General features: G+C 67.4%; 98 protein-coding genes and 1 pseudogene (1 of these 99 running past the window's edge). 18 read left to right on the top strand and 81 right to left on the bottom strand.

Translation table 11 applies throughout. The features are described 5' to 3' along the window. Positions 1-199: 199 nt before the first annotated feature. Positions 200-490 (top strand): DUF1540 domain-containing protein, encoded by a 291-nt coding sequence (locus ON04_RS08880; protein ID WP_010541254.1) that lies wholly within the window; start codon positions 200-202, stop codon positions 488-490. 43 nt (positions 491-533) lie between these two features. On the opposite strand, the gene ON04_RS08875 is transcribed toward ON04_RS08880, so the two are convergent. Further along, positions 534-1211 (bottom strand): hypothetical protein, encoded by a 678-nt coding sequence (locus ON04_RS08875; protein WP_141564708.1) that lies wholly within the window; start codon positions 1209-1211, stop codon positions 534-536. Positions 1212-1351: 140 nt separating this feature from the next. Here ON04_RS08875 and ON04_RS08870 point away from each other — a divergent pair, with 140 nt between their 5' ends. Further along, positions 1352-2806, top strand: coding sequence for an amidase (locus tag ON04_RS08870; protein ID WP_010541252.1), 1455 nt, complete (start codon positions 1352-1354; stop codon positions 2804-2806). Between the two features lie 44 nt (positions 2807-2850). On the opposite strand, the gene ON04_RS08865 is transcribed toward ON04_RS08870, so the two are convergent. From ON04_RS08865 to sucC, 7 genes are all read right to left on the bottom strand, one after another. Continuing rightward, positions 2851-4089, bottom strand: coding sequence for an MFS transporter (locus tag ON04_RS08865; protein ID WP_010541251.1), 1239 nt, complete (start codon positions 4087-4089; stop codon positions 2851-2853). Between the two features lie 39 nt (positions 4090-4128). Then, a complete protein-coding gene (locus ON04_RS08860; RefSeq protein ID WP_010541250.1) occupies positions 4129-4725 on the bottom strand; it encodes a TetR/AcrR family transcriptional regulator in 597 nt (198 codons plus the stop codon). 14 nt (positions 4726-4739) lie between these two features. Next, positions 4740-6311 (bottom strand): bifunctional phosphoribosylaminoimidazolecarboxamide formyltransferase/IMP cyclohydrolase, encoded by a 1572-nt coding sequence (gene purH / locus ON04_RS08855; protein ID WP_010541249.1) that lies wholly within the window; start codon positions 6309-6311, stop codon positions 4740-4742. Continuing rightward, positions 6308-6967, bottom strand: a complete 660-nt coding sequence (gene purN / locus ON04_RS08850) for a phosphoribosylglycinamide formyltransferase (protein WP_238529274.1) — start codon at positions 6965-6967, stop codon at positions 6308-6310. Before purN ends, purH begins: the two co-directional genes overlap by 4 nt. 69 nt (positions 6968-7036) lie before the next feature. Then, positions 7037-8563 (bottom strand): cell division protein PerM, encoded by a 1527-nt coding sequence (locus tag ON04_RS08845; protein ID WP_010541247.1) that lies wholly within the window; start codon positions 8561-8563, stop codon positions 7037-7039. Positions 8564-8723: 160 nt separating this feature from the next. Then, the gene (gene sucD, locus ON04_RS08840) at positions 8724-9626 is read right to left on the bottom strand and encodes a succinate--CoA ligase subunit alpha (RefSeq protein ID WP_010541246.1); all 903 of its coding nucleotides are present in this window, start codon (positions 9624-9626) and stop codon (positions 8724-8726) included. A gap of 22 nt (positions 9627-9648) precedes the next feature. Then, positions 9649-10815: an ADP-forming succinate--CoA ligase subunit beta gene (gene sucC / locus ON04_RS08835; RefSeq protein ID WP_010541245.1), complete on the bottom strand. Its 1167-nt coding sequence runs from the start codon at positions 10813-10815 to the stop codon at positions 9649-9651. Between the two features lie 503 nt (positions 10816-11318). Here sucC and ON04_RS08830 point away from each other — a divergent pair. After that, a complete protein-coding gene (locus ON04_RS08830; protein WP_010541244.1) occupies positions 11319-12008 on the top strand; it encodes a M23 family metallopeptidase in 690 nt (229 codons plus the stop codon). An 86-nt stretch (positions 12009-12094) separates the two neighbouring features. Here the strand turns inward: ON04_RS08830 and ON04_RS08825 are convergent, their stop codons facing one another. Together ON04_RS08825 and ON04_RS08820 are read right to left on the bottom strand one after the other, a co-directional pair. After that, complete coding sequence (locus tag ON04_RS08825; RefSeq protein ID WP_010541243.1) at positions 12095-14587, bottom strand: UvrD-helicase domain-containing protein; 2493 nt, start codon at positions 14585-14587, stop codon at positions 12095-12097. Positions 14588-14625: 38 nt separating this feature from the next. Further along, positions 14626-16050 (bottom strand): alanine/glycine:cation symporter family protein, encoded by a 1425-nt coding sequence (locus tag ON04_RS08820; RefSeq protein WP_033444183.1) that lies wholly within the window; start codon positions 16048-16050, stop codon positions 14626-14628. 58 nt (positions 16051-16108) lie between these two features. Between ON04_RS08820 and ON04_RS08815 the strand changes: the two genes are divergently transcribed. Then, positions 16109-16390, top strand: a complete 282-nt coding sequence (locus tag ON04_RS08815) for a chorismate mutase (protein WP_010541241.1) — start codon at positions 16109-16111, stop codon at positions 16388-16390. Positions 16391-16403: 13 nt separating this feature from the next. On the opposite strand, the gene ON04_RS08810 is transcribed toward ON04_RS08815, so the two are convergent. Further along, complete coding sequence (locus ON04_RS08810) at positions 16404-17063, bottom strand: DUF5701 family protein (protein WP_050815305.1); 660 nt, start codon at positions 17061-17063, stop codon at positions 16404-16406. Between the two features lie 51 nt (positions 17064-17114). Between ON04_RS08810 and pgi the strand changes: the two genes are divergently transcribed. Further along, complete coding sequence (gene pgi / locus ON04_RS08805) at positions 17115-18773, top strand: glucose-6-phosphate isomerase (protein WP_010541239.1); 1659 nt, start codon at positions 17115-17117, stop codon at positions 18771-18773. Between the two features lie 60 nt (positions 18774-18833). Here the strand turns inward: pgi and cydC are convergent, their stop codons facing one another. From cydC to ON04_RS08765, 8 genes are all read right to left on the bottom strand, one after another. After that, positions 18834-20543 carry a thiol reductant ABC exporter subunit CydC gene (gene cydC, locus ON04_RS08800; RefSeq protein ID WP_050815304.1) on the bottom strand — a complete coding sequence of 570 codons (1710 nt, stop codon included), beginning with the start codon at positions 20541-20543 and terminating at the stop codon, positions 18834-18836. After that, the gene (cydD, locus tag ON04_RS08795; RefSeq protein WP_010541237.1) at positions 20540-22339 is read right to left on the bottom strand and encodes a thiol reductant ABC exporter subunit CydD; all 1800 of its coding nucleotides are present in this window, start codon (positions 22337-22339) and stop codon (positions 20540-20542) included. Before cydD ends, cydC begins: the two co-directional genes overlap by 4 nt. Next, a complete protein-coding gene (cydB, locus tag ON04_RS08790) occupies positions 22336-23352 on the bottom strand; it encodes a cytochrome d ubiquinol oxidase subunit II (RefSeq protein WP_010541236.1) in 1017 nt (338 codons plus the stop codon). The genes cydD and cydB overlap by 4 nt, the downstream gene beginning before the upstream one ends. 10 nt (positions 23353-23362) lie before the next feature. Beyond that, positions 23363-24913 carry a cytochrome ubiquinol oxidase subunit I gene (locus ON04_RS08785; RefSeq protein ID WP_010541235.1) on the bottom strand — a complete coding sequence of 517 codons (1551 nt, stop codon included), beginning with the start codon at positions 24911-24913 and terminating at the stop codon, positions 23363-23365. A gap of 208 nt (positions 24914-25121) precedes the next feature. Further along, on the bottom strand, positions 25122-25877 hold the full coding sequence (locus ON04_RS08780) for an SDR family oxidoreductase (RefSeq protein WP_010541234.1): 756 nt from the start codon (positions 25875-25877) through the stop codon (positions 25122-25124). After that, the gene (locus ON04_RS08775) at positions 25874-26749 is read right to left on the bottom strand and encodes a DNA-formamidopyrimidine glycosylase family protein (RefSeq protein WP_010541233.1); all 876 of its coding nucleotides are present in this window, start codon (positions 26747-26749) and stop codon (positions 25874-25876) included. The genes ON04_RS08780 and ON04_RS08775 overlap by 4 nt, the downstream gene beginning before the upstream one ends. A 3-nt stretch (positions 26750-26752) precedes the next feature. Then, the gene (locus tag ON04_RS08770) at positions 26753-27664 is read right to left on the bottom strand and encodes a cation diffusion facilitator family transporter (protein ID WP_010541232.1); all 912 of its coding nucleotides are present in this window, start codon (positions 27662-27664) and stop codon (positions 26753-26755) included. A gap of 93 nt (positions 27665-27757) precedes the next feature. Then, the gene (locus ON04_RS08765) at positions 27758-32485 is read right to left on the bottom strand and encodes an ATP-dependent helicase (RefSeq protein WP_010541231.1); all 4728 of its coding nucleotides are present in this window, start codon (positions 32483-32485) and stop codon (positions 27758-27760) included. 66 nt (positions 32486-32551) lie between these two features. Between ON04_RS08765 and ON04_RS08760 the strand changes: the two genes are divergently transcribed. The 3 genes from ON04_RS08760 to ON04_RS08750 are packed head-to-tail and all read left to right on the top strand — an operon-like array spanning position 32552 to position 34625. Beyond that, positions 32552-33298 carry a 3'(2'),5'-bisphosphate nucleotidase CysQ gene (locus ON04_RS08760; RefSeq protein ID WP_010541230.1) on the top strand — a complete coding sequence of 249 codons (747 nt, stop codon included), beginning with the start codon at positions 32552-32554 and terminating at the stop codon, positions 33296-33298. Next, positions 33295-34095: a thymidylate synthase gene (locus ON04_RS08755; protein ID WP_010541229.1), complete on the top strand. Its 801-nt coding sequence runs from the start codon at positions 33295-33297 to the stop codon at positions 34093-34095. The genes ON04_RS08760 and ON04_RS08755 overlap by 4 nt, the downstream gene beginning before the upstream one ends. 2 nt (positions 34096-34097) lie before the next feature. Next, positions 34098-34625, top strand: a complete 528-nt coding sequence (locus ON04_RS08750; RefSeq protein ID WP_010541228.1) for a dihydrofolate reductase — start codon at positions 34098-34100, stop codon at positions 34623-34625. A 4-nt stretch (positions 34626-34629) separates the two neighbouring features. Here ON04_RS08750 and ON04_RS08745 read toward each other — a convergent pair whose 3' ends face one another. The 13 genes from ON04_RS08745 to mftA form a co-directional block, all read right to left on the bottom strand. Further along, complete coding sequence (locus ON04_RS08745) at positions 34630-35226, bottom strand: DUF1707 SHOCT-like domain-containing protein (protein WP_029458089.1); 597 nt, start codon at positions 35224-35226, stop codon at positions 34630-34632. A 69-nt stretch (positions 35227-35295) separates the two neighbouring features. Further along, positions 35296-35562 (bottom strand): metal-sensitive transcriptional regulator, encoded by a 267-nt coding sequence (locus tag ON04_RS08740; protein ID WP_010541226.1) that lies wholly within the window; start codon positions 35560-35562, stop codon positions 35296-35298. Positions 35563-35684: 122 nt separating this feature from the next. Beyond that, the gene (locus tag ON04_RS08735) at positions 35685-36806 is read right to left on the bottom strand and encodes an NDMA-dependent alcohol dehydrogenase (RefSeq protein WP_010541225.1); all 1122 of its coding nucleotides are present in this window, start codon (positions 36804-36806) and stop codon (positions 35685-35687) included. Positions 36807-36979: 173 nt separating this feature from the next. Further along, positions 36980-37363, bottom strand: coding sequence for a thioredoxin (trxA, locus tag ON04_RS08730; protein WP_010541224.1), 384 nt, complete (start codon positions 37361-37363; stop codon positions 36980-36982). Between the two features lie 156 nt (positions 37364-37519). Beyond that, positions 37520-38446, bottom strand: a complete 927-nt coding sequence (locus ON04_RS08725) for an alpha/beta fold hydrolase (protein WP_010541223.1) — start codon at positions 38444-38446, stop codon at positions 37520-37522. Positions 38447-38502: 56 nt separating this feature from the next. Then, positions 38503-39879: a mycofactocin system GMC family oxidoreductase MftG gene (mftG, locus tag ON04_RS08720; protein ID WP_238529272.1), complete on the bottom strand. Its 1377-nt coding sequence runs from the start codon at positions 39877-39879 to the stop codon at positions 38503-38505. Then, positions 39876-41354 carry a mycofactocin biosynthesis glycosyltransferase MftF gene (gene mftF, locus ON04_RS08715; protein ID WP_010541221.1) on the bottom strand — a complete coding sequence of 493 codons (1479 nt, stop codon included), beginning with the start codon at positions 41352-41354 and terminating at the stop codon, positions 39876-39878. Before mftF ends, mftG begins: the two co-directional genes overlap by 4 nt. Next, on the bottom strand, positions 41351-42049 hold the full coding sequence (gene mftE / locus ON04_RS08710; protein ID WP_010541220.1) for a mycofactocin biosynthesis peptidyl-dipeptidase MftE: 699 nt from the start codon (positions 42047-42049) through the stop codon (positions 41351-41353). The genes mftF and mftE overlap by 4 nt, the downstream gene beginning before the upstream one ends. Positions 42050-42055: 6 nt before the next feature. Next, positions 42056-42871 (bottom strand): mycofactocin-coupled SDR family oxidoreductase, encoded by an 816-nt coding sequence (locus ON04_RS08705; RefSeq protein ID WP_010541219.1) that lies wholly within the window; start codon positions 42869-42871, stop codon positions 42056-42058. Positions 42872-42908: 37 nt separating this feature from the next. Continuing rightward, the gene (mftD, locus tag ON04_RS08700; protein WP_010541218.1) at positions 42909-44132 is read right to left on the bottom strand and encodes a pre-mycofactocin synthase MftD; all 1224 of its coding nucleotides are present in this window, start codon (positions 44130-44132) and stop codon (positions 42909-42911) included. 68 nt (positions 44133-44200) lie between these two features. Then, the gene (gene mftC / locus ON04_RS08695) at positions 44201-45454 is read right to left on the bottom strand and encodes a mycofactocin radical SAM maturase (protein WP_010541217.1); all 1254 of its coding nucleotides are present in this window, start codon (positions 45452-45454) and stop codon (positions 44201-44203) included. Continuing rightward, complete coding sequence (gene mftB, locus ON04_RS08690; RefSeq protein WP_010541216.1) at positions 45451-45777, bottom strand: mycofactocin biosynthesis chaperone MftB; 327 nt, start codon at positions 45775-45777, stop codon at positions 45451-45453. Before mftB ends, mftC begins: the two co-directional genes overlap by 4 nt. Before the next feature lies 1 nt (position 45778). Next, entirely contained in the window at positions 45779-45865 is an 87-nt protein-coding gene (mftA, locus tag ON04_RS16485; protein WP_067716580.1) for a mycofactocin precursor MftA, read from the bottom strand. 110 nt (positions 45866-45975) lie between these two features. Between mftA and ON04_RS08685 the strand changes: the two genes are divergently transcribed. Both ON04_RS08685 and ON04_RS08680 read left to right on the top strand, forming a co-directional pair. Next, entirely contained in the window at positions 45976-46572 is a 597-nt protein-coding gene (locus ON04_RS08685) for an acyl-CoA-like ligand-binding transcription factor (protein WP_010541215.1), read from the top strand. A 61-nt stretch (positions 46573-46633) separates the two neighbouring features. After that, positions 46634-47140, top strand: a complete 507-nt coding sequence (locus tag ON04_RS08680) for a hotdog fold domain-containing protein (RefSeq protein WP_081477156.1) — start codon at positions 46634-46636, stop codon at positions 47138-47140. A gap of 35 nt (positions 47141-47175) precedes the next feature. On the opposite strand, the pseudogene ON04_RS17345 reads toward ON04_RS08680, so the two are convergent. The 3 genes and pseudogenes from ON04_RS17345 to ON04_RS08670 form a co-directional block, all read right to left on the bottom strand. Beyond that, a pseudogene (locus ON04_RS17345) lies at positions 47176-47442 on the bottom strand (flavin reductase family protein); the annotation flags it as partial. Positions 47443-47509: 67 nt separating this feature from the next. Further along, on the bottom strand, positions 47510-48415 hold the full coding sequence (locus ON04_RS08675) for an ABC transporter permease (protein ID WP_010541212.1): 906 nt from the start codon (positions 48413-48415) through the stop codon (positions 47510-47512). Next, the gene (locus tag ON04_RS08670) at positions 48412-49461 is read right to left on the bottom strand and encodes an ATP-binding cassette domain-containing protein (protein WP_010541211.1); all 1050 of its coding nucleotides are present in this window, start codon (positions 49459-49461) and stop codon (positions 48412-48414) included. The genes ON04_RS08675 and ON04_RS08670 overlap by 4 nt, the downstream gene beginning before the upstream one ends. A gap of 188 nt (positions 49462-49649) precedes the next feature. Here ON04_RS08670 and ON04_RS08665 point away from each other — a divergent pair, with 188 nt between their 5' ends. Next, entirely contained in the window at positions 49650-50468 is an 819-nt protein-coding gene (locus ON04_RS08665; RefSeq protein ID WP_010541210.1) for an HpcH/HpaI aldolase/citrate lyase family protein, read from the top strand. Positions 50469-50577: 109 nt separating this feature from the next. On the opposite strand, the gene ON04_RS08660 is transcribed toward ON04_RS08665, so the two are convergent. From ON04_RS08660 to eccCa, 4 genes are all read right to left on the bottom strand, one after another. Beyond that, positions 50578-50865 carry a WXG100 family type VII secretion target gene (locus ON04_RS08660; RefSeq protein ID WP_010541209.1) on the bottom strand — a complete coding sequence of 96 codons (288 nt, stop codon included), beginning with the start codon at positions 50863-50865 and terminating at the stop codon, positions 50578-50580. Between the two features lie 29 nt (positions 50866-50894). After that, positions 50895-51215, bottom strand: a complete 321-nt coding sequence (locus tag ON04_RS08655; RefSeq protein ID WP_010541208.1) for a WXG100 family type VII secretion target — start codon at positions 51213-51215, stop codon at positions 50895-50897. A gap of 110 nt (positions 51216-51325) precedes the next feature. Further along, a complete protein-coding gene (locus ON04_RS08650; protein WP_141564706.1) occupies positions 51326-52150 on the bottom strand; it encodes a hypothetical protein in 825 nt (274 codons plus the stop codon). After that, positions 52147-56148, bottom strand: a complete 4002-nt coding sequence (gene eccCa / locus ON04_RS08645) for a type VII secretion protein EccCa (RefSeq protein WP_010541206.1) — start codon at positions 56146-56148, stop codon at positions 52147-52149. Before eccCa ends, ON04_RS08650 begins: the two co-directional genes overlap by 4 nt. 203 nt (positions 56149-56351) lie before the next feature. On the opposite strand from eccCa, the gene eccD reads away from it, so the two are divergent. Both eccD and mycP read left to right on the top strand, forming a co-directional pair. After that, a complete protein-coding gene (gene eccD / locus ON04_RS08640; protein ID WP_010541205.1) occupies positions 56352-57890 on the top strand; it encodes a type VII secretion integral membrane protein EccD in 1539 nt (512 codons plus the stop codon). Then, the gene (gene mycP / locus ON04_RS08635; RefSeq protein WP_010541204.1) at positions 57887-59269 is read left to right on the top strand and encodes a type VII secretion-associated serine protease mycosin; all 1383 of its coding nucleotides are present in this window, start codon (positions 57887-57889) and stop codon (positions 59267-59269) included. Before eccD ends, mycP begins: the two co-directional genes overlap by 4 nt. Here the strand turns inward: mycP and eccB are convergent. Then, a complete protein-coding gene (eccB, locus tag ON04_RS08630) occupies positions 59258-60700 on the bottom strand; it encodes a type VII secretion protein EccB (protein ID WP_010541203.1) in 1443 nt (480 codons plus the stop codon). The genes mycP and eccB overlap by 12 nt on opposite strands. A 142-nt stretch (positions 60701-60842) precedes the next feature. On the opposite strand from eccB, the gene ON04_RS08625 reads away from it, so the two are divergent. Further along, positions 60843-62417, top strand: coding sequence for a type VII secretion protein EccE (locus ON04_RS08625; protein ID WP_010541202.1), 1575 nt, complete (start codon positions 60843-60845; stop codon positions 62415-62417). 19 nt (positions 62418-62436) lie between these two features. Here the strand turns inward: ON04_RS08625 and ON04_RS08620 are convergent, their stop codons facing one another. Further along, complete coding sequence (locus ON04_RS08620; RefSeq protein ID WP_010541201.1) at positions 62437-63522, bottom strand: DUF695 domain-containing protein; 1086 nt, start codon at positions 63520-63522, stop codon at positions 62437-62439. A 124-nt stretch (positions 63523-63646) separates the two neighbouring features. Between ON04_RS08620 and ON04_RS08615 the strand changes: the two genes are divergently transcribed. Together ON04_RS08615 and ON04_RS08610 are read left to right on the top strand one after the other, a co-directional pair. Beyond that, on the top strand, positions 63647-64708 hold the full coding sequence (locus ON04_RS08615) for an NAD(P)H-binding protein (protein ID WP_010541200.1): 1062 nt from the start codon (positions 63647-63649) through the stop codon (positions 64706-64708). Further along, the gene (locus tag ON04_RS08610) at positions 64705-65424 is read left to right on the top strand and encodes a CPBP family glutamic-type intramembrane protease (RefSeq protein ID WP_033444181.1); all 720 of its coding nucleotides are present in this window, start codon (positions 64705-64707) and stop codon (positions 65422-65424) included. The genes ON04_RS08615 and ON04_RS08610 overlap by 4 nt, the downstream gene beginning before the upstream one ends. 13 nt (positions 65425-65437) lie before the next feature. On the opposite strand, the gene truA is transcribed toward ON04_RS08610, so the two are convergent. Beyond that, complete coding sequence (gene truA, locus ON04_RS08605; RefSeq protein ID WP_141564709.1) at positions 65438-66316, bottom strand: tRNA pseudouridine(38-40) synthase TruA; 879 nt, start codon at positions 66314-66316, stop codon at positions 65438-65440. A gap of 89 nt (positions 66317-66405) precedes the next feature. Here truA and ON04_RS08600 point away from each other — a divergent pair, with 89 nt between their 5' ends. Next, positions 66406-67350, top strand: a complete 945-nt coding sequence (locus ON04_RS08600; RefSeq protein ID WP_010541197.1) for an SGNH/GDSL hydrolase family protein — start codon at positions 66406-66408, stop codon at positions 67348-67350. A gap of 164 nt (positions 67351-67514) precedes the next feature. Here ON04_RS08600 and rplQ read toward each other — a convergent pair whose 3' ends face one another. From rplQ to rpsJ, 30 genes are all read right to left on the bottom strand, one after another. Next, complete coding sequence (gene rplQ / locus ON04_RS08595; protein ID WP_010541196.1) at positions 67515-68276, bottom strand: 50S ribosomal protein L17, sunset domain variant; 762 nt, start codon at positions 68274-68276, stop codon at positions 67515-67517. Positions 68277-68310: 34 nt separating this feature from the next. Continuing rightward, the gene (locus tag ON04_RS08590; protein ID WP_010541195.1) at positions 68311-69345 is read right to left on the bottom strand and encodes a DNA-directed RNA polymerase subunit alpha; all 1035 of its coding nucleotides are present in this window, start codon (positions 69343-69345) and stop codon (positions 68311-68313) included. A gap of 106 nt (positions 69346-69451) precedes the next feature. After that, positions 69452-70057, bottom strand: a complete 606-nt coding sequence (rpsD, locus tag ON04_RS08585) for a 30S ribosomal protein S4 (protein WP_010541194.1) — start codon at positions 70055-70057, stop codon at positions 69452-69454. Between the two features lie 22 nt (positions 70058-70079). Then, the gene (gene rpsK, locus ON04_RS08580; protein ID WP_010541193.1) at positions 70080-70487 is read right to left on the bottom strand and encodes a 30S ribosomal protein S11; all 408 of its coding nucleotides are present in this window, start codon (positions 70485-70487) and stop codon (positions 70080-70082) included. Further along, the gene (rpsM, locus tag ON04_RS08575; RefSeq protein WP_010541192.1) at positions 70487-70855 is read right to left on the bottom strand and encodes a 30S ribosomal protein S13; all 369 of its coding nucleotides are present in this window, start codon (positions 70853-70855) and stop codon (positions 70487-70489) included. Before rpsM ends, rpsK begins: the two co-directional genes overlap by 1 nt. A 166-nt stretch (positions 70856-71021) precedes the next feature. Beyond that, positions 71022-71243 carry a translation initiation factor IF-1 gene (infA, locus tag ON04_RS08570; protein WP_010541191.1) on the bottom strand — a complete coding sequence of 74 codons (222 nt, stop codon included), beginning with the start codon at positions 71241-71243 and terminating at the stop codon, positions 71022-71024. Between the two features lie 190 nt (positions 71244-71433). Next, a complete protein-coding gene (gene map, locus ON04_RS08565; RefSeq protein WP_010541190.1) occupies positions 71434-72234 on the bottom strand; it encodes a type I methionyl aminopeptidase in 801 nt (266 codons plus the stop codon). An 8-nt stretch (positions 72235-72242) separates the two neighbouring features. Next, positions 72243-72788 (bottom strand): adenylate kinase, encoded by a 546-nt coding sequence (locus ON04_RS08560; protein ID WP_010541189.1) that lies wholly within the window; start codon positions 72786-72788, stop codon positions 72243-72245. Positions 72789-72836: 48 nt separating this feature from the next. Then, positions 72837-74159: a preprotein translocase subunit SecY gene (secY, locus tag ON04_RS08555; protein ID WP_010541188.1), complete on the bottom strand. Its 1323-nt coding sequence runs from the start codon at positions 74157-74159 to the stop codon at positions 72837-72839. A 204-nt stretch (positions 74160-74363) separates the two neighbouring features. After that, on the bottom strand, positions 74364-74810 hold the full coding sequence (rplO, locus tag ON04_RS08550; protein ID WP_010541187.1) for a 50S ribosomal protein L15: 447 nt from the start codon (positions 74808-74810) through the stop codon (positions 74364-74366). A gap of 2 nt (positions 74811-74812) precedes the next feature. Then, on the bottom strand, positions 74813-74995 hold the full coding sequence (rpmD, locus tag ON04_RS08545) for a 50S ribosomal protein L30 (RefSeq protein ID WP_010541186.1): 183 nt from the start codon (positions 74993-74995) through the stop codon (positions 74813-74815). A gap of 2 nt (positions 74996-74997) precedes the next feature. Continuing rightward, a complete protein-coding gene (gene rpsE, locus ON04_RS08540; RefSeq protein ID WP_010541185.1) occupies positions 74998-75654 on the bottom strand; it encodes a 30S ribosomal protein S5 in 657 nt (218 codons plus the stop codon). Between the two features lie 43 nt (positions 75655-75697). Then, positions 75698-76093: a 50S ribosomal protein L18 gene (rplR, locus tag ON04_RS08535; protein WP_010541184.1), complete on the bottom strand. Its 396-nt coding sequence runs from the start codon at positions 76091-76093 to the stop codon at positions 75698-75700. Between the two features lie 2 nt (positions 76094-76095). Beyond that, positions 76096-76632 (bottom strand): 50S ribosomal protein L6, encoded by a 537-nt coding sequence (rplF, locus tag ON04_RS08530; protein WP_010541183.1) that lies wholly within the window; start codon positions 76630-76632, stop codon positions 76096-76098. 11 nt (positions 76633-76643) lie between these two features. After that, positions 76644-77042 carry a 30S ribosomal protein S8 gene (rpsH, locus tag ON04_RS08525; RefSeq protein WP_010541182.1) on the bottom strand — a complete coding sequence of 133 codons (399 nt, stop codon included), beginning with the start codon at positions 77040-77042 and terminating at the stop codon, positions 76644-76646. A 271-nt stretch (positions 77043-77313) separates the two neighbouring features. After that, positions 77314-77886: a 50S ribosomal protein L5 gene (rplE, locus tag ON04_RS08520; RefSeq protein WP_010541181.1), complete on the bottom strand. Its 573-nt coding sequence runs from the start codon at positions 77884-77886 to the stop codon at positions 77314-77316. 2 nt (positions 77887-77888) lie between these two features. Further along, positions 77889-78203 carry a 50S ribosomal protein L24 gene (gene rplX / locus ON04_RS08515; protein ID WP_010541180.1) on the bottom strand — a complete coding sequence of 105 codons (315 nt, stop codon included), beginning with the start codon at positions 78201-78203 and terminating at the stop codon, positions 77889-77891. A gap of 1 nt (position 78204) precedes the next feature. Continuing rightward, positions 78205-78573: a 50S ribosomal protein L14 gene (gene rplN, locus ON04_RS08510; RefSeq protein WP_010541179.1), complete on the bottom strand. Its 369-nt coding sequence runs from the start codon at positions 78571-78573 to the stop codon at positions 78205-78207. A 144-nt stretch (positions 78574-78717) separates the two neighbouring features. Then, complete coding sequence (locus ON04_RS08505; RefSeq protein ID WP_238529273.1) at positions 78718-79917, bottom strand: alpha/beta hydrolase; 1200 nt, start codon at positions 79915-79917, stop codon at positions 78718-78720. Positions 79918-80278: 361 nt separating this feature from the next. Next, positions 80279-80554, bottom strand: a complete 276-nt coding sequence (gene rpsQ / locus ON04_RS08500) for a 30S ribosomal protein S17 (protein ID WP_010541177.1) — start codon at positions 80552-80554, stop codon at positions 80279-80281. A 17-nt stretch (positions 80555-80571) separates the two neighbouring features. Beyond that, positions 80572-80802, bottom strand: a complete 231-nt coding sequence (gene rpmC / locus ON04_RS08495; protein ID WP_010541176.1) for a 50S ribosomal protein L29 — start codon at positions 80800-80802, stop codon at positions 80572-80574. Continuing rightward, positions 80802-81218, bottom strand: a complete 417-nt coding sequence (rplP, locus tag ON04_RS08490) for a 50S ribosomal protein L16 (protein WP_010541175.1) — start codon at positions 81216-81218, stop codon at positions 80802-80804. The genes rpmC and rplP overlap by 1 nt, the downstream gene beginning before the upstream one ends. A gap of 2 nt (positions 81219-81220) precedes the next feature. Then, positions 81221-82039, bottom strand: a complete 819-nt coding sequence (rpsC, locus tag ON04_RS08485; RefSeq protein ID WP_010541174.1) for a 30S ribosomal protein S3 — start codon at positions 82037-82039, stop codon at positions 81221-81223. After that, a complete protein-coding gene (gene rplV, locus ON04_RS08480) occupies positions 82040-82468 on the bottom strand; it encodes a 50S ribosomal protein L22 (RefSeq protein WP_010541173.1) in 429 nt (142 codons plus the stop codon). Beyond that, entirely contained in the window at positions 82465-82746 is a 282-nt protein-coding gene (rpsS, locus tag ON04_RS08475; protein ID WP_007628126.1) for a 30S ribosomal protein S19, read from the bottom strand. The genes rplV and rpsS overlap by 4 nt, the downstream gene beginning before the upstream one ends. A 14-nt stretch (positions 82747-82760) precedes the next feature. Continuing rightward, entirely contained in the window at positions 82761-83597 is an 837-nt protein-coding gene (rplB, locus tag ON04_RS08470) for a 50S ribosomal protein L2 (RefSeq protein ID WP_010541172.1), read from the bottom strand. Between the two features lie 31 nt (positions 83598-83628). Then, complete coding sequence (gene rplW / locus ON04_RS08465; RefSeq protein WP_010541171.1) at positions 83629-83931, bottom strand: 50S ribosomal protein L23; 303 nt, start codon at positions 83929-83931, stop codon at positions 83629-83631. Continuing rightward, entirely contained in the window at positions 83928-84608 is a 681-nt protein-coding gene (gene rplD / locus ON04_RS08460; RefSeq protein WP_010541170.1) for a 50S ribosomal protein L4, read from the bottom strand. Before rplD ends, rplW begins: the two co-directional genes overlap by 4 nt. Further along, a complete protein-coding gene (gene rplC / locus ON04_RS08455) occupies positions 84605-85270 on the bottom strand; it encodes a 50S ribosomal protein L3 (RefSeq protein WP_010541169.1) in 666 nt (221 codons plus the stop codon). The genes rplD and rplC overlap by 4 nt, the downstream gene beginning before the upstream one ends. A gap of 52 nt (positions 85271-85322) precedes the next feature. After that, on the bottom strand, positions 85323-85628 hold the full coding sequence (rpsJ, locus tag ON04_RS08450) for a 30S ribosomal protein S10 (protein WP_003938093.1): 306 nt from the start codon (positions 85626-85628) through the stop codon (positions 85323-85325). A 549-nt stretch (positions 85629-86177) separates the two neighbouring features. On the opposite strand from rpsJ, the gene ON04_RS08445 reads away from it, so the two are divergent. Then, entirely contained in the window at positions 86178-86450 is a 273-nt protein-coding gene (locus tag ON04_RS08445; RefSeq protein WP_029458073.1) for a hypothetical protein, read from the top strand. Positions 86451-86555: 105 nt separating this feature from the next. Here the strand turns inward: ON04_RS08445 and tuf are convergent, their stop codons facing one another. From tuf to ON04_RS08400, 9 genes are all read right to left on the bottom strand, one after another. Then, entirely contained in the window at positions 86556-87746 is a 1191-nt protein-coding gene (gene tuf, locus ON04_RS08440) for an elongation factor Tu (RefSeq protein WP_010541167.1), read from the bottom strand. Between the two features lie 173 nt (positions 87747-87919). Next, complete coding sequence (fusA, locus tag ON04_RS08435; protein ID WP_010541166.1) at positions 87920-90031, bottom strand: elongation factor G; 2112 nt, start codon at positions 90029-90031, stop codon at positions 87920-87922. Positions 90032-90230: 199 nt separating this feature from the next. Further along, positions 90231-90701, bottom strand: coding sequence for a 30S ribosomal protein S7 (gene rpsG, locus ON04_RS08430; RefSeq protein ID WP_010541165.1), 471 nt, complete (start codon positions 90699-90701; stop codon positions 90231-90233). Further along, a complete protein-coding gene (gene rpsL / locus ON04_RS08425; protein ID WP_010541164.1) occupies positions 90701-91072 on the bottom strand; it encodes a 30S ribosomal protein S12 in 372 nt (123 codons plus the stop codon). The genes rpsG and rpsL overlap by 1 nt, the downstream gene beginning before the upstream one ends. A gap of 201 nt (positions 91073-91273) precedes the next feature. Further along, positions 91274-91924 carry a TetR/AcrR family transcriptional regulator gene (locus tag ON04_RS08420; protein ID WP_010541163.1) on the bottom strand — a complete coding sequence of 217 codons (651 nt, stop codon included), beginning with the start codon at positions 91922-91924 and terminating at the stop codon, positions 91274-91276. A 13-nt stretch (positions 91925-91937) separates the two neighbouring features. Next, a complete protein-coding gene (locus tag ON04_RS08415; protein WP_010541162.1) occupies positions 91938-93071 on the bottom strand; it encodes an NDMA-dependent alcohol dehydrogenase in 1134 nt (377 codons plus the stop codon). Between the two features lie 64 nt (positions 93072-93135). Continuing rightward, on the bottom strand, positions 93136-93933 hold the full coding sequence (locus ON04_RS08410; protein WP_010541161.1) for an enoyl-CoA hydratase family protein: 798 nt from the start codon (positions 93931-93933) through the stop codon (positions 93136-93138). Position 93934: 1 nt separating this feature from the next. Next, on the bottom strand, positions 93935-95116 hold the full coding sequence (locus tag ON04_RS08405; RefSeq protein WP_010541160.1) for an acyl-CoA dehydrogenase family protein: 1182 nt from the start codon (positions 95114-95116) through the stop codon (positions 93935-93937). A 5-nt stretch (positions 95117-95121) separates the two neighbouring features. Further along, positions 95122-96334, bottom strand: the 3' portion of a protein-coding gene (locus ON04_RS08400; protein WP_010541159.1) for an ATP-binding protein. It continues 827 nt past the right edge of the window; the window shows 1213 of its 2040 coding nt (coding positions 828-2040); its start codon lies off the right edge, out of view — the gene reads right to left on this strand; its stop codon occupies positions 95122-95124.

Here is a 96334-nt window from a genome sequence, read left to right as displayed (position 1 = left end):
GATGTCCTTAGACATCACACAAGTCCGCCCGGTTGTGATGGCTGCTCGCCCGACTCCGCCCCAACTGGCCAGGAAGCATAGGCTTGGTTGCTTTAGCACAGCCTTAACTTGGTTGCAAGTTAGGTCGAAACTGTGTTGACTCTGGGTAACCACGACGCCACAGTCACGCCACAGTCACGCCACACGAGGAGCATTCATCATGGCCACTCTCACCGGAATCAGCACCTGCACCGTCACCGCATGCTCTTTCAACAGCGAGCAGAGCTGCAACGCGGGTGCCATCACGGTCGCCGGCACGCCGGATCACGCCGAGTGCGGCACCTTCATCTCCCTGGATGTCCGCGGGGGCCTGCCCACCGCGAGCGCACACGTGGGGGCCTGCCAGCGGGTGGAGTGCACCTACAACAAGGACCTGCTCTGCTCGGCCGACTCGGTCAAGATCGGCGCGGGCTCCGACACGGCCGACTGTCTCACTTACGCCCCGGCCTGATCGGTCCGGTGCCGCTAGTCAGCGGCTAGGCGGCAGGCTCCGGCTAGCTGGCTCCGGCGACGTACCGGTCCATCTCACGGACAACGTCGCTCGCGCATTCCGCCCGGTTCACGAACGGCAGATGGATCACGTCGGCATCGATTCCGAGTGCGGTCAGCAGATGCAGGCCGTCGGGGTCGATGCCCAATACATATGGCGGCCGAGCCGGATCCCCGGACCCGGCCAGCAAGGCCAGATCGTGACCGAAGCGCGCCCGGATCTCGTCCGCGAGGCCGGGCGCTTCGCATGCCAGGGGGTCAGACGGGACCGCGTCTAAGCAGTCGGCGTGAACGGTGCCCTCGTGTCCCAAGCGGCGGATGTTCAACTCGCCGAGCCGGATCTCGATCTCCACTACCCAGCCATCGCCCTGCCGGGCCGCGCGAGCAACACCGAAACCGTAGAGACTCGCCACGTGAACCTTGGCCTCGACGATCGGGGCGAACTCGTCGATCATCACCACAACTTCGACAGAGTCCCCTGGGCCGACTATCAATCCCGACCAGGGTGCCGGGGTCCCGGTGACCACAATCGAACCGTCACCGATCCAGCGATGGCCCGCGGAGACCAGGACATCCGACCGGTCCTTGGTTCCGCGAACTGCGACGGTCGCGACGCCGGCGCCGTCGAGGAGACGCCGAGCGCCACTGGTGATCGGATCCGACACGACCGCGCCAGCTGCCATCATTTGCCTCCACAGATCGGCCCCGTCCGTTCGTACGTTAGGTGACCCTCGCCTTAGTTAGGTACACCTAAAATGCACGATAGACAGAAGTCTGTCAAGAGGCGCCCATAACTTTCCGACCTTCGCCCTACAGTGTGGGAGTGACTGACACCACCGCCGCACGCGACCGGTACACCGCGAACGAGAAGGTCCATGCCTTCCGTGACGACGCACTCGGACACGACGACGCCACTGCTCTCGCTGCCAGAGTTCGCAGTCGAGACGTGTCGCCCACAGAACTCGTCGACGCCGCCATCGAGCGGTGCGAACGGCTGGACCCGGCACTCGGAGCGCTGGTCTTCACGAATTTCGACAGGGCTCGCTGCGACGCCCGCCGCTACGCCGACTCGCACTTGTCCACCCCGCTGGCGGGGGTGCCGTCCGCCTTCAAAGACAACATCCAGGTCGAGGGTGCACCGATGAGACTCGGCTCTCCCGCCCTCCCTGACACTCCCTCATTGCGCGACGGCGAGTACGCGCGGGCGTTCCGCGCCACCGGCCTCGTTCCACTGGGCATCACCGCGATGCCCCCGTTCGGCTGGACCGCCGCGACCGAACGGCAGGGAGGTCTGGTCACCCGGAATCCGTGGAACACCGGCCGGACCAGTGGCGGGTCATCGGGCGGCTCGGCGGCGCTCGTCGCGGCCGGCGCGTTGCCGATCGCCAACGCCAATGACGGCGGCGGGTCGGTCCGTATCCCCGCGGCCGTGACCGGACTGGTCGGATTCAAACCGAGCCGCGGCAGGCATCCTGACGAGGCGTTCACGCGACGGATGCCCATCCCCATCGTGTCGCAGTCGGTGGTGTCCCGTTCCGTACGCGACACCGCGGCATACCTCACGGCGCTCGAGGCGAGCCACCGCCCGGTCGGCGTACCTCCGTTGGGACCAATCGCACCCGCCCCGTCCAGCCGTCTCCGGATCGGCCTGGTGGAGCAGAGCCCGGCGGGCGGCGCGACCGATGCAGCCACCCTCGCGGTCCTGCGGCAGACGGCAGAGCGGCTGGCAGACCTGGGCCATGAGGTCGTGCACACCGAGCCCCCGGTCCCGGCGCGATTCCGCGATGACTTCATCGCCTACTGGGGCCTTCTCGCACTGAGCACGTCGGCGTCCGGTCGCAGCCTGTTCGATCCCGCCTTCGATGCAGAGAAGCTCGACCCCTTCACCGTCGGCTTGGCGCGGATGACCCGTAGGAACCTCCACTCGTTGCCGGGACGCCTCTTGCGACTGGAATGGACCCGTCGGCGGTTCGACTCGAAGTTCGGCGACATCGATGTCTTTCTCAACCCGGTGGTCGCGCACGAGACCCCGGAGGTGGGTTACCTCGACGCGGATCTACCGTTCGACACGCACCTCGAACGGGTCTCGAGATGGGTCACCTTCACCCCGCTCCAGAACGTTGCGGGATCGCCCGCGGTGTCGTTGCCCACCGGCCATGCCCCCGACGGGATGCCCATCGGGGTGCACTTCTCCGCCCGACGAGGACAGGACCGCCTCCTGCTCGAACTCGCCTCGGAGTACGAGGCCGCGTACCCGTTCGCCCGGATCTGGGACTGACCTTCATTTCCCTACGCAACCGGGCGGCCGAGCAGACCCGCGGATCAGTTACGCGGGAGTACCGCCATCACCAGCGCCGTCGCCACCGCGGTGAGGACGAGCACCATCCCCACCGTTCCCGCCCACCCCGCGAAGGCGAGGAAGGTGCCACCGAGGAACCCGAACACCGACGACCCTGCGTAGTAGCCGAGGTTGTACAGCGAGGTGGACTGGGACCGACCCGCCACCGCCGACGCGCCCGCCCATCCGGCGGCCACGGCGTGGGCGGCGAAGAAACCCGCGGTGAGTACCACCATCCCGAGGATGATCACCCAGATGCTCGGCACAAGCGTCAGTGCGACCCCGGTGACCATCACCAGGTTGCCGCCGATCAACACAGGCTTTCGACCCAGGCGCGAGGCCAGAACCCCGGCCCGGGGAGACGACAGAGTACCGGCGAGGTAGGCGAGGAATATCAGACTGGTCAACCACAGTGGGAGCTGAAACGGTGGTTCGGCCAGGCGGAATCCCAGGAAGTTGTACATGGCAACGAACCCGCCCATGGTGAGGAACGCCTGGAGGTAGATCACCACGAGTGCGGGCGAGCGAAGATTTCCCGACAGCTGCGTCATGGCTTCCTTGAATCTGCTGCGCCGAGGAGTGAAATTGCGCGCCGGAGGGGCGATGACCGCGAACGCGAGAACGCAGATGACCGCGACCGCCGTGACCGCGAGCATCCCGGTTCGCCAGCCGAGTTCTTCACCGATGGGTGCGGCAACGATTCGGCCGGTGAGACCGCCGATGGTCGTCCCGGAGACGTAGATGCCCGCCGCCACCGCAGCGCGGTCGGAGCGGATCTCCTCGTTGAGGTAGGCGATGGCCAGGGCCGGCACTCCGCCGAGCATGAGACCCTCCCCGAATCGCATGGCGAGGATGGCGGGGAACGTCGGCACGCTCACCGAGAGCAGGGCGAATACGCACGCTAGTCCGACAGCGACGAGCATCGCGGGTCTGCGGCCGAGAGCGTCGCCGATGTATGACCACGGAATCACCCCGCACGCCAGGCCCAGCGTGGCGGCCGAGATCATCAACGCAGCCCGGTCCGCGGTCACACCCTGCTCGGCGGAGATCAGCGGGAGTAACCCCTGGGGGGAATAGAGCTGGGCGAACGTGGCGATCCCGATGAGGAACAGGGCGACGTGAAGTCGTCGGGTAGTGCGCACCGCGTGTAATCGTCGCGTCGTCTCGAACCGTTCGGGGGACGGCGATCCGGACTCGCTACCGGGGTCGAGGCTGTTGCCCACGAGAGCCCACTGTACTCACGCCTCGCCGATCGGGCCTCGTCAGGATCGCAGGGCTGCCGACGCCATGGCCGTGAGCACGCGCCGCAGCTCGACCTCCGCCATCGCGGGCAACCGCGGGCTCGAGTTGAGCAGACCGAATACCGCGTGGATGTGGGCCCGAGCACCGGTGGAGGTCAATTCCGGGCGGAGCCGGACCAAGGCGTCCACCCACATCTCGGCATATTCCCGCTGCAACGTGCGCACCTCGTGCCGCGGCCCGGCGGGCAGTGAGCCGAGGTCGCGGAACTGCACGCTGATCAGATCGGGCTCGGTGGCCACGAAGTCCACATGAACCCCCAGCAGCGCGTCCAGCACCTCCGCCGGCCCCCCACCGCGGTTGACCGCCGCGCGTCCGCCGTCGACGAGTCGTCGGGAGATATCCAGGAGCATCTCGGCCAGCACGTCCTCCTTGGACGCGAAGTACCGGTACATCCCGGGCCCGGAGATGCCGACCTCGGCGCCGATGTCATCGAGCCGCACGGCGTGAAACCCTCTCCGGGCCATGAGCCGGGCCGCGGCAACGAGGATCTCGATGCGTCGCTGAGCCTTGGCCTGGGCACGGGGCGTCAGCGCACCGGTGCCACTACCTACGTCCACCTGGGGAGCCCGACTCAGTGGAAGAAGTGACGGGCACCAGTGAAGTACACGGTGATCCCGGCCTTCTCCGCAGCCTCGACCACCTCGGCGTCGCGGACCGACCCGCCGGGCTGGACCACGGCGCGTACGCCTGCCTCAGCGAGCACCTCGAGTCCGTCAGCGAACGGGAAGAACGCGTCCGACGCTGCCACGGAGCCGGTGACCCGCTCCCCGGCGCGCTGCACCGCGAGACGGGCGGAGTCGACGCGGTTGACCTGACCCATGCCCACGCCGACGGTGGCGCCGGCGTGTACGAGGAGGATCGCGTTGGACTTGACCGCGCGGCACGCGCGCCAGGCGAACAGGAGGTCGCGCAGGGTCTGCTCATCGGCGTCGTCGCCGCACGCCTTGGTCCAACCGGCCACCAGGTCGCCGTCGGCGTCAAGGGAGTCACGCTGCTGCACCAGGACTCCGCCGGAGATCTGCTTGCGCTCGACCTCGTCCGCCGCGGGCGGCTGGGCCTGGAGGATTCGGATGTTCTTCTTGCGCTGCAGGATCTCCACGGCACCGTCCGCGTACGACGGCGCGATGATCACCTCGGTGAAGATCTCGGCGACCTGCTCGGCCATGTCGACGGTGACCTCACGGTTGGCCGCAATCACTCCGCCGAAAGCACTGACCGGATCGCACTCGTGTGCGGCGCGGTGAGCGGCGGCGATGTCGGCGTCGATCGCGATGCCGCACGGGTTGGCGTGCTTGATGATCGCCACACATGGCTCCGCGTGGTCGAACGCGGAGCGCCACGCGGCGTCGCCGTCGACGTAGTTGTTGTAGCTCATTTCCTTGCCGTGCAGCTGGCTGGCCTGCGCGAGGCCGGGCGCCGCGGCGGCGTCCGTGTACAGGGCGGCGCCCTGGTGCGGATTCTCCCCGTACCGCAGGGTCGCGGCCAGGTCGAGGCTCTGCCCCTGCCACACCGGGAACCCCGTGGCGCCGTCGTCGGCGGGGTCCGCGGTCTGCTCGGTCATCCAGGTGGCCACGGCGACGTCGTAGGCACCGGTGTGGCGGAACGCGGCCGCAGCCAGACGTCGGCGCTGTTCGAGAGTGAATCCGCCCGACGCCACTGCTTTTAACGCTTCGCCGTAGCCCGCGGGGTCGACCAGCACGCCGACGGACGGGTGATTCTTGGCCGCCGCGCGGACCATCGACGGCCCGCCGATGTCTATCTGCTCCACGCAGGCGTCGAAGTCCGCGCCGGAGGCCACCGTGTCCGTGAAGGGATAGAGATTGACGACGACGAGCTCGAACGGCTGCACACCCAGGTCGGCGATCTGCTCGAGATGCTCGGGCTTACGCGTATCTGCCAGGATGCCGGCGTGGACCCGCGGGTGCAGGGTCTTGACCCTGCCCTCGAGGCATTCCGGGAAGCCGGTCAGCGTGTCGACGGGCGTCACAGCGATCCCTGCGTCGGCGATGCGCTGGGCGGTCGAGCCGGTGGAGACGATCTCGACCCCGGCGTCGGCCAGACCCTTTGCGAGGTCCTCGAGTCCGGTCTTGTCGTAGACGCTGATGAGGGCGCGGCGTACGGGCCTGCGGGAGGTGTCGGTCACGATCGGTGCACCTTTCGACCTTCGATGTGGAGGCGGCCACGGGCGGCGGCCGCGAGTACGTCGACGAGCATTTCTCGCTCGACGACTTTGATGCGTTCGTGGAGGGTGGCTTCGGTGTCGTCTGCGCGGACGTCAACCACGCGCTGGCCGATCACCGGGCCGGTGTCAACGCCGGCGTCCACCAGATGAACGGTGCAGCCGGTGACGGTGACCCCGTAATCCAGCGCGTCGCGTACGGCATTGGCGCCGGGGAACGCGGGCAGGAGCGCGGGGTGGGTGTTGATCACACGGCCGGCGAATTCATCGAGGAAGGCCTGGCCCAGGATCCGCATGAATCCCGCGGAGACCACCCAATCCGGTTCGAATCCCCGCACGACGTCGGTCAAGGCTCGATCCCAGGCCTCCCGGTCCGCGTGATCGCGGGGCCGGACGGCCGCGGTGGCCAGCCCGGCGTCTGCCGCGCGTGTGACGGCTTCGCAGTCGCGGTCGGTCACCAGAGCTGTCACGCGGTAGGGGCAGTCCGCCTTCCCGGTCGAATCCAGCACACTCTGCGCGAGCGTCCCAGCGCCGGAGGCGAGCAGGACGACACGGGCCGGCCCCGAGCAGGATCCATCGGTGACGGCCGAATTGGTGTCGGCGGGGATGGAGTCGGTAATGGCCACTTCCTCGCACTCCTGCCCCTTCGATCGACCCGCCCGGGAGACGCCCGGGCTACCCGGAGCAGTCTAGTCGTCCGACTTCATGCCCTCTTCAGGCAGACCTGCCTCGGGCCCCCGGTCGGCCTCGGCTCGGTCATCGGCGGGCGTTTCGTCTGGCTCCGCGTCGTCGTCCGCCTCGGTGGCTGCCTCGGTGTCTGGTTCGGCCGGCTGGGCGATCTCGTCGTCGTCCTCGTCGCCCTCGTCGTCTTCTTCGACGGCGACTTCTTCGGCTTCGTCTTGGTCTTTCTCGCCGTCGTCGTCTCCACCGCCCTCCCGGACCCCATCGCCCTCCGGGGCCTCATCGGCCGGGTCGTCGTGCTCGACCGCGCCATCGTCGGCCGGCAGGACCCCCACACGACGGCGCCGTCGATCCAGCTCGATCTCCGCCCGTTCGCGGCGTCGTGTCAGACCTGCCAACGACAGCACGATGGTCGCCGACCCGATGACTCCGAAGATCAACAGCGCCATCCCCGCCGCAATGAGCGAGCCCGTCCCCACTGTGCCCAGGACGCCCAGCTGCCCGCCGGCCACCACCGGGGTCACAGCTACCACCACTGCCACCACCGCTGCTGCCAGCCAGGTCGCCTTGACCGCATCGCCGGTGGTGCGGAACCAATGCGCCACGAACCGGGCTAGGAACGCAGCCACCAGAGCCGTCAGGAGCAGCAGCCCCTGCACCATCCAGTGCGGGCTGGTCGTGGGCAGCACCGCCGCCAGCGGCACCTCCGGCATCGGCCCCCGGGACACCGCGAACACGCTGTACGACGCCTCGCCCAGGTGCGCTTCACCACCCACCAGAATCGCAACCGCCGCCATCACCACGTTGGGCAGATAAGCCACCGAGATCGCCGCCAGCGCCGCAGTCCCGACGAACCCCTTGCCGATCTCCAGGCTCGAACCCACCGACTCCCAGGCCAGCAGCAGCCCGACCAGGACCAGCAGCGTCGCCGCGGCCCAGGTCGCGGCGACGAACGCCGTGCCGAGGTGGATACCGCCGCGTACCCACAGCGGCAGAACCTCACGTAACCCGCGACGGAAGTACAGCCACACGCCCAACCCGGCGCCAACCATTCCCACCACGCCGGTCCAGAGCACGGCCCGGGGCAGTGACACCTCGCGCACCGCGAAGTCCGAGGCCGCCGAGCCCACGAGCAGGGACGCCAGCACGGTGAGCAGCACGCCCGCCAGCGTTACGCCCACGACCGCGGCCCCGGCCTCGCGCGCCCCCGGCTGCTCGACGTCCGCGAGCACCGCTCGCGTCTGCCGGGCCAAGACCGCCGCATAGATCAGCGGCGGCAGCATCGGCAGGAATCCGAGTTCGATCGAATCCACCGACAGTGGAACGCGGTTCACCACCAGCCACTCCACTGCGACCACCGCGAACAGCGAGTCGAACCCGCGGGCGCTGAACACCAACAGCCCGAGTGTCAGGGCGGCGAGGACCAGGACGGTGACGATGACCGGCAGCGCGGCGGCCGCCGCTGTCCACAGCAGCGAGCGGGCACCCGCGGGCGACCGTCTCGCAGCGGGCCGGATAACGCGTTGAGGACTCACTCTGACCACCGTAGATACCCGCCTGCCCGGAGGCTGCCTCGGCACGCCGATGCGACCGGATGGCGGCCGCACAGGAGGCGCCGGGCTTCCGCCCACAACGCAGAGACGCCCCCTGCCGCAGATGCGGCAGGGGGCGCGACACTCTAGAGCCAACAGGGGCTCACATGGCGTCGAGGATCTCCTTGGCGAGATTGGCGGCCTCGGACGGCGTCTTGCCGACCTTGACGCCTGCGGCCTCGAGGGCCTCCTTCTTGGCTGCCGCGGTGCCCGACGAGCCGGAGACGATGGCACCGGCGTGGCCCATCGTCTTGCCCTCGGGAGCCGTGAAGCCCGCGACGTAGCCGACGACCGGCTTGGTCACGTTGGCCTTGATGTAGTCGGCGGCACGCTCCTCGGCGTCGCCACCGATCTCACCGATCATCACGATTACCTTGGTCTCCGGGTCGTTTTCGAAGGCCTCGATGCAATCGATGTGCGTGGTGCCGATGATCGGGTCGCCGCCGATACCGATGGCGGTCGAGAAACCGTAGTCGGCCAGCTCGTACATCATCTGGTACGTCAGGGTGCCCGACTTCGACACGAGGCCGACCGGGCCCTTGCCCGCGATGTTTGCCGGCGTGATGCCGACCAGCGACTCGCCCGGCGTGATGATGCCCGGGCAGTTGGGGCCGATGATCCGGGTCTTGTTGCCCTTGGCGAGGTTGTAGTTCCACGCGGTCGCGGTGTCTAGGACCGGAGCACCCTCGGTGATGACTACTGCGAGCGGGATCTCGGCGTCCACAGCCTCGATCATCGCGTCCTTGGTGAACGGCGGCGGGACGAAGAGGATCGTCACGTCGGCGCCGGTGGCCTCCATGGCCTCCTTGACCGAACCGAACACGGGGAGCTCGATGTCTTTACCGTCGGCGTCCTTGTGGGCGACGGTGGTGCCGGCCTTGCGGGCGTTGACACCGCCGACGACCTGGGTGCCGGCCGCGAGCATGCGGGCGGTGTGCTTGGTGCCCTCGCCGCCGGTAATGCCCTGGACGATGACCTTGCTGTCCTTGTTGAGGAAGATCGACATATCTGTTTTGTTCCTTCTCTTCCTACTTGGCGGCGAGCTCGGCGGCCTTCTCGGCGCCTGAGTCCATGTTGTCGGCCTGGGTCACGAGCGGGTGGTTCGCGTCTGCGAGGATCTTTCGACCCTCCTCGACATTGTTGCCGTCGAGACGGACCACGAGGGGCTTGTTGGCCTCGTCGCCCAGGATCTCCAGGGCCTTGACGATGCCGTTCGCGACCGCGTCACAGGCGGTGATGCCGCCGAAGACGTTGACGAACACGCTCTTGACCTGCTCGTCGCCGAGGATCACATCAAGGCCTGCAGCCATGACCTCCGCCGAGGCACCGCCGCCGATGTCGAGGAAGTTGGCGGGCTTGACGCCGCCGTGGTTCTCGCCGGCGTACGCGACGACGTCGAGGGTCGACATGACCAAACCTGCACCGTTACCGATGATTCCGACCTCGCCGTCGAGCTTGACGTAGTTGAGGTCGTTCTCGGCGGCCTTCTGCTCGAGCGGGTCCGTGGTGCCCGCATCGGCGAAGTCGGCGAAGCTCTCCTTGTGACGGAACTCAGCGTTCTCGTCCAGCGTGACCTTGCCGTCGAGTGCGAGGATCTCGTCGTTCGGCGTACGAACGAGCGGGTTCACCTCGACCAGCGAGGCGTCCTCCTTGATGAAGACCTCGTACAGCTTCGCGATGGTCACCGCGGCGGCGTCCAGCACCTCCTCCGGGAGATGACCAGCAGCCGCGATCTCGCGCGCCTTGGCCACGTCGACGCCGACCGTGGGGTCGATGTTGATCCGGGCGAGGCGGTCCGGGGACTCCTCGGCGACCTGCTCGATCTCGACGCCGCCCTCAACCGAGCACATGGCCAGGTAGTTGCGGTTCGCCCGATCGACGAGGAAGGAGATGTAGTACTCCTCCGCGATATCGCTGGCCTCGGCCACCAGGAGCTTCTTCACGATGTGGCCCTTGATGTCCAGGCCCAGAATGTCCTCGGCCCGGGCACGGGCCTCCTTGGCATCCTCTGCCAGCTTCACGCCGCCGGCCTTGCCACGGCCTCCGACCTTGACCTGCGCCTTGACGACGACAGGCTTGCCGATCTCGGCCGCAACCTTCTCGGCTTCCTCCGCGGTGTCCGCGACGCGCCCCGGGGTGGTGGGCACGTCATGCTTCGCGAAAAGAGCCTTTGCCTGGTATTCAAAGAGATCCATCAGCTCACCATCTTGACGTGGGTAGATTCGCCCGGCCCTGTTGAAAGCCGAGTCAAACCTCATCCTAGGCGGGGCCTGTGTCCCGCGTCGCACCTCGGGGGTGCCGATGTGCGATGGATCACAACCTGATGCGCCAAATGAGTCTTCCGTGACACCACATGGCCACCATGAGGTGTCGAGAACCTCACCTCGCCTCACGAGTCACACCGTTGTGATGCACCCCACCCCGTTGCCCCTCCGAAAGTCTTGCTACCCCGTTGCCAATCCGTTACCTTGGACCAGTCTTCATCACGAAATGATCACGGCACGACGACAGAGGGGATACGACAACGGTGACTGAGTCGCATCACGTACCACCAGCGACTCCCGTAGTGATTCCCGCTTCGGGCTCACTTCGGGGCGGTCGCCACCGGCTGCCCGCTCCCCCGAATGCCCTTCGTGGCCGCGCCGCTGTCCTGGCCGTCGCCACGGGCGCCGCAGTCTCTGCAGCCTCCGCCGGGTCCATGATGGACACAACCAGCACACAGTCGGCCGCGGCCGGCGACATCGCGCTCCTCGCGAACGGCAAGCCAGCACGCGCCGACGCGGTCCCCGCCACCACCTCTGCGCGCACCGCCGGCACGCCCTCGGCTCCGGAGCCAGTTGTGGTCCCGGCCGCCGCCGAGATGGGCAGCGAGAACATCCAGTCCGCGATGCTCTACGCCGGCACCCAGATCAACACGCAGCGGGAGATCACCGAAGAGCAGGCTCGCCGCCCGAAGGTCGTCATCCCCGCGATAGGAACCTTCACGTCACCCTTCGCCGAGCGCTGGGGTTCTTTCCACAGCGGCATCGACATCGCCAACTCCGCCGGAACACCGATCGTCGCCGCCACCGATGGCGTCGTCGTGGCCTCCGGTCCGGCGCAGGGATTCGGCAACTGGATCCGCATCAAGGACGACGAAGGAACTATCACCACCTACGGCCACATGGAGACCCTCGACGTCAGCGAAGGCGAGCGCGTCGTGGCTGGTCAGAAGATCGCCGGCATGGGTTCTCTCGGCTTCTCTACCGGCACGCATCTCCACTTCGAGGTCGAGGTCAACGGCCAGAAGATCGACCCCCTGCTGTGGTTCGCCCAGAAGGGTATCCAGCTTGCGGGCGCCGGCAGCTCCGGCAGCTCCGACATGCCGCTGGGCTCCCTCGGCGGCTGAGCGCACGCGCTGTAAACACGCACCAGAAAGTGGGGCCCCGGATAATTTTCCGGGGCCCCACGTCAATTCCGCACTCGTCCGTCTGGCTACAGCTTCTGCATCGGCACGCCGCCGATGAGCATCAACCGGACCTTGCCGGACGCGCCGAAGTCGATCGTTGCTGTGGCGCGCGGACCAGTGCCGTCACACGAGAGCACCTTGCCGAGACCGTACTTGTCGTGCGTGACACGGTCTCCCGGGGCCAATTCAAGAGTCGGGGCGGAACTTCTGGCCCGGGGGATACCGGACGAGCGTCCACTAGCGCCGGAGCTGTATCCACCAGAACCATGGCGGCCGGAGCCGTAGCCGACCGCCGAGCCGCCACCGGACCCGCCACCGAATCGTCGACGTGGGGCGAAGTCGTCGTCGAATCCTCCACCCGCAGGCTCTTCCCGCTGCCACTCGATAGCTTCCGACGGGATCTCCTCGAGGAACCGCGAGCCCGGATTGGTCATGGGCTGACCCCACGATGAGCGCATCATCGCTCGTGACAGGTAGAGACGCCGGCGTGCGCGCGTGATGCCCACGTATGCCAGACGGCGCTCCTCGGACAGTTCCGCAGGGTCGCCCAACGCGCGCATGTGCGGGAACAGCCCGTCCTCCATGCCGATGAGGAATACCACGGGGAACTCAAGCCCTTTAGCCGTGTGCAGGGTCATGAGCGTGACCTGCCCCTGTTCCTCATCGGGGATCTGGTCCGCATCGGCCACCAGCGAGACTCGCTCAAGGAAAGCCGCCAGTGACCCGGGCTCGGCCAGCCCCTCGTCGAGCTCTGCGTTCACGTCGCTGTCGACGTCTGCCTCTGGGCCGAAGCCCTGCTCCCGCGCGGAGAGTTGCAACGCGGCCTCGGACGAGAACTCCCGTCCCACGCCCACCAGCTCGTTGAGATTGTCCAGACGCGCGGCATCCTGAGGGTCGTTGGACGCCTCGAGCTCGGCACGATAGCCGGTGCGGTCCAGAACCGCCTCCACCAGCGACCCGACGTCCGGTGCAGAATCCTCACCGCCTGCGTGCTCGCTGCCGTTGAGCCGCGCGCGCAATTCGTCGAGCAGTGCCACGAAACCGGCGATCGCCTTGACCGACCTCGTGGGCAGCAGCGACACCTTCCCCTCGGCAGCGTCGCGAAGCGCCTCTGCGAACCCGATCCCCCGTTGCTCGGCGTGGACCACAACGCAGGCCTCGGCTCGGTCGCCAATTCCGCGACGGGGCGTGTTGAGGATGCGACGAATGGCCACGGCGTCGTCGGGGTTGGAGAGCACTTTGAGGTAGGCCACGATGTCGCGAACCTCCTTGCGTTCATAGAACCGCGTGCCGCCCACGACCTTGTACGGCAGGCCCAGCCGAACGAACACATCCTCCACCACACGTGACGAGTTGTTGGTCCGATAGAACACGGCCACGTCGGAGTAGGAGGCATCGCCGGAATCCACCAGCCGATCGATCTCACCGGCGATGAATCTCGCTTCGTCATGCTCGTTGTCGGCCACGTAGCCCACCAGGAGGTCGCCGGTGCCCTCGGCTGTCCACAGGTTCTTCTCACGTCGCCCGGAGTTACGGGAGATCACCGCGTTGGCCGCGGACAGGATGGTCTGGGTGGAGCGGTAGTTCTGCTCTAGCAGGATCGACCGCGCATCCGGGTAGTCGTGCTCGAAGTCCTCGATGTTCCTGATGGTGGCCCCGCGGAACGCGTAGATGGACTGGTCCGCATCACCCACCACACACAATTCGGCCGGGGGGACGCCCACCTCGTCGTCGTCCCCTTCTCCCGCCACGCCTCCGACGAGGGTGCGCACCAGCACGTACTGGGCGTGGTTGGTGTCCTGGTACTCGTCCACCATCACGTGCCGGAACCGACGCCGGTAGTACGCCGCGACCTGGGGGTGGGCGCGCAACAGTCCCACCGTCTCACCGATCAGATCGTCGAAGTCGAAGGCATTGGCAGCCTGCAACCGAGCCTGGTACTCGGTGAATACGGAGGCGACGGTCTGCCCGGTACGGTCGGAGTCCTCAAGGGCGCGGTCCATCGCCTCGGACGGTTCGCGCAGCTCGTTCTTGTGATTGGAGATGGCGGTGGCCAGCATCCGCGGCGTGAACTTCTTGACCTCGAGCTGCTGCTCTTTGGCGATCATGCCCAGCAGACGACGGGAATCGTCCGAGTCGTAGATCGTGAAGTTGGAGTTGCGGGTGCCCAGCAGCGCTGACTGAGCCCGCAGGATCCGCACACAGATCGAGTGGAATGTGGCCACCCACATGCGCTCCGCGTGCGGTCCCACCAGCGAGGCAACGCGCTCACGCATCTCCGCGGCGGCCTTGTTGGTGAAGGTGATGGCGAGAATTTGGCCCGGATGCGCACCTCCCTCTGCCAGCAGGTAGGCGATCCGTCGGGTGAGGACGCTCGTCTTGCCCGATCCGGCGCCGGCCACGATCAACAACGGGCCGCCGCGGTGGGTGACCGCGGCGGCCTGTTGTGGGTTAAGCCCGTCCAGGAGTGGTGAATTGGGCGAGGTGCGGCTGACGGGAGCGGGAGCGGTGTGGGTCATCGTGGGACCAATCTACCCATCGGGTCGGACACCCTGCCTCAGCGGCGGCCGGCCCCCATGAACTCCTCCACCTGCGCCGCATCGGCGGTGAGCTTGGGGTCGTTGTCCAGGTAGTGACGGGTCTCCCGCACGATGAGGCCGGAGAGGACCAGGAGGCCGATGAGGTTCGGAATCGCCATCAGGCCGTTCATCACGTCGGCGAAGTTCCACACCACCTCGAGCTCGGTGACGGCGCCCACGAACACCACGCAGGTAAAGACCATGCGGTACGGGATCACACCACGCGCGCCCACCAGACGCTCCATGCACCGCTCGCCGTAGTACGACCACCCGAGGATGGTGGAGAACGCGAAGAAGGCGATCGACACCGCCACGAGCTTGTCGCCTTCCGGGATCGCCTGCGCGAACGCGTCAGCGGTCATGGTTCCGGCGCTCTCGCTACCCTCCTGCCACACCCCCGAGGTCACCAATACGAGACCGGTGAAGGTGACGACGATGATGGTGTCGATGAAGGTCTGGGTCATCGAGACAAGGCCCTGCCGGGTGGGGTGGGTGGTCTTGGCTGCGGCCGCCGCGATCGCAGCGGACCCCATCCCGGACTCGTTCGAGAAGATGCCCCGCGCGACACCCATCTGGATCGCGTAGAGGATCGCCGACCCCGCAAAGCCGCCGACAGCGGACGTTCCCGTGAAGGCGTCGGAGAAGATCTGGCCGAAAGCTGCCGGGATCTGCTCGGCGTTTACGACCAGCACTGTCAGGCCGCCGAGGATGTACAGGACGATCATCAGCGGCACGAAACCGGCGGTGACCCTGCCGATGGATTTGATGCCGCCGAGCAGCACTGCTCCGGCGAGAACGAACATCACGATGCCGGTGGCCACATGGGAAACGCCGAACGAGTTCTCCAGCTGGGTCGCGACCGCATTGGCCTGCGTCATGTTGCCGATGCCGAAGCTCGCCAAGACGGCGAAGACAGCGAACACGATCGACAGCACCAACCCGATACTGCCGCCCGTGCGGCCGAAGATCTCCGCGAACCCTCGGTGCAGGTAGTACTGCGGGCCGCCCGACTGCTCCCCCCGAGCGTCGGTGACGCGGTACCGGACCCCGAGAAACGCCTCGGAGTACTTGGATGCCATGCCGAGTAGAGCGGTGATCCACATCCAGAACAGGGCGCCCGGTCCGCCCAGCGCGATTGCGGTCGCTACGCCGACGATGTTGCCCACACCAACCGTCGCGGCGAGGGCGGTGGTGAGCGCCTGATACTGCGAGATGTCGCCCTCACCGCCGGCGTCCTTACGTTTGACAAGACCCAACCGGAGGGCAGGAACCAGTTTGCGGAACTGCAGCATCCGCAACCGGATCGTAAGGAACAGGCCGGTGCCCAGCAGCAGAGGGACGAGGACGAACGGTCCCCAGATCACCGATCCGATGTCGGCCAGAAACGTGTTGAAGTCTTCCACGGGCGGAAACACTAGACGGTTTTTCGCCGTCGTCGGACCACAGTGGGACAATTCGTCCATGAGCACCGACCCTGCTGGCACCGATGATCCGCTGTCCGAGGCCGAGATCCAGGAACTACGCCTGGAGATCGACCGCCTGGACGCCGAGATCCTCGACGCCATCGTCCGCCGCAGCGAGATTTCACGGCGCATCGGCCGCACGCGTATGAAGTCCGGCGGCACGAAACTGGTGCACACCCGCGAGCTCAAGGTCTACGAGCGCTTCTCTTCACTCGGCGAGGAGGGGCAGACCCTCGCGGGAATGCTCCTGCGTCTCGGTCGGGGTCGACTGGGGCACTAGGCGCGCCCGGGGATCAGCTGCCCGGCCCGGCCCTGCCGGCGGCCGAAGCGAAGCCCAGCCAGGTGTGGTGATTGTTCGCCCAACACCAGCCCACCTTGGGTGCGCCTCTGTTCTCTGTGCCGTCGCGGCCGGTCCCGCCGCTGATCCACAGCGCCGGCGTGCGCGAGTCCAGTCCGCCGCCCTTCTTGGGTTTGCGCGAGCCGATACACATAAAGCACTTCCCGGGTTCGAGCATCCCCGGCTCCTGCAGAAGCCAGCTGATCCCCTCGGAGACGGTCAGCGGGGTGCGGCCCCGGCCGGACAACTCGGCGTGTGCGGCGGATGGGGTCCAGCCCAGCATGTCGTCGTCTCTTGTCACGTCCTCCACCAGATACAGCGGGGCGTCCGGGACGCGGACGTCGTCGGTGGGGGTGAACCCGGCCAGGTCTGTCATGTCGACGACGACGAAGCCCGCCTTGCCCCCGCGGCGCATCAGGGTGGCTAGTCGCTCGGCCGACAGGAGTGACGGGTGGACTGCCACGATCGCGCGGTCCTCGCCCGGACTATCGGGGAGCGCGCGGGCGTGGGCCCGCAGCTCTTCGACGGTGATTCCGGCGAGCTCGGGCACGCCAGCGTCGATGAGCCGCTCGACCTGTTCGGCGATAGGGGAACGGGGATGAACCGTGGGGGTCACATCGCTGGAACAGGCGGCGGCCACCCGTAATTCCCGGATAACCTCGCAGTCATGACGGACATCAGTACGACGAAGCAGTGGGCAGCTGTGGAGGACCTGGTCCCCTCGATCGGTGAGACGACCCTGCGAGAACTCTTCGCCGCGGACCCCGAGCGCGGCCGCCGGATGTCGGTCACCGCCGGCGACCTCCACGTGGATCTGTCGAAACATCTGGTCAACGACGAGATTCTCTCCGCGCTCATAGAACTCGCAGACGCTGCCCACCTGCCTGCACAGCGGGCTGCCATGTTCCGGGGCGACCACATCAATACGACCGAGAACAGGCCGGTGCTCCATACCGCGCTTCGCCTCCCCGCCGACGCCGAGCTCGTCGTCGACGATCAGGACGTGGTCGCCGACGTACACGCGGTACTGGCACGCATGGCGGACTTTTCCGACCGCATCCGCTCCGGCGAGTGGACAGGTCACACCGGCGAGCGGATCGACACGGTGATCAACATCGGCATCGGCGGATCGGACCTCGGTCCGGTGATGGTCGACAGCGCTCTGCGCCAGTTCCGAACGGCCGGCATCCACGCCCGGTACGTCTCCAATGTCGACCCCGCCGACCTCTCCGCCACCCTCGCTGACGTCAACCCGGCCACAACATTGGTCGTGGTGGCCTCCAAGACGTTCACCACCCAGGAGACGATGGCCAACGCCCATGCTGCGCGCCGGCACTTCGTTGATGCACTGGGATCAGAGGATGCGATCGCTTCGCACTTCGTCGCGGTCTCCACCGCCGCCGAGGAGGTCGCCGACTTCGGCATCGCCACGGACAACATGTTCGAGTTCTGGGATTGGGTCGGCGGTCGCTACTCAGTGTCCTCGGCGATCGGACTGTCGGTGATGATCACAGCCGGACCACCGGCGTTCATCGAGATGCTCGAGGGCTTCCACACGATGGATCAGCACTTCGCCACCGAGGCGCCGCAACACAACGCGCCGGTCCTCATGGCACTGCTGGGGCTCTGGTACACGAGTTTCCTCGGCTCGCAATCCAAGGCTGTCATCCCGTACTCCCAGGATCTCCGCCGGTTCCCCGCTTACCTGCAGCAGTTGACCATGGAGTCGCTCGGCAAATCGGTACGGCACGACGGCTCCGATGTCACCTACCCCACCGGCGAGGTCTACTGGGGCGAGCCCGGCACCAATGGGCAGCACGCGTTCTTCCAGTTGCTCCACCAGGGCACGCAACTGGTGCCCGTCGACTTCATCGGCGTCGCCCGGCCGGGCGCAGACCTGGTCGCGACCCTGTCCGTCGAGACGGACGCGGTGTCCATGCATGACCTGCTCATCGCCAACCTGTTCGCACAGTCGAAAGTTCTGGCGTTCGGGAAAACCGAGGAGGAGGTCATCGCCGACGGCGTCGATCCGACTCTCGCGGCACACAAGGTCATGCCCGGTAACAGGCCGTCCACCACGATCCTGGCGCCGTCCCTCTCCCCCGGCGCACTCGGCCAGCTCATCGCTCTATACGAGCACATCGTGTTCACGCAGGCCGCGATCCTGGGCATCAACGCGTTCGACCAGTGGGGCGTCGAACTGGGCAAGGCCCAGGCCGGCGAGTTGCTGACCGCACTCACCGCCGAAGCCCACCCCGATCCGACCTTCGATTCCTCCACCGATTCCCTGGTCGAGATCTACCGCGAGGCCCGCGGCCGACGCTGAGCGGGCCCCACGTCAGCGGTGCCGCCAACGCACCCGCCCCGGACGCACTTCCGGACCAGCTCAGGTCGGATCGTCAGATCGGCATTCCACGTGCTCCAACACAGCGTCCTCATCGATCCCGCGTGCAGCCACCGTTACCACTGCGTCCGCAGCGACCCCGTTCGGCAGATGATGGGTCACCACCACGACCGTGCGGTCGGCGTCTACCAGTCCCGAGTCCCGGCTGAGCAGTCCGCGCTGCAGAGTCCCGGCGTCGGCGTCGTCGAGGTGCTCGGTCGGCTCATCCAGAAGCAGGACCCTCGCCGGCGACAGCAGCGCTCTGGCCAATAGCAAGCGGCGCCGCTGTCCGCCGGAGACCGTGTGCGCCGCAGCAGACATGACCGTATCGAGGTCGTCGGGAAGCCCGGCCACCCATTCACCTAGTCCGACCATCTCGAGGACGGACCGCGCCTCGCGCTCGTCGACGTCACCACGTGCCACCCGGAGGTTCTCCAGAATCGAGGTGTCGAAGAGGTGTGCGTCCTCGGCGAAGAACCCCACGCTGCGGCGAAGTGCGTCGGGATCGAGGTGATCCAGTGGGACCCCGTCAAGAGAAACCGAGCCCCCGCGGGCCGGGAGCAGACCCGCCAGGGTCATCAACAGGGTGGTCTTCCCGCTGCCGCTCCCGCCGACCACGGCCACCCTGGCGCCGGGCTGCAAGTCCATGTCGATCGGCGGGGAGGCGGGGCGCCCCGGCCAGCCGGCCTGCAGGCCTACCACCCGCAGGCGTCCCGGGCCGTCAGCCGGCGCCGTTCCGAACGTGACCGGTTCGTCGGCACGGTCGAGCAGATCGGTGATCCGACCCGCTGCGAACCGCGCCCGCAGGAGAGCGAGTGCTGCGGTGGGCAGCGGTGCGGTCGCCTCGAACGCCGACAGCGGGAGAAGCACGAGGACACCGAGCATGGTAGGGGCGATGCCGTCCGTCCCGGATGCGTAGAGGGTCAGCCCGACCACCAGTGCCCCGATTACACTCACACCGACAGCCAGAGGTGCTGCTGCGTCGGCCCACGCTGACGGGACGGCGGCGCGGTCGGTCGCCCGCACCGCCACGAGGTTCGCCGACCGGGCGCGAGAAGTCAACGCCGAGAGCTCGCCTGCCACCCGCAGCTCGGCTGCGTGATCGAGGGCGGTTATCGCCTGCTCGTTGAATCGGGCCCGGGCGCCGTCACCCTCTATTTCCGCGTCGGTCGCGGCACGGGCCGCGAGCCAGGGCGCCACGACCCCGGCCACCAATAATGAGAGTGCGAGCACTACCCCGGCGACAGGCGCGATGATCCCCACCGTGACCACCGCGGCCAGCGAGAGCACCAGTGCCACCGCCATCGGCACCACAGCGCGCACGACCACATCGCCCAGAGCGTCGATGTCAGCGCCGGTGCGCGTGAGGAGGTCTCCCCGCTTCAGCCCGGCCGTGGCTGCGGGGTCACCCGCCGCGAGTCGTCGATACAGCTGCGTCCGGGCCGCGGTCATACCGCGCAACGCGGTGTCGTGTGTGGTCAGGCGTTCCAGGTACCGGAACAGTCCTCGGGAAATGCCGAGCGCCCGGACCGCCACCACCGCGACGGTCAGGTCCAGAACCGGAGGCATCTGCCAGGCCCGGATGATGAGCCACGCGGAAAGTCCGGCCAACAACAGCGCACTGCCCAGAGTTGCGGTGCCGGCCATCACCGCCACCATCACTCGACGTGGATCGAGTTCGAGAAGGGCCATCGCCCGACGGAGATCTCTCATACCCGCGCGCACCCCGCTCCCCCGGCGTCGACTGATCGGACGGTGACGATCTCGTCGGCCACGGCGAGCACGCTGGGCCGGTGAGCGATGAGTATCACCGTGCGCCCGGCTCTGGCGAGTCCGACCACGGTCTCGAGCACCCGCGCTTCGGATCGCGGGTCGAGGTGCGCGGTCGGCTCGTCGAGCAGCAGTACCGGTCGGGCCGACGCGAGGGTGCGGGTGAGCGCCAACCGCTGTCGCTGCCCAAGTGACAGGCCGGTGCCGTCCACTCCTACCACTGTGTCCCAGCCGTCTGGGCAGTCCGCGAGCACCTCGTCGAATCCGGTCGCCTCACACACCGCGTCCAGGCCCGGGGTCCGCGTGTCGACGCCAACCAAGCCCAGATTCTCGCCCAGGGTGCCGGGCAGCAAGACCGGGCGCTGCGGCAGCCAGGCCACGCTCCGCCACCATGCGTCGTCGCTGGTCACCGGAGCACCTGCCACCGTGATGGTGCCCGCGTCCAACGGAACGAGACCGAGCAACGCCGACATCGCCGTCGTCTTTCCCGCGCCGTTCTCACCGGTGAGCGCGGTGATACGCCCCGGCCGACACCGCGCATCGAGTCGGTGCGGGGCCCACCCGTCCCGACCAGACACACCGACGCCGCAAAAGACGATCTCCGGCGCCGGAGTCCCCGAATCCGACGTGCCCAACCCCGACCCGACAGTGTCGGTCGTGTACGGCCCCCGGGAGCAGACCCCGTCGCCGGATCGCACCTCTCTGGCCGGAGCCCGTCCGGTCGTCTCAAGCACCGCGAACGCTCGGTTGGCCGCGGTAAGCCCGTCCTCGGCGGCGTGAAACCTCGTGCCGACTTCGCGCAGCGGACGGTAGGCCTCCGGCGCGAGGATCAGCGCGATGACACCGGCCTCCAGCGGCATCGCACCGTAAACCAGGCGCATGCCGATGCCCACCGCCACCAACGCCACGGAAAGCGTGGCCAGAAATTCCAGCACTGTGCCGGACAGGAACGCCACACGCAGCGCGGACATGGACGAGCGTCGGTGCGCGTCCCCCAGTTCGCGGATCCGCCCGGACGGACCCTTCTCCCGGCCCAGAGCCCGCAGTGTGGGGAGTCCGGCCAGCAGGTCGAGCATCTGAGCGGAAAGGGTGCTCGTGGCCGCGAGTGTGCGTTCGGCCTTCCCCTGGGTCAGGAATCCGATGAGGATCATGAAGACCGGGATCAACGGCAGCGTCACGACCACGATGAGCGCCGAGGCCATATCGTGCACGGCGATGACGACGACCACCACCGGTGTCAGCACCCCCGCCGAGAACAGGGCCGGCACGTAGCCGGTCAGGTAGTCACGGAGCCCGTCTAGTCCGCGGGTGAGGACCGTGACGATCTCGGGGAGCCGCGGATACAGCTCACGGGGCGAGAAGTTGGTCGCGGCGTCGAGGACCTCCTGCTCGAGGTCGGCGACGACCCGGGTCGCGGTCCGGTGCGCGTAGCGGGAGTGTATCCAGCTCACTGCCACGCGAACGATGATCGCCGCGGCCAGTACCGCCAACTCGACGCTCCAGTCACGCACCGAGTGGACGTCTGTGGTGATCGCGCCGGCCAGGATTCGTCCGATACTTGTGGCGATGACGACCACCATGACGACGTCGAGCACCTGGGTGGCCACGGTCCAGACCAGGTAGCCTGGCGCGGCCCGGGAGTACCGCCACAGCCGTGGATCGAGCGGAGCGCGCCGACTCCGGATGGCGTCCGTGCGGTCAGCCACCTCGATGGCGTCCGTGGAGTCCTGCGCTGTCATACCGCCACTGGCTCGCGCTCACCCTCGACGGAGATACGTTTGCGGAACACCCAGTACGTCCATCCCTGGTAGAGCATCACGACCGGAGTCAGGAAGGCCGCTGCCCAGGTCATGATCTTCAGCGTGTATGGCCCGGACGAGGCGTTCTCGATGGTGAGCGACCACGCGGGGTCGAGCGTCGACGGCATGACGTCCGGGAACAGGGAACCGAAGAGCATCACCACGGTCGCGGCGATCGCCACGGTGCTGAACAGGAACGCCCAGCCCTCGCTGCCGACGAATGTCGTAGCCACCACGACCAGCAGCGCCACGGCTGCGACGGCCAGGACGATCCACGTCCAGCCGGTTCCGTACGCGAGCTGGGTCCACAGTCCGAACGCTCCCGCCACGACGAGCGCGGGGATCGACAGTCGCCGGGCCAGGGCCACCGCGTCGGTGCGCAGCGGTCCGTCGGTCTTGAGCGCGAGGAACACTGCGCCGTGCAGGGCGAAGACGATCGCCGTGGTTGCGCCGCCGAGCAGCGCATAGGGATTGAGCAGAGAGAAGAATCCGCCGACGTACTGCTTGTCTGCGTCGATCGGCACGCCGCGCACGATGTTGGCGAACGCGACTCCCCACAGCACGGCCGGGAGCCACGAACCGAGGATGATCCCCCTGTCGCACCACCGACGCCATACCGGATCGTCGACCTTGCCGCGCCACTCGATCGCGCAGACCCTCACGATCAGGCCCAGCAGGATCAGCAGCAGCGGAAAGTAGAAACCGGAGAACAGCGTGGCGTACCAGTCCGGGAAGGCGGCGAAGAGGGCACCGCCAGCGGTGATGAGCCACACCTCGTTCCCGTCCCAGACCGGCCCGATCGTCTTCATCACCGCGGTCCGGCGTTCCGACGCATGCTCGCCCCGACCGAGGATCGGCAGGTGCATGCCCACGCCGAAGTCGAACCCCTCGAGGACGAAGTAGCCGGTGAACAGCACCGCGACAAGGATGAACCAGACTTCCTGAAGTCCCATGCCTGATCTCCTAGTAAGCGAAGTTGAGCGAGTCGGGCTGTTCGTCGTCGGCCCCATCCAGACCCGCGACCTGCGAGTCGCCGGGCAGCGGGCCGGCCATCGCGTGTGTGCGCATCAACCAGAACCACACCACGGCCAGCGCCGCATAGAGCAGGGTGAAGCTGACCAGGGACGTCACCACCGTCGCGATCGGGTGGTTGGACACGCCCTGGTCCACCGTGAGCCGAATCAGGTCCACCCCGGTGGGATTGGGGTGTACCACCCAGGGCTGGCGCCCCATCTCGGTGAAGATCCAGCCGGCACTGTTGGCGAGGAACGGGGTCGGGATCGCGATGAGCGCCAACCAGCCGAACCACTTCTGGTCGGGCACCCGCCCCTTCCGGGTGAGCCACAGACCGGCCAGCGCGAGTGCCGCGGACCCGGCCGCGAAGCCGATCATCGCGCGGAAAGACCAGTAGGTGACGAACAGGTTGGGGGCGTAGTTCCCTGGCCCGAATTGCTCTTGGTACTGCTCCTGGAGTTCCTCGACTCCCTGCAACGTCACGCCGTCTATACGCCCTTCGGCAAGGAACGGCAGCACGTACGGCACCTCGATGAGGCGTTGGATGCCATCGCAGTTGTTGTGTGTGCCGATGGTGAGGATGGAGAAGTTCGGGTCGGTCTCGGTGTGACAGAGCGACTCCGCCGAGGCCATCTTCATCGGCTGTTGGTCGAACATGAGCTTGGCCTGGCCGTCACCGGTGTAGACCAGGGCCAACCCCGCGATGACCATGGCGAGCAGGCCCAGTCGGGTGGCCGGCCGGAACACGGAGCGGGCCTCGTCCTCGAGCGCTGACGCGTCCTCTAGCACCGAGCCGTCCGGGGACGTCGAGCCCTCGTCCAGCTCCGAGCCGATCGCCGGAAGGGACGCCCTGAGGTCGGCGGCCCGCCGCATGTTGCGGACCATCCACCAACCGCCGATCCCGGTCACGAACGTCGCGGCGGTGAGGAGTCCACCCGCGATCACGTGCGGAAAGCCCCACATCAGCGTGCTGTTGGTGAAAAGGGCACCGATGTCGTCCAGCCGTGCACGTCCCGACTCGGCGTCGTAGAAGGCACCGACCGGATGCTGCATGAACGAGTTCGCCGCGACGATGAAGAAGCCGGAGGCGTTCACGGCGATCGCGACCAACCAGATGCAGGCGAGATGCACGAGCCTCGGCAGCTTGGTCCACCCGAAGATCCACAGGCCGAGGAACGTGGATTCGAGGAAGAAGGCGACCAGCCCTTCCAGCGCGAGCGGGGCGCCGAATACGTCGCCGACGAAGCGGGAGTACTCACTCCAGTTCATCCCGAACTGGAACTCCTGCACGATGCCGGTGGCCACACCGATCGCGAAGTTGATGAGGAACAGCTTGCCGAAGAACCTGGTTAGCCGAAGCCAGTGGTCTTTACCTGTCGCCACCCACATCGTCTGCATGATCGCTACGAGTGGCGCCAGGCCGAGGGTGAGCGGAACAAAGATGAAGTGATAGACGGTCGTGATCCCGAACTGCCACCGGGCAAAGTCCAGAGCGTCCATGGTTCCCCTGTCGACTCAGAGCGTCATGTCCACACAAGCGCTTAAGGATACTTCTACTACACCTGGGTGCTGGTCCCCTCGGTCCGCGCGGACAACGTGAGCATGCCCACGTCAGAACAGGCGGTTCCACACCTGAACGAGGGCACTGGTGCGCCGGGCGCGGAGATCGGACCATGGGCTGCACGTCACTCGGGAGACGCTGTCCGAATCAGACGAAGCGGCGGCTTATCTTCTCCGGGAGGAGCGTCAGCAGAGGGCCAATCGCCTTCCACGGTTTCGATGGGACGAGCGCGTGCGTGGGCTCAGCATCGATTGTCTTCACCAGCGCGTCGACACCCTGGTCGAACTCAGTCATCAGTGGGGTTTTGACCGAGCGGTTGATGTCCGTGCGGATATAGCCCGGCAGAATGTCTGTCACCTTGATTCGGCTTCCCGCGCTGTCGAGCTCCGCGTACAGTCCCTGCGCGAGAGCCGACACGAACGCCTTGGATGCACCGTAGGTGTTCTGCGCCTTCGGCATACCCCGAAGGGCACTCACCGACGAGATAAACACCAAATGCCCCTCGCCGCGCGTGAACAACAACTTCATTGCGGCTTCGGCCTGGTTGAGCGTCCCGATAGCGTTGACCATCGCGGTCTCCCGGTTCGCGTGTGCCTTACCCGTACCGATCGAGGCTCCCTTGCCCAAACCAGCATTGAGCACAAACCTGTCGATACCTCCGAGCTCGGCATAGAGCTCGCTGAACACCCGCTCCACCGCCTCGCCATCCGTCACATCCAGCTCGCGGACGCTCACCGTGATCGAGGGATTCGCAGCCAGCAGCTCGGCGCGCAGCTCCGAAAGACGGTCCAGACGCCGCGCGCACAACGCGAGATTCTTGCCCTTAGCAGCCCAGCGGCGGGCCATTCCCTCGCCAAGACCAGAGCTGGCGCCGGTGATCAGGATCGTCTTGCGGTCGGTCACGAATTCTCCTCCGTTGGCGATGTGCCCAGTGTGGCACGGCGCGGCTGGCAGGACGGGCATCTGTACGCGATGCGATCCAGTGAATCGCTCGGTTCATCGGGATCCGCGAGACCCCCGAGGCGAAAGGTCTCCACCTCGGTGCCACATCTGCGGCACGGTTTGCCGTCGCGGCCGTACACCCACAACTCACGCCCGCGCCGGGTGTCCCCGGTGGTCACACGCACAGTGAGGTCGGCGTTCGCCACCAGCATCCTGCGTGCAAGCGTGACCGCGCCACGCAGATCCGGGACAACCTCAACTGGGTCCCGCGGGTCAATCCCCCGCAGGAAACACAGCTCAGCGCGGTAGACGGTGCCGATCCCGGCCAAATTGCGCTGATCGAGCACCGCTTCACCGATAGTTCGACTGGGCCTCTCCTCGATCCGTCGCACTACCTCAGCCGGGCTCGCCGCAGGGTCCCAATCAGAGCCGAGCAGGTCGGGCCCGAGATGGTCCACGGCGCGAGCAGCTTCGGTAGGGGTCAGCGCGCGCAACAGTCCGAGCTCGGTGCCCACGACCTCGACGTCGCCGGCGCGCAGGATCAAGCGGACGGTGTGGGCGGGAAACCGCCACCGGTCGCCCGCACGCAACACATGAATGCGGCCTTCCATCTTGAGGTGGATGTGGAGGGTAACGGGGTCGCGGCCACGTTCGTCGGGCCCCACGACGACGAAGAGGTGCTTCCCCCTGGACCGGGCTTCCGTTACAGTCCTGCTGCTCAGGTCAACCGCGGCGAATCTCGGCATCCGAAGCTCGGCCTGGTCCAGAGTTGTCCCGGCCAGAGCGCCGTGCACCCGCGTCGCGGCCCTGAACACGGAGTCGCCTTCGGGCACCGTTCACCACCCCAGTTCGCGGCAGCCGGATACTCCGACAGTCTCGATCTGCACGGTCACGTGCTCGACGCCGTGCCGCTCGAACAGGACGCGCCGAGCGTCCTCGAGCACTTCTGCGTGATCAGCAGACGGGGCCACAACGAGGTGCACGGTACCCACGTCCATCCCCGAGGTCAGCGTCCATAGGTGTAGGTCGTGCACCTCCTCGACGTGATGGAGGGTTTTAAGCTCGGCCTCTACCTCTGTTGGATCGACCCCGTCAGGAGCGTGTTGGGCGAGAACGGCCAGCACCCGGCGGCCGAGCGCTGCAGCCCGCACCACGATGAATACGGCGATAGCCACCGCGACCACCAGGTCCCACACCGTTGAACCGGTCGCTCGTATGAGCAGCGCGGCCACTATCACGCCGACCGAACCGGCTGCGTCGGCCAGTACTTCGAGGTACGCGCCGCGAACTGCCAGACTCTCGGCGGAGCCGCTTCGCAGTAACAGCAGGGAAATCAAGTTGACGACGAGCCCCAGAGCGCCGATGAGCAGCATCGTCCCGGTGGCGACGGGAGTATCCGAACCGAAACGAGTTACCGCCTCCCCCAGGACGTACAACCCCATGCCCAGCATGATGAGTACCGCCAGACCGGACGCGAAGATCTCCACGCGGTAGTGCCCGAATGTCCGGCGACCGCTCGCATCCGGGCGGGTGGCGATGATCGTGGCCAGCAGGGCGGCACCGAGCGCGACAACGTCCGCACCCATGTGGCCGGCATCGGAAAGCAGAGCCAGCGATCCGGAGAGCAGACCGGCGACCAACTCGACGACGAAGAACCCCGCTGTTAACGCAAACGCGATGGCGAGCCGCGCCCGGTGACGCCCGCCGGCGTGCGCGGACGGCCCAGCGTGACTGTGTCCAACACCCATACAGAACCCCCCTTCCACACATGCATCTTTGTGCATATCTTAGCTAACTGCCAGCGTGGCACCAAGGCGGGGATTTCGACCCCACCTGGCAAATCATCTGCGGAGGCGTAAACCTTTGGGGGTGATACCGAACCCCGCGGACTCGAACGACGCAGCGTGGCGGGTCGTGTGCACGGGTTCGCCACCGATGGTGGTGATAGTGAGCGTGCCTACTGCGCCCGATGTCACCTTCTCGGCGAGTGCGGCGGCAGCGAGTGGGACGGCCTCGTCCCGGTCGTCAAAGATGAGGATGGTCCGCCCGCCGCGTTCGACGAACAGAACGCACAGACCGTCTACCAGCACCACCAGAGCTCCCGCCTTCCGCCCGGGCCGATGCCCGGGCCCGTTTCCGGCTCCTGCGTCGTCGCCGTCGTCACGCGTGCTGGAGGCAGGCCAGGGAAGGGCCGCGCCGTAGGGGTTTGCGGGGTCGGTTGCGGCGAGAACGCGGACTACAGGCTCGTCCGCCCCGGACGGCCAGTGAGCGTCGTCCGCAGTGTCGTCAAACGTGCGCATCCGGTCGATGGTGTTGCCGGCGGCGAACTGGGCGGCGCCGAGACCGTCAACGAAATACCCGCGCCGACAGCGTCCTGAATCCTCCATCTGCGCGAGAACTTTGTACACAGCGGCAAACCCGCCGGGAATCTCCTCCGACTCCACCGTCCCCCGGGTGACGACCCCATGGCGCATCAACAGAGTTTCCGCCCAGGCGTGGGCGCGAAGGGTCGCGTCGGTGACAGGCTCGGGAACGAGCGACCACCGGCCGGCGAGCACAGGGGGCGTTCTCATCCCAGCCGCCACCGCACCGTTCAGCTGGGCCATGGTCGTCCTGCCCAGACGAGCGCGACGGGGCCGAGCCGAGGACCGGGGTGAGCGGTGTGCGGTTCCCGCCCCCGAGGAGCCCCCGCCGGCAAGTACAGCGCGCAGCGGGGCGAGGGTGTCATTGGTGACCACTCCGTCCCACACCAGGTCCCACAGCGCATCGCGGACCACGGCCTCGGTAACGGTGGGCGCGGGCGTCGCGGGCACGGTGTCTGTGGAAACAGATCCGGCAGGAGCTGCAGCCTCCTTTACCCTGGCCACGATGTCGCGGAAGAACAGCGCACCGCCGCGCAGGGAATCGACGACGGCGACGTGCACGGGCCCTTCCGGAGCCGGTCTATCCAGAGGCAGAGTCGCGCCAGCCGAATCCGCCGGATGCAGGGAGACCCAGCCGTCACGTGATCCGGCGCGACCGCGACCGCTCCAGATGACTTCTCCTCCGGACAGGAGTTCGTCGAGCATCGCCGGGGAGTAGTCCCCCACACGCGGCGCCAGGATCAGTGGCTCGAGCGCGGACGCGGGCAGGGCGACTCCATCGAGCTGCTCGATCACGGCGAGCACTCCGTCAACGCCGGACTCGGCGCCGGAGCTGGAGCTGGAGCCGAGGCTCTGCCAACCCGGGAGAAAGCGCCCCAGCGCCGAGTGCGAGACCGGCTCGATCTGGGAGCGCAACGCGGCGAGCGAACGGCGGCGGATGTGACGCAGCACCTCGGCATCGCACCACTCCGGTCCGGTTGCGCCCGGGCGGAATTCGCCGGCGAGCAGCACTCCGGAGGAGGTGAGCCGGTCGAGCACGCCGCGAGCGACGGCCACCCCGAGTCCGAACCGTTCAGCGACCGCGTCGACGGTGAACGGTCCGTGCGTCCGTCCGTAGCGTCGGATGAGTTCTCCGAGCGGGTCGTCGACGTCGCCGAGGAAGGCGGACGGCACTCCGGGAGGTGGTGGCACTCCGAGACCGTCCCGCAGCCGGGCCACGTCCTCGACGCCTGCCCACCACGTCCGGCCGGCGTGTTCAACGGTGACGACTCGCCACGCCGCGGCCAACGAGGCGAGCCACTCGGGCACCGCGTCGGGATCGACGGAACGCTCAGCGACCTCGGCCACGGTGAGTGGACCGAGGAGTCGCAAGAGGTCCACGAGCGCCTCGGCGTCTCGGGCCGCGCGGTCGGGTTCGAGGAGCTGTAGCCGCCGCTCGATCGAGTCCAGTACCTCGACGTCGAGCAACTCGCGCAACTCGACGCGGCCGAGAAGCTGACCGAGCAGCGCCGGGTCAATCGCGAGGGCGGCGGCGCGCTTCTCCGCGAGCGGTGAGTCACCCTCGTAGAGGAACGCGCCGACGTAGTCGAACAACAGCGACTGCGCGAATGGTGACGCGCTGGGCGTATCCACCTCGACGATCCGCACCGTCCGCGATTCGATCTCGTTCAGCAACCGTTCGAGGGCGGGGACGTCGTAGACGTCCTGCAGGCACTCGCGCACGGCCTCGAGGATCATGGGGAAATCCGGGTACTTCCGCGCGACGTCGAGCAACTGTGCCGACTTCTGGCGCTGCTGCCACAACGGCGCCCGCCGTCCCGGATCGAGCCGCGGAAACAGCAGGGCGCGCGCCGAACATTCACGGAAGCGGGAGGCGAACAGTGCGGAACCGCCCACATGCCGGGTGACCAGATCCACCGCCTCCTCGGCACCGATGGCGAACGTCTCCGCTCCTGGTCGCGAGCCGGACTCGCCGTCGTCGCCCATGTCCGGGACCCGGAGGATGATGCCGTCGTCCGATACCACCGGCACCGCATCGAACCCGTGCGCGGCGGCCAGACGAGCACGCACCGCCTCCGCCCACGGCCAGTGCACCCGCGCGCCGAACGGCGAGTGGAGCACAACCCGCCAGTCCCCGACCTCGTCCCGGAAACGCTCCACCACGAGGGTGGTGTCACTGGGGACGTGGCCGGTCGCTTCGCGCTGCTCCGCGAGGAAGCGTCGTAGATTCGTCGCGGCGTTGGCGTCGAGCCCAGCACTGTCCAACCGGGCCGCAACCTCCGCGTCAGCACCACCGGCCACCTCGCGAAGAAAGCCGCCCAACGCGCGACCGAGCTCGGCCGGCCGGCCCTGGTCGTCACCGAGCCAGAACGGCAGGCGCCCCGTACCCCCGGGAGCGGGGCTGACCAGGACGCGATCATGGGTGATCTCCTCGACACGCCAACTTGAGGCGCCGAGCGCGAACACGTCACCCACACGCGACTCGTAGACCATCTCCTCGTCCAACTCACCGACGCGGGTGGCCTTCTCCCCCACCATGAACACGCCGAACAGGCCGCGGTCGGGGATGGTGCCACCTGAGGTGACGGCCAGCCGTTGGGAACCCGGGCGGCCGGTGAGAGTGCCCGCGTCGCGGTCCCATACCAACCGCGGCCGCAGCTCGGCGAAGTCCGCGGACGGATACTTGCCGGCGAGCATGTCGAGAGTGGCCTCGAAAGCCGATCGCGGCAGACCCGCGTAGGGAGCGGTACGCCGGACGGCCGAGAACCACTCCTCCACGCCGAGGGGGTCCAGCGCGCACGCCGCGACTGTCTGTTGCGCGAGAACGTCGAGTGGATTGGCGACCACCGAGAGTTCCTCGATCGAGCCGGCGAGCATCCGCTCGACGGTCACCGCGCTGTGTACCAGATCCGCGCGATGCTTGGGGAATACCACCGCACGGGAGACCTCACCGACCTGGTGACCGGCACGTCCGACGCGCTGCAGCCCCGACGCCACCGAGGGGGGCGATTCGACCTGCACCACCAGGTCCACCGCCCCCATGTCGATCCCCAGCTCCAGCGACGACGTGGCCACGACCGCCCGAAGTCGACCGGACTTGAGGGCGTCCTCGATCATCGCGCGGCGTTCCTTGGAAACCGACCCGTGGTGCGCCATCGCCAGCTCCGGTGGCGCGCCCCGCGAAACCTCGGACGGGACCATCAACTGTGCCGGCGGCCGGGCCGGTGGCGCCGGCAGTGACCCGGGGTCGGTGTCTTCCGCGTAGATCTCGTTGAGACGGGCCGTGAGCCGCTCGGCGAGTCTGCGGGAGTTGACGAACACGATCGTCGAGCGGTGCGCTGTGACCAGGTCGACCACCTGCCGCTCGACGTGCGGCCAGATCGAACCCTGGCCCGGCGCTCCAGGTGGTGTGGTCACGTCCGGTGCCGCCGAGGTCAGGTCTGTCATGTCCTCCACCGGCACGCGGACGGACAGCTCGAAGGTCTTGTCGGAGCGCGGCGCAACCACGGTGACCGGGCGCTCTCCCGCCAAGAAGCGGGCCACCTCCGAGTGCGGCCTGACCGTGGCCGACAAGCCCACCCGCTGTGCGGGGTTGGGGAGCAGATCGTCCAGTCGCTCGAGACTCAGCGCGAGGTGGGCGCCGCGCTTACTGCCCGCGACCGCGTGGATCTCGTCGATGATGACCGTGTCCACACCCGTCAGGGTCTCCCGAGCGGCTGAGGTGAGGAGGAGGAACAGCGACTCAGGAGTGGTGACCAAGACATGCGGCGGTTTCGCCCGCTGGCGACGGCGCTCGTCCGGCGGGGTGTCGCCGGTGCGGATCCCGACCGTCACCTCCGCGGTCTCCGCGTCCAGCGCCGCGGCCTCCCTGGCGATCCCAGCGAGTGGGGCCCGGAGGTTCCGCTCGACGTCCACCGCGAGCGCCTTGAGCGGAGAGATGTACAGCACCCGTGTGCCCGGGCCGGAAGCGCGAGTTCTCCCTGCGCCAGCCCCCGGGTCTGATTCGGCTGGACCCAGCAGCAGCCCGTCGAGCGCCGCGAGGAACGCCGACAGGGTCTTCCCCGACCCGGTGGGTGCCACGACCAGCGTGTGGGATCCGCCGGCGAGGGCCGACCAGGCACCTTCCTGCGCGGGTGTGGGCGTGCTGAACGCGCCACGGAACCAGGAGGCGGTGGCCGGGTGGAACCGGTCTAGTGCGGCGGACATGGTCTTATGATGACGTACCTGTACGACACCCGCCGGAACGCGAGTCCCTCTCCGTAGAGTGTGGGCATGCGCGAACTCGACGACCACGACCTGGCCTACCACCTCGCGACCGGCATCGGGGACATCGTCCGAGGTACCCGCGCGGGTGGCTTGCTGCAGGGACGATCCCTCGCACAGGTGTCCAATGAAGTCGCCCAGACCTGGACCGACGACGTGCTGGCCGTCCACCGCCCGGACGACGGCGTACTCTCCGAGAACGTCGCCGACGACCCGGGCCGCCTCGACAAATCGCGCGTGTGGATCATCGACGTGATCGACGGGACCAAGGAGTTCTCCACCGGCCGTCCCGACTGGTCCGTCCACGTGGCGCTGGTCGTGGACGGCGAGCCCGCTCTGGCATCCGTGGGGCTGCCAGACGCCGGCCGAGTTTTTCGCTCGGACCAGTGCGCGTACGTCGACGGGCCGATGTCAGGCTGCATGGTGATCAGCCGCAACAATCCACCCCCAGAGGCGCAGGTGGTTGCTGACGCATTGGGGCTGGAAGTACGGCCCATGGGCTCCGCCGGCGCCAAGATGCTGTCGGTCCTGCTCGGTGACGCCGACGTCTACCTGCATGCAGGCGGCCAGAACGAGTGGGACCAGGCCGCGCCGGTAGCGGTGGCACTTTCCGCCGGACTGCACGTCTCGCGGCTCGACGGGACGGCGATCCGGTTCAACAAGGAGAACACCTACTCGCCCGACATTCTGGTCTGCCGCCCCGAACTCGCCGAGAGGGTCCTCGCGAAAACCGCCCACGTAGACTCCCCTGCATGACCGTTCCCACCCCGTACGAGGATCTGCTCCGGCTCGTCCTGGAGCAGGGCACCCCCAAATCAGACCGCACGGGCACGGGCACGCGGAGCCTGTTCGGCCACCAGCTGCGCTACGACCTGTCGCAAGGTTTCCCGCTGATCACCACCAAGCGCGTGCACTTCAAGTCGGTCGCCTACGAGCTGCTGTGGTTCCTGCGCGGCGACTCCAACGTGCAGTTCCTCCGGGACAACGGCGTGAGCATCTGGGACGAATGGGCCGACGCCCAGGGTGAGCTCGGTCCGGTCTACGGAGTGCAGTGGCGCTCGTGGCCCACGCCCGACGGTCAGCACATCGACCAGATCGCCGACGCCGTGGAACTCCTGCGCACGGATCCCGATTCGCGCCGCAATATCGTCAGCGCGTGGAACGTCAGCGAGCTGAAGGACATGGCTCTGCCGCCGTGTCACCTGCTGTTCCAGTTCTATGTCGCCGACGGCAAGCTGAGCTGCCAGCTCTACCAGCGCAGCGCGGACCTCTTTTTGGGCGTGCCGTTCAATATCGCGTCCTACTCCCTGCTCACCCACATGGTGGCGCAGCAGGTGGGGCTCGAGGTGGGCGAGTTCATCTGGACCGGCGGCGACTGTCACATCTACGACAACCACGTGGAACAGGTTCGTAAGCAACTCGCGCGTGACCCGTTCCCCTACCCGCAGCTCCGCCTGCACAAGGCCGACTCGGTGTTCGACTACCGCTTCGAGGACTTCGAGGTCGTGGGCTACGAGCACCATCCGGGCATCAAGGCCCCGGTCGCGGTCTGAGCATGTCCGTGCGCATGGTGTGGGCACAGGCCCGCGGTGGGGTGATCGGCGACGGCAGCGACATGCCGTGGTACATCCCTGAGGACCTGGCTTTCTTCAAGAAGGCCACCCTGGGCAGTCCGGTCCTGATGGGCCGCGCGACGTGGGATTCCCTGCCCGAGCGTTTCCGACCCCTGCCCGGGCGCCGGAACATCGTGTGCACGCGTAATGCCGCGTGGTCGGCGGAGGGTGCTGAACTCGCCGGTTCGGTGAGCGAGGCGTTGGCGTTGGCGGGCGCCGACGCGGTGGTGATGGGCGGCGGTCAGATCTACGCCGCGGCCTTAGACTATGCGGACGAGTGCCTGGTGACCGAGATCGACGCCGACGCGCCGGGAGGCGTGCTCGCGCCGGACCTGCGGGGGAACCGCACCAGGGGCGCGTGGGTGCTGGCCGAGGTCGGCGAGTGGATCACCGATCCGCGCAGCCGGGTGGAGGGGTACGACGACGAGGTGCGGCACCGGCACACCGTGTGGCGTCGCCGGCTGAGCTGACGGTTCAGAACCACTTCCACGTCTTGGGGATCTTCTCCCCCGCGGCCAGGATCTTGATCTTCGCCGTGGCCATGAAGCCGTTGATCTCGATGTCCAGGTGAGGCCCTCCGCTGATCTGGTACTTGCCCTCGTCGATCTTGAGTTCGCTCATGGCCCGGTTGCCCGTGATCGCCACGGAGACGCCCGGCGGGAGAAGGATCTTGCCGGTCGCAGCCCACAGGTCGAGCTGGAGATGCGTCCGTGGGCGGTCGACCACCGCCTCGCGGGCATCGAGGTAGATCTCGCCCACCCACGAGGTGAGCCGGTAGTCGTCGGGCAGCATCCACCGACCCTCGCGCTTGAGCGTGTCGAAGACGGAGACCCGCTTCTGCCCCTCGTCGACGGTGATCGCGCTGCCCGGCCGGGTGGCGGGCGGCTGCGCCGGTAGACCGCTCAGCGCCACGTCTAGTTCGGCGGGGCAGGTCGCGGCCCAAATCTTGGCGGCCCGAGCCGAGAACTCGGATAAAGAGAGCTCACCGCGGCCGACCATCGCTTCCAACCTGCGCTGGGCGAGCTCGCGAGGATCCGGGAAATCGTGGGCGCTGTTGGGCTCCGGGGTCATCACCCCAGGGTAGCGACGCCGTGCCGGGCCGAGTGACACCACCGGCACACGGGCCTCCAATAACAGTGGTCAGGCCAGCGAGAGGAACAGCTTCTCGAGTTCGGGCAGTGTGACCCCGTCGGAATCGGGCTCACCGTCGCGAGCGACGCACTCCTGGATGTTCTCGCTGATGATCTTGAACCCGGCGCGATCGAGCGCCTTGGACACGGCCGCGAGCTGGGTGACGATCTCCTTGCATGACCGCTCCTGCTCCACCATGTCGATCACCGCGTTGAGCTGCCCCCGCGCACGACGCAGCCTGTTGAGCACCTGCTGCCGTGGTTCCAAATCCGCCATGGTTCACCCTCCGTGACATACGCGAGACCCCCGTGGGTCCACCTGATCCTCAAGTGTACCCACGGGGGTATTTTCCTGCGAGTCCGTCAGGGTGCGGCCCAAGCCGGACCGGGCGGGCCGGGTCAGTCGTCGTGGACGATGATGCCGCGAACCATGCCGTTGCCGCCCTTTTCCATCATCTCGTAGCCCTCGTTGACCTGGTCGAGGGTGAAGCGGTGGGTGATGAGCTCGTCCAGCTTGACATGCTTCTCATCCCACAGGCGAAGGAGGTTGGGGATGTCGTAGAACGCGTTGGCCGAACCGAACAGCGAGCCCTTGATGACCTTCTCGTACTGCGAGACGAACAGACCGGTGAGGCTGATCGACTGGTTGTCGAGCCCACCCATGGAGGTGAGGACCACGACACCACGCTTGCCGACCATGTCGACAGCGTCGGCGGTGACCTTGGCGTCGGCCACGCCGATGGTGATGATGGCCTTCTCGGCCATGCCGCCCCAGGTCAGACCCGGCAGCTCGGCCTTGGCCTGGTCGACGTCCGTGTAGAAGTGGGTGGCGCCGAACTCCATGGCCTTGTCCCGCTTCGACTCGTCGATGTCGATCGCGATGATGAAGCGCGCACCGGCGTGCTTGGCGCCCTGGACGGCGTTGATGCCGATGCCACCGACGCCGAACACCACGACGGTGTCTCCGGCCTTGACCTCGGCGGAGTAGACCGCTGAGCCCCAGCCGGTGGTGACGCCACAGCCCACCAGCGCGGCCACCTCGAAGGGGATCCAGTCCTGGATCTTGACCACCGAGTTCATGTTGGCGACGGTGTACTGCGAGAAGGTGCCGAGGGTGCACATGGCGCCAGCCGTCTCACCATCGGCGAGCGTGAACGGGTAACGGCCGTCGGCCATCTCGCCGATCGTGCCGTTGAGGCCCTGGTCGCAAAGGTTGGACATGCCGCGGGCACAGGACGAACATTTGCCACAGGCGGGGATGAACGAACCCACGACGTGATCGCCGGGCTGCACGTGGGTCACACCGTCACCGATTGCCTCAACCACGCCCGCACCCTCGTGCCCACCCACGAGCGGCAGTCGACCCGGCAGGTCACCACTGGTGATGTGCAGGTCGGAGTGACACATCCCCGCGACCTTCCACTTGACGAGGACCTCGCCGTAATTGGGGCCGTCGAGTTCAGCCTCCACGATCTCGAACGGCTTGCCCAGTTCGCGGGCGATGGCGGCCTTGGTCTTCATACGACTCCCTCCGGACGTGCCGGAAAACCCCCCGGCACTGAAACGTGTTCTCATCACGATAGCCGCTTGTGGCACCGAGTGTCGTATTTCATAGAACGTGTTTCATTTTCGGCCGGGGGGCCGGGACGAACGTGGCTGTGGCCGGGCCCGATGAGGGCCCGGACCAGGGCCGATCAGGGCTGGGCTTCCCCCTGCTCGGCCTGCGCCTCTTCCACTGCCTTGCGAACCTCGTCCATGTCGAGGCCCTTGATCTGCTCGACCAGGTCATCTAGCGCCTGCTCCGGGATCGCCCCCGAGTGGCGGAAGACAGCAATTCCCTCACGGAACGCCATCAGGGTGGGGATCGACTGGATCTGCAGCATCGCTCCGAGCTGCTGCTCGGCGTCGGTGTCGACCTTGGCGAAGGTGATCTCCGGGTTCTTACCGGAGACCTTGTCGAATACGGGTCCGAACGCCTTGCAGGGGCCACACCACTCAGCCCAGAAGTCCACCAGGACGATGTCGTTCTCCGTGACGGTCTTCTCGAAATCGGCGGTCGTGATGTCGACGGTGCTCATACGAATGCCCTCCTTGCGCGGACGGGGCGGCTCTCGTCCCGTCGTGTTTCGTCGCCAGCCTACGGACAGCCCGCACCGACGACGACCAAAAGCGACAACCAATACCCAGGCGGGTATCGACGTCCTCTATTCAGGGACAACGTTGACGGGGCATTCTTATTCCCCGGAGGCCCCAGTCCGGGACTCAGACCCGAGCACCTCCGATAGGAACCAGCCGAGCTGGTCGAGGAAGACCGCGTTATCGTCTCCCGCCACCATGTGCCCCGCGTCGGGCACCTCCATCGTGTACGCGTGCGGGAGCAGCTCGAGAAGATGGCGCACGGAATCATCGCTGACGATGTCCGATGCGGAGCCGCGGATGAGCAGGGTCGGCTGCTGGATCTTCGGCACGAACTTCTCAAAGAAGAGGTTGCCGACCTCGGTGTTGTCGGCCGATGCCCCACCCGCGAATCGGGGGTCCCAGTGCCAGTGCCAGCGCCCGTCCTCGCGCAGCCGTAGGTTCTTGCGCAGCCCATCCGGGTTCGCCGGTCGCTTCCGCTGCGGCTGGTAGGCGGCGATGGCGTCGGCGGCCTCCTCCAGGCTGGCGAATCCGTCGAGCCCGGAACGCATGAACTCACCGATCCGGGCCACGCCCGCCGCCTCGAGCTTCGGGGTGACATCGACCAGGACGAGCGCACGCGCGATGTCTTTACCGGTGCCCAGCGAGAGCATCGCCGTGAGCCCTCCGAGGGACGCGCCGATGACCACCGGGGGCCGCCCCGGATAACGGGCCGCCACGATCGCCTCGAGGTCCGCGGCCATTCGGTGGATGTCGTAGTCACCCTCCGGGTCCCAGTCACTGTCGCCGTGGCCCCGGGCGTCCATCGCTGTGACACGGTAGCCCTCCCCCGCCAGCCTGCGAGCCGCCCGACTCCACGAGTGCCGGGTCTGCGCGCCGCCGTGCAGCATGAGGAGCTCGTCCACCGGAGGGATCGGCACGCCGGTCGGGTTGACCGGTTCCCATACCTCGCCGACCAATGTGACACCGGAGTCACGGGTCACCGTGAACTGCCGGGGCTCGAGGTGGATCTCAGTGCTCGGCATGTGCGTCTCCCGGGGCCGTCGCCCACCGCGGCGGTGGAACGTGTTCTCATCTGGTTCTACCACGCCCGTTCAGCGACCATCCGAGAGGCGAGGGCTTCCGCCACCGCCAGCACCGTGTAGTACGGACCGCAGCGGGGCAACGACGGCAACACCGATGCATCGGCTAACCGAAGTCCCTCGACCCCGAGCACGCGGCCAGCCTCATCGACCACCTCGCCGATCTGGGCAGTCCCGGACAGATGCTGCGAGGTCGACACAGTCACCTGTCGGGCCGCGGTCTCCAGCCCCAGTCGATCGGCGACGAGCTCGGCTGCTGCGGCGAGCGCATCCGCATCTCGCGGGTCGTTGGCGAGGACGATTCCGACTTCGGGCGCGGAACCGTCAGCGCCCCTGAGACTGACCGTTCCCCGACCCACGGGGTTCATCAACGCCACGCCGATGCGGTGCGAGACCGGATCGAGTCCAGGAATCACCCTGTGCAGCGGCACCGCATAGGGGCGAACCTCGATCGCCGCAGCCTTGGAGCCCCCGACCCGGGCTCCAGGGAGTTCGAGCCCGATGACGTGCGACAGCAGTGCGGGAAGCTCCACGAGCGGGTCCGCGGGCTCACGCTCCACATCGGGAAGCTTCGCCAGCAGCTCTGCGGGAAGATCGAGCAGCACCTCCGGATGCTCTTGCACCGACCGGCCGACGGGGCGTCCCGTGTCCGGACCGATTCCCGAGCCCAACAAGAGCGCTGCCGACCCGATCGCCCCGGCGCACAGAATCACTTCGTCGGCGGTGATCTCGTCGCCGTCGGCGTTCTCACCGCCGCGACCATCGCCGCCCCGACTACCACCGCCGCGACCATCACCGCGACGCGCGAGCACCACCCCGTCGCATCGGCCGCCGGGCCGTCCGCCGGCCCATCGCAGCTCCCGCACCGTCGCGCCCGTGATGACCCGCACCCCGGCGCTCACCGGATCCCACGCGTCGTACGCGGTCACCCGCCGGCCCGCTCGACGGGCCTGGGCAACGGCCACCACACGTGCAGGGAACGCGGCGGCGAGGTGCGCGGCGACGGGGCCCATAGGCGCGAGCCGGGGTCGCAGTCGCTCGGCGGCGCGAGCCAGCCCCTCGGCGTACCGACGCGGCCAGTCGGGCCCCCAAGCAGCGACGTCAGCGGGCGACGCGGGGAGGCAGTAGCCACCGTTGACCGCACCGGACCCGCCGAGCGTCCGACCGCGGGGCAGCTCAATTGAAGTGTCGCCGAGCGTGGCCCTGTACCTCGTTACCACCCGCGAGCCCGGCCCCACGTCCAGAAGGCCCGCCCGCCCTGACGCGAGGTGGTCTCCGGCCTCCACCAGTACGACGTCCGCGCCGGCGTCGGCAAGCCTACGAGCCATGACGCAACCGGCCGGGCCAGCTCCCACCACCACGACGTCGGCTCTCACCGCGTGAACTCCGGGCGCAGCGCGTCGAAGGAGCGCGCGGTCCACGCCGACCGCCACACTCCGACGCCGTACGCGAGGTCGTCGAGGCGGTGCAGAACAACATGCCCCAAGGGTTCATCGACGGGCAGTCGCCCCGGTTCGCGCGCGGACCACCAGTGCCACAGCCCCTCGGCGAGCGCCGCGACCGCGAGCCGGCGACGGACACCCCGCACGGTGCGGGATCCGGACGACGCGGTGACGACGAGCCCGGCTGCGGTAATCGGCCAATACGGGCGTAGTAACGCCTCCGGCAACTGACGGATCGACGCTCCGGCCCCCCGCCCCACGAGCGCCGCCGCAGCCCGGCCATCACCGGTCAGTGCGCGAGTGCGCCACCAGGCCCGGCCCGCCGCACCTGTCGCGACCACCAGGCCGATGCGGGTGCCGCTCCACACGCCCCCTGCCACCGCGAGCGACCAGGTCGCGAGAACCGCCGGAGCCACGGCCGAGCCGTGACGGTCGGCGAGCGGCGCCGCGCCACGGCCATAGAACGCGCGTCGCGCCAGAAGGGGCACAATGGAAATGCGATGTCGGTGCGCGACGCGGGCGGTGGGCTCGTAGCGGATTCTTCCCCCGGCGGCGTCGGTGCGCCAACACAGGTCAACGTCCTCGGCCACGTGCATCCGCTCGTCAAACGGGCCCGCGCCACCACAGTCGGGCACGGCGGGCAGACGGTCGGGGCGGACAGCGAGCGCCGCGCTCGGCACGTAGGCGACCCGCGTGCGGGGCCTGACCAGGGCGGGTTCATTGCCCATGTCCAGTGCGGATCGAGCTGTCTCATATCCGTGTACCCAGAACCGGCCGGGCTCGGCGGCCACGATGCGAGGTGCGACCGCCGCGACGCCGGGGTCGTCGAAGTGCGCCAGTAGCGGGTCGAGCCATCCCGGAGTCGGGATCACGTCAGCGTCAAGATAAACCACCACCTCCGCGCCACCCGTGACCGCGACGGCGGTTCCGGCATTACGCGCCGCCGCCGGGCCCCGCGAGCGCTCATGACGAAGGACGCGCATGGACGGTGTGGTGGCGAGTGGGACGGCGGATCCGTCGTCGACGACGACGAGGTCCAGGCCCCGGTCGAGTTCTGGTGCGAGCGCCATCACGAGTGCGGCGACCCCGGCCGCATCGTCACGGACGGGAACCACCACGGTGACATTCCCCAGCCTGCGGGGCTGCGTGGGTGAGACGTCAAAGGGTTCCGGGTGCGCCATCCCCCGGTCGGTCAGCGCGCGGGCAAGGGCGGCTCCGGACGGCGTCTCGGTACTGATCACCCTGCTGTCATCCAGCAGCGGGGTCACGGCGGGCGCGGGGGTGATCAGGGTGACCGGGTCGCCGCCGAGGACCCGCACCACGCCTTCCTTACGCAGAATCCGGGTGCGCCGGTCGAGGGTGACGCGCCCTGACGCCACCACCGAGTGCGGGGCCGGAGGCGTGGTCATGCGAGCATCCCGTCGGTGCCACCCGGGTTCCAGCGGCCGACGCGATCGCGCACGTCCGCGGCCAACGCCTCCCACAGGCGGGTGCCGTCCGCTTCTGTCGCGGTGGTGGGGTCGCCGAGAACTCCCGTCGCACTCACGGCCGCTACCCCGCCCTCACGCATGGCGGGCAGGATCTCGACCAGCGGCTCGGTGCACCCGGCCCGGGCGAGGTCGGGTCGCACCAGTTCGGGGTACAGGTGCAGCATCAGCGAGGTCTCGGCGTGGCCGGCGTGCGTGTCGGTGGAGAACTCGGCCGTACGGCAGGACAGCCACGCGCAATCTCGCCCCTCATACCTGAGCCGGGACACCGCCCGGCGCAGGGCCTCGACGTTGCCCCCGTGCCCGTTGATCACCACCAAGCGGCCCGCCCAGGTGGTGATGGATCGGCCGAGTTCGAGGATCGTCTCGGCGAGCGCGTCCGTGCCCATGGAGACCGTGCCCGCAAATGACTGGTGCTCCCCACTCGCACCGTAGGCGAGAGCGGGGAGCACCCGGACGTGATCGGGACCCATCGGCACGTCGGCGACGACGCCCGCGGCCGCGGTGGCCAGCAGAGTGTCAGTCTCGAACGGCAGATGCGGGCCGTGTTGCTCGGTGGAACCCAGGGGCAGCACGGCCAGGACGTACCCGCCGGTCGCGCCGGCCACGTCTGTCACTGCTGGTCAGACCTTGATCGCGCCCATGTCGACGGTGAAGGTCGAGGCGGTGATGGTGCGCGAGGCGTCGCCGGCGAGGAACATCACCGAGTCCGAGATGTCGTCGGTCTTGGCCATCCCCATACCGAGAATCGGGGTGAAATGCGGCAGGAACTGCGGCATGGTGGAGAACACGGCGTGTGCGTCCGGATCGTCAGCACCCATCGGGGTGAGGACGCCGTACGGATGGATGGTGTTGACCCTGATGCTGTGCTCGCCCAACTCCTTGGCGGCGGTCTGGGCCAGGCCAACAACGCCGTGCTTGGACGCGGAGTACGGGGCCTGGACGGGCATCGCCTTGAGCCCCGCGACCGAGCTCACCAGGATGATGGACCCACCGTTGCCGGCCTCCAGCATGTGCGGGATGGTCGCCTTGAGGGTTTTCCAATAGCCGGTGAGGTTGATGTCCAGGGTGTCCTGCCACTGGGCCTCGTCGATCTCCCACACCTTGCCCCAGTTGCAGATTCCGGCGTTGGCAATCACCACGTCGAGGCGGCCGCCGAAGCGCTCGACCCCCCGCTTCACTAGGTCCTGCTGGAACGCCAGGTCACGGACGTCGCCGACCTCGGCGAGGATCTCCCCGCCCTCGGCCTCGACTCTGGCGATCGTCTCCGTGAGGTCGTCCGGGGTCGTGGTGGGGTACTTGACGTACTCCGAAGGTGCGGCACAGAGGTCCATGCCAATGATCTTGGCGCCCTCACGGGCGAAGCGGATCGCGTGCTTGCGGCCCTGGCCGCGGGCGACGCCCGTGATGTAGACGACCTTGCCGTCGAATTCTCCCATGCTGGGTGATTCCTTTTCTTTACGTTTGTAGTGGGTATCAGGCACCGAGGTGGCGCATGAAGTCGTCGGGGATCACGTAGTCATCGCGGTTCAGCTCGGAGATCGACGACTTGCTCAGCCCGATGAGGCTGGAGTCCAGGCCCGACCGCATGATGTCCAGGACGTTCTCCACGCCGGCCTGGCCATTGGCGCCCAGGCCCCAGAGGTAGGCGCGGCCGATCATCACGGCGCGGGCTCCGAGTGCGAGCGCCTTCGCGACATCCGAGCCTCGACGGACTCCGCCGTCGAGCAGGACCTCCACGTGGTCGCCCACGGCATCAGCGATCGGGGCAAGGCAGCGGATTGTCGCGGGGGTGGCGTCGAGGTTGTTGCCACCGTGGTTGGACACGGAGATCGCGGTGACACCGGCGTCGACGGCTCGCTTGGCGTCGTCGACCCTCGTGATGCCCTTGAGCATGACCGGACCGTCGTAGTTCTGTACTACCCACGCGATGTCGTCCCAGGTAGCCGGTGGGGTTCCCATCCACTCGCCGTAGGCGCCGAAGAACGTCGGGCCCATCTCGCCCTGCTGGACGAGGTTCGGGGTGGTCAGATCCGGGAACCGCTTGTTGGTGACAACGTCACGTGCCCACTCCATGGCCCACCGCGGTCGCACCGCGATCTCGGGCGCCATGGTGATCATGGCCTTGGCGTTGAGCTTCTCCGGGATGGCGGGGCTGCCCCAGTCACGGCCCATCGAGAACGACCAGTCGGTGGTGAGGATGACGCCCGCGGCGCCGGCGGCCTTGGCCCGCTCGAGACGCTCCAGCACCTTCTCCTTGCCGCCGAGCCAGTACACCTGGAAGAAGGTCTGCGGGTTGGCCGCGATGACCTCTTCGATCGGCTTGGACGCGAACGAACTGAGTCCCATCGCGGTGCCGCGTGCTGCGGCGGCACGGGCCACGTCGACCTCGCCGTCGGGGGTGACGGCCTGGACGCCGGTCGGCGAGATCATCACCGGAAGGCTGATCGGCTGTCCCATGACGGTGGTCGCCATGTCGCGGTCCTGCTTGGCGCCGATGACGTGCGGCTTGGGCTCGAGTTCGGAGAACGCATCCTTGTTGTCCTGGATCGTCACACCGGCTTCACTGCCGCCGACCAGTGCCATGTAGACGCTCTTGGGCAGCTTCTTCTGGGCGCGCCGCTGGGCCTCGGCCACCGACTCGAACCACGGGTTCTGGCGCCAGGGGTTGGCCTCGACAATTTTGGACAGGCGTGACACAGGCGTGTCTCCTTCTGGAAGTCTCGGGAGCGACCGACGCAAGTCGGCCTCGGATGATGGTGCGGGGTCTAGACCGGCGACTCATCGCACAGGCTCGTGGGCCTGCGCGGTGGAGTGGTGACGAGCGTGAGCGGCACCGGGCCGGTGGGCTGCTTGCGCGCCGCGAGCCCCATGGGCCGGGTGTGATCCTGGGACGGGTCGGGGATACTGCGCTCGGCCGCGAGCAGTCCTTCGCCGTAGCCCTGGACACACTCCGGGTCGGGGCCGTCCATGGGCAGGCCGGTGAAGAACTTGGCGGCCATGCAGCCACCACGGCAGCTATCGTAGAAATCGCAGGAGGCGCAGGCGCCGGCGGACTGGGGCTCACGCAGTTCGCGGAACAGCTCGGAGGTCTGCCAGACGGACTCGAAGCTGCCGTCGGAGATGACATTGCCCGCGAGGAACTCCTCGTGGATCGCGAACGGGCAGGCGTAGACGTCGCCGATCGGGTCGATCAGGCAGACGACGCGGCCGGCGCCGCAGAGGTTGAGACCGGGAAGCGCGCCCTGCCCCTGGCCCTCGCCGAAGGGCGTGAGGTGGAAGAAGCTGTCACCGGTGAGGACGTTGGAACCGTTGGCGACCAGCCAGTCGTACAGATCGCGCTGCTGTTCGGGCAGCGGGTGCAGGTCATCCCACACGTCGGCGCCGCGGCCCGACGGGCGCAGACGGGTGATGCGCAGGGTCGCGTCGTACTTGTCGGCCAACGCCTTGAACTCATCCAGCTGGGTGACGTTCTCGCGCGTCACCACCACCGAGATCTTGGCGTCGGTGAAGCCAGCGTCCTTGAGATTTTGCAGAGCACGGCACGCCATGTCGAACGAACCCGGACCGCGGACCGCGTCGTTGACCTCGGCGGTGGCGCCGTCGATGGAGATCTGGACGTCCACGTAGTCGCTGGCCGCCAGTCGCTTAGCGACCTCCTCGTCGATGCGGACACCGTTGGTGGAGAACTTCACGCCCACCTGATGGCTGGTCGCGTAGTCGACGAGCTCCCAGAAGTCCGAACGGACGGTGGGCTCGCCACCGCCGATGTTCACGTAGAAGACCTGCATCTTCTGCAGCTCGTCGATGATCGCCTTGCATTGCTCGGTGCTCAGCTCGCGCGGGTCACGGCGACCGGAGGAGCTCAGACAGTGGACGCAGGCGAGGTTACAGGCGTAGGTGAGTTCCCACGTGAGGCAGATCGGCGCATCGAGGCCGCGCTCGAACTGGTCGACCAGGCGGCCGACCGGAGCGGGAGCAGAAGTTGACGACGCGGCGGGACGGTCGAGCATGCTGGTCATGAGGTCTCCTCGATCATGCGCGAGGCTGCGAGCTGGCCGAGCGCGTGCAGGTACAGCCGTGCGGTGCCCGGATCGTCGATCCGCACCCCGGCGGCCGCGCAGGCGGCCCGGGCCGTGGGATGGTCGGCGAGCGTGCGGACCACCTCGACGATGGTCGGCGACTTAAGGAAGCTGAGCTTGCGGGTGTGGAAGTGGTAGAGCAGGGCCCCGAACGGCTCGGGCCGTAGTGCCACCCCGGGGTGCAGGCGCCAGCCGGCATCGAGGTCGAACGCCGCGGGCGCGGCTTCCTGCTCGGCGCCGGCCGGCGCTGCTGCGGAGGTCATTTCAGTAGACCCCGCACATGCCGTCGATCGAGACCTCTTCGATGAGGGCCTCCTCCAGCACGACCTCGGTGTTCTGCGTGTTCTCCATTGCGTGTCCTCTCGTCTGCGCATCGGATGCCTCACCGCGACAGGGTGAGACCTGCATCATATTGGCACTTGGTGCCAGTAGCAAGGACCACTGTTCTAGGCTCTGAAGTCATGGACACTCCGGAGAGAGCGGAAGGGCGGCCACCCGGTCGTCGCCCGTCGACCACGCGCTCCTCGATCGTGGACGTCGCGCTGGCCCTCTTCGCGAAGCAGGGATACGAGTCGACCAGCGTCGATCAGATCGCCGAGGGCGCCTACATCTCACGCCGGACCCTGTTCCGGTACTTTCCCGGGAAAGCGGCGATCGCCTGGGGAGAATTCGACGTACAGATCGACCTGATGCTGGACTACCTCGCCGGGATCCCGCCCGGGACACCGCTGCGGGACGCCCTCGCGGACGCGCTGGTGGCGTTCAACACGTTCCCGGACTCGCAGACCGACTTTCATCGCCTGCGGATGCGGCTCCTGCTGAACGTCGAGGAACTGCAGGCGCACTCGACGCTGGTGTACGCAGACTGGCGGCGCGCAGTGGCCGGGTTCGTGGCCGATTATCGAGGCGAGTCAGTGGATGACCTGGTGCCCGCCGCCACCGCGCACGCCGCACTGGGGATCGCGCTCTCGGCCTACCGACTGTGGGTGAACGAGCCTCACGCCGACCAGTCCCGACTCCACGAGCTCCTGCGGGAGGGGACCGCGATCCTCGCCTGATCAACACCTCGGCGGCACATCGGTGAGCGGAGCAATATTACCGGTGGGTAACCTCGTCGTCATGACCTCGGCCTCATCTGCCCCCATCGCGAACACGTCCACCTACCGGCTGTGGAAGAACACCACCCGGCTGCCCTTCGGCTCCCGGCTGTTCAGTGCGCTGATCAGCATGAAGGCCCCTTACTTCCGCACCGCGCTCCCACACGTGGTGGAACTGCGACCCGGCCGCTGCGTGGTGCGGGGCCCGAACTGGTGGGGCAACCGTAACCACATCGGCACCTTCCACGTGATCGCCGCGTGCAACCTCGCCGAGGTGGCCATGGGGATGCTCGCCGAGGCGTCCGTGCCCGCGACTCACCGCTGGATCCCTGTGGGGATGAACGTTCGCTACCCCGCCAAATCGACCGGCGGCATGACCGTCACAGCCGAGTGGGAGCAGCTGCCCGATTTCGCCTCGATGACCTCCGGCCGAGACGTCGAGGTGCCACTGACTTTCGTCGACGACGCCGGCGTAGAGCCCGTGGTCGGAAGCATCATGATCCGGGTGTCACCCAAGAAGAAGCGCTGAGGGCTCTGTCTTCTCAGGCGGAGTACCCCGGCTCGACGTCGTCCAGGGCCCGGGCCTGTCGCCACGCCGGCGAACTTGTCGTCGTCGTCACCGGTTCTCCCGGCGAACCACTCGCCCAGGTCCCGATCCCCGTGGCGCAAGAGGTGCACGCCCAGGAAATCGGACCGCAACGCCACACGATAGGTGCGGTTGGCGCGTGAGAGCCACAGCGCATACTGCGGCGGATCCACCGAACTCCGCGAGTGGAAACCCACCGCGCACCCCGCCCACTCCTCGCCGTCAGAGGCGGTCACCACGACCATCGGCGAATCGAGAGTGTTGAAGAACCGCTCGTACTCCGACGTCGGCCCCTCCACCGTCATGATCGCGTCAATCCCGGGTCCGGGCATCGAAGGCCTTGATCGCGATCGGGGCGATGACCACGGTCAGCCCCACGATCCACAGCAGTGACGCGAGCACCGGGTGCTGCAGCGGCAACGCAGCATCTGGCCCCACCGCCGGGGCGTTACCCCAGAGCTGCCGCATGGCCTGCACCACGGCGGACAGTGGGTTCCATTCGGCGATCGGCCGCAACCACGGCTCCATGGACTCCGGCGGCGCGAACGTATTTGCCAGGAACGTGATGGGGAACGTAGTGGTGAACATGACCCCGTTGACCGCCTCGATCGTCTTGAGACGTGAACCCACCACAATGCCGATCCAGATCATCACGAATCCGAAGCCGAGCAGGATCAGGTAACCGAGCACGGCGTCGACCAGCCCCGAGTGGATCCGCCAGCCCACGATCAGTCCGGTCAGGGACATCACCACTACGCCGATAGAGGAATGGATAAGGCTGGAGGCACTACGCGCGATGAGGATCGAGGCGCGTTGGATCGGCAGGGTGCGGAATCGGTCGATGATGCCCTTGTTCAGATCGTTGCACAGACCCGAGGCCACGACGAACGAGGAGAACGCCATCGTTTGCGCCATGATCCCCGGCAGCAGCCACTCCCGGTAGTTACCGCCCGCGACCGCGATCGCACCCCCGAAGACGAACGCGAACAGCAGCACGAACATCACGGGCTGAACCGTGACGTCCGCCAGATTTTCCGGCTGACGCCGGATGTGGAGCAGGTTGCGCCGGACCAGCGCGGAGACCTGCCGGCCAAACGAGGGGCCGGCGGGGCGGGCTGGAATAGCGAACTGCTCGCGCGGCGCGGACGGGTCCTCGACGGACCGGGGTTGCGGGACCCGTGGGGGCTGCGACGTGGGCGGATTGGCTGCGGTGCTCATGTCCGGGGCTCCTCTGCGATCGTGTCGGCGTGCAGATCTGCGGTGTTATCGATCTCAGCCTCGTTCATCTCGGTGTCGTGATGTTCCGAGTCCGGCTCGGCCCTGCGTCCGGTCAGGGAGAGAAAGACGTCGTCGAGGCTCGGGCGCTGGAGGCCGATGTCGTCGAGCTCGATGCCGGCCTCGGTGAACGCCGCAGCGATCCCGGCCAGTGCGGAAACACCCTCGGACGGCGCGGTCAGCCGCCGTGCGTCACGGTCGACGTGCAGCTCGGGAATCCGTCCCGACAGCACCCGCGCGGCCTCGTCCACGTCCTCTGGACGCGACACCGAGATCACCAGGCTCGCCGCACCGGAGCGGTCCTTGAGCTGCAGGGGCGTCCCCTCGGCGATCACCCGGCCGTGGTCGATCACTATTACGCGGTCGGCCAATTGGTCTGCCTCATCGAGGTATTGCGTGGTAAGCAATAGTGTCGTGCCCTCGCGAACCAGATCGCGCAAAACATCCCACAACTCGTTTCGCGAACGCGGGTCCAACCCCGTGGTGGGCTCGTCCAGAAAGAGCACCGGCGGTGCCGCCACCAGACTCGCGGCGAGATCCAGACGTCGGCGCATACCGCCCGAATAGCTCTTGGCGATCCGCAGAGCAGCATCGGTGAGCGAGAACTTCTCGAGCAACTCGTCCGCGCGGGCCTTGACTGCTTTCTTGGGCAACCCGTAGAGATCGCCGATCAGCCGCAGATTCTCCCGGCCGGTGAGCAGCTCGTCCACGGTCGCGGACTGGGCCGTCAAACCCATCGCCCGGCGGACAAAGGCGGGTTCGCGCATCACGTCGTGGCCGGCCACGGCCGCGGTCCCGGAGGTGGGCGGGCTGAGGGTGGTCATCATGCGGATAGTGGTGGTCTTGCCCGAGCCGTTGGGACCGAGCAGGCCGAGTACGGTCCCCGGCGGGACGGCGAAAGAGATGTCGTCAACGGCGGTGAAGTCGCCGAACTTCTTGACGAGGTTCTGTGCCTCTATCGCGTGAGCGGAATCTGGGCGTGTATTCACCAGGAAATCGTGCCTTCACCATCGTGAGGAGTCAACAAATCCACACTCACAACTATGAGAGCCCGTCGCCTCCCCAATAGGAACGCGTTGCTATTGGGGAGGCCGGACCGCCAGCACGTATCGTGTGGAGATTACCGAGTGAGAAGTGCCGCCTCGTGAACAAAGGATGACAGGACCCGATGAGCCCCATGTCGACCATCCCGCCGACCATTGCCCGTTCCTGGCTGCTGCTGCCCGCCGACAGGTCGGAGCGCTTTGATGCGGCGGTCGCCTCGGAGATGGACGTCGTGGTTCTGGACGTGGAGGACGGCGTCCGCCAGTCGGAGAAGGAGCGGTCCCGCCGCGAGGTGCGCCAGTGGCTCGAGGCGGGTAACCACGCGTGGGTCCGGGTCAATGACGTCCGCTCCCCCGAGTGGGAGAAGGACCTCATGGCACTGGGGCACTGCCCCGGCCTCGATGGCGTGATGCTGGCCAAGACCGAGAACGCCGAGCACGTGGCGCTCACCACGGCCCGCTTGGCGCCGGACACTCCGATCGTGGCACTGGTGGAGTCGGCGGACGGGCTGGAGCAGGCCGCCGAGATCGCCAAGTCCGAGCAGGTCGTGCGCCTGGCTTTTGGCGTAGGCGACTTCCGCCGCGACACGGGTATCGGTTCCTCGCAGATCGCGCTCGCTTACACCCGGTCGCAGTTCGTGGTGGCCAGCCGCATCGCGCGCGTCGCTCCGCCGATCGACGGCCCCACCATCTCCAACGACACCCAGGTCCTCATGGACGCCGCCGAGCACGCGGTCGAGATGGGTATGACCGGCAAGCTCTGCCTGCGCGTGGATCAGGCTCCGTACATCAACGAGGTCCTGGCGCCGTCGGCAGCCGACGTGTCGTGGGCCGAGTCCGTGATCGACGAGTTGGGCGCCGGCGGCGAACGATGCGGCGACGGCTCAGACCTGCCGCGCCTGGCACGCGCTCAGAAGATCGCGCGCCTGGCACAGGCCTTCGCTGGTCGATGACAACCCCCCGCCTCTGCTGGACTGCCTGAACTGCGGATACAGAGCGACCCCGCCACCGTCCCGGACGGTGGTGGGGTCGATGATCCTTGGTGACCGCTGGTCTATACGGTCACCACGCCCGGGAAGCAGCCCTGTCAGCAGCCTGCATCCCCTCGTTTCCCTGCCGCGCGGCCGCCGACACGCGAGTCAGGACTGACTGCAAACCAGCCGCGGCCTCGTCCCACGCCCGCTGGTGCTCCTTGTACGCGGCCGCGGAGGTGCCCTCCCAGCCGGCGACCAGCGGATCCAACTTCCGGCGCAGATCTTCGAGGGTGCCCTGCAGCTTGTTCGACTCACCCGTGATCTGAGAGACGACGGCCTCGATCGAGCCATGCTGGTACCTGATCGGTTCGGTCATGTTTGTACTCCCGGCTTGTCTAGTAATTGTCAGATGTTGAGCGGGCCGTCGGCACCGACCCGAGAAATCGCCTGCGCCGCGTCATGATCTGCGGTGTCCAGGGCAGTCCGGTTGCTCCGCAGAGTGTCCGCGATGCCGGCGAGAGCCGTGTTGAGTTTGTCGCTCTGCTGCTTCCACTCGGTCATCACGCTCTGGAATGCCGCCGATCCCTGGCCTCCCCAGGTGGGGCCGGCCAGTTCGCCCACCAATCCCTGCACGCGGCCGAGCAGTGCCCTGATGTCGTCGTTGACCTCATCGACCCATCCGGCCGCACTTCCCATAACCTCGATATCGGCATTCAGGTAAGCCACGGCATCCTCCTCTTGGTCCTGCGGGGTCCCCTTCTGGGCCCGTCACAGTGTTCGACGGGTGCGGGGAGTCGTTTGGTTCCGCCGGAACCGAATTAATTTCCCGGGCCGTGTCAGACTCCCGCGGACAGGCGCGACGCGGCCTCGACAGGAGCGACCGGCGGGACCACGAACGACAACAGTCGAGCCCGGTCACAGGCGTCGACGATGTCATCCGCCACCCGCCCCCGTGCCAGGATCTCGGTCGAGCCACTGGCCGCCTCGCGTCGTGAGCGCCGCAGGGTCGCCACTGCCTCGAGAATCCGCGGCACCTCGTCGTCGCCGAGAGGGTCCCTGCGCGGATCGCTGCGGTGGACGACCGCGCGGCCGACCAGCGTGAGTCCGCCCCGCGTGCGCTCGACCAACCCAACAGTCGTGCGGAGCCATCCGGACTCGACGCACACGGCCCACCTGGACGACGACGAGGGAAGGGCCTCCGCCGTGACGAGCGCTGATCTGACGACTCGAGCGGTGACCCCCAGGCCGTGGACCGCCGCTGTCAGTCGGGCGGCCCGTGTGGATCCCCAGTCGGTCGGCACCACCAGGACCAACTCGTCGCCGTCGCGCGATCCGGCCCAGCGCAGCGCTCGGGATACCGGCGCCGCCAGTAGTTCCGACACGGGGACCGACAGGCCCGCCACGTCGAGGCGGTCGCGGTGGGCGTGGGCGACCGGGTCCGCCAGGCATCGCTCCGGATAGCGGGACAGGACCGCCTCGACACGCTCGGAGCATTCGATCCGGTCACCTCCCGGCGGAAGCGATGAGCCGTCCACTGCTGCGAGCACCGACACCGGGGCGACCACCGGGGTCAGTACGGCCGAGGCCGAGACGGAGGCCACGGCGAGCCCGGAGCAGGACAGGTCCACGGCGAGACCGGTCTCCACGGCGGGGGCTCTCATGGCTCCGTCAGCGCGGTCTGCACCAATCGGACCCCGCCCTCGCGGGTGACCAACCGGCCCCGTCCGGCCGGCAGGGGCCCGGGACGCACACCCCCGAACAGCGGTCCTTCGTCGCGACTGCCGGACATGATCAGGCCGGCACCGCCGAGATCCCGCATCCTGGAGACGAACGGGTCGTAGAGCGCTCGCGACGCTCCCGCGCTACGCCGCGCCAACACGACGGACAATCCGATGTCGCGGGCATGCGGTAGGTAGGCGGTCAGAGGCGCCAGTGGATTGCCCCCACTGGTCATCACGAGGTCCAGATCATCTACGAGCAGATGGATGCGGGGGCCGCTCCACCACGACCGCGCGCGGAGTTGCTCAGGCGTGACATCGGCGCCGGGCATCCGGCTCTCGAGGATCTCGACCAGGTGCGCGACCATCGGGCCGAGGGCGGCTTCGGTGGCCGCGTAGCCCGCGAGGTGGTCGCTCTCCACCTCCCCGAGCATGGTCCGGCGATAATCAACCACGATGAGTTTCGCGTGCTCGCTGGTGTTTCCGGCCACGAGTCCGCGGGCGAGGGTACGAAGCAATGAGGTCTTGCCACATTCGGAGTCGCCGAGAACCACCATGAGCGGGTCGGTCTCCAGGTCGGCGTAGACCACTGTGAGGTCGGACTCGGACACGCCGAGTGGAAGACGGGTCCGGCGTCCGTCGGGGCCAGGCCTGGCCAGGCTCGCCAATTGGGCGAAGGGCAGTGCCTCGGGCAGCATGCGGACCCGCGTGGCGGAGATGTCCCCGACCAGGGCACGCCAGCGACGAGCCAGGTGCCGGGAGGCCTCGGCCGTCGCGTCGGCGATCCCCTCCGGGTCGACATCGCCGTCGAGCCGGGGTTGGTAGATGAGCATGTGGTCCCGCTCCCGGGTGAGTCCCCGGCCGGGGGCCGCGGGCACTGTCATCGCGGTCCGTCGGTCGATCATCGAGTCCGTGGGGTCCCCCAGACGCAGTTCGACGCGGGTCCCGAGGGCGTCACGCATCGCCGGTCGCAGGTCGGCCCAGCGGGCAGCCGACAACACCACATGGACCCCGTAGGCGAGGCCGTCCGCCGCCAATCCGAGGACAACCTGCTCGAGGTCCTCGAATTCGGTGCGGAATGTCTGCCACCCGTCGATCACCAGCAGGATGTCGGGATATTCGGCGACCGGCCGACCGTCCTTATCGGTGCTGCGTCGGCGTGCCTGGTCGATCGAGGTGATCTCGTCCGCGCGGAAGTCGGACTCGCGGCGTCGGCGTTCCGAGTCCACCTCCGCGACGGTGCGTCGGATCTTCTCGTCCTCGCCGCGGCGCGCCACCCCGCCTACGTGCGGTAGGTCGACAACCGAGTGCAGCAGGCCGCCGCCCAGGTCCACGACGTACGCCGAGAGCCGGTCCGGCGTGGTGGTGGCAGCCACCGAGAGGAGGAGTGTGCATAGCGTCGTGGACTTCCCCGAGCGCGTACCGCCCACCACCGCCACGTTCCCGTCGGCGCCGGACAGGTCCACGAACCATCTGTCGCGACGCTGTTCGAAGGGCAGGTCAACCTCGGCCAGCGGGAATCGCCAGCTGGGTGGCCTGTCGTCTCCCGCTCCGGTCGGTTCGGTGCCCACGGCCGCATCAAGCGGGGCACCCTCGCCCAGCGGCGGCAACCAGACCTCGTGCGCAGGTCTGCCATGCCCCGACAGCCGTCCTACCAGTACCTCGAGCAGGCTCGTCGACTCGTCTCCCGTGGGTGTGACGGCAGGGATGACCTCGTCGTCGTGGTCGGGCAGGGCCGGAGTGGGCACTGGCATATACCACGAGGTGAACGGCCTCACCGACGCGCGGGCGGCGGGTGTGGCCACGGATGAGCCGTCGAGCCGACGGTCTTCCCTGTAGGGGCCGGAGACGTACGCGGCGTCGAAGCGGACCGGGTCGCCCGCGTCCACCTTGAGGTAGCCGGCGCCCGGGGTAGCGGGCAGGTGGTAGGCGTCGGTGACGCCGAGAACGGTGCGCGACTCGCTGGCGGAGAAGGTCTTGAGCGCGATCCGGTACGACAGGTGACTGTCGAGTCCTCGCAGCCGTCCCTCCTCGAGCCGCTGCGAGGCCAGGAGCAGATGGATGTGCAGGCTTCGGCCCAAGCGGCCGATGGTGAGGAACAGTTCGGCGAACTCCGGCTTGGAGGAGAGCAGTTCGGAGAACTCGTCCACCACGATCACCAGCGCGGGCAGCGGGTCAAGCGCCGCCCCCTTGGCTCGCGCGGCCTCGTACTCCCCCACATTGGCGTAATTCCCGGCCGCACGGAGGACCTCCTGGCGGCGGGTGAGCTCGCCTTCGAGCGCGTCACGCATGCGGTCGACCATCGTGATCTCGGCCTGCAGGTTGGTGATCACCGCGGAGACGTGGGCCAGCGAGTCGAGCCCGAGGAACGTCGCGCCGCCCTTGAAGTCCACCAGCACCAGGTTCAACGCATCCGGGTCGTGGGTGGCGACCAGCCCGAGGACGAGCGTGCGCAAAAACTCGGATTTTCCTGAACCCGTCGCACCGATGCAGAGCCCGTGCGGACCCATTCCTCCGTGGGCGGCTTCCTTGAGATCCAGCGAGACGGGAGCGCCGTCCGGGCTCACCCCCACGGGGACTCGGAGACGGTCACGCTCACCTCGGCGGCGCCAGGCCACCGCCGGATCGACCTGGGCGGCCACACCGATTCCCAAGAGGTCGGGCAGCCCTGGGGCACGCCTGGTCGTGGTGGATCCGTCGGCGTTGGTCACGGTGTCGGCGGGCCGGTAGCGCGACAGCGCCATCGCGAGGCGTTCGGCCTCCGGCGGGCTCATGGAGTCGACGCGGGCGATGTCCTCGTCGCCGTTCTCGGTCCGCACGCGGGCCATGCCGTCGTTGTCGACCCTGATGCACAACCCGCGTCGCAGCGCGAGGTCACGCAATTGCCCCGCGCGGCTGCCGGAGACCTCGAGGACCGTCACGCCGTCCAGCCCGTCCTCGGCGAGAAGCCGTTCGGCCCCGGTCACGCCCACACCATCCACCACGACGACGAGGTGCGCCCGTCCCTGGACCGCGACCGCACTCGGGGAGAACGCGAACCGGTCCGAGACCTCGGATCCCAGCATCGACTCCACCCCGGCCAGCGAGAACTCGGTGAGTCGGACCCGCCCGCCGCCGTCGGTGTAGACGGGGTGTTCGTGATGTGGGAGCCATTTCAGCCACTCCCACGCCGCACGCGCGTCGCCCTCACTGGCCGCCACGGCCACCCGTATCCGGTCCGGCCCGTGCGATACGACGAGCCCGGCGATCATCGCGCGGACGGCGGAGCGCACCACGTCCACGTCCCCGTCCAGGGACAGCGCGGCGAACGCCCGGAGCTCCAGGGCCACGGGCAGGTCCTCGACCACCGAGTGCACGCGCACGAAGCGGCGCATGCTCACCACCGAGACCGGTTCGAGGTCGTCGACCGGTCCGGTGTCGGGTGCGTCGAGCCGGGAGGCAAGCGACTGGCGTCCCGGACCGACCCGGACGGTCAGGTCGTCAGGGTCGGCGTCGTCGCGCTCCCACATCCGCGCGGTTCCCACCAGAGCCGGCAGTTCCACGGGGTCGGGGTGACGCCACAGGGCAGCGGCGCGTTGCTGCTCGGCGGTATGACGGACCAGGTCACGGGTCTGACCGAGGTAGCGCAGATAGTCCTTGCGGAGCTCGTCGGTCTCGGCGGTCTTGTTTCCGCCGGACAGATTGCCGGCGAGCATGCCGAGGGCGGAGACCGCCATCATCACTGGGAACATCATGAACATCGGGTTGCGCATCATCCCCGTGCGCATCATCATCACGACCATGCCAACGACCGCGACCACCATCACGAGCGGCAGGATGACCTGGATGAGTGGCCTCGGGGTCGGCCGGGGCAGTTCCGGAGGCGCCTGCAGGGCGAGTTCGCCGCCCGGCATCGGTGGGGCGTCGAGCTTTTCCGCGCGGGTGAAGACCACGTCTCCCATGCCAGTCCTCCTCTAGCTTTGCTGCCGTGACCCGAGCACATCTCGGAGGTGACGCCCCCACGGACGTCCTCCGCCGTCGACAATGACCGACGTATCGGATGGCGATGTTAGGGCAGTACACGCTCTGACGGGTACGCCAACCAGCCACGGTCGCCGCCATCGCCGCGATCGGGCCCGCCCGGGACCAGCAGAGAGGACGAGGCGTGTCACAGCGGAGCGAGGTGCGGGGTGTCGCCGCCGGGGTGGAGCCGTTGGACCAGCGGCGGGTGTCGGTAGTGTGCCGATCCACCCGGGTCGACCTGAGCCTGCCCGCCCACCTGGAACTGGTCGCGGTGATCCCCGAGGTGGTGGACCTGGTCCGTGATCACATCCGTGCCGCCGCCGGCCCGGCGTCCGGAATCGACGTGAACTCACTCATGGGCGGCGGTGCCGGTGGTTCCTGGCAGCTATCACGACTCGCGGGTGGCCCTCTCGCGGTCTCTGAGACCCTCGCCCAGCAGCGTGTGCACGACGGGGAGATCCTCGTCCTCGACCACCGCCCGGTGCCGACACCCGCTCCACTGTTCGACGACGTACTGCAGGGCCTGACGGACCCCGGTGTGGCTCGCTCCCCCGCGTGGGGCAGGCGCGATGCGGTGAACGCCGCTACCGCCACCAGCGCAGTGGTCGCCGTTGCCTCCGCGGCAGCCCTGATCCGCCAGTGGTCCGCGGGGGGTGGCGTCATGACCACCCTCGTCGCTCTCCTCCTGGCGCTGCTGGGGATCGCTGCGGTCCTCACGCTGAGCAGGACCCCCGCCCCCGGGTGCGCGCACGGCGTCGCCGGGGCGTGCGCGGTCGGTTTCACCGTCTTGGCGGCCGCCACCGTCGGGGCCCCACCGATGGGTCCCGGACATCTCGTGGGCGGCTTCACCGCCGGGGCAGTCCTGGCCGGAGTGCTGCGATCCGCGGTGTTCCGCCCCGGCCCACGGCATGGATTCGGAACCGCGGCCGGATATCTGGCGCTCACCGTGCTGCTGACCGTTGCGGCGATCGGTGCGCTGATCGCCGCGGTCACCAAAACGCCGGTCGCGTCGGTCGGCGCGGGTGCGGTGCTGTTGGGACTGGCCCTGCTGACGGCCGCACCGAGGATCGCCGTCCTCGCCGCCCGTGTTCCCATCCCGCCGGTTCCCGCCCCCGGGGAAGACGTGGAGGCCGGGGACCTCGAGGACATCGACCATGACGTCCGAGGTCGCAGCGACGTCGACCACCGGATACGCGGGCCGCTTCCCACACCGGACGTACTGCGACACCGGTTCCTGACCTCCCGCTCCTGGCTGACGGGACAGTTGGCCGCCGCGGGTTCGATCTGCACCACCGGGGCCCTGGTCGCCCTGACCGGTGACGCCGCAGCCACCCGGTGGTCAGCGCCGTTGGCGCTCGTCTTGATCGTCGTCCTGGTACTCCGCGGGTTGGGTTACGCCGATCGGCTCCATACCTCCGTCCTGCTGGCTTCAGCGCTGGTGCTGACCGCCGGAGTCCTGATGGGAGCCGGCGTCACAGTGAGCTCCCCCGTCGGCGTGGTGATCCCGGCGGCTCTCGCCGTCGCCGCGGCCGTGGTGGTCACGGCATCCGTGCTGCCGCACGTCGAGCTCTCCCCCGCCGCTCTGCGGGCCGTTGGGGTGGTCGAGGCGATCTGCATCTGCGTGGTCGTACCGCTCGCAGTGGGAGCCATGGAGGTCTACTCCCTCGTCCGCCAGCGATGAGGGGTCGCCGACACGCCGCCGCGGCAACCGTGGCGGTGGTCCTCGCCTGGCATCTCGGGAGTCAACTCTTCGGGCCCCAGGTGGCCGCAGCTGTCGAGAAGCCGACGATCACCGGCCCGGTCCCGGAGGCGGAGGGTCTGCACTCCGGCCCTCTCCGTCTCGACGGACCCTGCCGCACCACCGCCGCCGTGCTCGACCCCTTCGCCTCACCCGCTTCGGCCACCGCCGCCGAACTCGGTGACGCCTGGATCCACGGTCGCGGCGAAGGGCAGGTCGTGGCCGTGATCGACACCGGCGTCAACCCCGGTCCTCGCCTGCCCCGGGTACGTGGAGCCGGAGACGTGGTGCCCGGCCGCGACGGCACCGAGGACTGCGACGCGCACGGCACCCTGGTGGCCGGCGTGCTGGCTGCGACCGAAGACGAGACCGGACATTCCGGTGTCGCCCCGGGGGTCGAGATCGTCTCCATCCGACAGTCAAGCAGTGTCCTGCGTACCGAGCGCGACCGATCGGACGAACCCACTGTCGGCGCCGGGATCGGCACCATCTCCACGCTGGCCCGGGCCATCCGCGCGGCGGTCGACGCGGGCGCCGGGATCATCAACATCTCCGAGGTCGCGTGCGTACCCGCGGGAACACTTCTCGCCGACGACACGCTCGGGGGCGCGATCCGCTATGCGGCCGTCGACCACGACGTCGTGCTGGTGGCGGCCGCCGGGAACATCGGTCAGACCTGCGGCGATCAGAACCCGGCCGTCCCTGACCCCTCCCTTGTCGGAGACGACGGGTGGGAGGAGCTCCGCACGATCGCCTCACCCGCCTGGTACGACGAACACGTGCTCACCGTCGGCGGTGTCGACGCAGATGGTGCACCCGCCGAGTTCTCTCTTCACGGCCCCTGGGTCGACGTCGCCGCCCCTGCCGTGGATCTGCGGTCCGTGGGCGCTGACGGTGCCGGGGTGTCCGATCTCGTGGTGAGCGGTGATGGCTCCCGGACCCCGATCAGCGGTACGAGCTTCGCCGCCCCGTTCGTCGCCGGCACCGCAGCGCTCATCCGCCAGGCGCACCCCGAGCTCACGGCCCGCCAGGTGGTAGAGCGGATAAAGAACACCGCTATCCCCGCCGCGGGCGGGCATGACTTCGCCGTGGGCCACGGGGTCGTCGACCCGGTCGCCGCCGTCACCGGTGTCCGCAGGTCCGGGCGCCCCGCCCCTGCCACGACGACTATCGCCGCCCCCGCTCCGGAGTCGGGTCCATCGGGTGCGGGCGCAGGCGCCGGAGTCGCAGGCGGCGCGCTCGGTCTGGGGGTGGTGGTCCTCGTCGTCGTCATGGTGACTCGTTCTCGAGACGACCCCCATCGAATGGGGTCAGCCCGCTGAGGTCTCGTCCCGGGTGGTGTCGAGATCCGACCCGTCACGCGAGACGAGCGCCGACTCGCGGTCCAGCCTCGGGCCCGACGGCAGCCGGTCGAGGACCGCCGGGTCCACCGGCACCGGCGTACCGCCCAGTCCGAGCATCGCCGCGGTCTCCCCGTCCGGGACGTCGAACCGTACGCCGGTGTCGGACACGATCGTCGTCACGGAACTGCGGGTGGTGGTGCCACGCCCCACGGCGGCCACCAGCAGGCCTCCCCCCGGGACGCCCACGGCGTCCACCGCCGGCCCGCCACCGTCGGCACCGGCTACCGCACGGGCCTCATCCCGCCCGGGCTCCGGGGCGCCGGCGACCAGCGTCACCTGCCGCGCGCCCGAGTCCCGACCGCCCGCGTCGCGGACACACAGAACCGGGGAATCGCCCGTCGCGAGCACCGAGGGGCGGTCTGCGGGAAAAGCCTCCACGTCGAGAGCTACCGACCGCGGCACCGCCATCCGGTCCGGCGCGACCTCCATGACCGCACCGACCGTCGCGGTGGAACGGATGATGTCCGCGAATACGGGCCCGACCTCCTGCACCCCATCGGTCAATGCCACATACGTCCGCGTCCCCGTGGCGGTGGCGACAGTGAAGACCTGGCCGATCCGCAGACCGTCCAGCCCGTAATCCACCGGCTCGCCCACCATCTCGATGTGCGGACGCACCACGGCCTCGACTTCGCGCAGCGGGTCGATCAGCGCCGCAGTGACCGGCCTCGGGTCGACACCGCCCAGGCCGAGGATCGCCAGCAGATCCCCGTCCCCCAGATCGATGCGCGCGCGGGTGCCGTCCCGCAACAGCCATCCGGTGCCGCCCTGGTCCGCCAACACGATCTCGTCGGGACCCGTTCCCCGACCGGGCCCCTCGCCCTCCCGTGCCACCACGCTCGTCCCGGTGATGCGTGGACGGCCTCTGTCGGCGTCCTCGACGACGTCGCACACAGTCCACGTGACGGATCCAGCGTTCTTCTCGTCCTTGTGCCCGGGCAGAACCGACGGGGCGCCCGGGATGCCCAGCAGACCACCACGGGTGGTGCCCGCGATGTCGGAATCCCGCACCGTGTCGGGCTCCGCCGCCTCACCCAGAACCAATCGCGCGGAGGCCAGATTGTGGACCGGGTGCACCGAGTCGTCGACCCGGACGTACATCTGGCCGGAGTCACGGCCGACCATGACGGTGGTCCGGTCGACATCCGGCGCGGGGTCGAGCAGCGACAACACCGCTGCACCCGCCACCCCGATGACCCCGGCGACCACGCCCACCGTCAGACCTGTGGACTGACGTTTGAGCGGATCGTGGAGCATTCGGACGTCCCAGGCAACGACGGCGTGCCGGGCGCGGCGGGTGAGAAATCGGTGACCGTCCACCTGAGCCTTGGTCGTCGGCTTGAGCGGCACGGACCGTTCCCCTTTCGCGGATGTGACACCCCGCGGCCGGGGGCACCGGGGGTAGGGTACGCGACGATCGGGCCTTCGTGGCCGGTCTTCCCAGCGGGCATCGCACACCCCGCGATCGGTCGAATACGAGGAGGGCGGGGCCATGACCGCGGTTCCCGTTCTGCCCGCTTTTTCCGCGGCGCTACTGGTCACCGTGCTGCTGACCGTGGTTTCGCCGCCCGGATGGCAGCCGTGGGTTCAGTTCGTGGCCGTCGCCCTCATCGCCGCGGCAACCACCCTCCGCCGACATGGCCGGCCCCTGCTCGCCCGACGAACCACCGACAGGCGGACGCCCGTAGACGTGGTGGATCTCGTCGCGCCGGACCGCACCGCCGTCGGCTGCGTAGAGGGCGAACTGATGGTGACCACGGCAGTCGAGGTCTCCGCCGGAGCACTCGTGGCCACCGAGGTGGGCCGCGATGACCCCGCCGACTTCCGCGGGGTCCGCCTGCCCCTCAGGGCCGTCGCCCGCCAGCTCGACCAGGGTGGGGTACTGCTCGAGGGGATCGACGTGGTGGTGCATGGTCGGCGTTCCGCCGAAGGACACGATGGCGAGGTGTACGCCTCTCTCGTGGGCCCGCTCGCCCTCATCTCCCACCGGCGTGTCCACCTGTTGATCCGGTTCGACCTGGCCCGGCTCGCACTCGAGTCAGCAGGGGATTCCACCGTCGCGATCGAGCAGATCGTGACTGTGGCCACCGAGCGTGTGCGCCGCTCGCTCGTGCACCACGGGGTGCCCTGTCGGGTCCTCGACGCGGCCGAGCTGGCCGAACTCTATCTGGACGCTGAGTCCGACCCCGGGGCCGGTGTGGGGCTCGTCGTCAGGCCGGGTGCCGACCCGCGCGGGATCATCGACAATCTCACCGCCGTCCGCGCCTCAGCCGTCACCGAGGTGACCCGCCTGCGCAGAGTAGAGGGGCGCGACGACGTGGTGGACGCCGTGACCACGGTCGGCCTGACCGGCCTGTCAGGTCAGGCCACGCACGACGCGGCCCTGCAGTCGCTTCACGGCCTCGACGGTTCCTGCCACTCTCTTCCGACCGCGCGAGTTCTCCCCGTGCCCGGGGAGGACCTGCCCGGGTCGATCGCCGGATCCCTCGACCGCCTGAGCATCGACGAACTCGACGACCTGGCTCCTCCCGCCCACGGTTCCGGCCAGATCCTGGGAGCAACCCGCACCGGGAGTGCGTCGGCGATTCAGCTCGCCGGCCCCCACCTGCGCTCGGTTCTCCTGGCTGCTCGACCGCCGGTGTGTAGACAGGTGGCGTTCCGCGCCGTCGCCGCCGGATACCGCGTGGCTGTGGTGACGGATGTGCCCGACCGCTGGCGCCCTCTTCAGGCCATCGGCGACGAGACCCGATACCGGATCGTCTCCCCCGACGCCTCCGACGCGGGTGCTCCGGTCGACGCGGTGATGTGGGATGTCGACGGCCCGCTGAGCGAAGGGCGGATCGACGCACTGGCCGGTCCCGGCGGGCCCGACGTCACCCCACCGACCGTGATCCGCGTCGATGCCGACTGGGACCTCCGCGGGGCGGCACTGGCCGACACCGTCGCGACGCCCGACCTCGTCCTGGACGGCCGGATAGACGGGTGGATCTCGGTGGAGCCCCGCGCGGGCCACACCAGTCGGGTGTCCGTGGTCGCAGGCCCCGGCGAGGAGTCGTTCCTGGGTTGAACGGCGGCACCTCCCCAGGTCAGACCCTGAGGTGCTGGACCTTCCTCCATCCCGGGTCATCCGAGACTGTGATGATTACGTCCCCTTCGTTCCACCCGGACGCCGCTACACGGAGTTGCTCCTGGGCGGGCGTTGCCGAGTCGACATAGAAATGCATGAGCCGGTAGCCTTCACAGCTCTCGGCGCCCACGCATTCGCCTGTGCCCTCCAGCCGCTCGACCAGATGGTCCTCGAGGTCACGTAGACCGGGAAGCGACTCCGGGCCGGGTAGCCCGTCATCCTCGACGTCTGCATAGGGAACGCTGACGGCGACATGACGATCGAACTTCGGCGCCGACAGCGCCACAAGCGGCACCCGCACCACCGCGACGAGTGGACCTTTGTCCGTGTCGCCGTGGAGGATCTGCCACGCGGGGTCACCGAGTTCGTCGGTGTTGTCCGAGGCTAGTTTCCGGAGAATTCCCGGGAGAGCGTTCAGCGGCACCGCTTCGTCCCCCGGAGCGGTCGCGTTGGCCCGAATGAGGCCGATCCATGTCTCCACCTGTTCTTCCCCGCACAGTGCGTCCAGTAGCAGGTAGGCCGCGATCCCGGCGTCCGGTCCGACGAGCCCCGCGAACGCCGGGTGGTGAACGGTCACATCCGCCCGAGACAGTCCCAGGTCGGTGACGACCTCCGCATGGTCGAAGTCCAGCCGCTGATTCCGGAAGTACATTGCACAGCCACGGACGGGCTCGCGGAGGTCGGCGAACGACCAGGTGGCATCGGCGGGAGGGGCGCCTGCCAGCCAGCGGCGGGCGGCACCTCGTAACTCCGGTACGCCGGCCGCGGTGACCGTCAGCCTGTGTGGTTTCTCGTCGGTGGCCGGGAGGAACTCCCAGGACAGTCCCGGGTCGATGCCTTCGATGAGCGAGGTGATCTCCGGGACCACCCGGCGGGCGTCACCCGACTCCACGGCAGCGGTGGCCTGCCGACGGCCCCCTTCGGCCCACCACCGCCAGAACGCGGTCACGGCCCGGTCCGACCTCAGGCGGGCGGTCTCGATGCGCACCTCGGAGAAGTCCAACGATCGCGAGAGCTGCCGGGGTCGTGCCGCACCGATCGCCATGTGTTCTCCTTCCGCTGACCTGAACCGCAGAGTGTGCCTGTTCTCCAGTATCCGGATTATCACGCGATCGTGCCCGCGCCCTCGTGCGGATGCACGTCCGGCCGCACGCTGGAAGACTCGTGTCATGAGCAACCCCCACGTCCTCGTGATCGGCGCGACCGGGTACATCGGGTCCCGACTGGTCCCCCGACTTCTCGCGGACGGTGCCCGAGTCTCGGTCCTCGCACGCACCCCTGCCCGCCTGGACGACATCCCTTGGCGTGACAGTGTGACCATCCACAAGGGCGGGCTGGGCGACCCCGAGGCACTGGCGAGGGCTCTGGACGGTGTGGACGTGGCGTGCCACCTCGTGCACTCGATGGGAGATTCCAAAGATTTCGTCCGCGAGGAGCGGGAGACCACCCGGATCTTCGTGCGCGCCGCGGAGGAGGCCGGCATCGAACGGATCGTCCACCTCTCCGGGCTGCACCCGGACGATGCCACCGATCTTTCCCCCCACCTACGCTCCCGCGTCGAGGTGGGGCGCCTCATGCTCGAGTCCACCGTCCCGGCGCTGATCATCCAGGCCGGCGTGGTGATCGGCTCGGGCTCGGCGTCGTTCGAGATGATCCGGCACCTCACCACCCGCCTACCGGGGATGGTCACGCCCAAGTGGGTCAGCAACCGAATCCAGCCGATCGCGATCCGCGACGCTGTGCACTACCTCGCCTCCGCCTCGCTCCGCCCGCTGGCCGAGATCAGTCCGTCCGGCGGGCGCATCATCGATGTGGGCGGCCCCGACGTGCTGACGTACGGCCAGATGATGCGGATATACGCCGAGGAGGCCGACCTGCGTCCCCGCCTCATGGTCCCGGTCCCCGTCCTCACGCCCAAGCTGTCCTCCCTGTGGATGGGCCTGGTCACCCCGATCGAACCCGGCCTGGCCAAGCCCCTGGTGGAATCGCTGCGCTGCGAAGCGATCGTGCATGTCGACGACGCCGATGAGGCCCTCGGCCCCCCGCCCGGTGGACGCACGGGTTATCGAGACGCACTGCGTGAGGCTCTGCGGGTCCCCCACGGCCCGGCCCACCCGCCACTGTGGGAGGGCGCCGACCCGCTGAACGATCCCGCGACCCTACTCCCGTCGGACGCCGACTGGGCCGGAGTCCGACCGCCGGTCATCGGGCGTGCGCGTCCAGGGCGATGAGCGGGCAGGAAACCCGGCCGACGTCGCCCAGGGCCCGCTACCGGCGGGCGCTGCGCACCGCTGAAATGGACACCGCGCCACTGCGGCCCTCTTCCCGGCGCGTCGTCGTCGTCGTACTCACCCTCGTGGTGGGCGCGGGGGTCAATGCCTGGGCGCTGCGGATCCCCGCCGGTGACCCCATCTTCTATCTGGCCACCGCGCTCATGGCCGCCGTGTGGTTCGTTGGAGCGTTCGCATCCGGACCCATCCGGTTGGGGCGGGAACCGTTCCGCGCGGGCCGGCCGGTTCTCTCGTCCGTCCTCACCGCGGCCGCGCTCGCCGTGCTGTTCTGCCTCGGCGCGTTGATCGTCGCGCGGATCGAACCCCTACGCGCACCTGTCGACGAACTTCTCGCACACGCCACCGTGGGCAACCTGGCACTCGTCGCAGTGATCACCGCCGTCAACGGCATCGCGGAAGAGTGTTTCCACCGGGGCGCGGTGTACTCCACCGTCGCGCACTTTCGTCCGGTCCTCACCAGCACGGTCGTCTACGCGGCTGTCACCGCCGCGTCCGGTATCCCACTGCTCGTGCTGGCCGCTGTTCTACTGGGCCTGGTGACCGCTCTTCAGCGGCGGGCCACCGGTGGCGTGCTGGGGCCGATCATCACGCACGTGACGTGGTCCATGGTCATGCTGTTCGCGCTGGCCCCCATCCTCGACGCGGCGCGGGCCTGAACCCGCGGCCGCACTACTCGCCACAACAACCGCTGGCCCCCGACGTCGTGCCCGGTGCAGGTCGGACCTCGCGGGTGATGAGGTTCCGCGCCGCCAACTCTGCATCCGGCGGGTACTCGACGCTCACCATCGCAAGTCCACACGCGGGAGCCACCGGAACCGCCGATGACCGCTCCTTCTCGCCCAACAGGCCGCTGATCCAGTCGAGATTTCTACGCCCCTCCCCCACGGCCATCACACCGCCGACCAGACTGCGCACCATCGACCAGCAGAACGCGTCGGCGCTGACACTCGCGATCCAGACCTCCGTCGCGCCAGGGGCGTCGGCTCCGCGCGCGTCCGGCTCGGTCCGCCAGTCGAACCGCTGCAGTTCCCGAATAGTGGTGGCGCCCTCACGGCGACGACAGAACGCGGCGAAGTCATGCAGCCCCAGCAGACGCTGCGACGCAGCCCGCACGGCCTCCAGGTCAGCCTGCCGCTGCCACGCGGCGGTGTCCCGGGCCCGCGTCGGCTCAGCTCCCCACGGCGCGGTGGTCAGCCGGTACTCGTAGTGCCTGCGCAGCGCGGAGAAGCGGGCGTCAAACTCATCGCTCACCCACCGCGCCCCCATCACGGTCACATCCCTTGGCAGCAGACGCGCGAGCCTGCGGATCAACGCCTCCGGTCGACCGTCGAGCGAACGCTGGTCCAGCCACGCCGGATCCACATCGAAGTGACACACCTGCGCCCGTGCGTGCACTCCGGCGTCGGTGCGGCCCGCCACGGTCAGCGTCACAGGGTTGCGAAGCACCTTGGCCAGTTCGGCTTCCAGCACCCCGCACACGGTCCGCAGGCCGGGCTGGCGCGCCCAGCCGGAGAAATCGGTGCCGTCATAGGCGACGTCCAGGCGAATCCGGCGTGTGCTCACGGCCTACAGACGCTAGACCACCGCCGCGTCCCCGCGCCACACCGCCACCGCGGCAGATCCGGCACGATGGGGCCATGTCGCCGTCATCCTTCACCCACCCCGCCTCCGCACGCCGCGCCCCGCGCACCGGCCGCACCGCCGCGCTGGTGACCGCCGGAGCGACCGTCGCCCTCACTGTGGTGGCCTGCTCTGCCACCGATCCCGACGACGACAACCTCGCCGGCACCGGCGACACCACGCCTACGGTCTCCGCGGAACAGTCCGGGCCCACCTACGGCCGGTACGTGGCGCTGGGCGATTCGTTTGCCGCGCTGGGCCCGGTGGACGCACCGACCAGCGGGCCGGCGGCGTGCCTACGTTCCAGCCTCAACTATCCGGCACTCGTGTCCGCTGGCGACCCGATCGGCGAACTCGTCGACGTGACTTGCGGTGGTGCTCGGACTCTCGACATGACCACCCGACAGATTCCCGAGACTCCGCCGCAGTTCGACGCACTGACCCCCGACACTGACCTGGTCACGCTGTCGATCGGCGGAAATGACATCGGTTTCGGCGCCATCGCCGGATGCGTGGCTCAGACTCCCCGCGCCGCGCCGGGCGCCCCGTGCAGGGACCGCCTCGAGCAGTCGGTGACCGACGCGCTGAACGCCCTTCCCGCCTCGCTCGACACGGTCTACGCGGGCATCGCCGACCGATCACCCGCGGCGCGCGTGATCGCCACCGCGTACATGCCACTTGTGCCTGATCACGGAGGCTGCGAGTTCGTCTCGGGCATGAGCCCGGGCGACGTGACGTGGGTCCGACATGTCACCGAGAGGATCAACCTGATCGTGGCCGACGCCGCCGACCGCGCCGGCGCCACCGTTGCGGAACCCGATGATGCCGACCAGCATCATGCCTGCGCCCCCGCCTCCGAGCGGTACACCGATTTCACCGGCACGGAGACCGGCTCACATCCGATGCATCCGACCGCCGCCGGACAACAGGCTATGGCCGAAGCCGTGAGCGCGGTCCTCTGAGAGCCCAGCTGGCAGCTGTTTCCACGCGGCCGGTCGCGGCTCTGCCCCCGGTGACGCACGAAAGAACCCCCGCTCCGCGTGGTGCGGAGCGAGGGTTCTTTCGGGGTGCGGTGAGATCCTCACCTGGTCGGGTCAACTCCGACAGAGCCCGACCCGGGTCGAACTCACGCCTCGTCGGCGTCCTTACGCTGCGACTTGGGCAGCTGGTAACCGGCAGCCTTGGCGTTGTCCTCGGTGTCGAACCAGATCTCGGCCGTGGTGCGCGCGTAGTGCGACGTGCCGGGAAGGTGGTACAGCATCGAGGACGAGTTGCCCTTGATGGGGAAGCCCTCGGGCTCCGAACCATCCTCGAGCGGCGCGTGCGACCCCGCGGGGGCCTCCGCGTGGCTCGTGTCCTCGGACACGGCGTCGGCGGTCGTGGTGGCGGCCTCGACGTCGGACTCCTCAGCGGCGTCGACCTGGTCGGCGATCGGGCTGTTGGCTTCCGCCTCGGCCGTTGCGTCGGACTTGTCTGCGGCCTTCTTGGAGGCGGCTGCGCGGGTGGCACGTGAGGCCTCTGCGGAGGCGAGCTCCTCGGTGACGAGCGCGATCATCGCCATGGGCGCGTTATCGCCCTTGCGGTTCTCGAGCTTGACGATCCGGGTGTAGCCACCGTTGCGGTTAGCGACCCGGGGGCCGATCTCCGCGAACAGCTTGTGCAGCACATCCTTGTCACGGACGAGCTTGGCGGCCTCACGACGGTCGGCGAGCGTTCCACGGCGAGCTTTGGTGATCAGCTTCTCCGCATAGGGACGCAGCAGTTTCGCTTTGGTCTCCGTGGTGCGGATGGCATCGTGCTCGAAGAGCTGGGTGGCCAGATTCGAGAGGATGAGCCGCTGGTGTGAAGCGGATCCGCCGAGGCGGGCGCCCTTCTTGGGCTTGGGCATCAGATTCTCCTAGGAATGGTGTGCGGAGCGCTCGTCAGAGCTGCTCGGTCTCGGCGTAATCCTCGCCGCCCTCGTCGATCCACGTGCCGGTCTCGGCGTCGTAGCCGGCGACCGAGGCGGGATCGAATCCGGGGGGCGCATCCTTGAGTGACAGGCCGAGCTCGACGAGCTTGACCTTGACCTCGTCGATCGACTTCTGACCGAAGTTCCGGATGTCGAGCAGGTCCGACTCGCTGCGCGCCACGAGCTCGCCCACGGTGTGGACTCCCTCGCGCTTGAGGCAGTTGTAGGACCGGACCGACAGGTCCAGATCGTCGATCGGCATGCCGTAGGCGGCGATGTGATCGGCCTCGGCCGGGCTCGGCCCGATCTCGATGCCCTCCGCCTCGTCGTTGAGCTCACGGGCGAGGCCGAACAGCTCGACGAGGGTCTTACCCGCGGACGCCAGGGCATCACGGGCTGTCATCGAATTCTTGGTCTCGACATCCAGGACCAGGCGGTCGAAGTCCGTGCGCTGATGCACACGAGTCGCCTCCACCTTGTAGGTCACCTTTAGGACCGGCGAGTAGATCGAGTCGATCGGGATACGGCCGATCTCGTGGCCCGCATCCTTGTTGAGTCCGGCGGGCACGTAGCCACGCCCGCGCTCGACGACCAGCTCGATCTCCAGACGGCCCTTCTCGTTGAGAGTGGCGATGTGAAGCTCCGGGTTGTGCACCTCGACGCCGGTGGGCGGGACGATGTCACCAGCGGTGACGGCACCCGGCCCCTGCTTCTTGAGGTACATGGTGACCGGCTCGTCTTCGATGGACGAGACGACCAGGCCCTTGAGGTTCAAGATGATGTCGGTGACATCTTCTTTGACGCCCGGCACGGTGGTGAACTCGTGCAAAACACCCTCGATACGAATGCTGGTGACCGCCGCTCCGGGAATGGAGGACAGCAGTGTTCGCCGCATGGAGTTGCCGATGGTGTAGCCGAAACCGGGCTCGAGGGGCTCGAGCACGAACCGCGAACGATTCTCGGAGACGGCTTCCTCGATGAGGGTGGGCCGCTGGGAGATGAGCATGTGCTACCTCTTTCGATTCTCGGCGTCCGCTATTTGACGCCGTAGTAACCCGTCGTCGCCGGGTGGGCCGCGATGTGCGGCCCACCCGGCGACGAGGGAGGACAGATCACTTCGAGTAGAGCTCGACGATCAACTGCTCCTGCAGCGGCACATCGATCTGAGCGCGCTCGGGGAGCTGGTGTACGAGGATCCGCAGCGTCGTGGGAACGACCTGCAGCCACGCTGGTACGGGGCGCTCGCCGAGAGTCTCGGCGGCGATCTCGTACCAGTCCATCTTGGTGGACTTGGGACGGACGTCCACGATGTCGTACTGCGAGACCCGGTAGCTCGGGATCGTCACCTTCTGGTCGTTGACCAGGAAGTGACCGTGGCTGACGAGCTGACGTGCCTGACGACGCGTCTGCGCGAGACCCGCGCGGTACACGACGTTGTCGAGCCGCGACTCCAGGATCTGGAGGAGGTTCTCACCGGTCTTGCCGGCGCGACGGTTCGCCTCTTCATAGTAACGACGGAACTGCTTCTCCATCACGCCGTAGGTGAAGCGTGCCTTCTGCTTCTCCTGCAGCTGGAGACGGTACTCGGACTCCTTGATCCGCGCGCGGCCGTGGTGACCGGGCGGGAAGGGCCGACGCTCGAATGCGGTGTCCCCACCCACGAGGTCCACGCCAAGACGGCGGGACTTGCGGGTGGCGGGGCCGGTGTAACGTGCCATGGTTCTCTACGTTCCTTCCGGCTCAGACTCGACGCCGCTTGGGCGGACGACAGCCGTTGTGGGGCTGGGGGGTGACATCGGAGATCGTGCCCACCTCAAGGCCCGCGGCCTGAAGCGAGCGAATCGCGGTCTCACGACCCGAGCCGGGGCCCTTGACGAAGACGTCGACCTTTTTCACGCCGTGCTCCTGAGCCTTCCGAGCAGCGTTCTCGGCAGCCATCTGGGCGGCGAAGGGCGTCGACTTGCGCGAGCCCTTGAAGCCGACGTGACCGGAGGACGCCCAGGAGAGGACGGCGCCGGAGGGGTCGGTGATCGAGACGATCGTGTTGTTGAACGTGCTCTTGATGTGAGCATGCCCGTGGGCGACGTTCTTCTTCTCTCTGCGACGGCCCGTCTTCTTGGGGCCCGCAGTGCGTGACTTAGGGGGCATTACTTCTTCTTTCCGGCGACGGTCTTCTTCGGACCCTTACGGGACCGGGCGTTGGTCTTCGTTCGCTGACCACGAACGGGCAGGCCACGACGGTGGCGCAGTCCCTGGTAGCTACCGATCTCGATCTTCCGGCGGATATCGCCCTGAATCTCGCGGCGGAGGTCACCCTCCACCTTGTAGTTGCCTTCGATGTCGTCACGAAGGGTGGTCAGCTGTTCGTCGGTCATGTCCTTGGTGCGCAGGTCGGGGCTGATGCCCGTGCGCTCCAGGATCTCGACCGCACGGGTACGACCGATGCCGAAAATGTAGGTGAGCGCGATCTCCATACGCTTGTCACGTGGGAGATCAACGCCGGCAAGACGTGCCATGTGGCGTTTCTCTTTCGTCGTGCGGTAGGTCTGCTCCCCGACCGCCCCCTGCCCGGATGGTCATCTCACGATGAGCAAACGTTCGGGGCCCCGGCCTCCGCGTCCGAGGGTGTGAACCCGCCCCCGCCTTACGGCAGAAGCGATTGGTTCGGGGAGTTGTGCGTCTCTACTTGTAGCGGTAGACGATTCGACCACGCGTCAGGTCGTAGGGCGAGAGCTCCACGACCACGCGGTCCTCCGGGAGGATGCGGATGTAGTGCTGCCGCATCTTTCCACTGATGTGGGCGAGGACCTTGTGCCCGTTTTCGAGCTCGACGCGGAACATAGCGTTCGGCAACGGCTCTACGACACGGCCCTCGACCTCGATGGCTCCGTCTTTCTTTGCCATGCTGGTTACGGTCCTCCACGATTCCCCGGATGACGTCTACCGGATTGTGGTGTACTGGCAGGCACACCGACGTATAAGCGTACGTCAGCGTCCGCTTGAGCGCCAATCGTGCCTGCGACGCCGGACTTGACCATCGACGGTCCCCAGAACCCGCTGTCCGGCGGGTCGGTGCGAGGCGACCACACCGATGTCAGAGCGGACGAGGCGTGAGGATGCGGGGGCCGTCCGAGGTCACCGCGACAGTGTGCTCCCAGTGCGCAGCGGGCGCTCCGTCGACCGTCACGACGGTCCAGTCATCGGACAGGGTGCGGGTGTCCACCTCCCCGCCAAGAACCAGCATCGGCTCGATCGCAAGTACGGACCCCACTTGGAGGCGCGGCCCCTTGCCGGGCTTGCCCTCGTTGGCGAGGAACGGCCACTCGTGCATCTCACGCCCGATCCCGTGACCACCGAACCCGTCAACGATGCCCAGCGAGACGCGGTGCCGCTCCTCTGCGCGACGCGTCGCCACTTCGAGAGCGTGGGAAACATCGGTGAGCCGGTTACCCGGTCGCATCGCGAGCATGCCCTCCTCGAGGACCTCCCGGGTCGCGTCGTTCAGCGCGTCCACGTCAGCGGCCAGGGAGCCCACCCCAAAGGTCCACGCCGAGTCACCGTGCCAGCCGTCGAGAATGGCGCCGCAGTCGACGGACACCAGATCGCCCTCGGCCAGCACGGTACTGGTTGCGGGGATGCCGTGAACCACGACCTCGTTCACGGATGAACAGATCGATCCGGGGAAGCCCTCGTAGCCCTTGAACGACGGGACGGCTCCAGCGTCGCGGATCAGTTGCTCGACCACTCTGTCGAGGTCTGCGGTGGTGGCGCCGACGACAGCGGCCTCGCGAGCTGCCACCAGGGCCCGGCCGACGATCCGGCCGGCAGCTTCCATGGCGTCGAGTTCACCCGGCGTACGGGCGACGACAGAACCTTTTCGTGACCGGCCCAACATACCGATGGTCAGCGGCCCAGCGCTGACATGGCGCGGGAGTGGATCTCGTCAACCTCACCCACGGCATCGATTGTCTTGACCTCGGAACCGTAGTACTCGAGCAGAGGGGCGGTTTCGGACCGGTACACGGACATGCGGTTCCGGATGACGTCCTCCGTGTCGTCCTCACGGCCACGTGCCAGCATCCGCTGCACTACCGTGTCCTCGTCGATCCGGAACTCCAGTACCGCGTCCAGTGAGCTACCGGCGTCGGCGAGCATCACCTTGAGCGCATCCGCCTGCGCCACGCTGCGTGGGTAACCGTCGAGAAGGAACCCTTCGGTGGCGTCGGGCTCGCCGATGCGTGCCTGGACCATCCGGTTGGTGACGTCGGCTGGAACGAGATCGCCGGCGTCGATGTAGGTTTTCGCCTCTTTGCCGAGGTCGGTGCCCTGCGAGATATTCGCGCGGAAGAGGTCGCCGGTGGAGATGTGGGGCACGCCCAACTTCTCCGATAGCAGCGCGGCCTGGGTTCCCTTGCCTGCTCCGGGAGGGCCGAGGAGGACGAGACGCATGGTGTGGACCAGCCTTTCTACGGGTTTATTGCTCGGGTGACGCGCGGTCTACTTGAGGAAGCCCTCGTAGTTGCGCTGCATGAGCTGTGCCTCGACCTGCTTCACGGTGTCGAGACCGACCGACACCATGATGAGCACGGCGGTACCGCCGAACGGCATGTTCTGCATGTCTCCACCCCCACTGCCCATGTCGAGGAAGATATTCGGGAGGACCGCAATCAAACCGAGGTACAGCGATCCGAAGAGAAGAATTCGGTTGAGGACGTAGCCCAGGTACTCCGCTGTCGGGCGACCCGGACGGATGCCCGGGATAAACCCGCCGTACTTCTTCATGTTCTCGGCCTGCTCCATCGGATCGAACTGGATGGCCACGTAGAAGTAGGCGAAGAAAATGATCAGGGCGAAGTACAAGATGATGTAGCCCGCGCTTGATGGGTTCTGCAGGTACTGCATGACGTAGCGCTGCCAGAAACCGTCGCCGGAAGGCTCGGGACCCTGCACCAACTGGGTGATGAGGATCGGCACGTACATCAGCGACGACGCGAAGATCACCGGAATGACGCCGGCCTGGTTGACCTTCAGCGGAAGGTAGGTGGAAGTGCCGCCGTACTGGCGACGTCCGACCATGCGCTTGGCGTACTGCACCGGAATACGACGCTGGCCCTGCTCGACGAACACCACGGCGACGACGATGAGAACCACGGCGAACATCACGGCGGCGAACTTCATTATCGACGAGTTCTGGTAGATGTTCACACCCTCCGCAGGGATGCGCGAGGCGATACCGGCGAAGATCAGAAGCGACATACCGTTTCCGATGCCCCGGTCGGTGATGAGTTCACCGAACCACATGACGAGTGCCGCACCAGCGGTCATGACCGTCACGATCGTGAGCAGAGTCAGGATGTCACCGTCGATCAGTACGGACTGACCACCGCCGAGCAGTTGTCCGCGGTCGGCCAACGCGACGATGCCGGAAGACTGGAGGACGGCCAGCGCGATAGTGAGATAACGCGTGTACTGCGTCATCTTGGCCTGGCCGGACTGTCCCTCCTTCTTCAACTGCTCGAAGTACGGAATCACCACGGTCAGCAGCTGCACGATGATGCTCGCCGTGATGTACGGCATGATGCCGATCGCGAAGACGGAAAGCTGGAGGAGCGCACCACCGGAGAACAAATTGACCAGTGAGTACAGCTGAGCGCTCTCTCCGGTCATCGCCGAGTCGAGCAAGCCGCGGAGCTTGGGGTAGTCCACGCCCGGAGACGGGATCTGAGCGCCGATTCGGTAGAGGATGATGATCCCGAGGGTGAAGAGGATCTTCTTCCTCAGGTCCCGGTCCTTGATCGCGGACGCGAGTGCGGAGAGCACATATCCTCCTGGTCATGGACGGCCTGCGGCCGCCGGTCGTCGAAAGCAGATGCGCCGGGTGGAGGTCGGTCCGATCAGAGTCGGAGTCGGCCCAGAAACGCACAACAGGAAAACTCTATCAAGACGAGCGCAGGGGTCGGGTCCGAGACTCCCGGACCCGACCCCTGCCACCCGTCATCCGACCCCGTGGGGTCGGTCGGGGATTCAGGCCCCGGCCTCCGACACGCTTCCGCCGGCGGCCTCGATCTTGCTCTTGGCCGATGCGGAGATCTTGTCGACGGCCACGGTCACGGCAACGGAGATGTCTCCGTCGGCCAGGACCTTGACCGGCTGGTTCTTCCGAACGGCGCCCGCGGCGACGAGCTCGGCGACGCCGACCTGGCCCCCATTTGGGAACAGCCGCTGGATGTCAGCCACATTGACGACCTGGAAGACGACCTTGTTGCGGTTCTTGAAGCCCTTAAGCTTCGGAAGTCGCATGTGGATCGGCATCTGGCCGCCCTCGAACGCCGCGGGGACGTTCTTGCGGGCCTTGGTGCCCTTGGTACCCCGACCGGCGGTCTTACCCTTGGAACCCTCACCTCGACCAACGCGGGTCTTGTCGGTGTGGGCGCCGGGCGCGGGGCGCAGGTGGTGCAACTTGATGGTCATGCTCACTCCGTCTCTTCGACCACGACGAGGTGGCTCACGACGTTGATGAGACCCCGGGTCTGCGAGTTGTCCTCACGAACGACCGACTTCCGGATGCCCTTGAGGCCGAGCGTACGCAGGGAGTCCCGCTGATTCTGCTTGGATCCGATGGTCCCACGGACCTGGGTGATCTTGAGGTTAGCCATGATCAGGCCCCCTGTCCGGCACGCGCGCGGAGCATGCCCGCGGGCGCGACGTCCTCGATCGGCAGGCCGCGGCGAGCCGCGACCTCCTCGGGCCGGTGCAGGCCCTTGAGCGCGGCCACGGTTGCGTGGACCACGTTGATGGCGTTGTCCGACCCCAGCGACTTGCACAGGATGTCATGCACGCCAGCGCACTCGAGCACCGCGCGAGCGGCACCTCCGGCGATCACACCGGTACCGGGCGAAGCCGGACGGAGCATGACTACCCCGGCCGCCTCTTCACCCTGAATCGGGTGCGGGATGGTGGAGCCGATGAGGGGGACGCGGAAGAAGTTCTTCCGGGCCTCCTCCGATCCCTTCTGGATCGCGGCCGGCACCTCCTTGGCCTTGCCGTAGCCGACGCCGACCATGCCGTTGCCGTCACCGAGGATCACGAGGGCGGTGAAGCTGAAGCGACGACCACCCTTCACGACCTTGGAGACGCGGTTGATGGTGACGACGCGCTCGATGTACTGCGACTTCTCCTCGTCGCGGCCTCGACGATCGTCGCGGCCCCGACCACGGCCGCGGTCGTTGCCGCGCCCCTGGGGGTTGTCGGTGGTGGTTTTGTTGTCTGCGGCGGGCCCGTTGCTTCCGCCGTCACGACGCTGACGTCCCGGCATCAGACGGTCCTTCCATTAGCGGTCAGTGCAGTGGTGTTGGTCATCAGAACTCCAGCCCACCCTCGCGAGCGGCTTCGGCGAGCGAGGCGATCCGGCCGTGGTACTTGTTGCCACCACGGTCGAACACGACGGCCTCGATGCCAGCGGCCTTGGCGCGCTCGGCCAGCAGCTGGCCGACCTTGGCGCTGCGGTCCTTCTTGTCGCCCTCGGATGCACGCACATCGGCCTCGATGGTCGACGCCGCGGCAAGGGTGTGACCCGCCAGGTCGTCGATGATCTGGGCGTGGATGTGGCGCGAGGAACGGTTGACGACCAACCGCGGACGCTCCGGAGTGCCGGAGACCTTCTTGCGGAGGCGGTAGTGGCGCCGGGTACGACTCTCTCGACGTGCGGTCGAGACATCGGTTCCCAGCGGGGAACGCTTCTTTGTGCTGCTCATGATCACTTACCCGTCTTTCCGACCTTGCGACGGACCTGCTCGCCGGCGTAGCGGATGCCCTTGCCCTTATACGGGTCGTGCTTCCGCAGTCGCTTGATGTTGGCGGCGATCTGGCCCACCTGCTGCTTGTCGATCCCGGAGATCGAGAACTTGGTCGCACCGTCCACCGCGAACGTGATTCCGTCCGGGGCGACAACCGGCACGGGATGCGAGTAACCCAGGGCGAACTCGAGGTCCGAGCCCTTGGCCACGACGCGATAACCGACGCCGAAGATCTCCATATCCTGCTTGTAGCCCTCCGTGACGCCCACGACCATGTTGTTGACCAGGGAGCGAGAGAGACCGTGCAGGGAACGGCTGTCACGGTGCTCGTCGGGACGGTTCACCGTGATGGTGTTGTCCTCGACCGAGACCGTGATCGGAGCGGGCAGATCCTGGGTGAGTTCACCCTTGGGGCCCTTGACGGTGATGGCCTGGCCGTCGACCTTGATGTCGACACCGGACGGAACGTTGATCGGAGCCTTACCGATACGTGACATTTCTCGCCCCCTTACCAGACGTGGGCGAGGACTTCCCCGCCCACCTTCTTGTTGTTCGCCTGACGGTCGGTGAGCAGGCCTTGGGACGTCGAGATGATCGCGACACCCAGCCCGCCGAGGACCTTGGGCAGTTCGGTGGACTTGGCGTACACGCGCAGACCGGGCTTAGAGATGCGCTTGATGCCCTGGATGCTCCGCTGGCGAGACGGGCCGTACTTGAGGTCGATGGTGAGCTTCTTGCCCACCTCGGCATCGGCGACGTTGTAGTCAGCGATGTAACCCTCTTGCTTGAGAATCGCCGCGATGTTGCCCTTGAGCTTGGAATGCGGCATGGCCACTGATTCGTGGAACGCCGAGTTGGCGTTACGCACACGCGTCAGCATGTCCGCGATGGGATCGGTCATCGACATGGATAAACCATGTTCCTTTCTCGTAACGGTTCCCATGCAACACCTCGGGTACACCGGCCTGTGGGCCGGTGCCGTCAGTCGTGGGCCTATCACGAAGAGTGCGAATGTTCTTTTGTATGGGACCCGGACTCCCCTTGGGGTTCCCGGGTATCCCGCCGCTTCCCGTGCTCTTCACAAGGGAGGCGACCAGAGACGACTGGGCCGTCTGCCCGTCGCCGGGGTTCCGCTGTTGGGATCCCCGACGAAGGCGGCCGGTCCGGCCGGAAGGAGGTCAGTCCTCCTTGAAGGGGAAGCCGAGCTGCTTGAGCAGTGCGCGGCCCTCTTCGTCGTTGGTCGCGGTGGTGACGACCGTGATGTCCATGCCTCGCGGCCGGTCGACCTTGTCGACGTCGATCTCGTAGAACATCGTCTGCTCGTTGAGTCCGAACGTGTAGTTGCCGTGACCGTCGAACTGCTTGCCCGAGAGTCCCCGGAAGTCGCGGATGCGCGGGAGCGCAACAGTGGTCAGGCGGTCCAGGAACTCCCACATGCGGTCGCCCCGGAGGGTGACGCGGGCGCCGATCGGCATTCCTTCGCGGAGCTTGAACTGAGCGATGGACTTGCGAGCCCGGCGAACCTGCGGCTTCTGACCGGTGATCAGCGTGAGGTCGTTGAGGGCGCCGTTGATGAGCTTGGCATCGCGAGCGGCGTCACCGACACCCATGTTCACGACGACCTTGACGACGCCCGGGATCTGCATGACGTTCGCGTACTCAAAAGTCTCATTGAGCGCCGGCTTGATCTCGTTCCGGTACTTGGTCTTGAGCCGCGGGGTGTAGCCGGCGGGAAGAGCGGTATCGGTCATTGTCACAGGTCCTTCCCGGTCTTGCGCGAGACACGGACACGCTTGCCGTTCTCGTCAGTGCGGATTCCGACCCGGGTCGGGGTGCCGTCGGCGTCCACGACCATCACGTTGGAGACGTGGATCGGGGCTTCCTGGGTGACGATGCCGCCCGAGGAGGCGCCGCGCTCAGCGGCCGAGTTCGAGGTGTGCTTCTTGATGCGGTTGACGCCCTCGACGAGGATCTTCTCCTGCGCGGGGAAAGCCTGGATGACCTTGCCCTTCGCGCCCTTGTCCTTGCCCGAGATGACGAGCACCGTGTCGCCCTTGTGAACCTTCATGTCAGAGCACCTCCGGAGCCAGCGAGACGATGCGCATGAACTTCTTGTCGCGCAGTTCGCGACCGACCGGCCCGAAGATGCGCGTGCCACGAGGATCGTTGTCGTTCTTGATGATGACGGCGGCGTTCTCGTCAAACTTGATGTACGAACCGTCCGGCCGACGGCGCTCCTTTGCGGTGCGCACGATGACGGCCTTGACGATCTCACCCTTCTTGACGTTGCCACCGGGGATGGCGTCCTTGACGGTGGCGACGATGATGTCCCCAACGCCCGCGTAGCGACGCTTAGATCCACCGAGAACGCGGATGCAGAGAATCTCCTTGGCACCCGTGTTGTCGGCGATCTTGAGTCGCGACTCCTGCTGGATCATGGTTCTCCTGACCAGGTCTGTTCTTATGTGTGCCGAATACCGACCCGACACACGCGGTCATGCCGCCCGGCGACGCGTTACGACGCGAAAGGTCGGGCAACTGCTCCAGTGTAGGGTGCGGACCCGACCTCACCCAAATCGCGGTCAGCTCCCGGTTGAGCCAGCGGATCCCGACGACCCCAACGAGCCCGAGGAACCCTCTGAACTCGATGAGCCAGCGGAACCGAGGGCTTGGGCCGGCGCACTACCCTTCGCCGTTTTCCCATTCGGTGTGGCGGCATCGAGTCCGGCCAGGAGGTGGTTCATGCTCGGCCGCATTTGGCTGACGAACACGGGCCAGTTGTGGATGCCGGTGGGCATGTACGCCATTTGCAGCTTGACGTCAGGGACGGACGCCAATGCGGCCTCCAATGCCTTGGTGCTCTCGTATGACCCCTTCTCCAGCAAGTGGCCGTCGAGGAGAATCACCTCGTTGCTACCGAAATGCCCAAGCTCTGTGGAACCGACGATACCGGTCGCGGCGCTGAGGAAGACAGCCTTCCCCGCCAGTCCGGACGGATCCAACAGGGTGTCATGATCCCGCCACGCCTGTGAGTCCCGCGGTCCCCACATCTTGGTCACGTCACCATGACGGGCGGCGGTTGTGAGACGCGCGTACTGGTAACCGAGGTCATCGGTGGTCGAGTACGCACCGCTGACACCCGCGGTGGCGTTGAACATCTCGTAGGTGTTGGCGAGGTGAAGTGCGGCGGACGCACCCATCGACAAGCCCATCACCCCCCAGTCACCGTTGTGGGCCAACCCTCCCCCGGCGCCGGTCATTCCCTGCTTGAGGAGCGGAGGTAGTTCTTCGGTCAGGAAGGTCTCCCACTTGTTGGGGCCCAGGATCGGGTCGTCATCCTGCCAGTTCGACCACATTGAGGCAGGGCCGCCGGTCGGGGCGATGACATTGACGTTCTTGTCCCGAAGAACTTGGTCACCCCAGCCCATACCGGTGCTCCACCCCGACGGGACCTCGCTACCGACGCCGTCGAGGAAGTACACGTTCGGCGTGTCGAACCCGACCGGGGCGCGGTAGACCTCCACGCGAATCTCCCGTTGCATCGATTTGGATGTCACCGTCCACACCTCGGCCCGGGCGTCCGCGGGGTTGGGCGAGCCGGGGAACAGCGGCTTGATACTCCGGACGTTCGAATCTGTGATGGCCGAGTCTCGCTTAGCAACCGGACGCGTGGGCGCAGCAGAACTACCCGGGCGCGGGAACTCCTCGGATCCCGCCGCCGCTACCGAACCCAGCACCGAAGTGAGCGGCACTGCCGCACCGAGATTGGCCAACGCCGCCACGCTAAGAGACGGGACGCCCAACAGGCTCCCCGGTACCACGCTCGGAGTCAGGGACGCGGGGTCAGCAGATCCGCCGTCTGCGCTCTGAGCGCTGGCCGGAACCGCAGCCGAGGTGACGATCAGCGCCGCGGTCGCGACACCGGATAACCCGATCTGGATCACTCGGCGAGAAACCCGAGTTCCTCCCCGATGGCTACTGCCTTGTCGAATGATCATCGTTTGTATCCTGTTCTACTGAGCGAGTCGCGGCCTATGACACAACACTCACGATTCGTTACATTCGTTAAATTCGTTACAAAGAATGCAGAACGGCCCGGCCCTGGATGCTCCGGGGCCGGGCCGTTCTGGGTTCGGGAGGGGCTTACTTGGCCCGCTCCAACACCTCGACGAGGCGGTAGCGCTTCGTGGCGGACAGCGGGCGGGTCTCCATGATCCGCACGCGGTCACCCACGCCAGCGGTGTTGGCCTCATCGTGGGCCTTCACGCGCTCGGTCCGACGCATGATCTTGCCGTACAACGGGTGCTTCACGCGGTCCTCGAGTTCGACAATGATGGTCTTCTCCATCTTGTCGGACACGACGTACCCGATACGCACCTTGCGGCTGTTGCGCTCGACGTTCTCGCTGGACTCAGTCACAACTGTTTCCTTGTCACTCACTTGGCATCACCCGGCGCCGCCGACAGCCCGAGCTCGCGCTCGCGGATGACGGTGTAGATCCGTGCGATGTCGTGACGGACGACACGCAGGCGACGGTTGTTGGTCAGCTGACCGGTGGCCATCTGGAAGCGCAGGTTGAACAGCTCTTCCTTAGCCTCACGCAGGCGCGCGGTCAGGGCATCGGCGTCGAGCTCACGCAGCTCGGGGGCGGTGATTCCACTAGCCATCAGAACTGCTCCTCCCGGGTCACGATGCGGGTCTTGCACGGGAGTTTGTGCTGCGCGCGACGCAGGGCCTCGCGAGCGGTCTCCTCGTTCGGGTACGACATCTCGAAGAGAATGCGACCCGGCTTGACGTTCGCGACCCACCACTCGACGGATCCCTTACCGGAACCCATCCGAACCTCGGCGGGCTTCTTGGTCAGCGGACGGTCCGGGTAGATGTTGATCCAGACCTTGCCGCCACGCTTGATGTGGCGGTTGATGGCGATACGCGCGGACTCGATCTGCCGGTTGGTGACATAGGCAGGCTCGAGCGCCTGGATTCCGTAGTCACCGAACGTCACCTTGGTGCCGCCCTTGGCCCCGCCCTTGCGGCCGGGGTGGTGCTGCTTACGGTGCTTGACGCGCTTGGGGATCAGCACGGTCAGGCCTCCTTGTTCTCTGCGGGCGCCTCGGCCGGGGCAGCGGAACCGGCGCGGCCGGTCTCGGTGCTGGTGGCCGTGGTGCCCTGGGCGCCGGAACGACGCGGCCGGCCGGCGCCGCGCTCACGGCGCGGAGCCCGATCGGCACCGCCGCGGTTGCTGGACTGGGCGAACTGGTCGGACTCGCGGCGGCCACCGACGACGTCACCCTTATAGATCCACACCTTGACGCCGATGCGACCGAAGGTCGTCTTGGCCTCGTAGGTGCCGTAATCGATCTCGGCACGCAGGGTGTGCAGAGGGACGCGTCCCTCGTGGTAGCGCTCCGAGCGGGACATCTCGGCGCCGCCGAGACGGCCTGAACAGACCACCTTGATGCCCTTGACCTGGGGCTGACGCATGGCGGACTGAATGCCCTTACGCATCGCGCGGCGGAAGGCCACGCGGTTTGTCAGCTGCTCGGCGATGCCCTGGGCAACGAGCTGAGCATCGGCCTCGGTGTTCTTGATCTCGAGGATGTTGAGGTGGACCTGCTTCGCGGTCAGCTTCTCGAGCTCACCACGCAGACGATCCGCCTCGGCGCCACGACGACCGATCACAATGCCCGGACGGGCGGTGTGAATGTCGACGTGAACCCGGTCACGGGTGCGCGAGATGTCGACGCCCGAGATACCGGCCCGCTCCATACCCTTAGACAGGAGCTTGCGGATCTTGATGTCCTCGGACACGTAGTCGGCGTACTGCTTATCGGCGAACCACTTCGACGTCCAGTCCGAGGTGATACCCAGACGGAAGCCGTGCGGATGGATCTTCTGTCCCATTTAGCGGGCACCTCCCTGGTTACGACGTCCCCGACCGGTCGAACCGGCCTTCTCGGGAACGCTGGTCACCTCGATGGTGATGTGGCTCGTGCGCTTGCGGATACGGAACGCACGACCCTGTGCGCGCGGCTGGAACCGCTTCAGGGTCGGGCCCTCATCTGCGTACGCCGTGGTCACGACGAGGGTCCGGGGATCCAGGTCGAGATTGTTCTCGGCGTTTGCCATCGCGGAGGCCAGAACCTTGGCGACCGGCTCACTGGCGGCCTGCGGCGCGAACCGCAGGATGTCCAGAGCGGCGGAGGCGTCCTTGCCCCGGATGAGGTCGATCACGCGACGCGCCTTCATCGGCGTGACGCGGACGAACTTCGCGGTGGCGCGGGCGGAGAGGTTCTCGGCCGGCGCTTCATTCTTCTGGGTATCAGTGCTCATCGACGCTTACTCTTCCGATCGTCCTTGATGTGCCCCTTGAACGTGCGCGTCGGCGCGAACTCGCCGAGCTTGTGACCCACCATGGAGTCGGACACGAACACGGGCACATGCTTACGGCCGTCATGGACGGCGAAGGTGTGGCCGATGAAATCGGGCAAGATCGTCGAGCGACGCGACCAGGTCTTGATGACCTGATGAGTACCCTTGTCGTTCTGCACGTCCACCTTCGCGAGGAGGTGCTCGTCGACGAACGGACCCTTCTTGAGACTACGAGGCATCCTAGTTTCCCTCCTTAACGCTTCTTACCGGTGCGACGGCGACGGACAATGAGATTGTCGCTCGCCTTGTTGGGCTTGCGGGTCCGGCCCTCGGGCTGGCCCCACGGGCTGACGGGGTGACGACCACCGGACGTCTTACCCTCGCCACCGCCGTGTGGGTGGTCGATCGGGTTCATGACGACACCACGGACGGTCGGGCGAACGCCCTTCCACCGCATACGGCCGGCCTTACCCCAGTTGATGTTGGCCTGCTCGGCATTACCGACCTCACCGATCGTTGCGCGGCAGCGCACATCGACGCGACGGATCTCGCCGGAGGGCATACGCAGCGAGGCGTAGGCGCCCTCCTTACCGAGAAGCTGGATTCCAGCGCCGGCCGCTCGGGCCATCTTGGCGCCGCCGCCCGGGCGCAGCTCCACGGCGTGCACCACGGTGCCGGCGGGGATACTGCGGAGCGGCAGGTTGTTGCCGGTCTTGATGTCGGCGCCGATACCGGACTCGACCTTCATGCCCTGCTTGAGGTTGCGCGGGGCCAGGATGTACCGCTTCTCGCCATCCGCGTAGTGCAAGAGGGCGATGTTAGCGGTGCGGTTCGGGTCGTATTCGATATGCGCGACGGTGGCGTTGACGCCGTCCTTGTCGTTACGACGGAAGTCGATGACCCGGTACTGGCGCTTGTGTCCACCGCCCTTGTGGCGCGTGGTGATTCGGCCGTGGCCGTTACGTCCGCCGCTCTTGCTCAACGGGCGTAGTAGCGACTTCTCGGGCGTCGAGCGCGTGATCTCGGCGAAGTCCGAGACGCTCGAGCCGCGACGACCGGGGGTCGTGGGCTTGTACTTGCGGATAGCCATGAGGTTCTCTCGTCCTTAACTCTTCCCGCCCTCAGGCGGTCAGACCCGGGATCTCGATGGGCTTGCTGTCAGCCGCGAGGGTCACGATGGCGCGCTTGGTGCTCTTGCGCTGACCGAACCCGGTGCGGGTGCGCTTGCGCTTGCCCTTACGGTTGGCGGTGTTCACGGACTCCACCTTGACGCCGAAGATCTCCTGGATGGCGATCTTGATCTGCGTCTTGTTGGCGTCCGGGGTGACCAGGAACGTGTACACGCCCTGCTCGAGCAGGCTATAGGCCTTCTCGGAGACGACGGGGGCGAGGATCACGTCCCGGGGATCGGCGACGGTGCTCACTTGTCGGCCTCCTTCGCAACAGTCTTCTTAGTGGCCTGCGTGACGAATGCGTCCAGAGCCTCGACCGTGAACACGACGTCGTCGGCGTTGAGGACGTCGTACGTGTTCAGCTGATCAGGAGCGATCGGGTGAACGTGATCGAGGTTGGCGACGGAACGCCACGCTGCGGAGTCCTCACGTCCCACGACGACCAGGAACTTCTTACGGTCCGAGATCGAGACGAGGAAGTCACGGACGCCCGCGGTAGAAGGCTTCTGGCCCTCGACGAACTCGCTGACGACGTGGATACGCTCGCCTGCCAGCCGGTCGGAGAGGGCTCCGCGCAGTGCGGCGGCCTTCATCTTCTTGGGGGTCCGCTGCGAGTAGTCCCGCGGCTTCGGGCCGTGGACCGTGCCGCCGCCGGTGTAGGCGGGGGCGCGGGTCGAGCCCTGACGGGCGCGGCCGGTCCCCTTCTGGCGGAACGGCTTGCGACCGCCGCCTCGGACCTCTCCGCGGGTCTTGGTCGAGTGAGTACCCTGACGCGCCGCGGCGAGCTGCGCCACCACGACCTGGTGCATGAGGGGCAGGTTGGGCTCGACGCCGAAGACCTCGGCAGGGAGCTCGACGGAGCCGTCGGTCTTCCCGGCCGGTGTACGGACGTCCAGCTTGAGGTTCACGGTGTTCTCCGTGGTAGTCATGCGTGCGCACCGCCCTTCACTGCGGAACGGACCATCACGAGGCCGCCGTTGCGACCCGGGATAGCACCCTTGATGAGGAGGACGCCGGCCTCGGCGTCAACCTTGTGGACCTTGAGGTTCATGGTGGTCACACGCTCGTTACCCATACGACCGGCCATCTTCTTGCCGCGGAACACGCGACCCGGGGTGGACGCACCACCGATGGAGCCGGGCTTGCGGTGCACCGCCTGCGTACCGTGCGACGCACCCTGGCCCGAGAAGCCGTGACGCTTCATGGTGCCGGCGAAGCCCTTGCCCTTGGACGTGCCGGTGACGTCGACGAATGCGCCGTCCTCGAACACGTCGGCGCCGAGCTCCTGCCCGACCTCGAACCCGGCTGCCTGCTCGGAATTGTCCAGGCGGATCTCGGCGAGGTGACGGCGCGGGGTGACCCCGGCCTTCTCGAACTGCCCACTGACGGGCTTGTTGACCCGGCGGGGATCGATCGCGCCAAACGCGATCTGGACGGCGTTGTAGCCGTCGGTCTCTTCGGTACGGATCCCGGTGACGACGCACGGCCCGGCCTTGACGACGGTTACCGGGACGACCCGGTTGTTCTCGTCGAAGACCTGGGTCATGCCGAGCTTGGCGCCCAGGATGCCTTTGATCTCGATGTTACTCATCTGTTCACTGTCTCCGCTGCACGTTGCTTGCTGACCGCTACGCGGTCGGAGGTCACTGGATGTTGACGTCGACGCTGGCAGGCAGGTCGATGCGCATGAGCGCGTCCACGGTCTTGGGCGTCGGGTCGAGGATGTCGATCAGCCGCTTGTGGGTACGCATCTCGAAGTGCTCACGCGAATCCTTGTACTTATGCGGCGAGCGGATGACGCAGTAGACGTTCTTCTCGGTAGGCAGCGGCACGGGGCCGACAACACGAGCACCCGTACGGGTCACCGTCTCGACGATCTTCCGGGCCGAAGCATCGATCGCCTCGTGGTCATAGGCCTTGAGCCGGATGCGGATCTTTTGTCCCGCCACTTCGTCCTCTTCTCCTCCCGCCCGTGAAGGCGGCTGTCGTGAGCGCCCTCGCGTCGCGGGGGCACTGCTGTGTTCGCTTGTCGTATGTGACACCGTCAGACCGACTAGAAGCCGGTCACGTGCATCGGTATCCGTCTTGGAGGCCCCGGTCGCGCGCCCACGGGCATGACACGAATACAGGACCTCCAGAGGACGGTACTGCCGGACTTGCGCACGAGGCGAAGTTGACGGCGGACCGATCCGCTGCCGCTGTTGACGTGTCACGACGCGTCCACGCGGTCGGGCGTGTCGCCCTCCCACTTTTCCAGCGGGTGATTACTCACCCGCCACGGTCGTGCTCGCCCGGCCAACCCGACTCTTCGATGGACCCGAGGGCCCACTGTCAGACGCCGCCTTGTCCGGGCAACTTCACCAGTATGCCGCACGGAAGCGGTCCGAGCAAAATCAGTACACATCGAATGTCCTTCTCCGCACCGGCCAACCCGGGAGCGGCCGCGTTCTTCGGTAGCGTCAACCGCATACACCACCCCTCCCCTAGGAGACGTCAACGTGAACAGTCGACATGAGCCCCGCGATCCGGCGGCCTATAAGCGCGAGCGGAGGCAGGCGGTGCTACGCCACCACCCGGATACGGGCGGGGATCCGGACGAGCTGCACCGCGCGCTCCAGGAGATCGATCGCCGGCACGGTGTGCTGGGCCCCGACCGCTCCGAGCGGTACGCGACGGCCGAACAGGTTGCGGCGGTGGCCGTCACCGCGCTGGCCGGAGTGGCGGCCGTCGGGTTGTCGGTGGCGATGAGTTTCATGGGCCGGCGGAAATAGCCTGCAATAGCCATCACCACGTGGCAGAAGGGGCGCCCCACCTCGCGGTGGGGCGCCCCTTCTGTTGCGACCGGGTGTTCATCCGGTGCGGATTGTCACATCAGATCACTTGATGATCTTGCTGACCTGACCGGCGCCGACGGTGCGGCCACCCTCGCGGATAGCGAAGCGCAGTCCCTCGTCCATGGCGACCGGCTGAATGAGCTCGACGCTCATCTCGGTGTTGTCACCGGGCATGACCATCTCGGTGCCCTCGGGGAGGGTCACGACGCCGGTCACGTCCGTGGTGCGGAAGTAGAACTGCGGGCGGTAGTTGTTGAAGAACGGCGTGTGACGGCCGCCCTCGTCCTTGGACAGGATGTACGCCTGGCCCTCGAACGAGGTGTGCGGGGTGTAGGCGCCGGGCTTGACGACGACCTGACCGCGCTCGACGTCCTCACGCTTGAGGCCACGGACGAGCAGACCAACGTTGTCGCCGGCCTCGCCGTAGTCGAGGAGCTTACGGAACATCTCGATGCCCGTGATGGTGGTCTTGGTGGCCTTCTCCTTGATGCCGATGAGCTCGACATCCTCGTTCACGTTGACCTTGCCACGCTCGATACGACCGGTGACGACGGTGCCACGACCGGTGATCGTGAAGACGTCCTCGACGGGCATGAGGAACGGCTTGTCGGTCTCGCGCTCGGGATCCGGAATGGAGTCGTCGCACGCCTGCATGAGGTCGCGAACAGCCTGGACCCACTTCTCGTCACCCTCGAGCGCCTTGAGCGCCGAGATGTGGACGACCGGGGCATCCTCGTCGAAGTCCTGCGAAGCCAGCAGCTCGCGGACCTCCATCTCGACGAGCTCGAGGATCTCCTCGTCGTCGACCATGTCGCACTTGTTCAGGGCGACAAGGATGTAGGGCACGCCGACCTGACGGGCGAGCAGAACGTGCTCACGCGTCTGGGGCATCGGGCCGTCGGTGGCGGCCACGACGAGGATCGCGCCGTCCATCTGGGCGGCACCGGTGATCATGTTCTTGATGTAGTCGGCGTGACCGGGGGCGTCAACGTGCGCGTAGTGACGCTTCTCCGTCTGGTACTCGACGTGGGAGATGTTGATCGTGATACCACGAGCCTTCTCCTCCGGCGCCTTGTCGATCTCATCGAACGCGAATGCGTCGTTGAGCTCGGGGTAGGTGTCCGCCAGAACCTTGGTGATGGCCGCGGTGGTGGTGGTCTTGCCATGGTCGACGTGACCGATGGTGCCGATGTTAACGTGCGGCTTCGTCCGCTCGAACTTCGCCTTCGCCACTTGATGTCCTCCTGGACTGGTCTGTCCCCACGTCATCGTGGGCACTGCTTTGTGTGGGATCTGATCTTACTCATCGTGCCGTGGGGCACGAACCGGCGGCCACCCGGAGGTTCGACCGTGCGCCGCCGGCATCGGTCCCATCCCGTCTTGGTGACGAGATGGGACCATACCGGTTACTCGCCGGTCGCCTTGGCGATGATCTCCTTGGACACACTCGCCGGAACCTCGGCGTAGTGGGAGAAGACCATCGAGTAGTTGGCCCGGCCCTGCGTCTTCGACCGGAGGTCGCCGACGTAGCCGAACATTTCGGAAAGCGGCACATTGGCCTTCACGACGCGAGCGCCGGAGCGCTCCTCCATCGCGTTGACCTGACCGCGTCGGGAGTTGAGGTCACCGATGACATCGCCCATGTAGTCCTCGGGCGTGGTGACCTCGACGGCCATGAGCGGCTCGAGGATCACCGGCTGGCACTTACGCGCAGCCTCCTTGAAGGCCATCGAGCCCGCGACCTTGAACGCCATCTCGGACGAGTCGACCTCGTGGTAGGCACCATCGACCAGGGTGGCCTTGACGTTCACCATCGGGTAGCCGGCCAGGATGCCGTACTGCATGGCGTCCTTGATGCCCGCGTCCACGGAGGGGATGTACTCCTTGGGCACGCGGCCACCGGTCACCTTGTCGTTGAAGGTGTAGGTCTCGCCCTCTTCGATGGACTCCTGGTCCAGCGGTTCGAGTCGGATCTGCACCTTCGCGAACTGACCGGAACCACCGGTCTGCTTCTTGTGCGTGTAGTCGTACTTCTCGACGGTGCCCTTGATGGTCTCGCGGTACGCGACCTGCGGCTTGCCGACGTTGGCCTCGACCTTGAACTCACGCTTCATGCGGTCGACGAGCACGTCCAGGTGAAGCTCACCCATGCCGCCGATGACGGTCTGCCCCGTCTCATCGTCCAGCCGGACGGTGAAGGTCGGATCCTCTTCGGCGAGCTTCTGGATCGCGGTACCGAGCTTCTCCTGGTCGGCCTTGGTCTTGGGCTCGATGGAGACGTCGATGACCGGGTCCGGGAACGTCATGGACTCGAGCACGACCTGGTTGTTCAGGTCGGACAGGGTGTCACCGGTGGTGGTGTCCTTGAGTCCGATGAAGGCGTAGATGTTGCCGGCCACGGCCTCTTCGACCGGGTTCTCCTTGTTGGCGTGCATCTGGAAGAGCTTGCCGACGCGCTCCTTCTTGCCCTTGGTCGAGTTGGCGACCTGGGTGCCCGGCTCGACGCGGCCCGAGTAGACGCGCACGAAGGTGAGCTTGCCGAAAAACGGGTGGACGGCGATCTTGAACGCGAGCGCGGAGAACGGCTCGTCCTTCGCCGGCTTGCGCACGATCTCGACCGACTCGTCGCCGACCTTGTGCCCGTGGACCTCGCCGACGTCCAGCGGGGTCGGCAGGAAGTCGACAACGGCGTTGAGCATGGGCTGGACGCCCTTGTTCTTGTACGCCGAGCCACACAGGACCGGGTAGAGCTCGGAGTTGACCGTCATCTTGCGGACGGCTCCCTTGATCTCCTCGACCGTGAGCTCCTCACCGCCGAAGTACTTCTCCATGAGCGCTTCGTCGGACTCGGCCACCGTCTCCAGCAGCTTCTCGCGGTACTCCGCGGCCTTCTCCTGGAGGTCAGCCGGGATCTCCTCGATCGACGCGTCCGCACCGATCTCGGTCTTGCCGGGCCAAACGTGGGCCTTCATCTCGATGAGGTCGACGATGCCGTCGAACTGGTCCTCGGCACCGATCGGCAGCTGCAGGACCAACGGCTTGGCGCCGAGGCGGTCGATGATGGTCTGGACCGTGTAGTAGAAGTCCGCGCCGAGCTTGTCCATCTTGTTGACGAAGCAGATGCGGGGCACGTCGTACTTCTCGGCCTGGCGCCAGACCTGCTCCGACTGGGGCTCGACGCCCTCCTTGCCGTCGAAGACCGCGACAGCGCCGTCGAGCACGCGAAGCGAGCGCTCGACCTCGACCGTGAAGTCCACGTGGCCCGGGGTGTCGATGATGTTGATCTGGTTGTTGTCCCAGAAACAGGTGACCGCGGCGGACGTGATCGTGATGCCGCGCTCCTTCTCCTGCTCCATCCAGTCGGTGGTGGAGGCACCGTCGTGGGTCTCGCCGGCCTTGCGGTTGACACCCGTGTAGAACAGGATGCGCTCGGTGGTGGTGGTCTTACCGGCGTCGATGTGCGCCATGATGCCGATGTTGCGGACCTTGTTGAGGTCGGTCAGCACGTCCTGTGCCACGGATTCTCCCCGATCGTGAGTCGTCGGTGGCCCGTGCGGTCGGTGTCGACCGTCCGAACCGGGTCATTGTGTTGGTGCCGGCGTCGCGCTCTCGATGGGACGAGACGGGGCCACGGCAATAATGCCACCAAGTAGGCAGCAGCGGGACCCTGGACAGGGGGTGGTCGTGACGCCACCTCCCCGTCCGGGGCCCACCAGGTCACCAGCGGTAGTGCGCGAACGCCCGGTTGGCCTCGGCCATCTTGTGGGTGTCCTCGCGACGCTTGACCGCTGCACCCAGACCGTTCGAGGCGTCCAGAATCTCGTTGGCCAGACGCTCGACCATCGTGTTCTCGCGACGCTGCCGGGAGAATGTCACCAGCCAGCGCATCGCCAGGGTCGTGGAACGACCGGGGCGGACCTCGACGGGCACCTGGTAGGTGGCGCCGCCGACACGACGGGAGCGGACCTCGAGGGCCGGGCGGACGTTGTCCAGGGCCTTCTTGAGGGTGAGGACCGGATCGGTGCCGGTCTTCTCACGGCAGATCTCCAGCGCGGAGTAGACGATGCGCTCGGCGGTCGTCTTTTTTCCGTCGAGGAGGATCTTGTTGACGAGCTGGGTGACCAGCAGCGAACCGTAGACCGGATCGTTGATGAGCTGGCGCTTCGGGGCGGGACCCTTACGAGGCATTACTTCTCCTTCTTGGCGCCGTAGCGGGAGCGGGCCTGCTTGCGGTCCTTCACGCCCTGCGTGTCGAGGGAGCCGCGGATGATCTTGTAACGCACACCCGGGAGGTCCTTCACACGACCGCCACGCACGAGCACCATCGAGTGCTCCTGCAGGTTGTGGCCCTCGCCGGGGATGTAAGCGGAGACCTCGATGCCGGTGGTGAGGCGCACGCGGGCGACCTTACGAAGCGCGGAGTTCGGCTTCTTGGGGGTGGTGGTGTACACGCGGGTGCACACGCCGCGGCGCTGCGGCGAGCCCTTGAGGGCAGCCGTCGACGTCGCCGACTTCTTGTCCTGGCGGCCCTTGCGGACCAGCTGGTTGATGGTTGGCATGAACCGACTTTCTCTAGCTGGTGGCCTCCTCGCGAGGCGACCACCGGTCACTGGGACGTTGCTCGTATCCGGACTCTCGCGCTCCCCTGTCGGGCGCACGGGCGACCACGTCAGCCGCTCTCGCTGGCCTACTGGGCACGATCCTCCAGCTCGCATACTGCGAGCACGATGGTCAAGCCTAACCGGCGGTGGGAGTATTGGTCAAAAGGCGGATTCCGGAGCCATTTCCGGGAGTGGCTTTCCGGCGTCCGCAAGCACCGTGTCGAGGGACTCCGCCCAGAATCGGATGATCTTCTCTCGCCGTGCCGAGTCGTCGGAGAGCACGTCGGCCAGGCCGAGCCCGCGGGCCAGGTCAAGGGTGGTCTGTAGCGCGCGGCGCACCCTGGTATCCGAAGGGTCACGACCGAGCGCGACCGCCGCGATCCCCAGTACCTCGCGGGACATCCTGTTCTCCAGCGGAAGCACCCGCTCGGCGAGGGCCGGGTCGCTAGCGGCCGCGGTCCAGACGTGGAGGGCCGCCTTGAACAGGTCCGACGTGTAGTGCGCGACGATCAGCCTGACCACCGCGACCGTCCGTTCCGTCCCCGGTGGTGGGAGTTTCAGCCCGACACTGCGGACGCTTTCCAGTCGCTGGTCAACCATGTGGACCAGCGCTGCCGTGATGAGGTCCTCGCGAGTCGGGAAGTGGTGCTGGGCGGCGCCCCGTGAGACGCCAGCGGCGGCGGCCACCGCCCCTACGGTGGTCGCCGCCCAGCCCTGCGTTGCGAGTAGTTCGATGGAGGCACCGAGCAGCCGCTCCCGCGTGATGCGGCTCCGGTCCTGCTTGGGGGTCCGTTGCTCGGGTGCCGCCATTTAAGTCCTCCTGCTACCAGTCCTGCTCGTCATAGATGATCACGCCGCGGATGTTTTTGCCATCACGCATGTCCTGGTATCCCTGGTTGATGTCCTCTAGTCGGTAGGTCTTGGTGACCAGTTCGTCGAGCTTGAGATTGCCGGCGCGGTACTGGTGCAGAAGATGCGGGATCTGCTTACGCGGTCCGGTGCCACCGAAGATGGCACCCTGGAGTGTCTTCTGCTGCATCGCCAGGTCGAGGATGGAGATCTGCGCGTCGACCGCCATCATGTCGCCCAGTCCCACCACCACACACCGTCGACCCTTACCGGTGAGGAGGAGACCCGGGAGCAGATCGCTGCCGTTGACGACGCCCATGGTGAGGATCACCAGATCAGCCATCCGTCCCCAGCTGATCTCCCCCACCAGTGCCATTGCTTCATCCATGGAGCTGCAGGTGTGGGTCGCGCCGAACTCCTCGGCCTTCTCGCGCTTGAACTCGACCGGGTCGACGGCGATGACCGCTCGCGCGCCGGCTGCGGCTGCGCCCTGGACCGAGTTGATGCCGATACCGCCCACGCCTACGACGACGACGACGTCGCCCTCCTTGGCACGACCGATTTCAGTGGCCGAGCCCCAGCCCGTGGCGACTCCGCAACCCAGCAGCGCCGCCTTGTCCAGCGGGATGTCCTTTTCGATCTTGATGACCGAGGACTGGTGAACGGTCACATAGGGAGAGAACGTGCCGAGTACGCACATCGCGGCAACAGGCTCACCCGCGGCGGTGTGCATACGGTAGGTGTCGTCGCTGATCGCGCGGCCGGTGAGGAGGCCCGCCCCGTTGTCACACAGGTTCTGGAGTCCCTCGGCGCAGGGCGGGCAGACCCCACAGGCGGGGATGAACGCCAGGACGACGTGATCGCCCTCTTCGATGCCGGTGACGCCCTCGCCCACCTTGGTGACCACGCCGGCACCCTCGTGACCGCCGACGATGGGGTACGTCTCGAACTGCAGGTCTCCGGTCAGCAGGTGCTCGTCCGAGTGGCAGAGACCGGACGCGGCCAGCTTGATCTGGACCTCACCGACCCTGGGGTCGCCCAGATCCACATCGACGACCTCCCAGCCGTCCTGCTTGGGCTCCCTGATGATGGCTGCCTTGGTGCGCATGCGTGAACTCCTCAACGAAGGGTGTGCGGCGATCCTGGTCGAGTGACCAGCATCACATGCCACGCTACTCTGCGTCGGTCGCCCAGGAGGGCTGTCTACGTTCGAGAAATGCGCTCATCCCCTCGGCGACGTCCGCGGTGGTGAACAGGCGTGCCGTTACTCCGGCGAGTTCTTCCCCGCGTGCGTCCAGCTCGGCCAGCAACGGTGCTGCGAGGAGCGCCTTGTTCTCTCTGAGCCCCTGGGGCGAGCAGGGCCGGAAAGCGGCCACGAGCTCGTCCACAGCTGTGTCAAGGTCCTCGACCGCCTCGGACAGCAGTCCGATCCGGCGCGCGTGTGCCGCGTCGAACTTCTCCCCCGTCAGCAGGGCCAGCGCCAGGTCCCGCGAGTTCACACGGGCGGCCAGAGGCACCGAGATCATCGCCGCTGCGAGACCGAGGCGGACCTCGGTCAGCGCGAACGACGAACTCGGGCCCGCGAGCGCGAAGTCGCACGCGGCCACGAGCCCCATCCCGCCGGCGCGGACGTGGCCATCGACCGCCGCGATCACAGGCTTGGGGTGGGCGAGGATCTCGCGCAGCAACCCCACGAAGACCCGTGTACGTCCGGCGGCCTGCTCCTCCGGACTGCTGTGGTCGGCCGAGGCCTCCGAGAGATCCGCACCTGCGCAGAACGTCCCGCCGGCGTGCCCGAGAACGACGACGCGGGCGGAGTCGTCCAGCGCAGCGCGGCCGAGCGCAGCGTGGAGTTGCTCGACGAGAGCGGTCGAGATTGCGTTGCGGTTGTGCTGCGAGTCCAGCGTGACGCGCGCAGCGCCCCCGCGGACCTCGTAGCGCACCAGGGTCTGATCGCTCACCGCGGCCACCTCAGTAGCTCCTGGGCAGACCCAGCGAATGCTGGGCCACGTAGTTGAGGATCATCTCCCGGCTCACCGGGGCGATGCGCGGCAGACGCGAGGCGGCGAGCATCCCCGCGAGCCCGTACTCCACCGACAACCCGTTTCCACCGAGGGTTTGGATCGCCTGGTCAACGGTCCGTGCTGACACCTCGCCGGACGCATACTTGGCCATGTTCGCTGCCTCTCCGGCCAGATCGTCGAGGCCGGCGTCGACCAGGGCCGCGGCCTTGCGCATCATCAGACGCGCCAACTCGAGCTCGATCTTGCACTGCGCGAGCGGGTGGGCCACGCCCTGATGCGCACCGATCGGGGTCTTCCACACCGTGCGCTCGTTGGCATACTTGGTGGCTATGTCCATGGCATAGCGAGCCATGCCGGTCGCCATTCCAGACGCCATGATGCGCTCGGGGTTGAGGCCGGCGAAGAGCATGAGCAGGGCGGTGTCCCCGTCGCCGATGAGCGCCTCGGCGGGTAGTCGCACGTCGTCAAAGAAGAGCTGGAACTGCCGCTCGGGGGTACGCACCTCGGTGGGGATGTGCGTCTTCTCGAAACCGGGGGCGTCGGTGGGCACCATGAACAGCGCAGGCTGCAGCTTTCCGGGCGTGGCTCCCTCGAGGCGGGCCACCACGAGAACCGCATGCGCCTGGTCCACGCCGGAGATGTAGGTCTTCTGCCCGCTGAGCAGGTAGTCGGACCCGTCGCGGCGCGCGGTGGTGGTGATGGCGTGGGAGTTGGAACCGGCGTCCGGCTCGGTGATCGCGAAGGAGGTGATGGTCTCCCCCGACGCGATGCCGGGCAGCCACTGCTTCTTCTGCTCCTCGGTGCCGAAGCGCGAGATGATCGTGCCGTTGATGGCGGGCGAGACCACCATCATGAGCAGCCCGGTGCCCGCAGCCGAGAGCTCCTCCTCCACGATGGCGAGCTCGGTCATGCCAGCGCCGCCGCCGCCGTACTCCTCCGGGAGGTTGACCCCGAGCAGCCCGAGTTTTCCTGCCTCGCTCCACAGCTCGTCGGTGGTTTCACCGGAGTCGGACTTGGAGCGCATGTACTCCATGCCGTAGCGCGCGCCCAGGTCGTAGGCGACCTTGCGGAGCTGCTTCTGCTCGTCGGTGTCGATAACTGGGTTGGGGATCTGTGAGATGTCGGTCATCGTGATCACTCCTGTTCGGTCTGGGTGTCGGTGGCGGTGTCGGTGTCGGTGTCGGAGACGACGGCGAGAATCGTCCCCGATTCGACCTGGTCACCGACCTCCACCGGGAGTTCGGTGACGACTCCGTCGACGGCGGCCGCGATGGTGTGTTCCATCTTCATTGCCTCCATCCACAGCAGCGGCTGGCCGGCGGTGACGGTGTCGCCGACGGAGACCGCGACGCGGATCACCGAGCCCGGCATGGGCGCGAGCAGTGATCCCGCGGCGACCTCGGCGGAGGGGTCGGTGTAGCGCGGTGGTTCGACCAGTGAGACGGGGCCCAGCGGCGAGTCGACCTCCACTGCGGTGTCCGCACCCGGGGTCTCGTAGCGTGCGACGGTGAAGACGCGGCGAACCCCCCTGACCTCGAAGACGGCCGAGTCGGTGCCCACATCCACGACGGTGACCGCCTCGGAGAGGTCGCCTTCGGCCCTGGGCCCGGAGCGCTCACGGGTGTAGGCCATCTCGACCTCGTCCTCGCCGTGGCGGAACATGCGCCGCTGCAGCGTGCGCCCGACGTTGCGGAACCCTGCCGGAGCGAGTGCCACCGGCCCCGCGGCGTGCCCGGCGGCCCCGGAGACCACGGCGGCGGCGAACGCCGAGATCCTCACCGCCTCGTCGTCTGCCAATGGGGCGGCGAGCGTTCCGGCGCCGTGATCGTCGAGGAACGCGGTGGACAGGTTCCCGGCGATGAACTCCGGATGGCGCAGTACGCGGACGAGTTGGGCGCGGTTGGTGACCAGACCGTGGACCCGTGCGCGCGTCAGTGCACCGGCGAGGGAGGCGCAGGCTTCCGGGCGCGTGCGTCCGTACGAGATGACCTTGGCGAGCATCGGGTCGTAGTGCACGCCGATGAGCGCGCCGTCCGGCCCCGGTTCGACGCCGCTGTCCAACCGGATCCCCGGGCCGTGCGGGCCCTCGAAGCGGGATGAGATGCCGGGGATGTCGAGCGCCCAGAGGGTGCCCGAGCCCGGCGTGTAGTCGTGTGCGGGATCCTCGGCGTAGAGGCGTGCCTCCACCGACCAGCCGTGGGCGGCGGGCGGCTCCGCCGACGGGAGCGGAAGACCCGCGGCCACATCGAACTGCAGGGCGACCAGGTCGAGGCCGGTCGTGGCCTCGGTCACCGGGTGCTCCACCTGGAGGCGGGTGTTCATCTCGAGGAAAAAGAACTCGCCGTCG

This window comes from Dietzia alimentaria 72, assembly GCF_000226215.1.
GTDB classification, from domain to species: domain Bacteria; phylum Actinomycetota; class Actinomycetes; order Mycobacteriales; family Mycobacteriaceae; genus Dietzia; species Dietzia alimentaria.
The sequence above is the reverse complement of the archived record's forward strand: the minus strand, read 5'-3'. Positions and strand labels throughout refer to the sequence as shown.

Excerpts from the sequence above, each read along its gene's own strand:
- ON04_RS08880 (WP_010541254.1), top strand. The coding sequence starts at position 200 with ATGGCCACTCTCACCGGAATCAGCACCTGCACCGTCACCGCATGCTCT.
- ON04_RS08875 (WP_141564708.1), bottom strand. The coding sequence starts at position 1,211 with ATGGCAGCTGGCGCGGTCGTGTCGGATCCGATCACCAGTGGCGCTCGG.
- sucD (WP_010541246.1), bottom strand. The coding sequence starts at position 9,626 with ATGTCGATCTTCCTCAACAAGGACAGCAAGGTCATCGTCCAGGGCATT.
- sucC (WP_010541245.1), bottom strand. The coding sequence starts at position 10,815 with ATGGATCTCTTTGAATACCAGGCAAAGGCTCTTTTCGCGAAGCATGAC.
- ON04_RS08830 (WP_010541244.1), top strand. The coding sequence starts at position 11,319 with ATGATGGACACAACCAGCACACAGTCGGCCGCGGCCGGCGACATCGCG.
- ON04_RS08825 (WP_010541243.1), bottom strand. The coding sequence starts at position 14,587 with ATGACCCACACCGCTCCCGCTCCCGTCAGCCGCACCTCGCCCAATTCA.
- ON04_RS08815 (WP_010541241.1), top strand. The coding sequence starts at position 16,109 with ATGAGCACCGACCCTGCTGGCACCGATGATCCGCTGTCCGAGGCCGAG.
- pgi (WP_010541239.1), top strand. The coding sequence starts at position 17,115 with ATGACGGACATCAGTACGACGAAGCAGTGGGCAGCTGTGGAGGACCTG.
- cydC (WP_050815304.1), bottom strand. The coding sequence starts at position 20,543 with ATGAGAGATCTCCGTCGGGCGATGGCCCTTCTCGAACTCGATCCACGT.
- cydD (WP_010541237.1), bottom strand. The coding sequence starts at position 22,339 with ATGACAGCGCAGGACTCCACGGACGCCATCGAGGTGGCTGACCGCACG.
- cydB (WP_010541236.1), bottom strand. The coding sequence starts at position 23,352 with ATGGGACTTCAGGAAGTCTGGTTCATCCTTGTCGCGGTGCTGTTCACC.
- ON04_RS08785 (WP_010541235.1), bottom strand. The coding sequence starts at position 24,913 with ATGGACGCTCTGGACTTTGCCCGGTGGCAGTTCGGGATCACGACCGTC.
- ON04_RS08770 (WP_010541232.1), bottom strand. The coding sequence starts at position 27,664 with ATGGGTGTTGGACACAGTCACGCTGGGCCGTCCGCGCACGCCGGCGGG.
- ON04_RS08765 (WP_010541231.1), bottom strand. The coding sequence starts at position 32,485 with ATGTCCGCCGCACTAGACCGGTTCCACCCGGCCACCGCCTCCTGGTTC.
- ON04_RS08760 (WP_010541230.1), top strand. The coding sequence starts at position 32,552 with ATGCGCGAACTCGACGACCACGACCTGGCCTACCACCTCGCGACCGGC.
- ON04_RS08755 (WP_010541229.1), top strand. The coding sequence starts at position 33,295 with ATGACCGTTCCCACCCCGTACGAGGATCTGCTCCGGCTCGTCCTGGAG.
- ON04_RS08750 (WP_010541228.1), top strand. The coding sequence starts at position 34,098 with ATGTCCGTGCGCATGGTGTGGGCACAGGCCCGCGGTGGGGTGATCGGC.
- ON04_RS08745 (WP_029458089.1), bottom strand. The coding sequence starts at position 35,226 with ATGACCCCGGAGCCCAACAGCGCCCACGATTTCCCGGATCCTCGCGAG.
- ON04_RS08740 (WP_010541226.1), bottom strand. The coding sequence starts at position 35,562 with ATGGCGGATTTGGAACCACGGCAGCAGGTGCTCAACAGGCTGCGTCGT.
- ON04_RS08735 (WP_010541225.1), bottom strand. The coding sequence starts at position 36,806 with ATGAAGACCAAGGCCGCCATCGCCCGCGAACTGGGCAAGCCGTTCGAG.
- trxA (WP_010541224.1), bottom strand. The coding sequence starts at position 37,363 with ATGAGCACCGTCGACATCACGACCGCCGATTTCGAGAAGACCGTCACG.
- ON04_RS08725 (WP_010541223.1), bottom strand. The coding sequence starts at position 38,446 with ATGCCGAGCACTGAGATCCACCTCGAGCCCCGGCAGTTCACGGTGACC.
- mftF (WP_010541221.1), bottom strand. The coding sequence starts at position 41,354 with ATGACCACGCCTCCGGCCCCGCACTCGGTGGTGGCGTCAGGGCGCGTC.
- ON04_RS08705 (WP_010541219.1), bottom strand. The coding sequence starts at position 42,871 with ATGGGAGAATTCGACGGCAAGGTCGTCTACATCACGGGCGTCGCCCGC.
- mftC (WP_010541217.1), bottom strand. The coding sequence starts at position 45,454 with ATGACCAGCATGCTCGACCGTCCCGCCGCGTCGTCAACTTCTGCTCCC.
- mftB (WP_010541216.1), bottom strand. The coding sequence starts at position 45,777 with ATGACCTCCGCAGCAGCGCCGGCCGGCGCCGAGCAGGAAGCCGCGCCC.
- mftA (WP_067716580.1), bottom strand. The coding sequence starts at position 45,865 with ATGGAGAACACGCAGAACACCGAGGTCGTGCTGGAGGAGGCCCTCATC.
- ON04_RS08685 (WP_010541215.1), top strand. The coding sequence starts at position 45,976 with ATGGACACTCCGGAGAGAGCGGAAGGGCGGCCACCCGGTCGTCGCCCG.
- ON04_RS08680 (WP_081477156.1), top strand. The coding sequence starts at position 46,634 with ATGACCTCGGCCTCATCTGCCCCCATCGCGAACACGTCCACCTACCGG.
- ON04_RS08675 (WP_010541212.1), bottom strand. The coding sequence starts at position 48,415 with ATGAGCACCGCAGCCAATCCGCCCACGTCGCAGCCCCCACGGGTCCCG.
- ON04_RS08665 (WP_010541210.1), top strand. The coding sequence starts at position 49,650 with ATGTCGACCATCCCGCCGACCATTGCCCGTTCCTGGCTGCTGCTGCCC.
- ON04_RS08660 (WP_010541209.1), bottom strand. The coding sequence starts at position 50,865 with ATGACCGAACCGATCAGGTACCAGCATGGCTCGATCGAGGCCGTCGTC.
- ON04_RS08650 (WP_141564706.1), bottom strand. The coding sequence starts at position 52,150 with ATGAGAGCCCCCGCCGTGGAGACCGGTCTCGCCGTGGACCTGTCCTGC.
- eccCa (WP_010541206.1), bottom strand. The coding sequence starts at position 56,148 with ATGGGAGACGTGGTCTTCACCCGCGCGGAAAAGCTCGACGCCCCACCG.
- mycP (WP_010541204.1), top strand. The coding sequence starts at position 57,887 with ATGAGGGGTCGCCGACACGCCGCCGCGGCAACCGTGGCGGTGGTCCTC.
- ON04_RS08625 (WP_010541202.1), top strand. The coding sequence starts at position 60,843 with ATGACCGCGGTTCCCGTTCTGCCCGCTTTTTCCGCGGCGCTACTGGTC.
- ON04_RS08620 (WP_010541201.1), bottom strand. The coding sequence starts at position 63,522 with ATGGCGATCGGTGCGGCACGACCCCGGCAGCTCTCGCGATCGTTGGAC.
- ON04_RS08615 (WP_010541200.1), top strand. The coding sequence starts at position 63,647 with ATGAGCAACCCCCACGTCCTCGTGATCGGCGCGACCGGGTACATCGGG.
- ON04_RS08610 (WP_033444181.1), top strand. The coding sequence starts at position 64,705 with ATGAGCGGGCAGGAAACCCGGCCGACGTCGCCCAGGGCCCGCTACCGG.
- ON04_RS08600 (WP_010541197.1), top strand. The coding sequence starts at position 66,406 with ATGTCGCCGTCATCCTTCACCCACCCCGCCTCCGCACGCCGCGCCCCG.
- rplQ (WP_010541196.1), bottom strand. The coding sequence starts at position 68,276 with ATGCCCAAGCCCAAGAAGGGCGCCCGCCTCGGCGGATCCGCTTCACAC.
- ON04_RS08590 (WP_010541195.1), bottom strand. The coding sequence starts at position 69,345 with ATGCTCATCTCCCAGCGGCCCACCCTCATCGAGGAAGCCGTCTCCGAG.
- rpsD (WP_010541194.1), bottom strand. The coding sequence starts at position 70,057 with ATGGCACGTTACACCGGCCCCGCCACCCGCAAGTCCCGCCGTCTTGGC.
- rpsK (WP_010541193.1), bottom strand. The coding sequence starts at position 70,487 with ATGCCCCCTAAGTCACGCACTGCGGGCCCCAAGAAGACGGGCCGTCGC.
- rpsM (WP_010541192.1), bottom strand. The coding sequence starts at position 70,855 with ATGGCACGTCTTGCCGGCGTTGATCTCCCACGTGACAAGCGTATGGAG.
- infA (WP_010541191.1), bottom strand. The coding sequence starts at position 71,243 with ATGGCAAAGAAAGACGGAGCCATCGAGGTCGAGGGCCGTGTCGTAGAG.
- map (WP_010541190.1), bottom strand. The coding sequence starts at position 72,234 with ATGTTGGGCCGGTCACGAAAAGGTTCTGTCGTCGCCCGTACGCCGGGT.
- ON04_RS08560 (WP_010541189.1), bottom strand. The coding sequence starts at position 72,788 with ATGCGTCTCGTCCTCCTCGGCCCTCCCGGAGCAGGCAAGGGAACCCAG.
- rplO (WP_010541187.1), bottom strand. The coding sequence starts at position 74,810 with ATGACCATCAAGTTGCACCACCTGCGCCCCGCGCCCGGCGCCCACACC.
- rpmD (WP_010541186.1), bottom strand. The coding sequence starts at position 74,995 with ATGGCTAACCTCAAGATCACCCAGGTCCGTGGGACCATCGGATCCAAG.
- rpsE (WP_010541185.1), bottom strand. The coding sequence starts at position 75,654 with ATGCCGGGACGTCAGCGTCGTGACGGCGGAAGCAACGGGCCCGCCGCA.
- rplR (WP_010541184.1), bottom strand. The coding sequence starts at position 76,093 with ATGAGCAGCACAAAGAAGCGTTCCCCGCTGGGAACCGATGTCTCGACC.
- rplF (WP_010541183.1), bottom strand. The coding sequence starts at position 76,632 with ATGTCACGTATCGGTAAGGCTCCGATCAACGTTCCGTCCGGTGTCGAC.
- rpsH (WP_010541182.1), bottom strand. The coding sequence starts at position 77,042 with ATGTCGATGACCGATCCCATCGCGGACATGCTGACGCGTGTGCGTAAC.
- rplE (WP_010541181.1), bottom strand. The coding sequence starts at position 77,886 with ATGACCGATACCGCTCTTCCCGCCGGCTACACCCCGCGGCTCAAGACC.
- rplX (WP_010541180.1), bottom strand. The coding sequence starts at position 78,203 with ATGAAGGTTCACAAGGGCGACACGGTGCTCGTCATCTCGGGCAAGGAC.
- rplN (WP_010541179.1), bottom strand. The coding sequence starts at position 78,573 with ATGATCCAGCAGGAGTCGCGACTCAAGATCGCCGACAACACGGGTGCC.
- rpmC (WP_010541176.1), bottom strand. The coding sequence starts at position 80,802 with ATGGCTAGTGGAATCACCGCCCCCGAGCTGCGTGAGCTCGACGCCGAT.
- rpsC (WP_010541174.1), bottom strand. The coding sequence starts at position 82,039 with ATGGGACAGAAGATCCATCCGCACGGCTTCCGTCTGGGTATCACCTCG.
- rplV (WP_010541173.1), bottom strand. The coding sequence starts at position 82,468 with ATGAGCACTGATACCCAGAAGAATGAAGCGCCGGCCGAGAACCTCTCC.
- rpsS (WP_007628126.1), bottom strand. The coding sequence starts at position 82,746 with ATGCCTCGTAGTCTCAAGAAGGGTCCGTTCGTCGACGAGCACCTCCTC.
- rplB (WP_010541172.1), bottom strand. The coding sequence starts at position 83,597 with ATGGCTATCCGCAAGTACAAGCCCACGACCCCCGGTCGTCGCGGCTCG.
- rplD (WP_010541170.1), bottom strand. The coding sequence starts at position 84,608 with ATGACTACCACGGAGAACACCGTGAACCTCAAGCTGGACGTCCGTACA.
- rplC (WP_010541169.1), bottom strand. The coding sequence starts at position 85,270 with ATGAGTAACATCGAGATCAAAGGCATCCTGGGCGCCAAGCTCGGCATG.
- rpsG (WP_010541165.1), bottom strand. The coding sequence starts at position 90,701 with ATGCCTCGTAAGGGTCCCGCCCCGAAGCGCCAGCTCATCAACGATCCG.
- rpsL (WP_010541164.1), bottom strand. The coding sequence starts at position 91,072 with ATGCCAACCATCAACCAGCTGGTCCGCAAGGGCCGCCAGGACAAGAAG.
- ON04_RS08420 (WP_010541163.1), bottom strand. The coding sequence starts at position 91,924 with ATGGCGGCACCCGAGCAACGGACCCCCAAGCAGGACCGGAGCCGCATC.
- ON04_RS08415 (WP_010541162.1), bottom strand. The coding sequence starts at position 93,071 with ATGCGCACCAAGGCAGCCATCATCAGGGAGCCCAAGCAGGACGGCTGG.
- ON04_RS08405 (WP_010541160.1), bottom strand. The coding sequence starts at position 95,116 with ATGACCGACATCTCACAGATCCCCAACCCAGTTATCGACACCGACGAG.